Origin of the sequence: Streptomyces sp. NPDC059009 (assembly GCF_042740175.1) — a bacterium.
Lineage (GTDB): Bacteria > Actinomycetota > Actinomycetes > Streptomycetales > Streptomycetaceae > Streptomyces.
This window is the reverse complement of record NZ_JBHYJB010000005.1, coordinates 160,862-263,233: the sequence shown is the minus strand read 5'-3', so window position 1 is coordinate 263,233 and position 102,372 is coordinate 160,862. Positions and strand designations below refer to the sequence as shown.

Here is a 102,372-nt window from a genome sequence, read left to right as displayed (position 1 = left end):
GGCTGGGGGTCCGGGGGTCGTCCCCCGGGGTGGCGCGGCAGCCGGGGCAGCAGGGCCTGTTCTCGCGGTTGAAGGATGCGTTCAACGGGCGGTAGTCCCGCTGAGGCTTCGGGCGGCGCCTCTTCCCTTCGGGGGAGGGGCGCCGCTTCGTGTGTGCGTGGCGGATGCGTACCGGAAGGGGCGATTCGGTGCCCCGGGACGAACGTGGCACGATGCCGTCATGGCCTCCCCATTGACCGATCTCTGCCCCTATCCGATCGTGCAGGCCCCCATGGCGGGCGGTGCCTCCGGGCCGCAGCTCGCGGGTGCCGTGTCCGAGGCCGGGGGCCTGGGCTTCCTGGCCGCCGGGTACAAGACGGCCGACGGGATGTACCAAGAGGTCAAGCAGGTGCGGGGGCTCACGTCGCGGCCCTTCGGCGTCAACCTGTTCATGCCGCAGCCCGACTGTGCCGACCAGGCCGCCGTCGAGGTCTACCGCAATCAGCTCGCCGGTGAGGCCACCTGGTACGAGAGCGAGCTCGGCGACCCCGACAGCGGGCGGGACGACGGGTACGACGCCAAGCTGGCGATCCTGCTCGACGACCCCGTGCCGGTCGTCTCCTTCACCTTCGGCTGCCCCACCCGGGACGTCTTCGACGCCTTCGCGCGCGTGGGCACCCTCACCGTCGTCACGGTCACCACGCCCGAGGAGGCGCAGACCGCGCAGTGGGCGGGCGCCGACGCGGTGTGCGTGCAGGGCGTCGAGGCGGGCGGCCACCAGGGCACCCACCGGGACAACCCGGAGACCGACGGGGCGGGGCTCGGGCTGCTCTCGCTGCTCACCCAGGTGCGCGAAACGGTTCAGCTGCCGGTGATCGCGGCCGGCGGCCTGATGCGGGGCGCGCAGATCGCCGCCGTGCTCGCCGCCGGAGCCGACGCGGCCCAGCTCGGCACGGCGTTCCTGGTCTGCCCCGAGTCGGGCGCCAACGCGCTGCACAAGCAGGCCATGACCAACCCCCTCTTCGTACGGACGGAGTTGACGCGGGCCTTCTCCGGGCGGCCCGCGCGCGGCCTCGTCAACCGCTTCATGCGCGAGCACGGCCCGTACGCCCCCGCCGCCTACCCGCAGATCCACCACCTCACCAGCCCGCTGCGCAAGGCCGCCGCGAAGGCCGGGGACGCGCAGGGCATGGCGCTGTGGGCCGGGCAGGGGCACCGGATGGCGCGGGAGCTGCCCGCCGGACAGCTGGTCGAGGTCCTGAAGGCCGAACTCGACGCGGCGACGGCCGCGTTGTGCGAGGAGCCCAAGGGAGAGCAGAGCGCGCAGGGCGCCGGGGGCGTGGCATGACGGCGCCGGTGTTCGTCGCCGAGGGGCTTTCCGGGGAGGGCGGCCGGGAGTTCGTGCTCGACGGGGCCGAGGGGCGGCACGCCGTCTCCGTGAAGCGGCTGCGCGCCGGTGAGGACGTGGTCCTGACCGACGGGGCGGGCCGCTGGGCGCCGGGCGTCGTCGTGGCCGCCGAGGGCAAGGACCGGCTCACGGTGCGCCTGGAGGCGGTGCGCGAGGAGCCCGCTCAGGCGCCGCGCATCACCGTCGTCCAGGCCCTGCCCAAGGGCGACCGGGGCGAACTCGCCGTCGAGACCATGACGGAGACCGGCGTCGACGCGGTCGTGCCGTGGGCCGCCGCGCGCTGCATCACGCAGTGGAAGGGCGAGCGGGGCGTCAAGGCGCTCACCAAGTGGCGGGCGACGGCGCGCGAGGCGGGCAAGCAGTCGCGCCGGGTGCGCTTCCCCGAGGTGGCGGAGCTCGCCACCACCAAGCAGGTCGCGGCGCTGCTCGAGGCCGCCGACTTCGCGGCCGTCCTGCACGAGGAGGGCAGCGAACCGCTCGCCACGGCGGCGCTGCCGCAGACGGGCCACATCGTCCTCGTGGTCGGGCCCGAAGGAGGCGTCTCCCCCGAGGAGTTGGCGCTCTTCGCCGACGCGGGTGCGGGTCCCTTCCGGCTCGGGCGTAGCGTGTTGCGTACGTCGACGGCGGGGACGGCCGCGGCCGCGCTGCTCCTGGGGCGCACCGGCCGCTGGTCCTGACCCGCCCCACCCGCGCCGACTCGGCGCGCAACAGGGGGATTTCGTGGAACTCGCGCAGGTACGGCTGCTGGTGTCGGACTTCCGCGCCTGCTACCGCTTCTACGGTGAGGTGCTCGGCCTGAAGCCCCAGTCGGGGGCGGCCGACGGACCGTACGAGAAGTTCAGCCCGGCCGTCGGATCCGCGGGCATCGCGCTCCAGGACCGGGCGATGATGGCCCAACTCCTGGGCGAGCTGGGCGAGTCGGCGACGGGGCACCGCTCGCTCGTGGTGCTGCGGGTGGACGACCTGGACGCGTACTGCGCGCAGATCGTCGCGCGCGGCGCGGTCATCGCGCATGGGCCCGCGCCGCTGACGGACCGCATGCGGGTGGCCCATCTCAAGGACCCCGAGGGGAACTTGGTGGAGCTCCAGGAGTGGCTGCTGCTGCGGTCCTCCTGAAGGTTGACTCTCTTTCGGCCGCCGTACAGGCCGACACGAGTCCACTCCGTGTCCGCAAGCGGTCTACCGCGGCGGCGCTCCCAGTGGCACCCTGCCCTTCATGGGGGCCATGAGGCGATTACGCGAACGCCGGTCGCTCATGGGCGTCGCCCTGGCAGGGGCCGCCGCCGTGGGCATGTCGGCGCTGTCGGCCTGTGAGCCTGCCGACGGCCAGATGGAATCGGGCGGGCAGATGAACTTCGCCGCGGTCGCGGTCACCACCGACCAGATGGGGACGCGCGAACTGGAGCGGCAGCACGTCGATGTGCGCTGGCTGAACTGCACGGCCACGTACGGCAAGGCCAAGGTCGTCGACAACAACAGTGAGAAGAACGTGGGCGCCGCCTCGGTGGACTGCCGGGGCGAGGCTGAGGACGGCCGCGACATCACCCTCACGGGGAAGGTCACCGACGAGGTCGAAGACCGGTGCGTACGCGGGGACTTGACCGCCCGTGTCGAGGGCAAGGAGTGGTTCCGCGTCAGCGTCCTCGGCAACTGCGAGGGCGGTCCGCCGCAGACCGAGGAGCCGAACCCGGAGCCGGACCCCAAGCCCGACCCCGATCCGGACCCGAAGCCCGATCCGACCTGGCACGAGCCCGACCCGACCGTCACGGTCACCGTCACCGTCCAGCCCGGCAAGTGAGGCCGGACTGTCGGACCGAGCACGTAGGCTGATCGAGTGACACAGACCGCGCACCCTGGGTATCTCCGATTTCCGCACCTGCACGGCGAGTTGATCGCCTTCACCGCCGAGGACGACGTCTGGGTGGCCGCCCTGGACGGCGGCCGCGCCTGGCGGGTCAGCGCCGACAACATGCCGGTGAACCACCCCCGGATCTCCCCGGACGGCACCACCGTCGCCTGGACGTCCACGAAGGACGGGGCGCCCGAGGCGTATGTGGCGCCTGTCGACGGCGGTTCCTCCAAAAGGCTGACGTACTGGGGGAGTTGGAAGACATCCGTGCGCGGCTGGACCCCGGACGGGGACGTCCTCGCACTCAGCACCCAGGGCCAGGCGTCGCTGCGCCGCACCTGGGCGCGGGCCGTGCCGCTCGACGGGGGGCCCGCGCGGGTCCTGCCGTACGGGATCGTGGGCGATGTCGCCTTCGGGCCCCAGGAGTTGCTGCTGTCCGCGCCGATGGGGCGGGAGGCCGCCTGGTGGAAGCGGTACCGGGGCGGGACGGCGGGCAAGCTGTGGATCCGGGAGCCCGGTGAGCACGAGGGTGCCGAAGGGTTCGTACGGGTCCATGAGGATCTCGACGCGAACATCGAGTACCCGATGTGGGTGGGGGAGAGGATCGCGTTCCTCTCCGACCATGAGGGCGTCGGAGCCGTCTACTCCTCCCTCCCCGACGGCTCGGACCTGCGCCGGCACACCGGCATCAACGGCTTCTACGCCCGGCACGCCGCCACCGACGGCACCCGCGTCGTCTACGCCTCGGCCGGTGAACTCTGGCTCCTGGACGACCTGTCGGAGGCCGAGCCGCGCCGCCTCGACATCCGCCTCGGCGGCCAGCGCACCGACCTGCAGCCCCACCCCGTGAACGCGGCCCGCTGGTTCGGTGCCGCCGAGCCCGACCACACCGGGCGTGGCAGCGCCGTCGCTGTGCGCGGCGCCGTGCACTGGGTCACGCACCGCTCGGGGCCCGCCCGCGCGCTCGCCGCCAAGGACGGGGTGCGGGCCCGCTTGCCCCGCACCTTCCGGGTGGACGGCGAGGAGCACGTCGTCTGGGTGACCGACGCGGAGGGCGACGACGCCCTGGAGTTCGCGCCCGCGACGGGCCTCGCGCCCGCGGCGACGCCGCGCAGGCTCGCCGCCGGACAGCTCGGCCGCGTCCTGTCCCTCGCCATGGCGCCCGACGGCAGCCGCGCCGCCGTCGCCTCCCACGACGGCCGGGTCCTGCTCGTGGAGCGGGACAGCGGCGAGGTGCGCGAGGTCGACCGCAGCGAGGACGGCGACGCCACCGGGCTCGTCTTCTCGCCCGACTCGGCCTGGCTCGCCTGGTCGCACGCCGGGCCGCGGCCGCTGCGCCAGCTCAAGCTCGCCAACACCGCGGACCTGTCGGTCTCGGAGGCGACGCCGCTGCGCTTCCGCGACTACTCGCCCGCGTTCACGCTCGACGGCAAGCACCTCGCGTTCCTGTCGGCGCGCGCCTTCGACCCGGTCTACGACGAGCACGTCTTCGACCTGGCCTTCGTGGGCGGCTCCCGGCCGCACCTGATCACGCTCGCCGCGACCACGCCGTCCCCCTTCGGGCCGCAGCGCCACGGCCGCCCCTTCGAGGCCCCCGACAAGGACGAGACGCCCGACAGCGAGGGCGCCCCCGTCACCCGTATCGACCTCGACGGACTCGCCGACCGCACGGTGCCGTTCCCCGTCGAGGCGGCCCGCTACACGACGCTGCGCGCCGCCAAGGACGGGCTGCTGTGGCTGCGCCACCCCGTGCTCGGGGTGCTCGGCGCGTCCCGGGCCACGCCGTCCGACCCGGACCCCAAGACCGAGCTGGGCCGGTACGACCTGGTGCAGCACCGCGTCGAGCAACTCGCCGCGGACGCCGACCACTTCGCGGTCAGCGGGGACGGCAAGCGGGTGCTGCTGTGGACGGGCGAGGCGCTGAAGGTCGTCCCCAGCGACCGCCGCGCCTCCGGGGACGAGGACAGCGACTCCAACATCACCGTCGACCTGTCGCGGGTGCGGCAGAGCGTCGATCCGGTCGCCGAGTGGCGGCAGATGTACGACGAGGCGGGCCGCCTCATGCGCGACAACTTCTGGCGCCCGGACCTGGGCGGGGTGGACTGGGAGGGGATCCTGGACCGCTACCGCCCGGTCCTGGAGCGGGTGGCCACCCACGACGACCTGGTGGACCTGCTCTGGGAGGTCGCGGGCGAACTCGGCACCTCGCACGCGTATGTGACGCCGCGCGGCGGCTGGGGCAGCGCGGAGACCCGTCAGGGGCTGCTCGGCGCGGACCTCTCGCGGGGCGCGGACGGGGCGTGGCGCATCGACCGCATCCTGCCGTCCGAGACCTCCGACCCCGCCGCCCAGTCGCCGCTCGCCGCGCCCGGCGTCGCGGTGCGGCCCGGGGACGCGGTGCTCGCGGTCGCCGGGCGGCCCGTCGACCCCGTCACCGGCCCCGGACCGCTCCTCGTCGGTACGGCGGGCAAGCCCGTGGAGCTGACCATCTCGCCCGCGGGGGGCGGCGATCCACGACACGCGGTGGTGATCCCCGTGGACGACGAGGAGCCGCTGCGGTACCACGCGTGGGTCGCGGGGCGGCGGGCGTATGTGCACGAGCTGTCCGGGGGGCGGCTGGGGTATCTGCACGTGCCGGACATGCAGGCTCCCGGGTGGGCGCAGATCCACCGCGACCTGCGGGTGGAGGTCGCGCGGGAGGGGCTGATCGTCGACGTGCGGGAGAACCGGGGCGGCCACACGTCCCAGCTGGTGGTGGAGAAGCTGGCGCGGAAGATCGTGGGCTGGGACCTGCCGCGGGGGTCGCGGGCCCTGAGCTACCCGATGGACGCGCCGCGGGGGCCCGTGGTGGCCGTCGCCAACGAGTTCTCCGGCTCGGACGGGGACATCGTGAACGCGGCGATCAAGGCGCTGGGGATCGGGCCCGTGGTGGGGACGCGGACGTGGGGCGGGGTCATCGGGATCGACAGCCGGTACCGGCTGGTGGACGGGACGTTGGTGACGCAGCCGAAGTACGCGTTCTGGATGGAGGGTTACGGATGGGGGGTGGAGAACCACGGGGTGGATCCTGATGTGGAGGTCGTGGTCACTCCCGGGGACCATGTGGGGGAGCGGGACCCTCAGCTGGACGAGGCGGTTCGGCTGGCGCTGAGCGCGCTGGAGGAGAGGGGGGCCCGGGTGGCGCCCGAGCTGCCGGGGCTGCCGGGTTAGTTCTCCCGTTCCGCGAGCGCCGGACGGGCCGGAGCTGCCCCGTCCGGCACTTGAACGCCCGATACGATGCGAACGTTCGTGTTGATCGAGGACCCAGGAGGGCGCCCGATGGCGGGTGAACCGCAGGCCGACTGCCTGTTCTGCAAGATCGTCGCAAAGGAGGTCCCGGCGACGATCGTCCGGGAGACCGAGACCACCGTCGCCTTCCGCGACATCAACCCGCAGGCCCCCACCCACATCCTGGTCATCCCCAAGGTGCACCACCCGGACGCCGCCTCCCTCGGCGCCGCCGAGCCCGAGATCGCCGCCGACGTGCTGCGCGAGGTCGGCGTGGTCGCCGCCGAGGAGAAGCTCGACAGCTACCGGACCGTGTTCAACACCGGCTCCGGTGCGGGCCAGACCGTCTTCCACGCGCACGCCCACGTCCTGGGCGGCCGCGGCCTCCAGTGGCCCCCCGGATAGCCCGGTAACGCGCCTTGTCCGCACGTGAATTGGTGGTCCTCGGCACCGCCAGCCAGGTCCCGACCCGGCACCGCAACCACAACGGCTACGTGCTGCTCTGGGACGGGGACGGGCTGCTCTTCGACCCCGGTGAGGGCACGCAGCGGCAGATGCTGCGTGCCGGGGTCGCCGCGCACGACCTGCACCGGATCTGCGTCACGCACTTCCACGGGGACCACTCGCTCGGTCTGGCCGGGGTGGTCCAGCGGATCAACCTCGACCGGGTTCCGCATCCCGTCACCGCCCACTACCCGGGCTCCGGACAGCACTTCTTCGACCGCCTCCGGTACGCCACCGCCTACCGCGAGACCGTGGAGATCGCCCAAGTGCCGGTCGTCGGGGAGGGGCTGCTCGCCGCCACCCCCTCGTACACCCTGGAGGCACGGAAGCTCTCCCACCCCGTCGAGTCCTTCGGCTACCGGCTCGTCGAGCCCGACGGGCGGCGCATGCTGCCCGCGCTGCTCGCCGAGCACGGCATCAAGGGGCCCGACGTGGGGCTGCTGCAGCGGGCGGGGGAGCTGCGCGGGGTCTCGCTCGACGACGTGAGCGAGGCGCGGCGCGGGCAGCGGTTCGCCTTCGTGATGGACACCCGGCTGTGCGACGGCGTGTACGCGCTCGCCGAGGGCTGCGACATGCTCGTCATCGAGTCGACCTTCCTCGACGAGGACAGGCAACTCGCCTCCGACCACGGGCACTTGACCGCCGGTCAGGCCGCGGCCGTCGCGCGCGAGTCCGGCGTACGCCATCTCGTCCTCACCCACTTCAGCCAGCGCTACCCCGACCCCGACGACTTCGCGCGGCAGGCACGGGCCGCCGGGTTCGAGGGTGAACTGACCGTCGCGCAGGACCTGATGCGCGTCCCCGTGCCCAAGCGCAGCACCTGAACCCCCAGCGCACCCCCTGAACCCCCAGCGCACCCCCTGAACGCACCACCTGAACGAGAGCACCGCCATGCCCCTCCCCAAGGCCGAACTCCACCTCCACATCGAAGGCACCCTCGAACCCGAGCTCGCCTTCGCGCTCGCCGCCCGCAACGGCGTCCAACTCCCCTACGCCGACACCGAAGAGCTGCGCAAGGCGTACCTCTTCGACGATCTGCAGTCCTTCCTCGACCTCTACTACGGGCTCATGGCCGTGCTCCGCACCGAGGCCGACTTCGAGGAGCTCGCCGAGGCGTATCTGACGCGGGCCGCCGCGCAGGGCGTGCGGCACGCGGAGATCTTCTTCGACCCGCAGGCGCACGCGGCCCGGGGCGTGGAGATGGGCACGGTCGTGACGGGCCTGACCCGGGCCCTCGCCCGCAGCGAGGAGCGCCACGGGATCTCCACCCGGCTCATCATGTGCTTCCTGCGCGACCAGTCCGCCGCGTCCGCGATGGAGACCCTCGAAGCCGCCCGCCCGTACCTCGACCACATCACCGGCGTCGGCCTCGACTCCGCCGAAGTGGGCAACCCCGCCTCGAAGTTCACCGAGGTGTACGCGGCGGCGGCCGAGCTCGGGCTGCGCAAGGTCGCGCACGCGGGCGAGGAGGGCGACCCCTCGTACGTATGGGAGGCGCTCGACCTGCTCGGGGTCGAGCGGATCGATCACGGCCTGCGGTCGCTGGAGGACCCGGAGCTGGTCCGGCGGCTCGTCGCGGACCGGGTCCCGCTCACCCTGTGCCCGCTGTCGAACGTCCGGCTGCGCGCCATCGACGTCCTGGAGGAGCACCCGCTGCCCCGCATGATGGACGCCGGGCTGCTGTGCACCGTGAACTCCGACGACCCGGCGTACTTCGGCGGCTATGTGGACGACACCTTCCACGCCGTGCACGAGGCGCTCGGGCTCGGCCAGGAGCGGCTGCGGGAGCTGGCGCGCAATTCCTTCCTGGCGTCGTTCCTCGACGGGAGCGCGGCGGAGGAGGAGCTGCGGGCGCGGTACCTGGCAGAGGTCGAGGCATATTCGTTCGACTGAGCTGCGGGGGCGGGCTACGGTTCCCCGCATGGACTCCTTCCTGCAGATCTACGGCTGACACGGCCCTCTGGCCCCGCCCCGCACCCCGCGCTGACGATCCGCGCGTGCCGTGCGGCGGGGCCGTCGTGTCCGGATCCGTAGCAGCCCCGCCTCACGCATCGAAGGAACCCCCATGTCTCGACGACTGTCCCGTCGCCCTGCCCATATCGCCATGGTCGGCGTCCCCATGGTCAGCCACGTCCTGCCCAGCCTGGAGATCATCCGGGAGCTGGTCGCGCGCGGTCACCGCGTGACGTACGCCAACGACCCGGCCACCGCCGGTCTCATCGAGCCCACCGGCGCCGAACTCGTCCCCGTCGACTCCACGCTCCCCTTCCGGGACAACATCTGGCCCGAGGACCCGATCGAGGCGAGCGGACTCTTCCTCGACGACGCGAAGGCCGTGCTGCCCCGGCTGCACGAGGTGTACGACGAGGACCCGGCCGACCTGTACCTCTACGACATCGGTGCGTACGTCGCGCGGGCGCTCGCGGAGGCGCAGGGGCGGCCGTTCCTGCAGCTGTCCCCCACCTATGTGGCCTGGGAGGGGTACGAGGAGGAAGTGGGTGCCCAGCTCGCCCAGTTGCCCGGGGCCGCGGAGCTCGAGGCCCGGTTCGGTGCGTGGCTCGCCGGGTGCGGGGCCACGACGCTGGACGTCGGCGCGTTCTCGGGGACGGCGCCGCGGACCATCGCCATGATCCCCGAAGCCATGCAGATGAACGCGGAGCGGGTCGACGCGAAGCGGGTCGGCTTCGTGGGGTCCTGTTCCGGGGAGCGGGTGACGCGGGAGAGCTGGGAGCGGCCCGCCGGCGCCGCGGGCAAGAAGGTGCTGCTCGTCTCGCTCGGGTCCGCGTACACGAAGCAGCCCGGCTTCTACCGGGAGTGCGTCGCCGCCTTCGGGGACCTGCCGGGGTGGCACGTCGTGCTGCAGATCGGCAAGCACGTCACGGCCGCCGAGCTGGGGGATGCCCTGCCCGCCAACGTCGAAGTGCACTCCTGGGTACCGCAGTTGGCCGTCCTGCAGCAGGCGGACGCCTTTGTGACGCATGCGGGGATGGGCAGCGCGAGCGAGGGGCTCGCCGCGGGGGTGCCGATGATCGCGGTGCCGCAGGGGGCGGAGCAGCCGGTCAACGCGGACCGGCTGGTCGAGCTCGGGGTGGGGCGTCGGCTCGACACCGGGGAGGCGACGGCGGACGCCCTGCGGGCGGCCCTGCTCGACCTGGCCGGTGACCCCGAAGTCGCCCTGCGCAGCGCGCAGTTGAAGGCGGCCGCGCGGGCCGAGGGAGGGGCGGAGCGGGCCGCGGACCTGATCGAGGCCGAGCTGGCTCCCGAGCCGGCCCGCTAGCCGGTCCTCCCGGGGGCGTACGGCGGGGCCTGTCACATCCCGGGCCCCGCCGGTGTCTTCATGTCGAACGGGCCGACAGCCGGCCAGGCAGAGCCCGTCGGCACACCGACACCCAGGCACACCGACACACAGGCACACAGGGAGAGAACCGTGACGCTCCGCATTCCCAAGGCCGCACTCGCCCCCGAGGTCCGCGAGGCCATGATCAAGCAGCTCGGCGCCGTGCCCGAGCCCAACGAGGTGCTGGCGCACCACCCTGAAGTCGCCAGGACCAGCCAGGAGTTCACGGCCGGGCTGGCCGGGTGGGGCGCGGTCGACGCGAGCCTGAAGACGTTCGCGCACATGGCCGTCGCCGCGCAGATCGGCTGCAGCTGGTGCCTCGACATCAACTACTTCCAGGCGCAGCACCAGGACCTGGACCTGGCCAAGGCGAGCCAGGTGCCGCGCTGGCGGGATTCGGAGGTGTTCGCACCGCTGGAGCGGGACGTCCTCGCGTACGCGGAGGCCATGACGAACACGCCGCCGACCGTCACCGACGAGCTGTACGCGGGCCTGCTCGACCGGCTCGGCCCGGCGGCGATGGTGGAGCTCACGGTGTTCATCGGCTTCGCCAACTTCGCCGGCCGCTGCAACACCGCGCACGGCATCACCTCGCAGGGCTACTCCGAGTCGTGCGAGATTCCGCTGGCCGCCCGCCCCGGGCGGAACTCCGACGTGGTGTCCCCGGCATGACGGCCGAGGATCCCTTCGTCGCCCATCGCAGCCTGCTGTTCACCGTCGCGTACGAGATGCTCGGCTCGGCGGCCGACGCCGAGGACGTGGTGCAGGAGTCCTGGCTGCGCTGGGCGGGCGTCGACCGCGCGCGGGTGGGCGACGCCCGGGCGTACCTCGTCAGGACCGTCACCCGGCAGGCGCTCAACCGGCTGCGGACACTGTCGCGCAGCCGCGAGGACTACGTCGGCGAGTGGCTGCCGGAGCCGCTGCTGACCCGCCCCGACATCGCCGAGGACGTCGAGCTCGCGGAGAGCGTCTCCATGGCGCTGCTCACCGTGCTGGAGACGCTCGGGCCGACGGAACGGGCGGTGTTCGTCCTCCGTGAGGTCTTCGACATGCCGTACGGGGAGATCGCCGGGGCCGTCGGGAAGTCCGCGGCGGCGGTACGGCAGATCGCCCGGCGGGCCCGCGACCACGTGGCGGCCCGGCGGCCGCGGGTGAGCGTGGACCGGGCGGAGCAACAGGCCGTGGTGGAGCGGTTCCTGGCCGCGCTGCGCACCGGGACGATCGCGGAGCTGATGGAGGTCATGGCGCCGGACGTGGTCATGGTCGCCGACGGTGGCGGGCTCGCGAACGCCGCGCTGGAACCGCTGCACGGCGCCGCACTCGTGGCGCGGCTGCTCGCGCGCCCCGGCCGCACGGTCTCGGCGGTGTGGCTCAACGGCGCGCTCGCGGGGCGCGTCGAGGCGGACGGGCAACTGGCCGCGGTGAGTGTCGTGGTGGCGGACGGGCGGGTGAGCCGGATCTACGCGACGGCGAACCCGCGGAAGCTGACGCGGCTGGGGGAGCCGGCCGAGCTTGTGCGGTGAGGTGGGGGGTGTGAGGTGGGGGAGGCGTGTGGGGTGGGGGAGGTGTGTGGGGTGGGGTGCCTGCCGTGCGGCCGGTGAGGGGCGCGTCGCCCAGGTGTCGGGGCCGGAGTGGTCCGTCGGTGCCGGGGCCGGAGTGGTCCGTCGGTGACGGGCGCGCGTCGGTGACGGGGGCGCGACGGGGGGCGAGTTCCTGAAGTGCCGTCCCGGTGACGGGTGATGCGCACCTGGGGCGGGGGTTTCGGTTACGTTGCCTGCATGGTCGTACCCGCCAAGCCGCCCGCCGTCGACCCGCTCAAGGACAGCCGCAGAGCGGGCGATCCGCCCTGCGACGTCTATCTGACCGGCACCGTCTTCCTCGACATCATCTTCACCGGGCTCGACTCCGCGCCCGTGCGCGGGACCGAGTCCTGGGCCCGGGGCATGGGGTCGAGCCCCGGCGGCGTGGCCAACATGGCGACCGCGCTCGCCCGGCTCGGCCTGCACACCTCGCTCGCGGCCGCCTTCGGTGACGACCACTACGGCGAGTACTGCTGGGACACCCTCGAACAGGGCGAGGGCATCGACCTCACCCCGTCCCGCACCGTCCCCGGCTGGCACTCGCCGGTGACCGTCTCCATGGCGTACGAGGGCGAGCGCACCATGGTCAGCCACGGGCACGAGCCGCCCGTGGCGGAGGTGCCGCTCGCGGGGGACGCGGCCGGGGAGGCATGCCCGCCCCGGTCCCGGGCCGCCGTCGCCTCGCTCGTGCCCGGTGTCCGGGCCCCCTGGGTCGCCCAGGCCGCGGCGTCCGGCACCCGGATCTTCGCCGATGTGGGCTGGGACGACACCGGGCGCTGGGACCTGGCGAGCCTGCCCGACCTCGCGTACTGCGAGGCGTTCCTGCCGAACGCGGCGGAGGCCATGCGGTACACGGGCACCGACTGTCCGCGGGCGGCGGCCCGGGCGCTGACCGAGCATGTGCCGCTGGCTGTGGTGACGCTGGGCGCGGAGGGCGCGTACGCGGTGGACGGGCGGACCGGGGAGACCGCGGACGTGCCCGCGATCGAGGTCGAGGCGCTGGATCCCACGGGGGCGGGGGACGTGTTCGTGGCGGGGTTCGTGACGGGCACGCTCGCGGGGTGGCCGCTGGCGGACCGGCTCGCCTTCGCGGGGCTCACGGCGGCGTTGTCCGTGCAGGAGTTCGGGGGCTCCCTTTCTGCGCCCGGGTGGGCGGAGGTTGCGGCCTGGTGGCGGCGGGTGCGGGATGTGGCGGGGCAGGATCCTGTGGCGCTGCGGCGGTACGGGTTCCTGGAGGGGAAGCTGCCTGCGGTGTCGCGGCCTTGGCCGCTGCGGCGGGCGGTGCCGACGATCGGGTTCCGCCGGTCGGCTTGAGGGTTTCCTTTCCCCAGTCCCGCCCCTTCCCGAATCCGGCGACTCCGTCGCCCCTGGGGCGCCCTTCCTGGGGCTTCGCCCCTAGACCCCCATATCGGCCTGAACGGCCTCGTCCTCAAACGCCGGACGGGCTAGAGATAGCCAGGCCCGCCCAGGGCCGCGGAGCGGCTGATTCGGGAAGGGGCGGGGTCGGGGAAAGGAAAAGGAACTAGCCGGCCGTCGCACGCGCCCGCACAGCGCCGTCCGCCCCCGCCAAGAACACCGGCGTCCCCGCCCCGCCCAGGTCGCCGACCGCCGCGAGGTCCGACGCCGCGACCGTCTCCGCCGTGGAGACGACCGCCGCAGCCTCCAGGGACTCCGCCCCGGACGCCACCGCCATCGCCACCGCCGTCTGCAGCGCGGACAGCTTCAGGGAGTTCAGCGAGACCGTGCCGGCGACGTAGGTGCGGCCCGTCTCGTCGCGGACGGCGGCGCCCTCCGCGACCCCGTTGCGGGCGCGGGCCGAGCGGGCCAGCGTGACGATCTTGCGGTCCTCGGGACCGAGCTCCGTGCTCTCGGGCGTGCTGTCCGGGGTGCTCTCCGGCGTGCTGTGAGTCATGCCCTGAGCATACGAAGCCCCGCGGCCTACATCGCCACCGGATACATCGAGCCCCGCCGCCCCTCCGGCGACGCCAGCCACTCCAGCTTCGCCGCCGTGTCCGCCTCCGGCAGCGGCGTGTGCAGCACGACCGTGAGGTCGGGGCGCGCGGGGACCTTCATGGCCGTCGACTCGACGTGCAGCACCCCGACCACCGGGTGCACGATCTCCTTGCGCACCTGGCCCGCCGCCTGGATGTCCCGGCGCTCCCACAGCTCCACGAACTCCGGGCTGATCTCCCGCAGTTCGGTGATCACCGCCTGGAAGCCCTCGTCGTCGGGGTGATCGGAGCAGGCGGCCCGGAACTGCGCCACGACCGACGCCGCGTTCTGCTCCCAACTGGCGCTGCGTGAGCGGTAGATGGGGTCCGTGAAGAAGTCGATGATGCAGTTCTGTGTGTTCTCGGGGCGCATGCCGAGGACCATTCCGGCCGCGTCGTTGTACATCACGCAGTTGTAGTAGGGGTCCATGATGTGCGCCGGGAACGGCATCCACGCGTCGATGAGCCGCTGCAGCCCCTCGCACATGTACAGGTCGGACTGCTCGACCTCGGGCGCGGGCGGGTTCAGCCCCGACAGGACGTACAGGTGGCGGCGTTCCGCGCTGGACAGCTTCAGGACGCGGGCCACCGAGTCCAGGACCTGCGGGGACACCGAGATGTCGCGGCCCTGCTCCAGCCACTGGTACCAGGAGGCGCCGACGCCCGCGAGCACGGCCACCTCCTCGCGGCGCAGGCCGGGGGTGCGGCGGCGCGCGCCGCCGTCCGGCAGCCCGGCCTCCGTGGGGCTCACGCGGGCGCGGCGGCTCATCAGGAATTCGCGCAGCTCAGCGAGCCTGCGCGTCTTGGCCTCGTCGGCCGGCTTCTCCTCCGCGGCTGCCTTGGACATGTCCTCTCCCCCTGTCTGGTGGTGCGGCCACCAGGATAAGTTCCCGCTCCCCACGTCCATTCCTGACGCCGGATGCTCTTGCCATGGCGATCGACACCCTCACCCCACCCACCCGCACCACGCCGACGGTCACCCCCGCCGTCCCCAAGCTCTCCGGCCGCGACAAGCTCGTCCTCTTCATCCTGTGCGCCGCCCAGTTCATGGTCGCCCTGGACTTCTCCGTCCTGAACGTGGCGCTGCCCGTGCTCGGCGCCGACCTCGGCATGAGCCAGTCGGCGCTCCAGTGGGCCGTCACCGCCTTCGCGCTGCCCTCCGGCGGCTTCCTGCTCCTGTTCGGCAGGACCGGCGACCTGTTCGGGCGGCGCAGGCTGTTCCTCGGCGGGCTCGCCCTGTTCGGCGCCGCCTCGCTGCTCGCCACCTTCGCCTGGGACCCGGCGTCCTTCCTGGCGGGCCGGGCGCTGCAGGGCCTGGGCGCGGCGGCCATCGTGCCGACCGGCATGTCCCTGCTGACCACGACATTCCCCGAAGGACCGCAGCGCGACCGGGCGTTGGGGATCTCCGGGACGCTGCTCTCCCTGGGCTTCACCGTCGGCATGGTGCTGGGCGGCGTCCTCACGGACACCCTCGGCTGGCGCTCCACCATGGGGCTGCTCACCGTCTTCGCGCTGATCGTGCTGCCGCTCGCCCCGGGCCTGCTGCCCGAGTCGCGCACCCCGGACCGGCCGCGCCTGGACGTGCCGGGCGCCGTGACCGTCACCGGCGGGCTGCTCTCCCTGATCTACGCCCTGTCGACGGCGGCCGAGCGCGGCTTCGGCGGCCTCGACGTCATCGCCTCGCTGGTGGCGGGCGTGCTGCTGCTCGCGGCCTTCGTCGCCGTCGAGGCGCGCAGTGCGGCCCCGCTGGTCTCGCTGCCGATGCTGCGGCGCCGCTCCGTGGCCTGGGGCAACGTCGGCGGGCTCGTCACCTTCTCGATGATGTCGACGGTCGTCTTCGTGCTGACCCTCTACCTCCAGGAGATCCTGGGGCTCTCCGCCTTCCAGACCGGCCTCGTGTTCGGGGTGCAGGGCGTGCTCTCGGTGGTCGCCGGGATGGCCGCGCCGAAGGTCATCGGCCGCTTCGGGGCGCGCCGCACGCTGATCGGCTCGCTGCTGGGGCAGGGCCTGTTCGTGGCGGCGCTGCTCGGGCTCGGTGAGGGCTCCTGGTCGGTGTGGCTGGCGACGGCCGCCGTGTCCCTCGCGAGCATGTTCCACCTGGGCGCGATCATCTCGTACGGCGTGACGGTCACCTCGGGCGTCCCGAACGAGGAGCAGGGCCTGGCCACCGGCCTGGTCACCTCCACCCAGCAGGTCGGCATCACCGTCGGCATCCCGCTGCTCGGGGTCCTGGCGACGACCGGCACGGACCTGATGTCCGGCACCCGGACGGTGCTCCTGATCGACGCGATCGTGGTGCTGGCGACGGCCGCGCTGGTGGGACTCGGCCTGCGCCGGAAGGGCGCCGCCTGACGGGTCAGGGGCGGTCGAGACGGAGTCTGACCGCCCTCGGGAGGCCCGCGACCACCAGGTCGTACGAGTCCTCGACGAGCTCCCGGACCATCGCGTCCGGGAGCTCTCCGTCGACCGTCACCGTGTTCCAGTGGCGCTTGTTCATGTGATAGCCCGGCACGATCTCCGGGTGCGCCTGACGGAGCTGGACCGCGATGTCCGGCTCGCACTTGAGGTTGACGGTGAGGGGGCTGCCGTCCAGGCGCGTCAGGGCGAACAGCTTGCCCGCGACCTTGAAGACGGAGGTCTCCGGGGTGAACGGGAAGTCCTCCACCACGTCGTTGAACGACAGGCAGAACGCGCGCAGTTCATCCGGAGTCATGTCTCCTCAGTCCCCTTTCTCGCCCTTCTCGGCCTCCGCGCCCATCGGCGCGACCGGCTCCACGAGCACCGTCACGATCTTGTTCCGCCGGCCGGCCGCCGACTCCGCGGTGAGCTTCAGCTCCCGCTCGTCCGGCAGCTCCACGACCGCCGACGCGCCCGCGATCGGCACCCGGCCGAGCGCCTTCGCGAGCAGCCCGCCGACCGTCTCCACGTCCTCGTCGTCGAACTCGTCGAGCCCGAAGAGCTCCCCGAGGTCGCCGATGTCGAGCCGGGCCGTCACGCGGTAGCAGCCGTCGGCCAGCTCCTCCACGGGCGGCAGCTCACGGTCGTACTCGTCGGTGATCTCGCCGACGATCTCCTCGAGGATGTCCTCGATGGTGACGATGCCCGCCGTGCCGCCGTACTCGTCGATGACGACGGCGACGTGGTTGCGCTCCTGCTGCATCTCGCGCAGCAGGTCGCCCGCGTTCTTCGTGTCCGGGACGAAGGTGGCGGGGCGCATGGCCGTCGACACCAGCTCGTTCTCCGCCTCGCGGTTGATGTGCGTCTTGCGGGCCAGGTCCTTCAGGTACACGATCCCGACGACGTCGTCCTCGCTCTCGCCCGTGACCGGGATGCGGGAGAAACCGGACCGGAGCGCGAGGGTGAGCGCCTGCCGGATCGTCTTGTAGCGCTCGATGACGATCAAGTCGGTGCGGGGCACCATCACTTCGCGGACGAGGGTGTCGCCCAGCTCGAAGACGGAGTGCACCATGCGGCGCTCCTCGTCCTCGATGAGGGACTCCTGCTCGGCGAGGTCGACCATCGCGCGCAGCTCCGCCTCGGAGGCGAACGGGCCGCGGCGGAAGCCCTTTCCGGGCGTCAGCGCGTTACCGATCAGGATGAGCAGCGGCGGGATGGGGCCCATGATCCGGGCCAGCGGCAGCAGCACGTACGCCGCCGCGGTCGCCGTGTTCAGCGGGTGCTGGCGGCCGATGGTGCGCGGCGAGACGCCCACGGCGACGTACGAGACGAGGACCATCACGCCGATCGCGACGAGCAGCGCCTCCCACGTCTCGTCGAAGTACCGCAGACAGCCGTAGGTGACGAGGGCGGCCGCGGCCATCTCGCAGGCGACGCGGACCAGCAGCGCCACGTTCAGATAGCGGGTCGGGTCGGCGGCGACCTGGGCGAGCTTCGCGCTGCCGCGCCGCCCGGAGCGGACCGCCTCCTCGGCGCGGAAGCTCGACGTCCGGGCGATGCCGGCCTCGGCGCAGGCCGCCAGCCAGGCGACGACGACCAGCGCGATCGCGCCCGCGATGAGTTGGAGACTCATGACGGCACTACGAGACGGTGGGCGCCGGAGAGGGCCCGGTCAGGCCCTGCTCGGCGCGCCACCCGTCGACGATCGCCGCCTGGAGGCCGAACATCTCGGCCTTCTCGTCGGGCTCCTCGTGGTCGTACCCGAGGAGGTGCAGCACGCCATGGACGGTGAGGAGCTGGAGCTCCGTGTCCATGGAGTGCTGCGTGGCGGCCTCCTGGCCCTGCTTCGCGGCGACCTCCGGGCACAGGACGATGTCGCCGAGCAGCCCCTGCGGGGCCTCCGCGGCGTCGTCGTCCCGGCTCGGCGGGCGCAGCTCGTCCATCGGGAAGGACATCACGTCCGTGGGGCCCGGCAGGTCCATCCACTGGACGTGCAGCTGCTCCATGGCGTCGGCGTCCACGACGATCACCGAGAGCTCGGAGAGCGGGTGGATGCGCATCCGCGCGAGTGCGTAGCGGGCGATGTCGAGGATCGCCTGCTCGTCGACCTCGGTTCCGGACTCGTTGTTGACGTCGATCGACATGGCGCTGGCTTGTCTGCTTCCCGTTTATGAACGTTTGTGCCCGCGGCTCTTGTGGGAGCCGTTCTCGGTGCCGTTCTCGCTGTCGTACTTCTCGTACGCGTCGACGATACGGCCGACCAGCTTGTGCCGGACGACATCGTGCGAGGTGAGCCGCGAGAAGTGCACGTCGTCGAGGCCCTCCAGGATGTCCTGGACCTGGCGCAGACCGCTCTTCGTGCCGTTCGGCAGGTCGACCTGCGTCACGTCGCCCGTGATCACGATCTTCGACTCGAAGCCGAGGCGGGTGAGGAACATCTTCATCTGCTCGGGGCTCGTGTTCTGCGCCTCGTCGAGGATGATGAACGCGTCGTTCAGCGTCCGGCCGCGCATGTACGCCAGCGGGGCCACCTCGATCGTCCCTGCCGCCATCAGACGCGGGATCGACTCGGGGTCGAGCATGTCGTGCAGCGCGTCGTAGAGCGGGCGCAGATACGGGTCGATCTTCTCGTAGAGCGTGCCGGGCAGGAAGCCCAGGCGCTCGCCCGCCTCCACCGCGGGGCGGGTCAGGATGATGCGGTTGACCTGCTTCGACTGCAGCGCCTGCACCGCCTTGGCCATGGCCAGATACGTCTTGCCGGTACCGGCGGGGCCGATGCCGAAGACGATGGTGTGCTTGTCGATCGCGTCGACGTAGCGCTTCTGGTTGAGGGTCTTGGGGCGGATGGTGCGGCCGCGGGACGAGAGGATGTTCTGGGTGAGGACCTCGGCGGGGGTCTCGGAGCCGTCCCCCTCGCCGTTCTCGTCCGCCCGGAGCATGGCGATCGAGCGTTCCACTGCGTCCTCCGTCATCGGCTGTCCGGTGCGGAGCACCAGCATCATCTCGTCGAACAGGCGCTGGATCAGGGCGACTTCATGGGCGTCGCCGACCGCGCTGATCTCGTTCCCCCGGACATGGATGTCGGCCGCCGGGAAAGCCTTCTCGATCACACGCAACAGGGCGTCACCGGAGCCCAGGACGGTCACCATGGGGTGTTTCGCTGGGACGGTGAAATGAGCTCGGGCCTGTGTCTGCGCTGTGGGTGTTTGCGTCATGGGCCGCCCGCTAAGGGCCTGCTCAACCTCCTCGGTGCGGGGCTCGCGCCGCTCGACAGCCTTGCACTGCCAAGAGTACGACGGGCCACCGACAACACCGAGGGCTTTTCCGGGCCGCGCTCCGGCCGTCCACGGCCCGGCCCCGCGCGCTTCACACCGCGTCCGGGCCCCGTTCGCCCGTGCGCACCCGGACCACCGTGTCGACCGGGACCGCCCAGACCTTGCCGTCGCCGATCTTGCCCGTGCGGGCGGCCCGCACGACGGCGTCGACGACCGCGTCCAGGTCGTCGTCCTCGATGACCACCTCGATGCGGACCTTGGGCACCAGGTCCACCTGGTACTCGGCGCCGCGGTAGACCTCGGTGTGGCCGCGCTGGCGCCCGTATCCGCTGGCCTCGGTGACGGTGAGGCCGTGGACGCCGAGCTCCTGGAGCGCCGTCTTCACCTCGTCGAGCCGGAAGGGCTTCACGATCGCGGTGACGAGCTTCATGCGGAGTGCTCCTTCTTCAGCGGGCTCTTCGGGGTGCTCTTCAGCGGGGACGGGGAAGAGACGCCGTGATCGTAGGCGGTCTCGGCGTGCGCGGTCTGGTCGAGGCCGGTCAACTCGTCCTCCGGGGACGCCCGGAAGGTCATCAGCCGGTCGATGGCCTTCCCGATCCCGTACGTGACGAGGAACGTGTACGCGGCCACGGCGAGCACCGCCACGGTCTGCCTGCCGAGCTGGCCGAGCCCGCCCCCGTGGAAGAGGCCCTCGGCGCCGCCCTCGCCGGTCATCGTCGCCGTGGCGAACAGGCCGATCAGGAGCGTGCCGACGACGCCGCCAACGAAGTGGACGCCGACCACGTCCAGGGAGTCGTCGTAGCCCAGGCGGAACTTCCAGGCGACGGCGTACGAGCAGACGACGCCGGCCGCGAGGCCCACCGCCGCCGCGCCGACGATGCCCACGATCCCGCACGCCGGGGTGATCGCGACCAGGCCCGCCACCGCACCCGAGGCGGCGCCGAACGTGGTGGGGTGCCCGTCCCTCTTCTGCTCCACGAAGAGCCAGCCGAGCAGGCCGGTGCAGCCCGCGACCAGGGTGTTGAGGAGAGACGCCGCCGCCAGGCCGTTGGCGCCGAGGGCCGAGCCGCCGTTGAAGCCGAGCCAGCCGAACCAGAGCAGGCCCGCGCCGAGCATCACCATGGGCAGGCTGTGCGGGCGCATCGCCTCCTTCTTGAAGCCGAGGCGGGGGCCGAGGACCAGGGCGAGGGCGAGCCCGGACGCGCCCGAGGCGATCTCCACGACCAGGCCGCCCGCGAAGTCGACGGCGCCGAGAGAGTCCGCGATCCAGCCGTCCGGGCCCCACACCCAGTGAGCCACGGGAACGTATACGAGCAGCGTCCACACGGGCACGAAGACCAGCCAGGCCGCGAACCGGGTGCGGTCCGCGATCGCGCCGCTGATCAGGGCCGCCGTGATGATCGCGAAGGTGAGCTGGAAGGTGGTGAAGAGGAGCGTGGGGACGGAGCCCGTGAGGGTGTCCGGGCCGATGCCCGCCATGCCGAGGTGGTCGAGATTGCCGATCAGGCCCGCGAACGCGTCGTCCCCGAAGGCCAGGGAGTAGCCCGCGAGCAGCCACACCACGGTGACCAGGGCGATCGAGACGAACGACATCAGCAGCATGTTCAGGACGCTCTTCGCGCGGACCATGCCGCCGTAGAAGAGGGCCAGGCCCGGGGTCATCAGCAGGACGAGGGCGGTCGCCGCGAGCAGCCAGGCGGTGTCCCCCGTGTCGAGGTGGGGGGCGGCGGCGAGCGGGGTGAGTGGCGCGGGCTCCGTGGGGGGCATGGGGGTCATGGGGGGAGAGCGTCACGCGTCGGTGTTTCGTGCCGTGCACCCCGGTGTTTCCGGGGCGTTTCGTGTTGCCGGGGGGTTTCCGGGGGCTCACGGGGGCGGGTGCGGGCGGGGGCGGGCGCCGTGCGGTGCGGCGTGGCCGTCGGCATCAGGGACAATGGGCGCCATGAGCGTTCGTACCCCGTCTTCTGCCGAGCCGTCCGAGGCCGGACACCGTGCCGGTTTCGCCTGCTTCGTCGGCCGCCCCAACGCGGGCAAGTCCACCCTCACGAACGCTCTGGTGGGCCAGAAGGTGGCCATCACCTCCAACCGGCCGCAGACCACGCGGCACACGGTGCGGGGCATCGTGCACCGGCCCGACGCGCAGCTGATCCTGGTCGACACCCCGGGGCTCCACAAGCCGCGCACGCTGCTCGGCGAGCGGCTGAACGACGTGGTGCGCACGACGTGGGCCGAGGTCGACGTCATCGGCTTCTGCCTGCCGGCGAACGAGAAGCTGGGCCCGGGCGACCGCTTCATCGCCAAGGAGCTCGCCTCCATCAAGAAGACCCCGAAGATCGCCATCGTCACCAAGACGGACCTGGTCGACAGCAAGACCCTCGCCGAGCAGCTCATCGCCATCGACCAGCTCGGCAAGGAGCTCGGCTTCGAGTGGGCCGAGATCGTGCCGGTGTCGGCGGTGGGCGAGAAGCAGGTGGACCTGCTGGCCGACCTCATCGTGCCGCTGCTGCCCGAGGGCCCGACGCTCTACCCGGAGGGCGACCTCACGGACGAGCCCGAGCAGGTCATGGTCGCCGAGCTGATCCGCGAGGCGGCGCTGGAAGGCGTACGGGACGAGCTGCCGCACTCGATCGCGGTCGTCGTCGAGGAGATGCTCCCGCGCGAGGACCGTCCCGCGGACAAGCCGCTGCTCGACATCCACGCCTTCGTCTACATCGAGCGCCCCAGCCAGAAGGGCATCATCATCGGCCCGAAGGGCAAGCGCCTGAAGGACGTCGGCATCAAGTCCCGCAAGCAGATCGAGGCGCTGCTGGGCACGCCGGTCTTCCTCGACCTGCACGTGAAGGTCGCGAAGGACTGGCAGCGGGATCCGCGGCAGCTGCGGAAGCTGGGGTTCTAGCGGGTTCTGGGGCGCCCTGCGTCTTCGGGGCACCCTGCGAGTGGGGCGCCCTTCCCGGGGCTGCGCCCCTGGACCCCCGATCGGCCTGGACGGCCTCGTCCTCAATCGCCGGACGGGCTTATTCGGCCTCCGCTATCAGCGCCGTCGCCACCCGCTCGAAGCCCAGCCTCCCGTACAGCCGTGCCACGTTCTCGTCCCCCGCCGACAGGAACACCGTCTCCACCCCGCTCGCCCGCGCGTGCGCGACCAGGGCCGCCGTCACCGCCGCGCCGAAGCCCCTGCGGCGGGCCGAGGGGAGGGTGCCGATGCCGGCTATCTCGGTGACCGTGTCCACCGGCAGGTGCATGCCGGAGCAGACGACGACGCCGTTCTCGACCGCCGCCGCGAGGACCGTGTGGCCCGCGCGGATGCGGTCCCTCGTCGCGGGGACCGCGCCGTCGTTCATGTGGGCCATGATCTCCGCCGTCAGCTCGGGCGGGCCCGCCGTGCCCACCGCCGTGCCGGGTGTGGCGAAGGCCAGGTGGGGGAGGGCCAGCGCGCCGTGGAGGGCGGGGTCTTCGGGGGTGATGATGCGAACCGAGGGAAGGGTGCGGGGAGTTGGGGCCAAGGGGGGCAGGGCCATCAGCGGGTGGGCGTGGACCGTGAGGCCCGCCGCGACGGCCGATGCCGCCAGGCCGGGGGTGAACTCGCCGATCCACTCGAAGGCTTCGGGCAGGCCGAGTTCGCGCTGCCGCGCCCGTACGCGGGTGATGTCGGCGGGGGTCGCCGCGGGGCCCGTCCGGCCGAGGGCGGGGCGGGCGTAGAGGGGCCAGCCGCCCGACTCCCGTACGAACAGGGTCAGCGGGCCGAAGTCCTCGGCCCGCGCCGCCGTGCGCGGCACCGTGTCGTAGTAGCGCTCCAGGCGGTGCAGGAGGGGTGCGTCCGACGGGGGCGGGGGCGGGGCTGGGGCCGGGGTCGGTGTGGGGGTGGTCATGGGGACATCAAAGCCCGTCGGGCGGGCGGGTACAGACCATTTTTTTGCCCCGTTTCGGGCCGCTTGCGCACCGGGAACCGCTCAGTCCACGCCCCGCACACGGACCACCAGCGCCGCACCCACCAGGCCGATCACCGCCGCCACCAGGTAGAGCACCCGGTAGCCGCCCAGGTACGTCACGATCGGTGCCGCCAGGGCCGGGGCGGCCACCTGGGGAAGGGAGTTGGCGATGTTGATGACGCCCAGGTCCTTGCCGCGGTCCATGGCCTCGGGGAGCACGTCCGTCATCAGGGCGAAGTCCACCGATGTGAAGACGCCGAAGCCGATGCCGAGGATTGCCGCCGCGACGATCGCCCCGGGCCAGGTCTGCCACGTCGCGAGCAGCCCCGTCGCCACCGCCATCAGCGCGCCCGACCAGATCACGAAGGGCTTGCGGCGGCCCGTGCGGTCCGACCAGACCCCGCCCACGACGACCGTCGCGAGCATCGTCAGGCCGTTCACCGCCGTCAGGATCAGCACGCCCTCGTCCGGGTCGGGGCGGTGCAGCCGGTCCCTCAAGTAGTAGAGGAGATAGAGGAGTACGACGGAGTTGCTGACGTTGATGAGGAAGCGGGTCAGCCAGGCCCAGGCGAGGTCGGGGTGGCGGCGCGGGCTCAGCCAGAAGGAGGCGAGGAAGGCGCGGGTGTTCCAGGGCGGGCGGTGGGCGGGGGCGAGGCGGAGGTCCCGGTGGCGGACGACGTACGGGAGCACGCCGGCCACCGTGAAGAGCGCGCACGCCGCGTAGCCCGCCACCGTGCCCCCGGCCGCCGTCGCCAGGCCCGTGCCCGCCACCACGCCCAGGAGCTGCGCCGCGCCCAACCAGCCGCCGACGGAGCCGCGTTGGAGCCGGGGCACCCGGTCCGGGACGGCCGCCGTGACCGCGGCGAACGCGGCGTTCAGGGTCAGCTGGACCAGGCACCAGGCCGCCGCCATCCACCACACCGAGGGGGCGGCGGACAGGAGGAGCAGTGCGGCGGCGCCCGTCGTCGTGCCCGCCACGATCCACGGCGTGCGGCGGCCCCAGCGGGACGTCGTACGGTCGGAGAGGGCGCCGAAGAGCGGGTTGGCGGCGAGCGAGACGACCGCGCCTGCGCCCGTCACCCACGCGAGCACCGTCTCCTTCGAGGTGCCGGACGGGGCCAGGTCCTCCGCCTGGATCGCGAGCAGGATCTGCAGCGGGCCGTACCAGCCCACCCAGATCGCGCCGTTGGCGAGGGAGAGGGTGGTGGTCCAGGCGCGGCCGACCCGGGCGGCCGGCTCGGTCAGCGGGTCGACCTCCGCTGTTCTCATGGGTGTTGGGGCTGCGGGTGGCGGTGGGTCTGGGCCTGGAGCGCTTCGCGCAGCCAGTGGTACGACGCCTTCGGCGTGCGGGTGAGTGTCTCGTAGTCGATGTGGACCAGGCCGAAGCGCTGCTTGTAGCCCTCCGCCCACTCGAAGTTGTCCATGAGCGACCAGACGAAGTAGCCGCGTACGTCCACGCCCGCGGTGACCGCCTCGTGCAGGGCCCGCAGATGGCCGTCGAGGTAGGTGATGCGCTCCTGGTCGTCCACGCCCTCGTAGCTGCAGCCGTTCTCCGTGATCATCAGGGGCGGGAGGCGGTCGCCGTAGCGGGCGCGGAAGGAGAGCAGGAGTTCGGTGAAGGCTTGCGGCACCACCGGCCAGCCGAAGTCCGTGACCGGATAGCCCTCGATCTCCCGTGGGGAGAAGGGGAGTTCAGGGGGGAGCGTGAGGCCGGAGAACTCCGTCGCCGTGCCCTCGGGGAGCGGGGCGCCCACCTTGGTCGGCTGGTAGAAGTTGATTCCGTACCAGTCGATCGGCTCCGCGATGGTCCTCAGATCTGCCGTGAGGTCCGGTGACGGCATCAACTCGCCCGTTCCGTCCGGGTAGTGGCCCAAGAGGATCGGGTCCGCGAACAGGCGGTTGAGGAGCGTGTCGTAGAAGTCCGCCGCCGCGGTGTCCTCGGGGGTGTCCGACGCGGGCCAGGTCGGGCCGTGCGAGTTGGCGATGCCGATGCTCGTCGCGCCCGCGGCGCGCAGGGCGCGGGTTGCCAGGCCGTGGGCGAGGAGCTGGTGGTGGGCGGCCGGGAGCGCGTCGAAGAGGAGCTTCTTGCCGGGGGCGTGCTGGCCCAGGGCGTGGCCCAGCAGGGTGTGTTCCGCGGGCTCGTTGAGGGTGATCCACGTCGATACGCGGTCGGTGAGGCGGTCGGCCACGGTGGTGGCGTACTCCTCGAAGCGGTGCGCCGTGTCGCGGGTCAGCCAGCCGCCCTGCTCCTCGACGGAGAGGGGGGTGTCCCAGTGGTACAGGGTCGGGACCGGGCGGATGCCCGCGGTGAGGAGTTCGTCCACGAGGCGGTCGTAGAAGGCCGTGCCCTCCGCCTGGACGCGGGGCCAGGAGATCGAGAAGCGGTAGGCGTCGACGCCGAGGTCGCGGATGAGGGCGACGTCCTCGCGGTAGCGGTGGTAGTGGTCGCAGGCGGTGGTGGCGTCCGTGCCGTCCTTCACGGTGCCGGGGGTGGCGGTGAAGGCGTCCCAGACGGAGGGGGCGCGGTGGTCCGTCGCTCCCTCTATCTGGTGGGCCGAGGTGGACACGCCCCAGAGGAAGTCCTCGGGGAACCGGGGGAGTGCGCTTGCGGTCATGGGCGGGATCTTGCGTACCCGGCGGGGCGGGAGTCAATGGGGGTGCGCAAGAAAGGTGAACATTTCTCAAGTTTCTTTCCCCGGCCCGCCCCTGAACGCCGGACGGGCCGGGAGACCGCTACGCGCCCTCCTTCAACACCCTGGTGATCAGGCGGCGTTGCTCCTCCGTCAAGCGGGGGTCCGAGCAGTACACCGTCCGGCCGTTCACCGTGATCTGGTAGCTGAAGCCGTCCGGCACTCCGATGGGGGGAGTGCCCCGGCCGGCAGCCAGCGCCTGCTCGGCCAGGGACTCCCAGTCCTGGGCGTCGGCGCGGCCCGAGGTGTCCACCTCGGCGTGCCGCTCGATGCCCGCGAAACCTCCCGTACGCCTCACTTGGATTCGCATGGGCCCTGTCTACCCGTTGGCGGGGACCTTCACCGTCGCCCATGCGTCGATGACGGCTTTCAGCTCGTCGCCGTCGCCGTACCGGGCGCGCGCCGCGGCCACCGTCAGCTTCGCGAAGTCCGTGAAGAGGGCCTGCTTCTGGAGCTGGCCGCCCGACAGGACGTCGTACCAGATCTGTCCGGCCCGCTCCCAGGCGTTCCCGCCGAGCCGCTCGGCGACCAGGTAGAAGGCGCGGTTCGGGATGCCGGAGTTGATGTGCACGCCGCCGTTGTCGCGGCCCGTCGTGACGTAGTGGTCCATGTCGGCGGGCTGCGGGTCCTTGCCGAGCACGTCGTCGTCGTACGCCGTGCCGGGCTCCTTCATGGAGCGCAGCGCCTTGCCGGTGACGCGCGGGGCGAGCAGGCCCGCGCCGATCAGCCAGTCCGCGTCGGCGGCCGTCTGGCCGAGCGTGTACTGCTTGATGAGCGAGCCGAAGACGTCCGACATCGACTCGTTCAGGGCTCCGGGCTGGCCGAAGTAGGTGAGATTCGCGGTGTGCTGCGTGACGCCGTGGGTCAGCTCGTGGCCGATGACGTCCACGGGGATGGTGAAGTCGAGGAAGATCTCGCCGTCGCCGTCGCCGAACACCATCTGCTCGCCGTTCCAGAAGGCGTTGTTGTAGTCCGCGTCGAAGTGGACCGTCGCGTCCAGCGGCATGTTGTTTCCGTCGATGGAGTCGCGCTGGTACGCCTTCAGGTACAGCTCGAAGGTGGCGCCGAGGCCCGCGTAGGCGCGGTTGACCGAGGCGTCCTTGCCGGGCTTGTCGCCCTCGCCGCGGACCTTGCGGCCGGGCAGGTCCGTGTGGTGCCGGGCGTCGTAGATGGTGCGGTGCGGCTTGCCCGCTTCGGCGCCCTTGGGCGCGGCGATCGAGGGGGCGCCGATGACCGTGGTCAGCCGGCGCGCGGTGCGCTGGGAGGCGTCCTGGATCAGGGACTTGCGGGCGGTCTTGGCGACCGTGGGGTCCGCACTCTGGGCGAGAGTGTCGAGGACGTGGGGCGGGATGATCGTGCAGAAGACAGGCTCGAAGCCTGGGCTGGTGGTCATGGCGGCAATGTGGCACTGGGTCATGACTCTGTCACTACCTGCAACCATGATTGATTGGCGGGGAGGGGTGGGCCTCCGGCGGGGCCCTTGGGTCGGGAGTGGGCGGGAAAGCGCAGGTGGGGGGCCGGGTCGGCGGGCAGCCCGGGTGGTGCGTGCGTAGGGGAAATTCACCCCCATGGGGCGGATGCCTGGCTTGCCCGTGGGCCGGGGTGCGGGGAGGAATCGAGGGGTTCATCACCTTTTGCCCGATACCGCCTTCCGGTCCCGCATACTGATACGGGCCCGCGCACAACGCGCGGCTCGGCTAGGCTGCCGCCCATCATGCGATTCGGGCTGCTTCTCCTTAGCTGCCGCGGCGAGGGCCTGTAGTCGAGGCCGACCCCCTCCCCGCGGAGTTCGGTGTTGCGCCACCGTCGGCCGTCCTTCCGGACACTCCCGAGGAGCCCCGCCCCATGCCGAACTTCCAGCGCCCCACCGCCATGCCGGTGCACAAGTACGGGCAGTACGAGCAGGTCGACATCCCCGGCCGCACGTGGCCGGACAACCGGATCACGAAGGCGCCCCGCTGGCTCTCCACGGACCTGCGCGACGGCAATCAGGCGCTGATCGACCCGATGTCCCCCGAGCGCAAGCGCCGCATGTTCGACCAGCTGGTCAAGATGGGCTACAAGGAGATCGAGGTCGGCTTCCCGGCATCGGGGCAGACCGACTTCGACTTCGTACGTTCGATCATCGAGGAGCCGGGCGCCATCCCGGACGACGTCACGATCTCCGTACTGACCCAGGCCCGCGAGGACCTGATCGAGCGCACGGTGGAGTCCCTGCAGGGCGCCAGGCGCGCCACGGTCCACCTGTACAACGCCACCGCCCCGGTCTTCCGCCGCGTCGTCTTCCGCGGCTCGAAGGACGACATCAAGCAGATCGCCGTCGACGGCACCCGCCTGGTGATGGAGTACGCGGAGAAGCTGCTGGGCCCGGAGACCGAGTTCGGCTACCAGTACAGCCCCGAGATCTTCACGGACACCGAGCTGGACTTCGCCCTGGAGGTCTGCGAGGCCGTCATGGACGTCTACCAGCCGGGCCCGGGCCGCGAGATCATCCTCAACCTGCCCGCCACGGTGGAGCGTTCGACGCCGTCCACGCACGCGGACCGCTTCGAGTGGATGTCGCGCAATCTGTCGCGCCGCGAGTACGTCTGCCTGTCCATCCACCCGCACAACGACCGCGGCACCGCCGTCGCCGCCGCCGAGCTGGCCGTCATGGCCGGCGGCGACCGCGTCGAGGGCTGTCTGTTCGGCCAGGGCGAGCGCACCGGCAACGTCGACCTGGTCACCCTGGGCATGAACCTGTTCTCGCAGGGCGTCGACCCGCAGATCGACTTCTCCGACATCGACGAGATCCGTCGCACGTGGGAGTACTGCAACCAGATGGAGGTCCACCCGCGCCACCCGTACGTGGGCGACCTGGTCTACACGTCCTTCTCCGGCTCCCACCAGGACGCCATCAAGAAGGGCTTCGACGCGATGGAGGCCGACGCCGAGGCCAAGGGCGTCACCGTCGACGACATCGAGTGGGCCGTCCCGTACCTGCCGATCGACCCGAAGGACGTGGGCCGCTCGTACGAGGCCGTCATCCGCGTCAACTCGCAGTCCGGCAAGGGCGGCATCGCCTACGTCCTGAAGAACGACCACAAGCTGGACCTGCCGCGCCGCATGCAGGTCGAGTTCTCCAAGGTCATCCAGGCCAAGACGGACGCCGAGGGCGGCGAGGTCACGCCGAAGGACATCTGGAGCGTCTTCCAGGACGAGTACCTGCCCAACCCGGAGAACCCCTGGGGCCGCATCCAGGTCAAGAACGGCCAGACCACGACCGACACGGACGGCGTCGACATCCTCACCGTCGAGGCCGCCCTGGACGGCGCCGACACCGTCCTGACCGGCACCGGCAACGGCCCGATCTCCGCCTTCTTCGACGCCCTGCAGTCCATCGGCATCGATGTGCGCCTGCTGGACTACCAGGAGCACACGATGAGCGAGGGCGCCTCCGCGCAGGCCGCCTCGTACATCGAGTGCGCCATCGGCGACAAGGTCCTGTGGGGCATCGGCATCGACGCGAATACGACACGCGCCTCCCTGAAGGCCGTCGTGTCCGCGGTGAACCGCGCCGCGCGTTAAGGCAGTTCAGGACGGAGGACCCCGGCCCCGACCGCGTCGACCGCGGCCGGGGCCGCGGTCTGTCCAGGCAGTCAACCGGCCATCTCTCGTACGGAGTGCTGACGGCGCCTCAATGATGTGGCTAACATCACGCCAGCGCGGCAGCGTTGCCGCGGGCTTACGGAGGTGCGTGGTGCTGCCAGATCGGGGACGAAACGGTCGGAAATCGCGTATCTTCGGCGGGCGTTCGCGCCGCTCGGCGCGCGTCATCGGAGTGCGGACCTCGTGGACGACCGTGGGCGACGGGGAGTTCTTCTGCCCCGGCTGCGGAGGTGACCGCAACTATCAGCGGCGCACCGGAAAGCGCCGCTTCGTGCTCCTCGGGCTGCCCGTCCTCCCACGCGGGGCCGCCGGGCCCGTCGTCGAATGCGCCGCCTGCCAGGACCAGTTCGGCACGGACGTCCTCGACCACCCCACGACCACGCGGCTGTCCGCGATGCTCCGCGACGCCGTGCACACCGTGGTCCTGTCCGTCCTCGCGGCGGGCGGCACGGGGGCGCGCGCCACCCTCGACCTGGCCATCGGCGCGCTGTGCGGGGCGGGCTTCGACGACTGCTCGGAGGAGCAGCTCATCTCCCTCGTCGCCGGACTCGAGGCCGACACGGGGCGCGTCGCTCCCGCCGAGGGCGGGAGTGTGGGGCTCGCCATCGAACTCCACGAGGCGCTCGGGCCGCTGGCGCCTCACCTCGCCCCCGCGGGGCGGGAGGCCGTGCTGCTCACGGGGGCCCGTGTCGCTCTTGCGGACGGGCCCTATACGCCCGCCGAGCGGGAGGTGCTCGGGACGGCCGGGGCCGCGTTGATGCTGTCGGTGGATGACGTGTCGCAGTTGCTTGCCGCCGCTCGGACCACGCCGTCGTAGTCCCCTCGTGGGCGGGGTGCCCTTCCCGGGGCTTCGCCCCTGGACCCCCGATCGGCCTGAACGGCCTCGTCCTCAAGCGCCGGACGGGCTGCCAACGCCTACTCCCCGGGGAGTAGGCGGCCCGCCTCGCCTCTCCCCGTCGTAACCCCCAACTCGCCCTCTCGCCCGACGAGACCGCCCGATCGCGGCGGGACTCTGGATCGCGTACTCAACGACTCCAGAATCCGTCACGACAGGGAGGCCCTCCGATGGGGACCACCGCCAAGCGGCGACGCGCCGTGCCCTGGACGCTGCTCGCGCTGTGGGTAGCCGTTCTCGCCCTCGCGGGGCCGTTCGCCGGGAAGCTCGGGGATGTGCAGCACGACCGGGCCGTCGACTATCTGCCCGCGAACGCCGACTCCACGCAGGTCGCGAAGATCCAGGAGGCCCTGCCGGGCGGGGAGACCACCGAGCTCGTGCTCGTCTACCACCGGGACGGGGGCCTCACCGCCGCCGACAAGGCCACCGCCGGGCGCCAAGTCGACCGCATCGGCGGGGACTTCGACCTCGTCACCGCGCCCAGGGCCGTGCCCTCCAAGGACGGCACCACCCTCATGTACCCGGTCGCCAGCACCAAGCCCGGCACGGACGAGAAGCTGCGCGACGAGTTCGTGAACGGTGTGCGGGACATCGCCGAGAGCGGCGACGGGCTGCAGGTCGAGGTGGGTGGGCCCGGGGGGCTCGCCACCGATGCCGCCGAGGTGTACAACGCGCTCGGCGGGCCGCTGCTCTACACCACCGTCGCCGTCGTCGCGATCCTGCTGATCCTCATCTACCGGAGCCCCTTCCTGTGGCTGGTGCCGCTCGTCGTCGCGGGCATCGCCGACTTCCTGTCGATGGGCGTCGCCTACGGGCTCAACCAGGCGTTCGGGACCACCGTCAGCGGGCAGAGCTCCGGCGTGATGACGATCCTCGTCTTCGGGGCCGGGACCGACTACGCGCTGCTGCTCGTCTCCCGGTACCGGGAGGAGCTGCGGCGGGTCGAGCGTCCCTATGACGCCATGGTCGCCGCGCTGCGGGGCTGTGGGCCCGCCGTCGTCGCCTCCTCGCTCACCGTCGCGGCCGGGCTGTTCGTGCTGCTCGCCGCCGACCTCAACAGCAGCCGGGGGATGGGGCCGTTGGGGGCCGTCGGGGTGCTGTGTGCGCTCGTCGCCATGCTGACCCTGCTGCCCGCCGTGCTCGTGCTGCTCGGGCGGCGGGTGTTCTGGCCGCTGGTGCCCGCCTTCGGGAGCGAGCCGAAGACGAAGCGGCGCAGCCTCTTCGCGGCGATGGGCGGTTCGGCGGGGCGCAGGCCCGGTGCCGTGCTCCTGGGCGGGGCCGTGCTGCTCGGGGCGCTCGCGCTCGGTGTGCTCAATCTGCCGGGCGGACTCAAGCAGGAGGACTCCTTCACCAGCAAGCCCGACGCGATCGCCGCGATGGAGCAGCTCGCCGACGCCTTCCCCGAGCAGGGGACCCAGCCCATCACCGTCCTCGCCCCAACCGGCACCGCCGATGCGGTACTTGGGGACGTACGGGAGGTGCGGGGGGTCGTCGGGGCCGAGCGCGGGCGCAGTGGCGGGGGCTGGACCGAGATCAGCGTCGTCGCCAAGAGCGCGCCGCAGTCCGCCGCCGAGACGCGCACCATCGAGGACCTGCGGGACCGGCTCGACGGACAGGACTCCCTCGTCGGCGGGCCCAGCGCCGAGCAGCTCGACCTCAAGGACACCAACGCCCGGGACCGGACCGTCGTCGTGCCGCTCGTCCTCGCGGCCATCCTGCTCATCCTGATCGCGCTGCTGCGCAGCCTCGTCGCCCCCGTCCTGCTGCTCGTCGCCGTGATCGCGGTGTGGGGGGCCTCGCTCGGCATCGGCGGGCTCGTCTTCGGGCCGCTGTTCGGCTTCGACGGGACGGACCCGGGGCTCGGGCTGCTCTCCTTCGTCTTCCTCGTCGCGCTCGGCGTCGACTACGGGATCTTCCTGATGCACCGGATGCGCGAGGAGTCGCTCGCGGGCGCCGAACCGGAGGCCGCCGCCCTCACGGCGCTGCGGACGACGGGCTCCGTGATCGCCTCGGCGGGGCTCGTGCTCGCCGCGACCTTCGGGGTGCTCATCAACATGCCGCTGGTGCAGATGGTCGAGCTGGGCTTCGTGATCGCGGTCGGGGTGCTCCTGGACACCTTCCTCGTCCGTACGTACCTGGTGACCTCGGCGAGCCTGCTGCTCGGCCGGAAGGTGTGGTGGCCGGGGCCGCTGTCGAAGGCGCCCCGTCCGCCGGAGCCGACCGAGCGGGAGCCGGAGCTCGCCCGCGCACCCTGATGACCGTGACGGCCGTGACGGCCGTGACGGCCGATGTACAGCGCTTGGCGCCCCTCCCTGCCGGAGGGGCGCCTTCCTGCCCCAAGATGAACCGGTGGACCTCATGCGTATCGCCCTGCCCCGCCTGCTCGGACCGCCCGGCCCCCGTGACGTACGGGCGAGCGCGGCCCGCACGCTGCGCGTCGACGCGCTGCTCGCCCTGGCCTGCGCGGCCTGCGCCGTGTTCATCGGCCTGCGGGGCGGCGGGGGCGACAGCCGGGCGCCCGACGCGCTCGGCTGGACCCTGCTCCTCGCCCTCCATATGCCGCTGGCCTTCCGACGCCGCGCACCCCTCGGCGCCTTCCTCTGCCTGGCCGCCTGCGTCGCGCCGTACCACGCGCTGAACTACAACCACAACGCACCGATGGCGGCTTCGATGCTCGCCCTCTTCACGGTGGCCATGTCGGGGCGGACGCTGCGCACCGTCGTGGTCGGGGCTGGAGTCATCGGCGTGATGCTCGGCGTGAAGTTCGGGCAGGGCATCGCCGAGGGCCGGGAGGCGCTGCGCATCACCGGCTGGATCGTGTCGTTCCTGATCCTCGGCGTGTACGTGCGCGTGCACCGGCAGTACGTGGCGTCGGTCGTCGAGCGGGCCGAGCGGGCCGAGCGGACGCGGGAGGAGGAGGCCAGGCGGCGGGTCGCGGAGGAGCGGCTGCGGGTGGCCCGCGATCTGCACGACCTGCTCGCGCACAGCATCACGCTCGTCGGCGTGCAGACGTCGGTCGCCGCACACGTCCTGGCCGCCGACCCGGACCGGCTCGACCGGGCGGCCGTCGCCAAGGCGCTGGAGGACATCTCGGAGACCTGCCGCACGGCGCGCGGCGAACTCCGCGCCACGCTGGAGGTGTTGAGGTCGGGCACGGACGGCGACGTGCACGGCGGTGCGGTCGCCGCCGACGAGTCGCGCGGGCCCCTTCCCGGCCTCGACGGCATAGCCGACCTCGCGGAGTCGGCGCGCACGGCGGGCGCCGCAGTGGAGGTCGACGTGCAGGAGTGCGCGACGCCGCCCGCCGTGGGCGTCGCCGCCTACCGCATCGTGCAGGAGGCCCTCACCAACGCCGTGCGGCACGCGGGCGGACCCGGGCTCACCATCCGCGTCGGCCTGCGCACCGAGCACGCGGCCGCGGGCGCGGAGGGTGCGGGGGCCGAGGGGGGTGTGCTGCGGGTCACGGTCTCCGACGACGGGCGCATGGTCCAGGACCCGTCCCACACGCCCGGGTTCGGGCTGCTCGGGATGCGGGAGCGGGCCCGCAGCGTGGGCGGGACCCTGGAGGCGGGGCCGCGCGAGGAGGGCGGTTTCATGGTGTCGGCGGTGCTGCCGCTCGTGGCCGCGGGGGCCGCCGTCGCAGCCGCCGGTCCTGGAGGAGCCGCATGACGATCCGTGTACTGCTCGCCGACGACCAGACCCTTGTGCGGGCGTCGTTCGCCATGCTCGTCGAGTCCGCGCCCGACATGGAGGTGGTCGCACAGGCGGGCACGGGCCGGGAGGCGCTGGAGCTGGCCCGGACCGAGCGGGCCGACCTGATCGTGATGGACATCCGCATGCCGGACCTCGACGGGATCGAGGCGACGCGGCTGCTCGCCGCGGACGAGGACCTGGCGGGTGTGAAGGTGCTGATCCTGACGACGTACGACACGGACGAGCACGTGGTGGAGGGGCTGCGGGCCGGGGCCTCCGGCTTCCTCGTGAAGGACATCAGGCCCGCCGAACTCCTCGACGCGATCCGCACGGTGGCGGCGGGCGAGTCCCTGCTCTCGCCGGGCCCGACCTCACGCCTGATCGCCCGGGTGCTGCGCTCTCCCGACCCGGAGGCGGCCGCGTCGCTCGTGGGCGGCCCCGAGGGGCTCTCCGAGCGGGAACGGCAGGTGTTGATGCTGGTGGGACGCGGCCTCAACAACACGGAGATCGCCGACCAGTTGGGCCTCTCCCCGCTGACTTCCAAGACCCATGTGAGCCGCATCATGGGCAAACTGGGCGCCCGTGACCGCGCCCAACTCGTCATTGCCGCCTACGAGTCGGGGCTGGTGCGGGCGGGTCAGGCTTGAGGGGGGCAGGGGTCAGGTGCGGTACCGGGGAAACGTCGCGGTGTCGAGCGTCCAGGTCCCGACCTGGGCGGCGTCGCCGAACTTGTAGCGTGCCGGGGTGTCGCGATAGGCGGGTTCGCCGCTGACCGTGTCGATGCCGGAATAGACGGTGAGGGTGCCGTCGCGGGGGTCGATGATCACGTACACCGGGACGCCCATGCGTGGGTAGTCGCGGAGCTTGGTGATGTGGTCGTTGGCCGGGTTGGAGGGGGAGACGACCTCGAAGGCGACGGAGACGTTGGGGGCGTACGCGGCGAACTCCTCGTCCTCCTCGCTCTCGTATGCCTCCTGCGTCATGACGGCCAGATCGGCCGTGCGGCACAGGCCCAGGCCCGGATGGTGGACGCGGGTCTCGGCGAAGGTCAGGGCGTCCTCGTCCTGTTCCTCGATCTGCCGGACGAGCATGCTGACGATCCGGCCGTGCTTCTTGGAGGGGGACATCATGTGGACGGTGATCTCCTGGTTCGCAATGTCTGCCCGTGCCCGCTCGCCGCGGTTCTCCGCCTCGGCCTCGAAGGCTTCGGCGAGCTCCATGAGCTGCTGATACGTGACCGTCGGCTTGCTCGGCTCCACCGGCTGCGCACTCATCGGGCTACTCCTCGCTCGGGCATGACGGAGATGCTCTCCCACGGTAACGCCGCTCGCTGTCATCCCCGGCAGTCTGACCGGACGTGCCCGCGAGGCGGGTCGTATCGCGTGCGACCCACCTTTTCGGGTTACAGCAGCCCCGCCCCCGCCAGGAACTTCCCCACCCGCTCGACCTCCGCCGCCGACAACGGCACCTGGGGCTCCGCCGTGACGGGGCAGGCGATCACGCCCCGCAGATGCAGCGCCGCCTTGAACGCGCCGAGGGCCGAGGACGAGCCGCCCATCCGCGCAGGGTCGCCCACCCGCACCATCCCGAACAGGCGGCACAGGCGCTCCTGTTCCGCCCGCGCGCGCTCCCGGTCGCCCGCGCGGCAGGCCCGGTACAGGCGCACGTAGCCCTCGGGGTCGACGTTGCCGAGGCCGGGGACCACGCCGTCCGCGCCCATCGCGAGGGCCGAGTCCACCGTCAGCTCCGAGCCCGTCAGGACGCTGAAGCCGGGCAGCGCACGGGAGTTGACGAGGACCTCGCGGAAGGAGCCCTCGTCGCCGCTGGAGTCCTTGAGGCCGGTGATCACGCCGTCGCGGGCGAGGGTCAGCACCAGGTCGGGGGAGAGTTTGAGGGGGACGGACGTCGGTTGGTCGTAGGCGAAGACCGGTGTCGTCGCCCGCTCGGCGAGCAGCCGGAAGTGGCGCTCGATCTCCGCCGGGTGCGTGCGCGTGTAGAAGGGGGCCGTCGCGACCACCGCGTCCGCGCCCGCCGCCGTGACCGCCCGTACGTGGTCCAGGACCCGGGGCGTCGTCATGTCGATCACGCCTGCCAGGACCGGGAGTTGGCCCGCCACATGGCCGGTCACCGTCTCCACCACCGTCCTGCGGTGGGCGTCCGTGAGGTACGCCGCCTCCGAGGAGGAGCCGAGTACGAACAGGGCGTCCACCCCGGCGGTGACGAGGTGGTCGGTGAGGGATGTCAGTGATGCCGTGTCCACCTCGCCTTCCGGTGTCAGGGGGGTGCAGACGGGTGGAATGACACCGGTCAGGGGGGTGGGAAGGGTCATCAAGGCTCCCTGGGTGGTGAATCGGCCGTGGCGGCGGCCTGCGTGACGAGGTCGTGGGTCGACTGGCCGTCGCCCACGGGGTGGTGACAGCGGAACGAGTGGGTGGGGCCGGAAGGTTCGGGGTCCGGCATCGCGGTGGCGCAGACGTCGTCCGCCTTCCAGCAGCGGGTGCGGAACGGGCAGCCGGTGGGCGGGTGCGTCGCGGACGGGACCGGGCCGATCAGGGGGATCGGGTCGATGGGGTCGAGGAGGCCGGGGGTCGCGGAGAACAGGGCCCGGGTGTAGGGGTGGCGGGCGCGGTCCAGGATCTCCGCCGCCGGGGACTCCTCCACGATGCGGCCCAGGTACATGGTGATCACGCGGTCGCTCATCCGCCGCACCGTCTGGATGTCGTGGGACACGAAGACCAGCGCGAGCCCGAGGCGCTCCTTCAGGTCGAGGAGGAGGTTGAGGATCTGGGCGCGGACCGACACGTCGAGCGCGCTCGTCGGCTCGTCCGCCACCACCAGGGACGGCTCCAGGGCGAGCGCGCGGGCGATCGCCACACGCTGGCGCTGGCCGCCCGAGAGCTGGCCGGGCAGCCCGTCGGCGAGGGCCTTGGGGAGTCCGACCAAGGACATCAACTCACGCACTCGGGCGTCGCGTTGGGGGCCTTTGCCGTGGTGGTGGACGTCCAGCGGGTCGCGGAGGATCTGGTGCACCGTGAGCCTGCGGTTCAGGGCCGTCGAGGGGTCCTGGAAGATCATGCCGGTGTTGCGGCCGACCGTCTCGCGGCGCTGCGCCGGCGTCATCGTCCACAGGTCCTGGCCCCGGAACGCCACCGTGCCCGCCGACGGGGGCTGGATCCCCACGAGGACCCTCGCGAGGGTCGACTTGCCGCAGCCCGACTCGCCCACGACGCCGACCGTCTCGCCGGGCGCGATGGTGAGGTCGGCGCCGGTCAGGGCGTACACGCGGTCCCGGGAGAAGAGGCCGCCGGTGCGGGCCTTGTGCACCACGTGCGCGTCGTTCAACTCGATGAGGGGAGCGGTCACTTCAGTGTTGTGGGAGGTCACGTCACGGCCTCGCTTCCCCGGGGCGCGGGCACCTCGCCGACCGGTGCCGGATGGTGGCAGGCCGTCGCGTGCCGGACCCCGCCCAGGAGTTCGGGCGCCGTCGTGCGGCACACCTCGCTCGCGAGCGGGCAGCGGTCCGCGAACCGGCAGCCCTGGGGGAAGTCGGCCGGAGACGGCACGACCCCCTTGATCTGCGTAAGCCTTCCCCAAGCTCTCGACCCCGCTCGAGCAGGGGATACCCCACTGGCCGCCGACTCCAGGGAGAGCACGGAGCCGAGCAGTCCGCGCGTGTAGTGGTGGGTGGGGCGCTCCACCAGGTCGGCCGTCACGCCCGTCTCGACGATCTGGCCGCCGTACATCACCACCACCCGGTCGGTGACGTCCGCGACCAGGGCCAGGTCGTGCGAGACCAGGATCAGTGCGAAGCCCAGCTCCTCGCGGAGGCGGAGCAGGAGCTGGATGACCTGGGCCTGGACCGTGACGTCGAGGGCCGTCGTGGGCTCGTCGGCGACGATCAGCTTCGGGTCGCGGGACAGGGCCATGGCGATCAGGACGCGCTGGCGCTGGCCGCCGGAGAGCTCGTGCGGATAGCTGCGCAGGGTGCGGTCGGGGTCCAGGCCGACGAGTTCGAGGAGCTCGACCGCCGTCCGCTTCCCGCCCCTTCGTACGACCTGCTTGAGCTGCGCCCGTACCGTCATCGCCGGGTTCAGGGAGGAGAGGGCGTCCTGGTAGATCATCGCCATGTCGTGGCCCAGGAGCTTGCGGCGGGTGCGCGTGGGGAGGCCGATGAGCTCCCTGCCGTCGAAGGTGACGTGGCCCCGGATGCGGGCGCCCTTCGGTTCCAGGCCCATGACCGTGAGCGCCGTGAGGGACTTGCCGCAGCCCGACTCGCCCACCAGGCCGAGGACTTCGCCGGGGCGCACGTCGAAGCTGATGCCGTCGACGATGTCCACGCCGCCGTGCCGGGCGTCGAAGCCGATCGCCAAGTCCCGTACGGAAAGAACCGGTTCGCCCTCGGGGAGGGGGCGGGCGCGGGAGCGGAGGCGCGCCCCGGCCTCGGTGAGCCCCGGGAGTTCGAGGACCTTGCCCGAGCCGGGCTCGGGGGCCTCCAGGCGGTCGTCGCTGCGGGCGCCGGTGATGTCGCGGGCGGCGGGGGCGGCCCAGGCGTCCGAGACGCCCTCGGAGAGGACGTTCAGGGACAGGACCGTGATCAGCATGAGGAGGCCGGGGAAGACCGTCGCCCACCAGCCGCCGATCAGCACCATGTTCTTGCCGTCGGCGATGACGCTGCCCCAGGACGGGTCGGGAGGCCGCACGCCCGCGCCGATGAAGGACAGCGACGCCTCGAAGACGATGGCCTCGGCGACCTGCACCGTGCAGAACACCAGGATGGGTGCAGCGCAGTTGACGGCGACGTGCCGGATGAGGACGTGCGGGGTGCGGGCGCCGATGACGCGCTCCGCGACCACGTAGTCCTCGCCGTACTGGTCCAGGACGTTGGCGCGCACGACGCGGGCGATCGGCGGCGTGAACAGGAACGCGATGGCGCAGATGAGGACCGTGATGCCGCCGCCGAACACGGCCACGAGGACGGCGGCGAGCGCGATGCCGGGGAACGCCATGACGACGTCCAGGCAGCGCATCAGCGTCTCGTCGACCGCCTTGCGGGACGTCGCCGCGACCGCGCCGATGAGCGCGCCCGCCGCGAGCGCGAGCAGCGTCGCGCCGATCCCGATCGCGAGCGACCAGCGCGCCCCGTACATGAGGCGGCTGAGGATGTCGCGGCCCAGGCTGTCCTGGCCCATCCAGTGCTCGCTCGAGGGGTGTCCGGTGCCGTCGACCATGGGGGCCTGGTCGAGCGGGTCGTGCGGGGCGATGAGGGGCGCGAAGAGGGCGACCAGGACGACCGTCGTGATGACGCCGAGGGCGATGCGGGAGAGGACCGGCAGGCGCCGCAGGGAGCGCAGACGCACCCCGGGGCGGGCCAGCTTCTCGGTGAGAGCCGAGCGTGAGACCGGCATCAACTCGCCCCCCTGAGCCTCGGATTGACCAGCAGATACAGGATGTCGATGACGAGGTTGACGACCACGAAGCCGACCGCCGTGGTGATGACGACGCCCTGCACGACGGCCGGGTCGCCGTTCTTGACGGCCTCGATCATCAGCTTCCCCATGCCGGGCAGCGAGAAGATCGTCTCGATGACGACGGCGCCGCCGAGCAGATAGCCCACGCGCAGGCCGAGCACGGTGAGCGGGTTGATGAGGGCGTTGCGCAGCACGTTGCGGCCCACCACGACGACCGGCGGCAGGCCGTTGCCGATCGCCGTGCGCACATAGTCCTTGTCGAGCTCCTCGACGACGGCGGTGCGGATGATGCGGGTGAGCTGCGCGGCCACCGGCAGGGACAGCGCGAAGGCGGGCAGGGTCATGGACTTGAGCCAGCCGGTGAAGGAGTCGCCGGGGTTGATGTAGCCGCCGGTCGGGAACCAGCCGAGCTCCACGGCCAGGTACTGGATCATCAGCAGCGCCAGCCAGAAGCCGGGCGCCGCGACCCCGGTCAGGGAGACCACGCGGATCAGCTGGTCGGGCAGCCGGTCCCGGTAGATGGCGGCCGTGATGCCGCCGATCAGGGAGAGCACCACGGCGATGCCGAGCCCCAGGAAGGTGAGCTGCATGGTGAGCGGCAGGGCCGTGGTGATCTGGTCGACGACGGGGGAGCGGGTCAGGACGCTGATGCCCATGTCGCCGTGGGTCAGGTCGCCCAGGAAGTGGACGTAGCGCACGGGCAGCGGGTCCAGCAGGCCGTTGTCCTCGCGGAATTGGTGCAGTTGCGCGGGCGTCGGGTTGGCGCCCTGGAAGAACGCGGACGCCGGGTCGACGTCCGAGAACCGCATCACGAGGAAGACGAACAGGACGATGCCGAGCAGGAGCGGGATGAGGAGCAGGACGCGCCGGGCGAGGATGCGGACGATCGCGGTCACGTGAGGAGTCCTGCCGCCCTAGGCCCGCTTGGCCTGGAGGAGGTTGATGCCGGGATAGGGCTGGGCCCGCACGCCGGTGATCTTCTTCGGGTCCCAGGCCGTCATGAGTTCGTTGTGGACGACCGGGTAGAGGACCGCCTCCTCGGCGACGATGTCGATGTAGTCCTGGATCATCTGCTTCTTCTTCGTGGCGTCCGGCTCCTTGGTGGCCTGGTCCATCAGCTTGAAGAGGTGCTTGGCGGTGGCGGTCTCGGCCCAGCGGGCGTAGCCCATCCAGATGTTCTCGGGCCCGTAGTTGTAGTGCATGATCAGGTCGGCGTCGATGCCGAACTGGTTCGGGTTCGAGGCGGCCGCGACGACCTGGAAGTCCTTCTTCTGATCGAGCTTGGTGAAGACGGCGGTGGTCTCCTGCGAGTCCAGGGTCGTCTCCACGCCGATCTTGTCCCAGCCCTCCTTGATGGTGGGCAGGCAGTCCGAGATCCAACTCACGTTCACGGCCATGAGGTTGATCTTCAGCCCGCTCACCCCGGCGGCCTTCAGGAGCTTCTTCGCCTTCTCCGGGTCGTACGCGTACACCGTCTTCGCCGGCCGGTACGTGGGGTTGCCCTCGTTGAGGAAGGACGTGGACGCCTTGCCGTGGCCGCGCAGGGCGATCTCGATCATCTTCTCCGTGTCGATGGCGTAGTGCAGTGCCTGGCGCACCCGCACGTCGTCGAAGGGCTTGTGCTTCGTCTGGAAGAGCAGGAAGAGGTTGTTCATCCCGGCTCCGCCCTCGACGGTGAGGCCGCCCTTCTTGAGCTGCTCGATGTTGGCGTACGGGATGTTGTCGGAGATCTCCGCCTCGGCGCTGCCGCCGGAGATCTTGGCGACGCGGGGCGCGGCCTCCACGATCGTCAGCCAGTTCATCTTCTTGAACGCGGCCCTGCGCGGGCCGTTGTAGTCCGTGAACGCCTCGAAGGTGGTGTTGGACTTCGGGTGGTGCGCGGTCTGCCGGTACGGGCCCGAGCCGACCGCCTTGCCCTTCGTCGCCTCGTCCCAGGCGCCGGGTTTGGAGAAGACGTGCTTCGGCATGATCTTGGCGAGGGTGAGCCGCGCGACGCCGTCCGGGAAGGGGAACTTGAGCTGCAGCTCCACGTTCTGCGCGTCGACCTTCTTGACGCCCTTCAGCCAGCTCTCGAAGAAGCCCTTGGCGAGCGTCGCCGTCTTCGGGTCGAGGATCCGCTCGAAGACGAACACCACGTCGTCGGCGGTCACCGGCTTGCCGTCGTGCCACTTGGCGCCCGCGCGCAGCTGGAACTTCCAGGTGGTGGCCTTCGGGTCGGCGGGCAGCGCGGTGGCGAGCGCGGGATAGGGCTCACGGCTGATGGGGTCCGTGCCGAGCAGCCCCTCGTAGATGTGCTCGTTGCCCGCCATCGCGAAGGCGGACGCCGTCATCGTCGGGTCCCAACTCCCGTCGTTCCCATAGCCGATGACGGCGGTCAGGCTGTCGCCGCCCTTGCCGCCCCCGGTGTCGCTGGTGGACTCCGGCCCGGAGGAGCAGGCGGACAGGGTCGAGGTGATCGCGGCGGCGGCGCCGAGGGCGCCGGTGTGTTTGAGGAAGGAACGCCGGTCGGTGTCGCTCACGGTGCCTCCATGAAGGAGTGGGGTGAGGGGAACCCCGGGACTCTGGGACGCTCAGAGATCCCACGTCCTACGTCGTGGGAGCGTGGCGACGATAGGAGGGCCGCAGGTGCAGGTCAAGGTGTCGAACACGGCCTTTCTGCACGGGGGTTGGCCCGTGCCTCGACCGGTGGGCGCGCTGGCGCGGCGGGTCGGCCGCCCGGCACCCGGGCCCGCAGATCGAGCAGGTCCGCGGCGAGGGCGTGCGCCACCTTCGGGTCGGTCACCCGCCGCCACTCGCGGTGCGCGCGGTCCACGGCCTCCTCGACCTTCTCGGTTCCGTCGGATTGATCGGAGCTTTCCGGGTGTGTCTTCGGTTGTGCCTCCGGGCGGTTCTCCAGATGGCTCTCCGGGTGGTTCTCCGGGTGCTTCTCCGGGTGGGCGAGCCGCTCCAGACGGGCGTCCGCGGCCGACATCCACAGCCGGCAGGCCCGCTCCGCGTCCCCGGCGAGCCGCGCCAGGTCGGCCCGCACCTCCACCCAGTGGGTGACCTCGGGGGAGCCGGGCCCGGCGTGCCGGTACGCCTCCTGCTGGTGGGCGGCGGCCAGCGCGGCGGCCTCCAGGTGGTGGCCCGCGCGGGCCGCGGCGAGGATCACGGACTGCGGGTTCGGCACGGAGATCTGGAGGGTGTCCATGGCGGGCGCGGGCCCGAACCCGCCCTGCGCGGCGCCCCGTTCACCCCCGGTCTGCGCGGCGACGAGCTTCGCATACGTGCCCCGCAGCCTCAGCAGCTCCTCGTGCGTGCCGCGCTCGACGACCTCCCCCTGGTCCATGACGAGGATGAGGTCGGCGGAGCGCACGGTGGAGAGCCGGTGCGCGATCACGACCCGCGTGCACCGCAACTCGCTGAGCTTCAGGTGCACTTCGGCCTCGGTGCGGGCGTCCAGATGGCTGGTCGCCTCGTCGAGCAGGAGCAGCGCGGGCCGGGCCACGACGGCGCGGGCGAGGGCGAGCCGCTGCTTCTGCCCGCCGGAGAGCCCCATGCCGCCCTCGGCGAGACAGGTCTCGTACTTCATGGGCATCCGCATGATGTCGTCGTGCAGACAGGCGATCCGGGCCGCCGCGACGACCTCGTCGAGCGGCGCGTCCGGGGCGGCGAGCGTGATGTTGTCGAGGATCGACCCGCTGAACACGGCGACGTCCTGCACGACCACCCCGCACTGCCGCCGCACCGCGGCCACGTCCGCCTCGGCCAGGTCCACGCCGTCGTACAGCACCCGCCCCGACGACGGCTGGTAGAGGCCGAGCAGCAGCCGCGACAGGGTGCTCTTGCCCGAGCCGGTCGCACCGACCACCGCGATCAGGGACCCGGGCGGGCAGGAGACCGAGACGTCCCGCACGGCCGGGGGCCCGCCCTTGCCGTACGCGTACGAGACCTGGTCGAGCTCGACGGCGCCGCGCAGGGTGAGCTGTCTGCGCGGCGTCGCGTCGTCCTGCTCGGGCTCCTCGTCGAGGACGTCCTTCAGGCGGGCCACGTGCACGCCGACCGTCTGCATCTGGCGGGCCGTGTTGGCGAGGTTGTTCATCGGCACGATGAGGCTGCCGCCGATCGCGTTCAGGGCGAGCATCGTGCCGAGCGACATCCGCCCGTCCAGGACGCACCACGCCCCGTACAGGGACAGACCGAGCGTCATCGCGGTGCGCAGCGTCTGCACGACGGCGTCCACGACGTTGTCGAGGGCCTTGCGGCGCCGGGCGGCGTCCACCTGACTCCCGAAGAGCCGCTCCCACCGCTCGTACACATGCCCTTCGGCCCCGGAAGCCTTCAGCGATTCGACCCCCACGATCGACTCGACCATGTAGCTCTGCGCCTCCGACATGGCGCCGAGCTCGCGCTGGCTGAGGTCGGCGGCGCGCCGGGTGGTGACGACGACGGTGCCGAGCTGCACGACGGCGAAGGCGAGGATCACACCGGCGTAGTCGGGGGCGATGCTGAACAGCAGCCCCAGGTAGAGGACCGAGCTGGCCAGGTCGAGGAGGAGCGCGATGGCCTGGCTGGTGACGAGGTCGCGGATGATGGCGTTGCTGCTGAGCCGCAACAACAGGTCACCGCTCGTGCGCAGTTGGAAATAACTGAAGGGCAGCCGCAGCAGATGCCCCAGAAAGCTGCTCATGAGCCGGATGTCGATGACGGTCTGCAGATAGAGCAGCATCACGGACCGCCCGTACGTGACGACGAGCATGCTGAGCACGAGCAGCCCCACGCTCAGCGACACCACGGGCAGCGCGGAGCCGGACCCGCTGGGGATGAGGGTGTCGACGACGTACGCGGTGAGCCCGGCGGGCAGCAGCCCGATGAGGGTGAGCAGGAGCGAGAAGGCGGCGATGGCCCCGAACATCCCCAGCCTGCGCGGCAGATAGCGCCCCAGGAACCGCACGATCCCCTGCTGCTCGCGCCCGCTCCTGGCCAGCGTCGGGGTCGGCTCGAAGGTGAGCACGACGCCGGTGAACTCCCGTGAGAACTCATCCATGCCGACGGTCCTGCGGCCGCCCGCCGGATCCATGATCGTGGCGGAGGCCCGCGAGATCTCTTCGAGGATCACGAAGTGCTGGAACCCCCAGTGCACGATCGCGGGCAGCGCGAGCCGGGGCAGCTGCCAGGGCTCGCAGCGCACGGCGGACACGGCGAGCCCGTACTCGCGCGCGGCCCGCGCGAGGGCGAGCGCGGTGGCGCCGTCGCGGCCGATGCCGAGCCGGTCGCGGAGGTCCCGGACGGCGGTGCGGCAGCCGAAGTAGCTGAGGATCATGGCCAGACAGGCGGCGCCGCACTCCGTCGCCGACGTCTGCGGCTGGTAGCGGACGCGCTTGGTGCGCAGCGGCACGTCGTTCTCCCCCTTGGCGGTACGTGGGTCAGGTCTCTGCGTCGGGCTTGCGTGGGTGGGGCCCCGTGGACGGGTTTGCGCAGGTGCGGCTACGGCAGGATGCGGTCGGCCAGGGCGGCGGCGACGGGGCGGCTGCCGGTGCGGACGGAGACGGTGCCGGGCTCGCTCCCGCGCACCTCGCCCACGCGGTCCCGCGGCCGGACCCCGACGGCCTCCACGAGCCGGAACCCCTCGGGCACCTTCGCCTCCTCCTCGACGCGCAGCACGGCGGCCCGCCAGTGCCCCGGCTTCCCGACGTCGACGTGCTGACCGGTGGCCGGGTGCAGCCCGGTGGGGACGAGGAGCCGGAGGTGCCGCGCCTGACCGTCACCGAGGGCCGAGCCGGGGACGACGCTGGCCTGGGTGGTGGTGTCCACGCGGATGCAGGTGAGGGCGACGGCGGAGGCGAGGGTCACGAGGAGGGCGATGAGGAGGGGGAGGCGTTGGAGGGGCACGGGGATGGCGGCGCCACTCGTCGGGCGGGCCTGCGAGCGGGGGCTCACGCGTGCGCGGGGGACCGGGCTCTCGTGAGGGCCCGCGCCCGCGCGAGAACCCACCCCACGAAGCCGACCGAACCTCCCGCGAGGCTCCCCGCTGCGGCGGGGCTCCTGGCTCCGGCGAGGTTCGCTGCCCCCGTGTGGCTCCCCGCCCCCGCGCGGTCCTCCGCTCTCGCGGCTCCGCTGGCGTCGGAGCGCATACGTGTGTTCGCTCGTGCCCGAGCTTCCGCTGGGGTCCCAGTTCTCGCTGGACTCCCAGCTTTCGCCGGGCTCCGGGGACTCGCCCAAGTCGCCGCCCCCGTGCGGCACTTCACCTCCGGTCGCGTACGTGCTTCCGCCCTGGAGCCCGCTCCCCTCCGGCCCCCTGCGCGGCCGCGCCCGGTACGCCGCGACGCTCTCCGGGCGGAAGACGCCCCCCTTGCCCGGGCCCGCCCCGTACACGTCGGCGGCCCCGTACACGTCGGCCGCCGCGTTCGCGGGGTCCGAGCCGGGGCCCCACGGCGCCTCGTCCCCGGCCCGCTTCACGGTCGTGCCGCCTCGAACAGCAGCACCGAGCCGGTCCGCTCAGGGGCCGCCGCCCTGAGGAGCGCGTGGCCGATCCCGGCCAGGCCGGTCATGAGGCCCGGGGTCGGGGCGCCCAGGGGGACCCCGCACAGCCAGCCGCCCCCCGTCCCGGCGGCGTCGAGGAGGGTGCGGAGGGTGCGGCGGACCTGCGCCGCCAGGTCCGCGTCGGACGTGAACTCCGCGTACGCGCGGACCAGTTCGAGGTTGCCCAGGTCGCCGTGGCACAGGCTGTGGTTGCCCACGCCCGTCAGGGTGTCGCCCTCCAGGCCCGCGGCCAGCGTCGTCGAGACCGCCCGGTTCAGCTGGGCGCGCAGGTCCGCGTCCGGGATGCCGGGGACGCCGCCGTGGCGGAGCAGGGCGAGGCGGGCGAGGCCGATGCCGGGGGCGCCGTGGCACCAGGCGTTCATGAAGGTGCCCTCGCCGCGGCCGCCGACCGCGACGTCGCGGACGTCGCGCCAGTTCCCGGCGACCGGGTCGAACAGGGTCTGCTCGAAGCGGAGGGTCCGCGCCGCCGCCTGTCCGTAACGGGCGTCCGGGGCAGCCGAGTTCAGGGCCATGAGGGCGAGGGCGCCGCCCGCGGCGCCGTGCGAGAAGCCGGCCAGCGGGCGGCCGCTCGCGCCGAGCTTGGACGGCCACGCCAAGTGGCCGTCCTCCGCCGGGACTTGTGTGGTCAGGAGCCGCTCCGCGACCTGCGTGGCGGCCGTGAGCGCCGCCGGGTCGCCGAGCGACTCGTGCGCGGCGAGGAGGGTGAGGACCGCGCCCGCCGAGCCGTTCACCACGTCGAGGTGGGGGTCCGTGGCGCTGCGGCGGGGGAGCAGCGCGATGATCCGGTCGATCGCGGGGAGCCACCGGTCCTCGCCGGTCAGCGCGGTGAGCGCGGACAGGAAGTAGAGCGGGCCCGCCAGCGGTCCGCCCGCCCCGATGTTGGTCAACTCGTGGTCGGGGTCGTTCCGTTCGAGATCGTCGGGGCCGGTGGGGCCGGTGGGGCCGGTCAAGCCCGTGGAACCCGTGGAGCCCATCGGAGCAGCCGCGTCGTCGAGGAGCGAGGTGAGGCGGCGCGTCAGCTCGTCGGCGGCCCGCTCCGCCGCCCGCGCCGCCCCCGCATGGCCCGCCGCCTTCCCCAGCTGGCCCAGGAAGAGCCCGATGCCCGGCAGCCCCCCGTACAGGTCCATGCCGGTCGTGCCCAGGGTCCAGATCCGCTCGTCCAGGAGGTTGAGGCTGAGCCAGCCGTCCCGGGTGCCGTCGCCGATCGCGTCGGCGAGGAGCCGGTCGCCGATCTCCGCGGCCGCGGCGACCAGCTGCCCGGGGCGCACCTCGTCCCGCGCGGCCCGCCGCGACCAGCCCGGCCAGCGCGCCTCGGTGAGCGCCATCTCCTGCGACAGATAGGAGCTTTCGATGACGCGGACCTGCTGTTCCAGGTCGCGTTCGCCGAGCCCCGCGATGCGCCGGGCCACCCGGTCGTACGGCGCCTCGTCGAAGAAGTCCTCGACCCGCGAGCCGTCGCCGAGCCGCACCGCGCGCTCCGCGGCCACGAAGTCGAAGAGCGGCACGTTGCCCCGCAGCAGCTGGGCGATCTCGGACTGGATGATCCGGCCCCGCCCCGGCTGCTCGGCGAGCCCGCCCCACAGCCGGTCCAGGCAGACGTCCCGGTCCCGCGCGTCCCGCAGGAAGTCCGGGTGCAGGCTCTCGGTGAGCAGCTGCCCGTAGAGCCGGGTGGCCCGGAAGATGACCCGGAACGGGGCGTCCGCGAAGCCCGCCAACACCCCCTCGGGGGCGAGGAGTTCGCTGCGTCCCGCAAGGAGGATCCGGTAGGCGTCGCGGAAGCCCGCGACCACGTCGGCCCGGTGGTCGCGGGCGTCGACGGGCGCGTCGCCGAGCCGGGGCGCGTTGCCGAAGCCCTCCATCGGCTGCCGCTGCTTGACCAGGCGCATCTCGTCGGTGCCGATGCCCACCCAGCCCGGCACCTCGGCGGGGGTCAGCTGGCCCGCCTCGCCGCCGATGCCGCTCATGTCGGTGCGCTGCACCCGGTCGTCCTCGTCGCGGTACAGCATGTGGCCGGGCAGCAGCCCGGTCAGCGCCACGGAGGTCTCCAGGAAGGACTGCGCGGGGTCCCGCCAGTCCTGCTCCCGCTGGGTGCGCACGGCCTCCGAGACGACCGTGTGGAAGAGCGCCTCCAGGTCCACCACGACCGGGTGCGGCCCGGACGCGATGACGTTCTCGAAGTGCATGTCGGTGGCGTGCAGGGCGTACAGCAGGGCGAGTTGGGCACCCATCCGCCAGTAGAAGGCCCGCACCTCACCCCGGTCGGCGCAGGGGGCCGACGCCACGAACTCGGCCCAGCCGTAGCCGTCGGCACCCTCGCCCCGGTCGAGGACGCGCACGGTGCGCAGGGCGTGCCGCGGCCCGTGCGCGTTGAACCAGTCGAGCAGGCCGTTGTACGCGAGGTCGGCGCGGAGCGAGCGCGGCTTGTACACGAGCCGGGCGTCCTCGAAGCGCAGCAGGGCCACGCTCTGCCCGTCCCGGTGCACGTCCCCCGCCCCGAAGGACACCTCCGTCAGCGCGCCCGGCTCCGCGGGCAGCAGCCCCGCGTCCCGCAGCCGCCCCCAGTCGCCCGCGAGCCGCCGCCCGAACTCCCCGGCCCGCGCCACCCATTGCTCGCACAGCTCGGTCACGTACCGCAGCAGCACCGGGTACTCCGTCCACAGCGCCTGCCGTACTTCGTCGGTGCGCAGCAGCTCCACGAAGGCGGCGAACCGCTCCTCGGGGGTGTCGCCGGTGAGCCGCCCCTCGAGGCGGGCCACGTTCAGTTCGAGCACCAGGGTCCGGCTCACGGCCTCCCACAGCCTCGGCAGCGGCATGGTGTCGAGCAACACCTCGTCCAGCGCGCGCAGTTGAGGGGGTACGGGCAGCGCGGCAAGGTCCCGGCGCAAGCGGTGCCGGGCGTCGACGAGCACCGCCCGGAAGGGTTCGAGCAGCCCCAGGTCGGCCTCGGGGTGCGCCCGCCCGGCGTCGTCGCGGGCGGCCGCCTCGATGCGGCGCAGCCACGCGGGCCGGTCGGCGTCCGGCGCGACGGGGGCGCCCGACGGCTCGTCGAGCAGCGCCCGGAACTCCTCCTCGCCCACGCCCAGGGCCGCCACGCGCGTGGCGACGGTCTCCGGCTGCTGGTCCACCCACCACAACTCCCGCCAGAAGGCGTGCCGTTCGGCCGCGTCCCCGCCTCCGGCGACCCGCTGCCCCCACCCGGTGTCGTCGTCTCCGGCGCGCGTCCAGGACGCCCGCTCGGTGAGGGGCGCGGCCCGCCACCACGGGACCACGGCCACGTCGCCCGCCGTCGTCGTCTGCTCGCTCATCGTGTCTCCCCCTGGGTCTGATCCGATGGGGGCCGCCCGGCCCTGCCGGACGGCCCCCCGTCTTCGTTCGGTGTTCGTGCGGTGCGGTCAGGGCTTGATCCGCCGGACAGGCCCTAGTGGCACACGGTGACGGTCATGACGCAGCCCGCCGAGACCGTCGGGCTGACGGACGGCGTGGTCCACGTCCAGCCGGTGCCCGGCTGGTGGCAGCAGCCGAAGGTGGCCAGGCCGTGCGAGCCCGCCCCGGCGGCCGCGGCCAGCTCGTCCTCGGAGAGGGGCGTGAGCCCCACCTCCCCGGAGGGGTGCGCCGGGGCCGTCTCGCCCTGGGCCCGGCGGTAGTACGGGTCCTTGAGGGCCCTGATCTCGTCCATGTCGGTCTCTCCCGTGGGTAGGTGATGGGTGGCGGAGTGCTCAGCAGCAGCCGGCGGAGCCCCACTTGCAGCTGCCGCACATGGTTCCGTCGGGCGAGCACCGGGCCAGCGAGGCGGCGATGACGCCGCCCGTGACGACGGCGCCCCAGGTGGTGCCGCCTCCGACCTCCCCGAGCTCGTCGTCGCTCAGCGACACGACGCCGGCCGGGCTCTCCGGCGCCGGCTGCGCCGCTGCGTCCAGCTGCCGCCGGTAGTACGGGTCCTTCCAGGCACGGACCTGGTCCATGGGATCCCCCTTTGGGTGTGGTGAGACGCGGGTCTTCCCGCTCTTCCCGCCCCGGCCGAGCGGCGGCTGCCACCGGCCGGGCTGCGGTGCTCACACAGATTCACGGAAGGGCGCCGACCGCGGTTGAACGGCGCCCGTCCCAGGGACCTCATGGGATTCCCGGCGCTGTGACCTGCTGGGACGCGCCGTGGGATGAGACGTCCGGAGACGCCGGGATGCGCGGGGGACGTCGTGGGACGCGGTGAGGCGCGTGGGGCGCGGGGAGCGGGGGAAGGGGAGTGCGGTATGCGCCCCTCCCAGCCCTCTGTTCCCCCTGCCCGGCTCCGCCTCCTCCACACCCGTCTCCCCGCCCCCGGCTTCGGCGGCGACTACAACCCCGAGCAGTGGCCCCCCGAAGTCCACGCCGAGGACGCCGAGTTGATGAAGGCGGCGGGCGTCAGCCTGGTCACGCTCGGCATCTTCGGCTGGGCCACCTCCGAACCCACCCCCGGCGCCCATGACTTCGGCTGGCTCGACCCCCACATGGACAGCCTCGCGGACGCGGGCATCGCGGTGTGCCTCGCCACCATGACCGCGTCGCCGCCGCCCTGGCTGGCCCGCCGCCATCCCGAGACGCTCCCCGTCCTCGACGACGGCACCCGTCTGCACCCCGGCTCCCGCCAGCACTGGTGCCCCTCCAGCCCGGTCTACCGCACCCACGCCGTCCGCCTCGTCGAACGCCTCGCCACCCACTACGCCGGCCATCCGGCCCTCGCCCTGTGGCACATCAACAACGAGTACGGCTGCCACATCTCGCGCCACTGCCACTGCGAGGTCTCCACGGCGGCGTTCCGCGCCTGGCTGCGCGAGCGCTACGGCACCCTCGACGCCCTCAACTCGGCCTGGTCCACGGACTTCTGGTCGCAGCGGTACGCGGCCTGGGACGAGATCCACACTCCGCGCGCCGCCCCCTCCTTCCGCAACCCCGCCCAGCAGCTCGACTACCAGCGCTTCTCCTCCGACGAACTCCTCGCCTGCTACCGCGCCGAACGCGCCGTCCTCGCCCGCCTCACCCCCGACACCCCCGTCACCACCAACTTCGTGCCCGTCGCCAAGACCCTCGACCTGTTCACCTGGGCCCGCGAACTCGACGTCGTCTCCTACGACTCGTATCCCGACCCGCACGACCCCGACGCCGCGCACCGCGCCGCCTTCTCGTACGACGTGATGCGCGGCCTGCGCGACGGACAGCCCTGGCTGCTCCTGGAGCAGGCCCCGGGCGCCGTCAACTGGCGTCCCCACAACGGCCGCAAGCCACCCGGGCGCATGCGCCACGACACCTGGCAGGCCATCGCGCACGGCGCGGACGCGGCGCTCTTCTTCCAGTGGCGCCAGTCACGCGGGGGAGCGGAGAAGTTCCACTCGGCGATGGTCCCGCACGGCGGCCCCGGCACCCGCACCTTCCGCGAAGTCACGGAACTGGGGCGCGAGTTGAGGAAGTATCCGGAGCTCCTCGGCGCGCGCCCCGCCCCCGCCGACGCCGCCCTCCTCCTCGACTGGCCCAACTGGTGGGCCCTCGAACTCGACGCCCACCCCAGCACCCGCCTCTCCTACCTGGACGCGGCCCTCGCCCACCACAAGCCCCTGTACGACGCGTCGGTGGCCTGCGACATCGTCCCCACCGACGCGGACCTGACCCGCTACCGCCTCCTCCTCGTCCCGCACCTCTACGCGGTGAGCGAGGAGACGGCCGCCCGCCTCACCCGGTACGTCCACGACGGCGGCACCCTCGTCCTGTCGTACTTCTCCGGCATCGTCGACGAGCACGACCGCGTCCACCTCGGCGGCTACCCGGCGCCCTTCCGGGAGGTGCTCGGGCTGTGCGTGGAGGAGTTCGCGCCGCGCCCCGACGGGAGCTGGGCGGAGGTGATCCGGCTGGAGGGAGCGGAGGCGGTCATGGCCTTCGAGGGCGAGCTGGACGGTCTTCCCGCCGTGACCCGGCACGCATACGGGGCGGGCACCGCCTGGTACCTGGGCATGCTCCCCGGCCCGCCCGCGCTCCGCACACTCCTCGACCGGATCCGGGCGGAGGCCAGGGTCCACCCCGTCCTCCCGGACCTCCCGGACGGCGTCCAGGCCCGCACCCGGATCACGGCGGACGGCCGCAGCCTGCACATCGTCCTCGACGAGCGCGCCCTGACGGTGGACGTCAGAGAAGGTGACCGTCGTTGATGCGCGGCCCCAACTCCCGTGCCAGGGCCACCGCGAGAGCCCGGAAGATCCGCACTTCCGAGCTGTCGTCGCCCGCGCGCACCGCGAGATAGCTGCTCTCCCACGGGGCGTCCACGATGGGCACGAACGTCGCGCCGGGCCATGCGTAGTAGCGGGCGAAGGACCACAGCCCCGAGCCCGCGGCCCGCCCCGTCACGACGCCGGTGAGGACCTCCTGCGGCGTGACGGCGTACTCGGTGCTGCGGCGCTGGGCCTCCTGGTCGAAGTACAGGTAGTCGGTGAAGGTGCGCGGGGTGTGCCGGGGCAGCCGCACGAAGGGCAGCTCGGCGATGTCGGCGACGGTCGCCCCTCCCTTGCGGGCATCGGCGAGCGGGGACCGGGCGGGCACGGCCACGATGCGCTGCTCCGTCGTCATGACGTCGACGGCGATCCGCTCGTCATCGGGGTCGGGCCGTACGAAGGCGACGTCGACACGGTCCTCGACGAGCGCGGAGACATGCTCGGTGAAGTCCAACTGCCGGGTGACGACCGGCACGTCGGGCCGCGCCCGCCGATAGGCGTTGATCGCGGCCGGGGTCAGCTCGGCCGACCCGTGCCCCATGATCCCCACCCGCAGCGGCCGCTCCGGCGACGGCCCCCGGCCGCCGTGACGGTGCGATGCCCCCTCGGCCATGTCGGCCAGGTCCGCCACGGCGGCGTTCGACGCGGCGAGCAGCACGCGCGCGTGCCCCGCCAGCCGCACGCCCGCCGGGGTCGGCACGACGGGGCTCGCGCTCCGGTCGAGCAGCACGGCACCGAGGTCGGTCTCCAGACGGCGCACGTGCTGGGTGACGGCGGGCGGCGACAGGAAGAGCCGCGCCGCGGCCCGCCCGAAGTGTCCTTCCTCCACGACGGCCAGAAAGGAGGACAGAAGTCGCAGGTCAAGCGCCATGTCTTCCAGCGTACGGCGCCGGCCTCACCCCACCCGCACGCCCTTCACGATTCGTGAACGCGAGCGGCGCGGGGCACGCCGGCCTCCGTACAACTACCCACATGACCAGCACCACCCCGACGAGAACGCCCGCCACCGCCCCGGCACAGGGCCCGCCCTCCCCTCCCGTCCCCGTCCGGCACGGGATCCGCGCCGGATGGATCATGATGGCCTCGGGCTGGAGCGCCAACCAGTTCTCCGCGCTCCTGGGCGCCTACCGCTCCGAGCTCGGCCTCTCCGAGTCCGCGGTGACGGGTCTCTTCGCCCTGTACGTCGTCGGCCTCATCCCGGGCCTCCTGGTCGGCGGCCCGCTGGCCGACCGCGTCGGCCGCCGCCCCGTGGCCCTCACGGCCCTCGCCCTGAACCTGGCGTCGACGCTCATCCTCATGTGCGGCGCGGCCTCGACGCTCCTGCTCTGGCCGGGCCGCTTCCTGACGGGGGTCAGCGCGGGCGCGCTCCTGGCGGCGGGCAGCGCCTGGATCAAGGAGCTCTCCTCCCCGCCGTACGTGTCCCCGTCCACTCCCACCACCACGGCCTCCCGCCGCTCGGGCCTCTACGTCTCGGCGGGCTTCGCCACGGGGGGCCTGGCGGCGGCCCTCATAGCCCAGTGGTCCCCGCACCCGATGGTGACGGCGTACGTGCCCCACGTACTCCTGGCCGCGGCAGCGGGCCTGGCGGCGTGGGCTTGCCCGGAAACGATGGGCCCAGCCGCCCCTGCTGCGGCCGGCAGCCGCACGACGGCTGAGCCTGCCGCTACCGCTGTGGGCAGGCGTTCCGCACGGCGGAACGGGTGGGCACAGCCCACGACGGCGGGTGCGACGAACCAGAAACATCAAGTCACCCACAAGTTCGGCCGCACCGTAATCCCGCTGGCCCCCTGGGTCTTCGCCGCCCCCGCCACGGGATTCGTCACCCTCCCCGCCCTGGTCCACGGCAACGTGATCTACGCAGGAGTGGCCTCGGCCGTGGTCCCCGGCACGGGCCTCCTCGTCCAGCCCCTGGCCCGCCGCCTGGCGAAAACCCACCGCCTGGCCACCGCGGTGGCCGCCCTCCTCACCATGACGGTGGCCCTGGCCGCGGCCGCGCTCTCGGTTGCCGCGGAGCAGAAGGGAGCAACGCTCGCGTCCGCAGCCGCACTCGGCGCCGGCTACGGATTCGCCCTCACCTACGGCCTCACCGAGACGACCGCCCTCGCCCCGCCCCGCCAACTCGCCCGCCGCACCGCCCACTTCTGGACCGCCGCCTACACCGGCATGCTCACCCCGTACGCCTTCACCCTCCTCACCCACTCCGGCGGCCCCCTCACCCCACCCGCCCTGCTCGCCCTGCTCTCCGCACTGGCCGCCGTGACCTGCGGGATTCTCCTGACACTGAACAGGAGTTCGTGACAGAGTCGAGCCGGAACCAGCGAAGTGTGAGTCCGGGGGGAACACAGCGTGACGTACGAGACGGGCGAGACGTACGAGACATATGAAGTGACGGCCGATCAGGTCCACATACCGAGGTCGGACTCCTCGGCCCCCATGGCCGCCTATGTCGCCCGCCCCATCGACCACCCCGGCACCACCCCCCGCCCCGCCATCCTCATCGGCGCCGAACTCTGGGGCCTGACCGACCAGGTCCGCGCCCTCACCCGCGACGTCGCCGCACTCGGCTACGTCGCGGTCGCGCCGGACCTCTACCACCGCGCGGGCCAGGACACCGGCAACGGCTTCGCGGAGAGCGACGAGAACCGCACCCGCGCCTTCGAGCTGGTGTCCCAACTCACCCGCGACGGCGTCGAGTCGGACCTGCGCGCCGCCCTCGCCCACGCGGCCACGCACGCGGGCGCGCACGCCGACAAGGCGGGCATGCTCGGCTTCAGCCTCGGCGGGCACGTCACGTACTTCGCGGCCAGCCGCCTCCCGCTCGCGGCCGCCGCGATCTACTACCCGGGCTGGCTCACCGAGCCCGGCACGGCGCTCAGCCGTCCCGACGCGCTGCTCTCCGCCACGTACGCGATCGCGGGGCACGACACCCGTGTACGGCTGTTCTTCGCGGAGCTCGACCACGTCATCGACGCCGGACAGCGGGAGGAGACCGCCGCCGCGCTCACCGCGTCCGGGGTCCGGCACGACATCACCGTCTACCCGGGGGCGCAGCACGCGTTCTTCGTCCCCGGCCGCCCGGCGTACGCGAAGGCGGCGGCCGAGGACTCCTGGGGCCGGGTGGCAGCCCTGTTCGCGGAGGAACTGGGCTGACACCGAGGCCCTTCAGGGGTTACGGACCCTCGTCGAGCGAGATGGCCTGCACGGGGCAGACCCGCACCGCCTCCCGCACCAGGGCTCCCGACAGCTTCTCCTCGTAGCCGGGCAGCAGCTCGCTGAACCCGTCGTCGTCCTGTGTGAAGACCTCCGGCGAGGTCAGCACGCACTGCCCGGCGCCGATGCACTTGTCCTTGTCGATGTCGATACGGCGACTGCTACGACTGCTGTCACTGCTCACGCTCACAACTCACCCCAGGCGACGGGAAGTTCCACCAGCCCCTGCAACGTATCGCCCGGCTTGTGCCGCACCTGCGCAACCGGAACGGCGAGCCGCAGATCCGGGATCCGCTCGAAGAGCGTCCGCAGCGCGATCTCCAGCTCCACCCGCGCCAGGTTCTGCCCCAGGCACTGGTGCACGCCGAAGCCGAACGCGACGTGGTGGCGGGCGGACCGCGCCACGTCCAGGTGGTCCGGGTCCGGATACCGCGCGTCGTCCCGGTTGATGGTGGACGTGGCGAACATGACGCCCTCGCCGGCCCGGATGGTCACGCCGCCCACCTCGATGTCCTCGGCGGCGACCCGCTGCAGCCCCTCGGCGATCGACAGGAAGCGCAGCAGCTCCTCCACGGCCCCCGGCAGCAGCTCCGGGTCCGCCCGCAACGCGGCCAGCTGGTCCGGGTGTTCGAGGAGCGTGAAGGTGCCGAGCGAGATCATGTTGGCGGTCGTCTCGTGTCCGGCGACCAGCAGTACGAGCGCCATCCACGTCAGGTCCTCGCGTTCGAGGTCGCCCTCCCGCAGCTGGCCGTGGATCAGCTGGTCGAGGATCCCCTCACCCGCGCCCTCCGCCGCCCCACGCTCCTTCTTCCCGATCAAATCCCGCAGGTAGTCGAGGAGTTGGTCGCGTCCGACCTCCGCCTCCGCCGCCGTGCGGCCCCGCAGCAGCCGGCGCGAGGCGGACTCGAAGAACTCGTGGTCCGCGTACGGGACGCCGAGCAGCTCGCAGATCACCATGGACGGCACCGGCAGCGCGAAGTCCGCGACCAGCTCGGACGGCGGGCCCTTCTCCAGGACGTCGTCGAGCAGCCCGTCCACGATGAGCTGGATCCGGGGCCGCAGGGCGGCGATCCGCTTCACCCCGAACGCCGGGATCAGCATGCGCCGCTGCCGGTTGTGCTCCGGGTCGTCCACGCCGAGCAGCGGCGTCGGCCGGGTACGGGACTGGTCGAAGCGGGGCGCGACGACGGGGAAGTCATTGCGCTGCCGGTCGCTGGAGAGCCGGGCGTCGGTCAGCAGCGCCTGCGCCTCGGCGTGCCCGGTGACCAGCCACGCCTCGTGCCCGTCGTAGAGGGTCACGCGGTGGACGGGGCCCTGCTGGGCGGGGGCGCGGTAGTCGGCGGGCGGGTGGTAGGGGCAGGTGCGGTCCTGCGGGAAGGGAATGGCTTCGGCCATGAGGGCCTCCGAGCTGTACGGAGCTATACGGATGGCGTTGCTGTGCGGAGCTGTACGGACGGTGTCGCTGTGCGGAGCTATACGGATGGGCGCTCCGCTTCCCACTCCATGCCCGCTGCACGTACCCCGTACATGCACGGTTCGGCCAAGTGGGCGGGGTATGCGACAGATGGTCCGCATTGGGCCGAGAAGCGCTCAACTCTTTCCCCGTACTCCCCGCTCACCCCTCGACTCCGCCCGCGATCGGCCCGGCCCACAACCGGAATTGGCGCGATCTGACCCCTCGCCGCTCCCGCTCCCGCCCCCGCTCCCACGGGGACTGCCCTCACGGCTTGCGCGCACGGAAGCGGAAGCCACGGACCTCGGGGTGCAGGTCCACCACGACGTCCGTGAAGCCGACGGCCTCCAGCCGGTCCGGGAGCCCGTCCGGATCCACGACGTTCATGGTGTCCAGGAAGTGCAGGATCCGGAAGCGCGGGCTCGACAGGCTGTCGCTGCCCGCGAAGACTCCGCCGGGCCGCAGCACGCGGAACGCCTCGGCGAAGATCCGGTCCTGGAGCGCGGTGGTGGGCACATGATGCAACATCGTGAAGCACACGACGGACGTGAACACCGCGTCCTCAAGCGGTAGTCGAGAGGCGTCCGCGTGCAGGATGCGCGCCTGTTCGCCCCACTGCCCGGCGAGCAGGGCGGCGGTCTTCTCATCAATCTCAACGGCGGTCATGCGCGCCACCCGCCGCACGAGAACACGCAGGTTGGCCCCGTACCCCGGCCCGACCTCCAGCAGATCGTCCCCCAACTCCACCTTCTCCAGGGCCCACGGCAGCAGCCGTTCCTCGACGGCCTGGGCCCACTCCTCGGAGCTGCACAGCTTGCGATGCACTCGGTTCATCGGCATGCGCACGACGCTAGGAGGAACGTCCTCGTGTCCACCACGGGCTACGCTGCCAACTCATGTCGCCAACCGGACACGACTCCTTGGGCGCGGTCTTCGTCGGAGACTTCCCGCTCCGGCGCGGCACGGTGTTCGCCCGCCACTGGCACCCCTTCCATCAACTGGCCTGGTCCACCGAGGGGTTGCTGCGCGTCGGCACGGACCGCGGCAGCTGGCTGCTCCCGCCCTCCCTCGCCCTCTGGATCCCCGCGGGCCTGCCCCACACCACGGCGGCGGGCCCGACCGGTTCGGCGGCGCTGCGCAGCCCGTACGTGGATCCGGCCCACTGCCCCGGCGCCTGGACCGAACCCACCGTCCTGGCCGTGGGCCCGCTCCTGAGCGCCCTCATCGACCACCTCTCGCGCCCCGACCTCACCCCGCCCGCACGATCCCGGGCGGAAGCCGTCCTCCTGGACGCCCTGGAACCCGTACCGGAGCTACGGAGCATCACCCTGACCGAACCGACGGACCCACGGGCGCGGAAGGTGGCGCGGGCCCTGTCCGAACACCCCGCGGACACACGCACGTTGACGGACTGGGGCGAGTGGACGGACACCAGCGCCCGCACCCTGGCCCGCCTCTTCCGCGCCGAGACGGGCATGGCCTTCGGCCAGTGGCGCGAGCGGCTGCGGATGCGCGCGGCGATGCCGCACCTGGCGGCGGGCCGCACGACGGAGGCGGTCGCGGCCCGGGTCGGCTACGCGTCGGCGAGCTCGTTCGTGGCGGCGTTCCGGCGGGTGGTGGGGGTGACGCCGCGAAGATACTTTCCGAAATCATCTACTGCAAAAGGGAGTCAGTGGTGCGGGTGGACGTGAGTGAGCTGACGGAGGCCGAGCGGCGCGTGTGGGAGGCGTACCCGTCCGGGCGGACCGTCGACTTCCGGGAGCGCCGCAGGGAACCGGCCGACGACGGCGCGAACTGGGGCCCTGAGCGCACGGTGCGCGCGGAGGTCCTCCGCACCCTCCTCCTGGACGGCCCCCGCGCGGCGGGCGAGATCCCCTACCTCCACGTCAGGGGCGCCCGCATCACCGGAAAGCTGGACCTCCAGTACGCGGAGGTCGCGGGCCCGATCCACCTGTGGTCCTGCTACTTCGACGAGGAACTGAACCTGTACGGGGCGCAGTTGCGCCAGCTGAACCTGGGCTACTCCGTCCTGCCCGGCGTGAACGCGATCGCGCTGCGCGTGGACGGCTCGGTCCGCATGTCGGGCTGCCGCGTCACCCCGGGCCCCATCCGGCTCGGCGGCGCCCGGATCACCGGGGCGCTCTTCTTCGAGTCCGCGCACCTCGGCGCCCCGGACAGTCCGCTCGACGAGCCGGTCCTCGCCCTCAACCGCGCGACGATCGACGACGACCTCCGGGCCGACGAGGGCTTCACCGCCCACGGCCTGGTCCGCCTCTCGGGCGCGGTCGTCGCCGGGAACATCACGTTCGACGACGCGGTCCTCAGCAACCCGGGCGGGACGGCCCTGCACGCCTCCAACCTCAGCGCGGGGACGGACTTCAACGCGATGCGGCTCACGGCGCACGGCCGCCTCAACTTCCTCGGTGCCCGCCTCACCGGCCGGCTGAACCTGGAGGCCGCCCGCCTCGCCAACCCGGGCGGCACGGCCCTGCGCGTCAGCGGCCTCGCCGCGAGCGCCCTCTACCTCGACGGTGCCCGGCCCATCCAGGGGACCGTCACCCTGCGCAGCGGCCAGCTCGAGTACCTCCACATAGCCCCCGAGACGTGGCCCGACGAGGTCCGCCTCGACGGACTGACCTACACCCGGCTCGGCCCGCACGAGCCCGCGGAACGCCGCCTGGAGGTCCTGTCCCGCGACACGGACGGCTATGTCTCCTTCGCGTACGAGCAGCTCACCGCCGCGTACCGGCGCATGGGCGACGACGCCTCCGCCCGCACCGTCCAACTGGCCAAACTCCGCCGCCACCGCTCCACGCTGCCCCGCTACGCCCGCCCCTGGGGCTACCTCCAGGACGCCACGGTCGGCTACGGCTTCCGACCCACGAGAGCCGCGATCTGGCTCCTCTCCCTCTTCCTGACGGGCTCCCTCGCCTACGGTCTCCACCACCCCCACCCCCTGAAGGCAGGCGAGGCCCCCGACTTCAACCCGGTCTTCTACACCCTCGACCTGCTCCTCCCGATCATCAGCTTCGGCCAGGAGGAGGCATTCGCCCCGAAGGGCGCCTACCAGTGGCTCTCGTACGCGCTGATCGTCACGGGCTGGACGCTGGCGACGACCATCGCGGCGGGGATCACCCGGGCGATCAACCGGCAGTGAGAGAAGCGGTGTCGGGGGTGTTGTCCTCGGCGACTCACTGATGACTTGATCCAGGAGTACCTTCCGTACTGGGGCATGGGCACGGGGGGCCGAGATGGAGCTGAGCCAGCTGTCGGAGGCCGAGCTGCGGGTGTGGGAGGCGTTTCCCGTGGGGCGCACCGTCGATTTCCGGGAGCGGCATCGGGAGCCCGCGGACGGTGGGGAGGGGTGGGGGGACGAGCGGACCGTGCGGGCCGAAGTGCTGCGGGCCCTGCTCATCGAAGAGCCCCGGCAGACCGGTGAGACGCCCGTACTGAGAATTGCCGGTGCCCGGATCAGCGGCAAGCTCGACCTCCAGTACGCGGAGATCGACGCGCCCATGCACCTCTGGTCCTGCTACTTCGACGACAAACTCGACCTGTACGGCGCACAGTTGAGGCAGCTGAACCTGGGCCGGTCCGTGCTGCCCGGCCTGTACGGGGCCGGGCTGCGCGTCGACGGCTCGCTGCGGATGACCGGCTGCCGGGTCCGCGGCCCCGTCCGGCTCGGCGGCGCCCGTATCGCCGGGGCGCTCTTCATCGACGGCGCCCGGCTCGGCGAGGCCCACGTCCCCCTCTCCGAACCCGTCCTCGCCCTCAACCGTGCCACCATCGACGACGACCTCCAGGCCGACGGCGGCCTCATCGCCCACGGACTGGTCCGCCTCTCGGGCGCCGTCGTCGCCGGGAACATCACCTTCGACTACGCGGTCCTCAGCAACCCCGGCGGAACCGCCCTGCACGCCTCCAACCTCAGCGGCGGCACCGACCTGCATGCCATGCGCCTCACCGCCCACGGCCGCGTCAACCTGCGCGGCGCCCGCATCCCCGGCCAGCTCAACTTCGCCTACGCCCGCCTCGCCAACCCCGGCGGCATGGCCCTGCGCGCCAGCAGCGTCTCCGCGGGAGAGCTCTGGTTCCGCGAGGCCGCGCCCATCGAGGGCCGTGTCACCCTGCGCCGCGCCCAGGTCAACCTGCTGCACATCTCCCCGGAGACCTGGCCGCAGGTGGTCCGCCTCGACGGCCTGACCTACGCGACCCTCGACCCCCACGAGCCCGCCGAGCGCCGCCTCGAAGTCCTGGAGCGGGACATGGACGGCTACGTCCCGTACGAGTACGAGCAGCTCACCGCCGCCTACCGCCGCATCGGCGACGACGCGGCCGCCCGCACGGTCCAGCTGGCGAAACTCCGCCGCCATCGCGGGACGCTCCGCTGGTACGCGAAGACCTGGGGCCAGGTCCAGGACGGCACCGTCGGCTACGGCTTCCGCCCGGCGCGGGCCGCGATCTGGCTCCTCTCCCTGCTCCTGACCGGGTCTCTCGCCTACGGCTTCCACCACCCCCGCCCCCTGAAGGCCGACGAGGCCCCCGACTTCAACCCGGTCTTCTACACCCTGGACCTGATGCTCCCGATCATCGGCTTCGGCCAGGAGGAGCGCTTCGCCCCCGACGGCGTCTACCAGTGGCTCTCGTACGCGCTGATCGTGACTGGCTGGACGCTGGCGACGACGATCGCGGCGGGCATCACTCGCGCGATCAACCGGCAGTAGGAGCAGCCGGTTTGAGTGGTCAGCGGCACAGCGCCTGGTCCACCAGCCTCTCCACTCGCGGCATGGTCGCCTTGTCTGCCGGCTGCATCGTCACCGCCACGTCGGCCGCCCGGCCGTCGCCCGTGACGCCGCCCCGCGTCTCGTACCCCGGGAAGCTGCCGCCGTGGCCCCAGTAGACCCCGCCGCACGACAGCGGCGTGCGCACGAGCCCGAGGCCGTAGCGGGCGCCGTCCGCGAAGGGGGCTCCGGCGGGCACGGTCCTGCGCATCTGGTCCAGCTGGGCCTTCGGGAGGAGTTCACCGTCCATGAGCGCGCCGAAGAACCGGTTGAGGTCGGAGTTGGTGGAGACGAGCTGACCCGCCGCCCAGGCCCAGGAGGGGTCCATCTCCGTGATGTCCCGCAAGGGCGCGCCCGCCGCCTCCCGGTAGTAGCCCTTGGGGTGCGGGCCCCGGATCGTCGCGTCACCGGGGGCGGGGAAGTAGGTGTGGCGCAGCCCTATGCGCTGGATGACGCGCCGGTCGATCTCCCCGGCGAGGGACCGGTGGGTGACCTTCTCGACGAGGAGCCCGGCCAGCACGTAATTGGTGTTGCTGTAGGCCCACTTGGACCCCGGGTCGAACTCCGACTTGTACCGCAGCGCGATGCCGAGCAGCTCGCGCGGCTCGTAGCGCTGCGGCTGCAGGTCGGCCTTGGTGTAGTCGGGCAGCCCGCTGGTCTGCTGCAGGATCTCCCGTACGGTGATGCGGCGCCCGTCGATCCCGTCCCCGCGCACGAGGCCCGGCAGGTAGGTGTCGATGTGTTCGTCGAGGCGGATCCTCCCCTCCGCGACGAGCTGCAGCACGGCCACCGCCGTGAAGGTCTTGGTGTTGCTCCCGATCCGCACCCGGCCGTCCCGGGGCACCTCCGCCCCGGTGGCCAGGTCGCCGACGCCCGCGGTGTAGGTACGGGTGGGGCCGTGCTTTCCCCGCACGCTCGCCAGCGCGCCGGGCACGCCGTCGTCGCCCCGCACGAGTGCGTCGAGGCCGCGCTGGACGGTGTCGTGCCGGGGGGAGGGGGAGGCCGCCGCGGCAGGCGCGAGGGCGCCCACCGTGATGGCACCCACGGCCACGGCCACCGCTGCCGACACGGAACGAGACCTCTGCCATACCTGTGCGCGCACGAGCCAACTCCTGGGGAGACGCTGGGAAACCACCGGCCTGTGCCGGTCTGCCGGTCCCAGCATTTCCGGGCGCGGGTACGCGGGGCGATCCTGCTGACCGCCCGGTCCAGGTAGGGCTAACCCCCCGCCGCCTAGGCCAGCGCGTCGACGAAGACCTGCCAGGCGGCGGCGCCGATGAGGAGGGCGGGGCCTTCCGGGGCCTTGCTGTCGCGGACGGGGACGAGGCCGGGGACGTTGTCGGCTACCTCGACGCAGTTGCCGCCCTCGCCGTTGCTGTAGCTGCTCTTGCGCCAGCAGGCGTTGCTCAGGTCGTACTCGCGCATCGTCTGAAGTCCTCAGCCGCCGACTCGATCAGGGCGAGGGACGCCTCCGGCGACAACGCGGCGCCCCTGAGCAGATCGTAAGCTCGCTGTGCTCGTGCCACCACCGCCGGTTCGTCGATGAGGGTTCCCGAAAACGAGGTCTCTGTATAGGCGGTTGGCGGCGCATCCTCGAAGTCCATGAGCCTCAGGTCTCCGCCCATGGAGGCGTATGCCCCCACGCCGCAAGGCAGCACCGCCACCCACACATGCCGCGCACGCATCAGCGCGGCGATGTGACCCAGCTGCTCGGCCATGACGGCCGGTCCGCCCACCGGAGTGCGCAGCACGTTCTCATGCAGCACCACCCAATACTCGGGCCTTGTAGCGTCCTTGAGGATCTGGGCCCGTTCCAGTCGGCCGGACACCTTCTCCTCGACGTACTCGTCCGTGACGAACGGGTTGGCCGCGACGGTCACCGCTCGTGCGTATGCGGCGATCTGCAAGAGTCCGGGGATCACCGTCGGTGCGAACTCACAGATCCGCGTAGCCAACGCCTCCAGCTCCACGACCGCAGCAAAGTAATCCGCATACCGCGTGTCATCGATCAGCTTCCGGCACATCCGCTCGAAAAAGCCATCGGTTTGTAGTGCCGCATCAATTCGCTGAGCCACGTCCAACTGCGGCTTGCGAATGGCCTGTTCGAATTGGCCGATGTATCCGCCGGATACGAAAACCCGCACTCCCAGTGCCGACTGGCTGAGCCCGGCATCCTCCCGGCGCCGCTTCAACTCCAGCCCGAAGAACTCCCAAGCCGCCTGCCTCGAACCGTTGGCCATGGCCAACCCACCTCCACAGCCCCGCAGTTGTAGAGTCCAGCCCTCTCCCGACCGTACGCGAAAACCGTCACCGTAGTGACACGAAGAGTGAAACCCGACGGGAAAGGGGAGCCACGTGTCGGACGAGCAGGCACAAGCGGTGGAGGACGTCGTGAAGGAATTGCGAACTGCCCTGACAAGGGCCGGAATTACGTTGCCCTCACTGGGTATTGACCCCGTCTCGCTGGCACGAGAGGCGCCCCGCCCCCTCGTGGAGCTCGGCCGCTGCGACCTGGGAGCGGCGGAACGGCTCACCAAGGCGCTGGGGGCTCACCCATGACGAGGCTCCCCATCGGCTCGTACGCCGTGGACACCAGCACCGGCCAGGTGGGCCGGGTGATGGGGCACGAGGGCCCGTACGTCCAGCTCCGCCCGTACGGGGGCGGGAAGGAGTGGGACTGCGTCCCGGGCGCGCTGCGCACGGCGACCACGTCCGAGCGGCTGCGCGCGGCGACGGCGTACGCGAACGCGAGGAGCCGGGGGGAGGTGCCTTGACGGTTCAGCCGTACCAGGTGATGTTGCAGACGTAGACGCACTCGTGACGGGGTACGGGCAGGAAGCTGATGAAGCCGCGTCCGCCGAGAAAGTCGAACTCGCTCCTCGCTCGGGTTCCAGTCCCAGCATCAGTCGCTCACAGGCCGGTCTCCGCTTCCGCCGCGTCCCGGATGTGCCGGATCTCCGCGATCGCGTCCGTCGGGTCCTCGTTCCCGGCGTCCACGAGCCGCTCCAGCTCGCGCAGCCGGGCCGCGCGCTGCGGGTGCCGCTCGATCGCGACGAAGACGGCCCACGAGTGGATGAACGCGCGCAGGGGGGCGAGACTCTGCGTCTGCTGGGCGTTCGTCGTCGCCTCGAACAGGTGCTGGGTGAGCGCGGGGACCCGGCTGGGCGCGATCCGTGCGACCGCGGCACGCAGTGCGTCGGGCGTCGGCTCGGGCATCGGGATCAGCGGCCCGTACGGGCCATCGGGCTGGGCACTCACAGGGGCCTCCGGGGCGGGTGGTGATGGCCCTCGTGCGCTACCGGCCCGGCGGGTAGGGCGAGGTGAAACCCGCGCGCCCGAAGGGTGGGGCGGCCACCCCGACCGCACCCGCCCACGCCGTACGCGAGAATGACCCCATGAGTCTGTTCCGTGATGACGGCATCGTGCTGCGCACCCAGAAGCTGGGCGAGGCCGACCGCATCATCACGCTCCTCACGCGCGGCCATGGGCGGGTACGGGCCGTGGCCCGGGGCGTGCGGCGCACCAAGTCCAAGTTCGGGGCCCGCCTCGAACCCTTCTCCCACGTCGACGTGCAGTTCTTCGCGCGGGGAAGTGAACTCATCGGGCGCGGGCTCCCGTTGTGCACACAGAGTGAGACCATCGCTCCGTACGGTGGCGGGATCGTCACCGACTACGCCCGCTACACCGCCGGTACGGCCATGCTGGAGACGGCGGAGCGGTTCACCGACCATGAAGGTGAGCCGGCCGTGCAGCAGTATCTGCTCCTCGTCGGCGGGCTGCGCACCCTCTCGCGCGGCGAGCACGAGCCGCACCTCGTCCTCGACGCCTTCCTGCTCCGCTCCCTCGCCGTGAACGGTTACGCGCCCAGCTTCAGCGACTGCGCCAAGTGCGGTCTGCCGGGCCCCAACCGGTTCTTCTCCGTCGGGGCGGGCGGATCGATATGCGGTGACTGCCGGGTGCCCGGAAGTGTCGTACCGTCGGCGGAGGCCCTCGCGCACCTCGCGGCGCTGCTGACCGGTGACTGGGCGACGGCCGACGCCTGTGAGGCACGCCACGCCCGCGAGGGCAGCGGCCTCGTATCGGCCTATCTGCACTGGCACTTGGAGCGCGGACTGCGCTCGCTACGGTACGTAGAAAAGACCTGACCCCACACACTGGAGAGCCCCCCATGGCACGACGCGGCATCCTCGGACGGTCCCGCCGTGAGTACAAGGCCCCCGAACTGCACCCCTCGGGCGCGCGGCCGCCGAAGATCCCCGGCGAGCTGGTGCCCAAGCACGTCGCCATCGTCATGGACGGGAACGGGCGGTGGGCGAAGGAGCGGGGGCTGCCCCGCACCGAGGGGCACAAGGTCGGCGCCGAGCGGGTCCTCGACGTGCTGCAGGGCGGCATCGAGATGGGCGTGGGCGCGATCTCCCTGTACGCCTTCTCCACCGAGAACTGGAAGCGCTCCCCGGACGAGGTGAAGTTCCTCATGAACTTCAACCGCGACTTCATCCGCAAGACCCGTGACCAGCTGGACGATTTGGGCGTGCGGGTGCGCTGGGTGGGCCGGATGCCCAAGCTGTGGAAGTCGGTCGCCCGGGAGCTGGAGATCTCCCAGGAGCAGACCAAGGGCAACGACAAGCTGACCCTGTACTTCTGCATGAACTACGGCGGGCGGGCCGAGATCGCCGACGCCGCGCAGGCCCTCGCCGCGGACGTGAAGGCGGGCCGCCTCGACCCGTCGAAGGTGAACGAGAAGACCTTCGCGAAGTACCTGTACTACCCGGACATGCCGGACGTGGACCTCTTCCTGCGGCCCAGCGGCGAGCAGCGCACCTCCAACTACCTTCTCTGGCAGAGCGCTTACGCCGAGATGGTCTTCCAGGATGTGCTGTGGCCGGACTTCGACCGGCGCGACCTGTGGCGGGCCTGCCTGGAGTTCGCCTCCCGCGACCGCCGCTTCGGCGGCGCGATCCCGAACGAGCTGCAGGTCAAGAAGGACTGAGTCCCGCGTACGGGAGAAGTCCCGCATACGGGAGAGGGGCCCGCACCGTCGCGCAGACGGTGCGGGCCCCTCTCGTGGCTCGTACGGCTCGCTACTTCGCGCAGTCCGCGCACGTCCCGAAGATCTCCACCGTGTGCGCCACGTTCACATACCCGTGCTCGGCGGCGATCGCCTCGGCCCACTTCTCGACCGCGGGGCCCTCGACCTCCACGGCCTTGCCGCACACCCGGCACACCAGGTGGTGGTGGTGCTCACCGGTCGAGCAGCGGCGGTAGACGGTCTCGCCCTCGCTGGTGCGCAGCGCGTCGACCTCGCCGGCGTCGGCGAGCGACTGGAGCGTGCGGTAGACCGTGGTCAGACCGACGGAGTCGCCCTGGTGCTTGAGCATGTCGTGCAGTTCCTGGGCGCTGCGGAACTCGTCCACGGCGTCCAGCGCAGCCGCCACGGCCGCGCGCTGGCGGGTCGACCTGCCTCGAACCGGGGCTGCCACGGGTTCCTCCTCACGGTGCTCATGTCTGTTGCCGACGGCCATTGTGCCAGGCACGCCCCGGTGGTGGTCAGACGTGAGCGTCAGACCCTGGCGGAGGACTGGGCCGGGACCTGGGCGGCGGACTGCGCCGGAATGGTGCACTCCGCCGGATCGTCGGGCACGAGGGCCGCGGCCCGCGCCCGGCGTCGCGCGAGCGGGGCGGCGAGCAGCGTGAGGGCGATGAAGACCGCGATCGTCAGGAGCACGATCGTCGCTCCGGGCGGCACGTCCTGGTAGTACGAGGTGACGGTGCCGCCGAGCGTCGTGGCGATGCCGATGGCCACCGCGATCACGAACGTCGCCTTGAAGCTGCGGGTCAGCTGCTGGGCCGCGGCCACCGGCACCACCATCAGGGCGGAGACCAGGAGCAGGCCCACGACGCGCATGGCGACGGTGACGGTGACCGCCGCGGTGACGGCCGTCAGCAGGTTCAGGGCGCGCACCGGCAGGCCCGTGACGCGCGCGAACTCCTCGTCCTGGCTGACCGCGAAGAGCTGGCGGCGCAGGCCGACCGTGACGAGGACCACGAAGGCCGCGAGCAGACAGATCGCCGTGACGTCCTCCTCGGAGACCGTCGAGAGCGAGCCGAAGAGATACGACTGGAGATTCGCGTTCGAGCCGCCCGGCGCGAGGTTGATGAACATCACGCCGCCCGCCATGCCCCCGTAGAAGAGCATCGCGAGCGCGATGTCGCCGCGCGTCTTCCCGTACCAGCGGATCAGCTCCATGATCACGGCGCCGACGATGGCGACGGCCGTGGCCATCCACACCGGCGAGGTGGAGAGCAGGAAGCCGAGGCCGACACCGGTCATCGCGACGTGGCCGATGCCGTCGCCCATGAGGGCCTGGCGGCGCTGGACGAGGTAGATCCCGACGGCGGGCGCGGTGATGCCGACGAGCACGGCGGCGAGCAACGCCCGCTGCATGAAGGCGTAGTTGAGGATTTCCATGTCAGCTCAGCAATCCCGTGCGGATCGGTTCGGCGTCGGCCGCTGCGTGCGGGTGGACGTGGTCGTGGCCGGGCAGGGCGTGCTGGCCGACGGCCTTCGGCGGCGGCCCGTCGTGCAGGACGCAGCCGTCGCGCAGGACGACGGCCCGGTCGATCAGCGGCTCCAGCGGGCCGAGTTCGTGCAGCACGAGCAGGACCGTGGCCCCGGCGGCGACCTGCTCGCGCAGGGTCGCGGCGAGGACCTCCTGGCTGGCCAGGTCGACGCCCGCCATCGGCTCGTCCATGATCAGCAGTTCGGGTTCGGCGGCGAGCGCGCGGGCGATCAGGACGCGCTGGTGCTGGCCGCCGGAGAGGGCGTTCACGGAGTCCTTGGCGCGGTCGGCCATGCCGACGAGCTCCAGGGCGCGCGTCACCGCGTCCCGGTCGGCCTTGCGCAGGACGCCGAACCGGGCGCGCGAGAGCCGCCCGGAGGAGACGACCTCGCGCACGGTCGCGGGCACGCCGCCCGCGGCGGTGGTGCGCTGCGGGACGTAGCCGACCCGGGCCCAGTCGCGGAAGCGGCGCCGCGGGGTGCCGAAGATCTCGATCTCGCCGCCGCTGACCGGGACTTGGCCGATGACGCTGCGCACGGCGGTCGACTTGCCCGAGCCGTTGGCCCCGAGCAGCGCGACGACCTCACCGCGGTGCACGGTGAGGTCGATGCCGCGCAGCACGGGGCGCGAGCCGAGCTCCGCCGTCACCTTGCGCAGGGCTATGACGGGTTCCCCCGTGACTGACTCGCCGGATACGGCTGACTCGCCCATGACGGATGCGCCCTCCATGCTGCTGGTGGTGGTCACTTGGTGTTCAGGGCCTTCTGGAGTGCCTTGAGGTTGGACTCCATCACCTGGAAGTAGTCGTCGCCCTTGGACTTGTCGGTGATGCCCTCGATCGGGTCGAGTACATCGGTCTTCAGGCCGGCGTCCTTCGCGAGGGTCTCGGCGGTCTTGCTGCTGACGAGGGTCTCGTAGAAGACGGTGCTGACCCCGTCCTCCTTCGCCATCGTCTGGAGCTGCTTGACGCGGTTGGCGCTGGGCTCGCTCTCCGGGTCCAGGCCGTTGATGGCCTCCTCGGTGAGGCCGTAGCGCTCGGCGAGGTAGCCGAAGGCGGCGTGGGTGGTGATGAAGACCTTCGAGTTGGTCTTGCCGAGCCCGTCCTTGAACTGCTTGTCCAGGCCGCCCAGCTTCTTCACCAGCTCCGCGGTGTTCTTCTTGTACGTGGCCGCGTGGTCCGGGTCCGCCTTCTCCATGGCCTTGCCGACGCCCTCGGCGACCTCGGCGTACTTCACCGGGTCGAGCCAGATGTGCGGGTCCTCGCCGCCGTGGTCGTGCCCGTGGTCGTCGTCGCCGTGGTCGTGGCCGTCGTGCCCGCCGACCTCGTTGCCGTGCTTCTCCAGGCCGGTCAGGGATGCGGCGTCGACCTTGGTCTTGATGCCGGACTGGCTGATCGCGTCGTCCACGGCGGGCTGCAGGCCCTTGAGGTAGAGGGCGACGTCGGACTCCTCGAGCTGGGCGCGCTGCTTGGCGCTGACGTCGAGGTCGTGCGGCTCCTGGCCGGGCTCGGTGAGGTTGGTGACGGCGACGTGCTTGCCGCCGATCTGCTCGGCGAGGAAGGCCATCGGGTAGAACGACGCCACTACGTCGAGCTTGCCGTCGCTGTTCTTGCCGGTGCCGGTGCCGCAGGCGGTGAGAGCGGCCAGGCCGAGGACCGTGGCGGAGGCGACGGCGGCGGTGGGTATGAGGCGTCGTACGTTCATGACACTCATTTTCAACAAAAATGGAAACGATTGTCAACAAGGGTGAGGTGACCCTTACAAGCAAGGGGCTTGTGGCCCCTGGTCCGGGAACCGATTTGATCCGGGGGGTACGGCCGCCGGTAACCTGAACCATTCGCTCCCGGAGCGCGTATCCAGCGCGCTCACCGCCGTCGCAATGAAGAGAGCACCGTGGCCGCCGACAAGATCGACACCATCGTCAGCCTGAGCAAGCGCCGTGGCTTCGTTTTCCCCTGCAGTGAGATCTACGGCGGCCAGCGGGCCGCCTGGGACTACGGACCGCTGGGCGTGGAGCTGAAGGAGAACCTCAAGCGCCAGTGGTGGCGCTACATGGTCACCTCGCGCGAGGACGTCGTCGGTATCGACTCGTCGGTGATCCTGGCCACCGAGGTCTGGCAGGCGTCCGGGCACGTCGCCACCTTCACCGACCCGCTCACCGAGTGCACCTCCTGCCACAAGCGCTTCCGCGCGGACCACCTGGAGGAGGCGTACGAGGAGAAGAAGGGCCGCGCCCCCGAGAGCCTCGCCGACATCAACTGCCCCAACTGCGGCACCAAGGGCCAGTTCACGGAGCCCAAGCAGTTCTCGGGCCTCCTCTCCACGCACCTGGGCCCGACGCAGGACAGCGGCTCCGTCGCGTATCTGCGCCCGGAGACCGCGCAGGGCATCTTCACCAACTTCAGCCAGGTCCAGACGACTTCGCGCCGCAAGCCGCCGTTCGGCATCGCCCAGATGGGCAAGAGCTTCCGGAACGAGATCACGCCGGGCAACTTCATCTTCCGCACCCGTGAGTTCGAGCAGATGGAGATGGAGTTCTTCGTCAAGCCGGGCGAGGACGAGAAGTGGCAGGAGTACTGGATGGAGCAGCGCTGGAACTGGTACACCGGCCTGGGCCTGCGCGAGGAGAACATGCGGTGGTTCGAGCACCCGAAGGAGAAGCTCTCCCACTACTCGAAGCGCACCGCCGACATCGAGTACCGCTTCCAGTTCGGCGGCAGCGAGTGGGGTGAGCTGGAGGGCGTCGCGAACCGCACGGACTACGACCTCTCCGCGCACTCCAAGGCGTCCGGCCAGGACCTCTCCTACTTCGACCAGGAGGCGGGCGAGCGCTGGACCCCGTACGTCATCGAGCCCGCCGCCGGTGTCGGCCGCACCATGCTGGCCTTCCTCCTCGACTCCTACATCGAGGACGAGGCGCCCAACGCCAAGGGCAAGCTGGAGAAGCGCACGGTCATGCGCTTCGACCACCGCATCGCCCCGGTGAAGGTCGCGGTCCTGCCGCTGTCCCGGAACCCGGAGCTGTCCCCGAAGGCCAAGGGCCTTGCGACGGCACTCCGCCAGAACTGGAACATCGAGTTCGACGACGCGGGCGCCATCGGCCGCCGCTACCGCCGCCAGGACGAGATCGGCACGCCGTACTGCGTGACGGTCGACTTCGACACCCTGGACGACAACGCGGTCACGGTCCGCGAGCGCGACTCGATGAAGCAGGAGCGCGTCTCCCTCGACCAGATCGAGGGCTACCTGGCCCAGCGCCTGGTGGGCTGCTGACGTCGCCTGACGCCGCTGGGCGCGGCTGACGCCCAGGCGTTCGCTGTGTGAAGCGTGTAAGAAGCCCCCGGTTTCCCATGGGGAACCGGGGGCTTCTGCTGCACACTGGGCGCCATGCCTTCGATGACCACGAGCAAGGTCAGCAGATGGGACCAGCACGGGCGCGAACACGTCGTCCACGTGCAAAAGGCGGGTGCGCGGCGGCAGTTGACGTGCGACACCTGCGGCTGGCGCAAGTCCGCGCAGTTCCTGCCGTGGCTCAAGGCGGAGGAACATCTGGCGGAGGAGCACCAGGCGACGGTGGATCCGTCGAAGGGGACGCCCTAGGACCCGCCTGGCGGGCCAGGTCCCGTCGCCAGGTCCCGTCGGGCGGGCGCTAGGGGCGCAGGCCCCGTATCAGCAGGTCCACCACGGCCGTGAACGCCTCGTCGATGCCCGGCTCGGACCACTGCGGGGCGTAGCCCGGGTCGTGGAAGCGCGAGGTCGCGTCGAAGATCGCGCGGGCCGTCGTCGCGGGGTCGTCGGACGAGGCGAACTCGCCCTGGGCCGCGCCCTGTCGGATGATCTCGGTGAGCTGCCCGGCGAGGTCGGCGATGTGCCGGTCCACCGTCTCGCTGCACTCCCCGACCAGCACGGAGTACGTGGCGAACAGCTCCGGGTCGTCGCCCGCCTTGTGCTTCTTGGCGTCGAACAGGCCCGTGAGCCAGTGCCGGAGCTTGGCCGCCGGGGGCTCGTCGGCGGCGACGACGCCGGACAGCGCCTTCGCGGTGCGGTCCAGCCAGCGCCAGGTCACGGCCTCCCGCAGCGCCGCCTTCGTACGGAAGTGGCGGTACACCGCGGCATGGCTGACGCCGAGCGCGCGGGCCACGTCGACCACGGTGGCCTTGGCGGCTCCGTGGCGGCGCAGCACCTCCTCCGTGGTGGCGAGGATGCGCTCGGCGGTCAGGGTCTCGGTAGCCATACCGACGAACCTACCTGGCGGGTGGGTCAGTGCTTCTCGCTGTCCAGGTGCGCCATCTGCGCCTGCGGGTAGCGGTCGCCCGCCGCGGCGCCCGCGGGCACGGCCTGCTCGATCGCGGCCAGGTCCGCCTCGTCGAGCGTCACATCGAGGGCGCCGAGGGCCTCGTCGAGCCGCTCGCGGGTGCGGGCGCCGACGAGCGGGACGATCGCCGCGTCCCGGCGGGGGCCCTGCGCGAGGACCCAGGCGATCGCGGTCTGCGCGACGCTCACGCCCTTCTGCTCGGCGATCTTGCGCAGCTGCTCGACCAGGTCGAGGTTGTGCTGGAGGTTCTCGCCCTGGAAGCGCGGGCTCATGCCGCGGAAGTCGTTCGCGGCGAGCTTGCGGTCGCGGGTGAAGTGGCCGGAGATCAGGCCGCGGGAGAGCACCCCGTACGCCGTCACGCCGATGCCCAACTCGCTGACGGCGGGCAGGATTTCGTCCTCGATCCCGCGCGAGATGAGCGAGTACTCGATCTGCAGGTCCGAGATGGGGGCGGTGGCGGCGGCCCGCCGGATCGTGTCGGCGCCGACCTCCGAGAGCCCGATGTGCCGGACGTGGCCCTTCTCGACGAGCTCGGCGATGGCGCCGACGGTCTCCTCGACCGGGACGTCCGGGTCGACGCGGGCGATGCGGTAGACGTCGATGTGGTCGACGCCGAGGCGCTGCAGCGAGTACGCGGCGAAGTTCTTCACCGCGGCCGGGCGTCCGTCGTAGCCGGACCAGCCGCCGTCCGGGTCGCGCAGGGCGCCGAACTTGACGCTGGTGAGCGCCTGTTCGCGGCGGGCGGCGGGGGCGGTGCGCAGGGCCTCGCCGATCAGCATCTCGTTGTGGCCCATGGCGTAGAAGTCGCCGGTGTCGAGGAGCGTGACGCCCGCTTCGAGGGCGGCGTGGACGGTCGCGATGGACTCGGCGCGGTCGGCGTCGCCGTACAGCGCGGACATGCCCATGCAGCCGAGGCCGAGGGCGGAGGACTGGGGGCCGGTGGTTCCGAGGGGGAGCGTTCGCATGGTTGCCATGGCTCCACCATGCACCCATCGGTGACAGATTTCAAATTTTGTTATCTGTAACCTCGGGTCGTACGGGCTCCGCCTCCTCCTCCGCCCACAGCGCCTCCGCCGTCCCCCGCGCCCACCGTCCGCTCGTGACCAGGCCCAGGACGAGGACGGCGGCGCCGCAGCCCGCGAGGATCCACCAGGCGGGACGGCTCGCCGCCGCGCTCTGCGGCCCGTACGACCCCGACACCACCCCGGACGCCAGGACCGAGCCGCTCACCGCGACGCCCAGGCCGAACCCGACCTGGCGGCTGGTGGAGGCCACGGCCGCCGCCACACCGGCCCGGGCGCGGGGCATCCCGGAGACCGCCGTGTTGGTGATCGGGGTGTTCACGAAGCCCATGCCGATGCCGAACAGGATGTACGCGGCCAGGCGCGTGCCGGTCTCCCGCTCCGCCCCGAACGCGGCGAACAGGACACACGCCGAGGTCAGCATGACCCCGCTGATCAGCAGCGGAACGCGAGGTCCCCGCCCCCCGACGAGACGCCCCGACAGCGGCGCGCACACCACCTGGACCGCCGCCATCGACGCCACCCACAGCCCTGTGTGCAGCGCGTCCAGGCCCCGCACGCTCTGGAGGTAGAGCGTCGTCAGGAACAGGAAGCCGCCGAGCCCGGCAAAGGCGCAGATCGCGATGAGCGTCGCCCCGCTGAACGGCGCCGAGCGGAAGAAGCGCAGCTCGATGAGGGGCTCGGGGCGGCGGCGTTCGTAGACGAGCAGGGCGAGGAGGCTGAGCACCGCGCAGCCGATGAGGGCGCGGATCAGCGGGGACGCCGGCCCGGCCGAGGGCGCCTCGATGATCGCGTACGTGACGGAGCCGAGCAGCGCCGTCACGAGGAGCTGGCCCACCGGGTCGGGGCGGCGCGGCTTCGGGGCACGGGACTCGGGGACGTACCGCGCGGTCAGGAGCAGTGCCGCCGCGCACACCGGCAGGTTGACCCAGAAGATCGAGCGCCAGCCGACGGCCTCCACGAGCAGCCCGCCGGCCAGCGGACCCGCCGCCATCGAGATCCCGACGACGCCACCCCAGACGCCGATGGCGCGGGCCCGCTCCCGCGGTGCCCTGAAGGTGTTGGTGATGATCGACATGGCGACCGGGTTCAGCATCGAGCCACCGATGGCCTGCACCGCCCGAAACGGCACCAGGGCCTGCAAGGTCGGGGCCAGGGAGCAGAGCAGCGAGCCCAGCATGAAGAGCGCGAGCCCCGCCTGGAACACCCGGCGGCGCCCCGCGCGGTCGGCCGTCGAGCCCGCGAGGATCAGCAGCGACGCGAGGACCACGGTGTAGGCGTCGACGGCCCACTGCATGCCCGAGATGCTGGTGTCGAACTCCCGCGCCATGGAAGGCAGCGCGACGTTCAGGGCGGTGGCGTCGAGGGTGGCGATGAACAGGCTCATGCAGCAGATCGCCAGGACGAGGAACCGCCGCCGCGGCGTGAGCTCGGTCTCGGGCATGGGTTCGACGGTAACCGCAGAACCGGTCGCCCGACCCGGTTACTGCAAGGTGCGCGGAAGACGCAGACTCAGCCCCACGAGGGCGAGCAGGCAGGCCAGTTGGACCCCGAGCGCCACCGGCAGCGCATGCCGCATCCCCAGGTGCGGGACGAGTGCCAGGAAGACCGAGCCGAGCGTCGCGACGCCGACGGCCAGGCAGGACTGCTGCACGGTCGCGGCGAGCCCGCTGCCCGCCCCCGCCCGCGCGGCCGGCACGGCGGCGAGCACGATGCGGTAGTAGAGGGCGAGTTGGACCCCCTGGCCGAGCCCGCACAGCAGCAGCCCCGGCGCGAAGGCGAGCGGCCCGAGCCCGTCCCACGGCGTCCACAGCACCGTCAGACCGAGCACCACGAGCCCCGCCCCGTGCACCACGGCGGCCGCCCCCATCACGCGCGGCCCCCAGCGGCGCACCAGCCGTGGCACCAGCATCGACGCCGGAGCCTGCGTGAGCCCCATCGGGATCACCGTCAGCCCCGCCTCCAACGCCCCGTACCGCAGCCCCTGTTGGAGGAGGATCGCGAACTCGAACATGAACCCGCTGAAGCCGATGAAGATCGGCAGCCCGAGCGCGAGCCCCTGCCGCACCCCGGGCTCCCGCAGCAGCGACGGCGGCAGCAGCGGACTGCCCCCGGTGCGCTCGGCCCGCCGCTCCACGGCCCCGAACGCGACGGCGAGCAGCGGCGCCGCGGCCAGCAGCAGCACCGACCACAGCGGCCAGCCCGCCGCGCGCCCCTCCGTCAGGGGCAGCAGCAGCGCGAGCAGCGCCGCCGCGAACAGGACGGTCCCGGTGGCGTCCCCGCGCGCCGGCTGCCCGGCCCGGCTGTCCGGCACCGTACGGGCGCCGACCACCAGGGCCACCGCCGCGATGGGCACATTGACCAGGAACGCCGCGCGCCAGCCGGTGCCGCCCAGGTCCGCGGCGACCAGGGCACCGCCGAGCACCTGCCCGAGCAGCCCCGCGAGGCCGCCCACGGCCCCGTACCGGGCGACGGCCTTCGCGCGCCGCTCGCCCCGCGTCGTCGCGTGGATGGTGGCGAGCACCTGCGGCAGCATCAGCGCGGCGGCGGCGCCCTGGGCGACCCGCGCCGCCACCAGCCACCACGCCCCGGGCGCGAGCCCACAGGCCAGCGAGGTCAGCCCGAAGGCGGCCACGCCCCACAGGAAGAGCCTGCGCCGCCCGAAGGCGTCCCCGAGCCGCCCACCGAGAACGAGCAGCACCGCGTACGCCACCGCGTAGCCCGCGACGACCATCTCCAGGGTCGCGGCCGAGGCGTGCAGATCGCTCTCGATGCTCGGCAGGGCGACGTTGACGATGAAGAAGTCGATGCTGGAGAGGGCCGCGCCGAGCAGGATCGTGAGCAGGCCGAGGGGCCGCAGGGCAGGAGGGGAGGGGGAGTCGAGGGAGGGAGCCGAGGTGCCGGAGGTCCGGGTCGCGAGAGTCACGGATACGACGATGATCCGCCGCCCAGAGGGGTACCAGAGTCTCCTTATCCTGGTAGTAAGCGAACCTGGTAACCGGCTGGAGTATGAGGCAGCCTGCAGAGGTGACCATTACCCCTACCGTCCCCGACGTCCCGGGCGCGCCCGTGCCCGGCGAGGGCGCCGCCATCCGCCGCCAGGAACTCGCCGCGTTCCTCCGCAGCCGCCGCGAGCGCGTCACGCCCGAACAGGCCGGCCTGCCCCGCGGCCCGCGCCGCCGCACCCCGGGCCTGCGCCGCGAGGAGGTCGCCCAGCTCTCGGCGGTGGGCGTCACCTGGTACACATGGCTGGAACAGGCCCGGCCGATCAAGGTCTCGGCGCAGGTCCTGGACGCGATCTGCCGGGCGCTGCTCATGGACGGCATGGAGCGCGCCCACCTCTTCACGCTCGCCGGGGTCATCGACCCGCGCCCCGAGGCGGAGTGCGCGGCGATCTCCGCGACGGCCCGCCGCCTGATGCACAACATCGCCCCCTACCCCGCCACCCTCCAGAACGCCCGCTACGACGTCCTCGCCCACAATCGCCCCTTCGCCCAGGTCTTCGGCGACCCCTTGGACCTGGCCCCGCACGAGCGCAACTGTCTCTGGCTGCTCACCATGAGCCCCCGCTGGCGGGAGACGTTCCTCGACCACGACGAGATGCTGCGCGACCTGATCGCCAAGTACCGCGCGTCCATGGCCGAGCACGGCGCCGAGCCGCTGTGGAAGGAGCGCCTGGACGGCCTGCTCGCGGCCTCCGCCGAGTTCCGCGAACTGTGGGAGCGGCACGAGGTCCGCACGATGTCGGCCCACGTCAAGCGCTACCGGCACCCCGAGGTCGGCCTGCTGCGCCTGGAACACCGCAACCTCTGGCTGGCCGCACAGCCGCAGGCGCACCGCCTGGTGGCGTACGTACCGGCGGACGACGAGACGGAGGCCCGGCTGCGACGCCTTTCGGAGCTCCCCGAGAGGTGAGAGACAATGGAGGCTTGCGGCCCGTCCGCATCGTGATCCGTCCCGTGTCCCTCATCCCGTCGTACGTCGTCCCGGAGAACCCCTGATGTCCGCTCTGACCATCGGCCCCCACCAGGTGCAGCCGCCCGTCGTGCTCGCCCCCATGGCGGGGATCACGAACGCGCCCTTCCGCACCCTGTGCAGGGAGTTCTCGGGCGGCAAGGGCCTCTTCGTGAGCGAGATGATCACGACGCGCGCCCTGGTGGAGCGCAACGAGAAGACGATGCAGCTGATCCACTTCGACGCGACGGAGAAGCCGCGCTCGATCCAGCTGTACGGGGTGGACCCGGCGACCGTCGGCAAGGCCGTCCGCATGATCGCGGAGGAGGACCTGGCCGACCACATCGACCTGAACTTCGGCTGCCCGGTCCCGAAGGTCACGCGCAAGGGCGGCGGATCAGCACTCCCGTACAAGCGCCATCTGCTCCGCGCGATCCTGAGGGAAGCGGTCAGCGGCGCCGGGGACCTCCCGGTCACGATGAAGATGCGCAAGGGCATCGACGACGACCACATCACGTATCTGGACGCGGGCCGCATCGCGGTCGAGGAGGGCGTCACGGCGATCGCCCTGCACGGGCGCACGGCGGTGCAGCATTACGGGGGCACGGCGGACTGGGACGCGATCGCGCGCCTCAAGGAGCACGTGCCGGAGATCCCGGTGCTCGGCAACGGCGACATCTGGTGCGCGGACGACGCGCTCCGGATGATGCGGTCGACGGGCTGCGACGGGGTCGTGGTGGGCCGCGGCTGCCTGGGCCGCCCCTGGCTCTTCGGCGACCTGGTGGCGGCCTTCGAGGGCACGGGCGCACCCAAGTCCCCGTCCCTGCGCGAGGTTTCCCGCGTCATGCTGCGCCACGCGACGCTGCTCGGCGAGTGGATCGGCGACGAGTCGCGGGGCGTGATCGACTTCCGTAAGCACGTGGCCTGGTACCTGAAGGGCTTCGCGGTGGGCTCGGAAATGCGCAAGCGCCTCGCGATCACGTCGTCCCTCGCCGAACTGGAGGACGGCCTCGGCGAGTTGGACCTCGACCAGCCCTGGCCGACGGGCGCGGACGGTCCGCGCGGGCGCACGTCCGGCAACAACAGGGTGGTCCTGCCGGACGGCTGGCTGAAGGACCCGTACGACTGCGCCGGGGTCGGCGCGGAAGCGGAACTGGACACGTCGGGCGGCTGACGGTTCTTCCTTCCCCGACCCCGCCCATAGGGATAGCCCGTCCGGCGCTTGAGGACGAGCCCTTAAGGCGATACAGGGTGCCCAAGGGCCGCGGAGCGGCGGATTCGGGAAGGGGCGGGATCGGGGAAAGGAACCGCCGGAGGCACGCGCACCCGTCCCCGCACCCGTCTCCGCACCCGCACTCCCGACCCCCTACCCCGCCCCCACAGCCGTCAGCAGAGCCAGCGGCGCCGCCGCAGACCGCGCATCCCGCGCACACCCATACGCATACGGCACCGGCACCGGATAGACGGACCGCTCATACCCCGCCAGCACCTCCGGCAGCCGCCCCCCGTCCGCCGCGGCAGCCGCCACCAGGCCCTCCGCCACGGCCCGCGCCTCGTCATGCAGCCCGTACCGCGCGAGCCCCAACGCGATCAGCGCGTTGTCATGCGGCCACACCGACCCCCGGTGATACGACAGCGGGTGATACGCCCCCTGCCCGGACGCCACCGTCCGCACCCCCCACCCCGAGAAGAAGTCCGGCTCGAGGAGGCGCCGCCCCACCGTCTCCCCGTACTCCTTGTCAAGGAGACCCGACCACAGCAGATGCCCCGCGTCGGACGCCAGCGCATCGACCTGCCGCCCCTCCCCGTCGAGCGCGAGCGCCGGGAACGCGCGGTCCGCCATCCAGAAGTCCCGCTGGAAGCGGTTGCGCAGATCCGCCGCCGCCTGGGCGAGGAGGTCCGCGTACACCTTGTCGTCCCACACCGTCCGCGCCAGCCACGCCGTCCGGCACAGCGCGTCGTACGCGTACCCCTGCGCGCCCGCCGCCATCACCGGCCCGCTCGCGCTGCTGCCGTCGGCGCCGCAGATCGCGCCGGGGGAGTCCTTCCAGTTCTGGTTGGCGAGGCCGCCCTCGTCCGCCCGGTACACCAGGTACCCGCGCGACGTCAGCCCGCCGTGGTCCAGCATCCAGCCGACGGCCGCCCGCGCGTGCCCCTCCAGGCGGCGGGCCTGCGCCACCTCTCCGGTCCGCTCCGTGTACGCGCCGAGCAGCACCAGGAACAGCGGCGTCGCGTCCACCGAGCCGTAGTAGCGGCCGAAGGGGACCTGTCCGAAGTGCGCGAGCTCGCCGTGCCGCACCTCGTGCACGATCTTGCCGGGCTGGGCGACCGGGCGGTCCGTGGACTCCGTCGCCTGCGTCGCCGCGAGCGCGGGCAGCGTAGAGGCCGCCAGGCGCGGCAGATAGGGCAACGCGAACAGAGAAGTCAGCAGCGCATCTCGCCCCAGCAGCGTCAAGAACCACGGCACCCCGGCCGCCGGCACCCGCAGCTCCTCGCCGTCCGGGCCCCGCGCCGGCACCTGGAGCGCCGCCAGGTCCGCGAGGCCGCGCGTGCACGCCGCCGCCAGCTCCGGCCAGCCCTGGGGGAGCGGCACGGCCTCGGTGAACTCGGCTTCCGCCGCGCTGAGTTGGAGCGCGGCGGTCGCGGGGGAGGCGGGCGCCTCGGCCGGTGCGGGCGCCCCGTGCGGATGCGCCGCGACACGCAGTGCCACGTCCGCGGAGGCGTGCGCCTCCAGGTCGAGGGTCCAGACGAGACGCCGCGCGCCCGTCCCGGTCTCCTCGACGGCCTCGGGCGCGGGGTCCGCCGACACCGTCGTACGGGAGGTCCAGCCGCCCCTGCGGTACGCGAACTCGATTCCCTGGATGGGCCCTTCGGCCTTCTCGTCCCCGTCCCGCAGCACGCGCCGTGAGCGCACCGCGCCCGTCTTCGTGTACGTACGGTGGTCCGCGCGCAGCTCGAACTGGTCCGTGAAGTCGGCGTCGACGGTCAGCGCGAGCCGCAGCCGCGTGGGCACCGGGCGGTTGCTGGTGACGCGCAGGAGCTCCACGAACGCCCCGTCGACGACGGCCTGTTCGCGGAAGAGCGTGTACGCGGGCGGCTCCTGGCGGCCGCCGCGCGGCACCAGCACGCAGCGCACGGAGTCCGTCGCCCCGGCGTCCGGCCCGTCGGGGGTGAGCGTCTCGGGGACCGCGCCGTCGACGGTGAGCTGCCAGCGGCTGAGGTGCCGGGCGTCCCGCACGAACAGGCCGTCCAGGGCGGCGGCGGTGCCCCGCACCCCGCTGATGTCACCGCCCGCGCCGATCGCCGCGAACGTGGTGCCCCGCACCAGGAGTTGGGGGCGCTCAGTCATCGTTGACTCCTTCCCCGAGAAGCAGATCGAGTGTCAGCGCGGCGCTCCAGCTGAAGCCGCGCGCGCCCCGGCCCCGGCCCGTGTACGGGTCGACGTACTCCGCGAAGCCCGACTCGCCCGCGACGGCGAGCAGTTCGGCGCGCAGCCGGTCGGCGAGCGAGGTCTCGCCGTGGGTCCGCAGCCCCCGCTCCAGCAGCCAGTTGGTGTTGATCCAGGCCGGTCCGCGCCAGTAGCGGTGCGGGTCGTAGGCGTCCCCCGTCAGGTCGTAACTGGGCGCGAGCCGCACGCCGGAGCCGGGCCCGAGCCCGAAGTGCGGCCCGCACGCCGTGCGCACCAGGGCGCGGGCGAGCTCGCCGGGCAGCCCGGGCAGGACCAGCGGCAGCAGCCCGCCGACGGCCCGTACGGGCAACAGCCGGCCACCGGGCGTCAGTTGAGTCGGCTCCGTCGGAGCCGACTCACTCGACAAGTGAGTCGGCCCCTTCAAGTCGCGGCAGAGGAACATCCCCTCCGCCGGGTCCCAGAGCCGCTCCACCAGCACCCGCGTCAGCCGCTCCCCGCGCGCGCGGCGCAACGCGGCGTCCTCGCGGTACTCCGGGCCGAGTTCGAGGGAGATGCGCGCGAGGGCCTGCTCGGAGGCGATCAGCAGTGCGTTGAAGGCCGGGTCCTCGACGGCGAAGTCCCCGAACCCGCCGTCGACGCCCGTGTGCTGATCGGCGTACTGCCGGTCCCGATAGTCCATCGCAAGGCGCACGTACCGCCCGTAGTCCAGGTCCGTCGGCCGGTCCTGCGCCGCCCCGTGGTCCAGGTCCGCCCGCCGGAACGTCCCTGCTGACGCGGGCCGTACCCGGCTCAACGGGCCGTCCCAGCAAGGGCTGTTGTCCATGCCCTGCTCCCACGGGTGCACCACGGCAGCCAGGCCCGCGCCGCCCGCGTCCCGGTGGTGCAGCAGGTAGTGGTGCCAGGCGGCCAGGCGGCGGTGGATCCGGGGCAGGAACGAGCGGGCCCGGGACAGGCCGGGGTCGGCGCGGTGGACGAGGAGCGCGGCGAGGGCGTGCACCGGGGGCTGGACGATGCCGGAGGTCTGTACGGCACGGGGTGCCCCGGCCCTGCTGCCCGCCGTCGTGGAGCGCCAGAAGTCGGGGCTCGGGAAGTAGGCGTCGAGCGGCACGTCCGGGTTGAAGACGATGTGCGGCACCCGGCCGTCGCCCCACTGCGCGCCGAGCAGCGTCTCCAGCTCCAACTGGGCGCGCAGCGGCGAGAGATGGCGCAGACCGATCGCGATGAAGGCGGAGTCCCAGGACCACTGGTGCGGGTAGAGGTCGCGGGAGGGAACCGTCGACGTCCCCGTCCAGTTCCCGTGCAGAACCCGCGCGGCGCGGACGCGCAGCACCCGGTGCGCGGGGCGGGGCGGGGAGAGGGACAGCTCGGCGGACGGTCCGGCGGGCGGGCCTGAGCCGAGGCGGGCGGGGTTCAACTGCGCTGTGGTCGTGCGGTCCACACGGTCTCCCGGGACACCGGTCACCACGGGCCTGCGAGAACCGTGGCGCGACCCCTCACGGGGGCCTTCAAGTTTGGCTCTGTCAACCATAGAGTTACGTCTACTTAACACGCAAAACCTAATATGTAACGGTGAGTTGACGAGCGCAAGGGGGGCCGGGATGGCCGGGAGCCACGCACCGCAGCGCGCGCCTCAGTCGCATCAGGCGCGCGGCCAGGCGAGCGCCGGAGACCTGCTGCACCTGGTCCGCAGCGGCCGGGCCACCACGCGCGGCGCCCTGCAGGAGGCCACCGGACTCTCCCGGGCCACCGTCGGCCAGCGCCTCGACCGGCTCTTCCGCGCGGGCTGGCTGCGCGAGGGCGCGAGCTCGGCCGCCGAGCGGACCGGCTCCCCGCTCGGCGGCCGTCCCTCGGTCCGCCTGGAGTTCGACGACGCGCACGCGGTGGTCCTCGCCGCCGACCTCGACACCCGGCACGCCCGCGTCGCCCTCCTCACTCTCACCGGCGACCTGCTGGCCGAGCACTCGGGCCCGCTCCACATAGCGGACGGACCCGAGTCCTGCCTGGCCGAACTCGGCTCCTGGTTCGCCGAGTTGCTCGCGTCGAGCGGCCGCCCGGCCGCCACGGTCTGCGGCATCGGCCTCGCCGTGCCGGGCCCGGTGGACCGGGAGACGGGCCGCGTCGTGCAGCCGCCGATCATGCCGGGCTGGGACGGCTACGACATAAGAGGCCGGCTGCGCCGCGCCTTCGCCGAGAGCGCGGGCGGCCCGGACACCACCCCGGTCCTCGTCGACAACGACGCGAACCTGATGGCGTACGGGGAACAGCGCACCGGCTTCCCGGACTGCTCGGCCTTCGCCCTGGTCAAGGTCTCCACCGGCATCGGCGCGGGCGTGGTCGTCGGCGGCCAGGTCTACCGGGGCATCGACGGCGGCGCGGGCGACATCGGCCACATCCGGGTCCCGCAGGGCGCGGACGAGCTGTGCACCTGCGGCTCGTACGGCTGTCTCGCGGCGGTGGCGAGCGGCCGCGCGGTGGCCCGCCGCCTCACCGCCGCCGGGGTGCCCGCGGCCTCGGGATCAGATGTGCGGGAGCTGCTCGCGGCGGGGCACCCCGAGGCGGTCGGTCTCGCGCGGGAGGCGGGGCGTCAGGTGGGCGAGGTCCTCGCGACGGTCGTGACGCTGCTCAACCCCGGCGTTCTCATGATCGCCGGAGATCTGGCCGGAACACCCTTCCTCACCGGCGTCCGCGAACTCCTCTACCAGCGGGCCCTGCCCCGCTCCACCGCCCACCTGGACGTGGTCACGTCCCGGCTCGGCGAGCGGGCGGGCCTGACCGGGGCGGGAGCGATGGTGGTGGAGCACCTGTACGCGCCCGCGCGAGCGGAGGAGCGGCTCGCGGCGCTCGGCTTCTGATGCCTCGAGCGCTCTGCTCCTGACGTCTCAAGCGGTGTCCGCATGCCGGTCGAGAGAGCCCTCAAACGGCGTGATTCTCGCCACCCCTGATAGGGGTTGCGCTCAGATGAGCGAGTAAAGGCACGACTGCAGACCTCTAAGACATGGCACTGAGTGCCATCGCTCGATCATTTACAGCTTGAACTCAGATGTCCTAACGGTGCGCTCATGTGAGCGATAATCGGGCTCTACGGGGGTTGAGCCTTCGAGAAGTGAACGCGGCGATGAAGGTCGCATTACTCGCTGGTTACTTTCGATCTCCTGGCGGACGAGTGGTTACGGCCGCATGACGCCCAAGTCGACGTACCCAGAAGCCTTGGATCTGGGTATGTTCCTCGCCGTCAGGGCAGCCACCGAGTCCTCGAGGAGTCGAGACCCGTGTCGGAAAACAAAGAGCTGAAGTTCGTTTACGACTTCACCGAGGGCAACAAGGACCTCAAGGACCTGCTCGGCGGAAAGGGTGCGAACCTCGCCGAGATGACCAACCTGGGTCTCCCCGTGCCTCCGGGCTTCACCATCACCACCGAGGCGTGCAAGACGTACCTCGACAGCGGTGAGGAGCCCGCGGCACTCCGTGACGAGGTGAGCGCGCATCTCGACGCCCTCGAGCAGAAGATGGGGAAGAAGCTCGGCCAGGCCGACAACCCCCTTCTGGTGTCGGTCCGTTCGGGCGCCAAGTTCTCCATGCCCGGCATGATGGACACGGTTCTGAACATCGGGCTCTCCGACAAGTCCGTGAAGGGCCTCGCGGACCAGGCGGGCGACGAGCGCTTCGCCTGGGACTCGTACCGCCGTCTCATCCAGATGTTCGGCAAGACCGTCCTCGACGTCGACGGCGAGCTCTTCGAGGACGCGCTGGAGAAGGCCAAGGAGGCGAAGAAGGTCTCGGTCGACACCGACCTGGAGGCCGCCGACCTCAAGAAGCTCGTCACGAAGTTCAAGAAGATCGTCAAGACGGAGGCCGGGCGGGACTTCCCGCAGGACCCGCGCGAGCAGATGGACCTCGCCATCAAGGCGGTCTTCCACTCGTGGAACGGCGACCGCGCCAAGCTCTACCGCCGCCAGGAGCGCATCCCGCACGACCTCGGCACCGCGGTCAACGTCTGCTCGATGGTCTTCGGCAACCTCGGCCCCGACTCCGGCACCGGCGTCGCCTTCACCCGCGACCCCGCCTCCGGCCACCAGGGCGTCTACGGCGACTACCTGCAGAACGCGCAGGGCGAGGACGTGGTGGCGGGCATCCGCAACACCGTCCCGCTCGCCGAGCTGGAGCAGATCGACAAGAAGTCGTACGACCAGCTCATGCAGATCATGGAGACCTTGGAGACCCACTACAAGGACCTCTGCGACATCGAATTCACCATCGAGCGCGGCCAGTTGTGGATGCTGCAGACGCGCGTCGGCAAGCGCACCGCCGGTGCCGCCTTCCGCATCGCGACCCAGCTCGTGGACCAGGGCCTCATCGACGAGGCGGAGGCGCTGCGCCGGGTGAACGGCGCGCAGCTCGCGCAGCTGATGTTCCCGCGCTTCGACGAGGACGCGAAGGTCGAGCAGATCGGCCGTGGCATCGCGGCGTCCCCGGGCGCGGCCGTGGGCAAGGCGGTCTTCGACTCGTACACGGCCATCAAGTGGTCGCGCAGCGGCGAGAAGGTCATCCTGATCCGCCGCGAGACCAACCCCGACGACCTCGACGGCATGATCGCGGCGGAAGGCATCCTCACCTCCCGCGGCGGCAAGACCTCGCACGCCGCCGTCGTCGCACGCGGCATGGGCAAGACGTGCGTGTGCGGCGCCGAGGACCTCGAGGTCGACACCAAGCGCCGCCGGCTGACGGTGGGCGGCCTGGTCATCGAGGAGGGCGACGTCGTCTCCATCGACGGCTCGACGGGCAAGGTCTACAAGGGCGAAGTCCCGGTGGTCCCCTCCCCGGTGGTCGAGTACTTCGAGGGCCGGATGCACGCGGGCGCCGACGACGCCGACGAGCTGGTCGCCGCCGTGCACCGGATCATGGCGTACGCGGACCGAGTACGCCGCCTGCGCGTACGCGCCAACGCCGACAACGCCGAGGACGCCCTGCGCGCCCGCCGCTTCGGCGCCCAGGGCATCGGCCTGTGCCGCACCGAGCACATGTTCCTCGGCGAGCGCCGCGAGATGGTGGAGCGCCTGATCCTCGCGGACGCGGAGGACGAGCGCGAGGACGCCCTGAAGGAACTCCTGCCCCTCCAGAAGCAGGACTTCGTGGAACTCTTCGAGGCGATGGACGGCCTCCCGGTCACGGTCCGCCTCCTCGACCCCCCGCTGCACGAGTTCCTCCCCGACATCACGGAACTCTCGGTTCGCGTCGCACTCGCCGAGTCCCGCAAGGACGCCAACGAGAACGACCTGCGCCTGCTCCAGGCGGTGCACCGCCTGCACGAGCAGAACCCGATGCTGGGGCTGCGGGGCGTGCGGTTGGGATTGGTCATCCCGGGTCTCTTCACCATGCAGGTGCGCGCCATCGCCGAGGCCGCGGCTGAACGCAAGAACGCCAAGGGCGACCCGCGCGCGGAGATCATGATTCCGCTCGTCGGCACGGTCCAGGAGCTGGAGATCGTCCGCGAGGAGGCCGAGCAGGTCATCGCGGAGGTCGTCGCGACGACGGGCGTGGACCTGAAGCTCGCCCTCGGCACGATGATCGAACTCCCGCGCGCGGCCCTGACGGCCGACCAGATCGCGGAGGCCGCGGAGTTCTTCTCCTTCGGCACGAACGACCTGACGCAGACGGTCTGGGGCTTCTCGCGGGACGACGTGGAGGCTTCGTTCTTCACGGCGTACCTGGAGAAGGGCATCTTCGGCGTCTCCCCGTTCGAGACGATCGACAAGGACGGCGTCGGCAAGCTGGTCCGCGACGCGGTCACGGCCGGCCGGGCCACCCGCCCCGACCTGAAGCTCGGCGTCTGCGGCGAGCACGGCGGCGACCCCGAGTCCGTCCACTTCTTCCACGAGGTGGGCCTGGACTACGTCTCCTGCTCCCCGTTCCGCATTCCGGTGGCCCGCCTTGAGGCGGGGCGGGCGGCGGCGCAGGGGAGCGGCTCGGACAGCCGCTGACGCCATGGACGGCCGCTGATCGCGGCCACAGACTCCGGAGTGCCACGAACCTCCGGAACCCCCGGGACCGGCGTCGTGTCACCCGACCCTCAGAACCGATGCGACGCCGGTCCCGGCACACGACGAAGGGGCAGCTCCTTGTGCGGAGGAGCTGCCTCTTCGTCGTTTCCGCTCCAGGTGGCGCACGCTCAACACCTCGCCTGCTCTCCGCACAGGGGTCGGGGTCGGGAGGTTCGGGACGTTCTGTTGTCCGGCCCTCCCGCTGTTCTGTGGATCGTTCTGTGGATCCCCAACATCCGGGCGAGGCGTCGCAGTCCGCGATGGGCGGCGCTGCGTACGGCGCCGGGGCGTTTGCCGAGGGCGCGGGCGGCGGCGGGTCCGTCGAGGCCGACGACGACGCGGAGGAGGACGGCCTCGCGCTGGTCTTTGGGGAGTTCGCCGATGAGGGCGAGCGTCCGGCGGGTCGCGAGGGATTCGAGGGCTTCGCTCTCCGTGTCCCGGGCCGGGTCTCGTGCCGCGTGCAGTTCCAGGGTGTCCTCGTCGAGCACGGCGGGACGTGGTCGGCTCCGTATCCGCCGCAGGTGATCGAGGGCGCGGTTGCGGGCCACGGTGGCGGTCCAGGCCCGGAAGCCGGCTCCGTCGCCGTGGAAGTGAGTCAGGTCGCGCACGATGTGCAGCCAGGCTTCGGAGGTGACGTCCTCCGCTTCGTCGCCGCCGACGAGTCCGCGGACGTAAGAGAGCAGCCCGGGGTGCACCAGCCGGTAGACGGCGGTGAACGCTTCCTCGTCACCCTCCTTGGCCCGTGCGACGGCACGCGCCAACTCCCCGCGGTCTGTTGTGTTGTCTGTGTCTCTGCCCGTGCTCCGCTTCACGCGTCCGCCTCAGACGGCCTCCACGCTCCGGCGGGCTCTCCCCGGGAGAGTGAGGTAGAAGGTCTGCAGCGACTCCTCGCCCTCGTCCGCGCCTCTCTCAAAGAGGTTCACGACCTTGCCGAGGGGGTTCCACACCCGCCCGTCGGGCATCCGCACCCCTACGGGCTGCCCGAAGTACGCGCACTGTTCGCCGTCGAAGTCGACCCATACGGCACCGGCCCGGCGTACGAGAACTTCACCGACGTACGCGCCGAGCCCGCTCAGAGCGGGGTCGACGTCTTGCCGATTCTTGCCGCCTTTGCGCAGCCCCTCCACGACGAAGTCGACGACGCGCAGGCTCTGCACGGAGTAGTCGAGGGGGAGTCGATTGCGCGAAGTCACCTCCGCGACAAACCCCTTGGTGTACTGCCGCATCGACGCGGCCCTGAACTCGTCCGTCACTCCGGCTCTCAGCTCAGGTCTGCCGTCCCCGTTCATGTTGTTCCCCACCCCTGACTCTTGCTGCTTCTTCCGCCCGCGTGATGTCGGCGCGCGGACGTGAACGATAAACGGAGCGCCCCATGCGCCCCACACTCAACAGGCGGAATCCCCAGCTCAGCTGTTGCGGGTCCCGCGTATGTCCCTTGTCACGCATTCAATTTCGGCCGCCTGCACAACCTTTGGTGTCTGTTGTGTGTCAGCGCGTTCGGCCGGACTCTCGGGTACGGCACTCGGCCCAGGGCCGGGCGCGAGCCACAGGCCGTGTGTGTGCGGCACAGGCAGGGCTTCTCGGCCCCAGTCCACCCAGTAGACGGGGGCGAAGAATGCCCACCAGGGGCGCCCGACGGCGACGACGGTGCCCACGTTCTCCCCTTCGGTGTAATGGCCGACTCTGTCTCCCACGAGCAGCTGTGACATGCCGAACAATCAACCCCTCTCTTTCGAAGGCTTCTTGAGTATTTCCGTCCCATCGGAAAGGAGCGGGGGAGTTGTACGCGGGAATTCGAAGCTGCGTCAACAGGGTTCCAATGACGGACATTTGCCCTTGATGGCGAAAGGTCTAGATGTCTGATTCTGTCTCTTCGAGGGGGCTCCAGGTGGGGGACGCCGGAGCCCTTCAAACACAAGGCAGCGCCACGGGGACCTTGCGCCGAGCATGGCGAGCAGCTCGAAGAAGGCGCCGTGGGCCGGGCCTCGCTGCGGTCCGAAGACACAGGAGGCACAGCAAAGGCCGTGGGAGACAGCTAGGCTCGCCCGTATGGCCGACTTCCTTCAGGTATCCACGGCAACGGAGACACGCGAGCAAGCCGTAGAGCTGGCCCGGTCCGTGGTGACCGGGCGCCTTGCGGCCGGGGCGCAGATCGTCGGACCTGTGTGCTCCGCCTTCTGGCATGAGGGCGAGTTCGGCACTGGCGAGGAGTGGCAACTCCTCTTCAAGAGCCGGGCCGATGGCTACGCCGCACTAGAGGCGCACCTTCTGGAACACCACCCGTGGAAGAACCCTGAGGTAGCGGCCGTTCCCATTGTGGCCGGGTCGGATGCCTATCTTCGTTGGGTGGCCGCGACCGCCCAACCACTGCCCGGCGAGTAGCTCTCAGGGGCGCGCCTTCTCCAGGGTCTCAGCGACGACAGGCACGTCCCGATGCTTGGCGAGTCGCTGCACGACGGGAGCGAGCCGTTCCCGCGGACGTACGGAAGCCACTCCGGCGCAGAAGTCCAGCGCCCGGCCGGCAACCTGCGCGGACTGTTCGACTTCTCCGGCTGTCAGGTAGGAGTCGGCCAGCCATGACAGGTAGAGGCTCTTGTCGCGCGCGTGGGTGTCGTCGTACGCGGCGAGAGCCGACTCCAGAACCGGGACGGCGCGCAACGGGCGCCGCAACTCGGTCCAGCATCGACCGCTCATAATCTGCAACTCGTTGTGGTCGACCCATGCCGCCCAGTCCGGCTGGGGAGTGTCGTCAACCTCGGCGAGAGCGGACGCGGCGGAATCGAGCGCACGTTCCGTCTCGGTCGCGAGTCCGGCGACGGCGTATGCCCATGCGAGCCGCTCATGCAGAAGCGCTCGCACACCTGGTGGCGCGTCTGGGCCCGCCGTGGCGCACGAGCGGGTGGCGGTCTCGATGCCGGCCCGTCGGTCGCCGTTGACCCTCTGGTAGGACAGGAACGCGAGCGCGTTGCCCGCGAGTGCCCTGTCCCTCGCCTCCGTCGCTGCCTCGTGGCTGGCCTCGTACAGACCGCGTGCGGTGGCGTGCTTGCCGCAGTCGAAGGCAGCCCAACCGGCTTGCTGCGCTTGTTCAGCGAGGACGGAGAACAGCGCTCGGCCCGTTTCCTCGCTGTACGCGGAGTCGTGCATCAGTGACTTCGTGGCCTGGTACTCGCCGACGTAGACGCGGTACGTGTCGCCTCCTCCGAGCACATCATCAAGGCGCCGCAGTCTGGCTGTACGTTCGCGTAGTTGTCCAGGGACTTCGCTGCCGATCCGGCGCCCTGTGTGAGGGCGTGTCAGGTCGGGTAACGCGACGGCGAGCCCAGCCCCTGCCGATGTCTTGAAGAACCCCCTGCGCCGCACTTCGTCTCCCTCTCGGTCTGTGGCGGTGGCGTCTGCAGGCGCGGGGAGTGCGCGGCGAGCTGATACCTCCCACTCACGGGGAGCGAGACCGAGCAACCCCCCGGGGATGCGCAGCGCATCAGCGATCCGCGTGACCTTCTCGAACGTCGTCACGCTGCCGATACCGCGTGCCAGCGCCCCGATGCGTTCCGGCTTGATGTCGCACTCGGCCGCGATCTTCGAGTAACTGATCCCTGCCTCACTGCGCGCGAGACGGAATACCGTGCCGAAGTCGTGAGCCGCGAGCGCGGCCCTCATCTCCGCGTGATCCAAGAGTCCGCGCGGCAGCGCGGTCGGCGGTACATAACCGGTCATGAAGTGCCCCGTCGCGCCTGCTGGTGACAGTGTTTCGCACTGGTCTGAATCTCAGCCTACCCATGGTGGGGATACCCGTGGGTGGGAAGTCAACGGCGCTATTGGCGCCGACAGTTGGATCGATCAGACCCCCGCAACCGTGCGACCGGTCCGGGGGCGTGGCCACCAACTACATGGGAGTTGACGACATGCCGCACTGTATCGCCCGCATCCTTGAGCCGCTGTGGCGGTTCCTCATCCCCGCCTCTGTGCGTCACCAGAGCACCGAGAGAGCCCCGTCCGTGCCGCCGTCCGATCAGGTGACTCGGCGCCAGGAGGCGGGGCGACAGCGGGAGCGGCGGCGCGTGCTCGTGCTCGCCATGTACGGGATCGATGCCGGGCCGCGCTGGACTCATGCCGTGGAGGTGGGCGCATGACCAGTGGACCTGCCCAGAGCAGGACGGCGCGACTGTTGCCGTGGCAGACGGCGGACGGCAAATCGTGCTTCCTGTCCACCGATGGCACCGGCTACGTGTCCCGCCTCGCGGACAACGTGGAGAGCGTCCAGCTCGGCATGGGCGCTGATCTCCTCGGCCACGCGGCCGATCTGTTGGACAACCCGAAGACCGGGGCCGGTGAACTCCACTTCCTGGCCGCCCGGTTGACTGAAGCGCTGAGGGATGTGCTGCGGGTCGCGGAGAGTCGGGGCGCCCGTCTGCCTCGGCCGGACGCCGACCTGGACGGCACCGACGACGGGCCTGACGCTGACGCGGACGACTACCTGGATGGAGACGGCGACGGGCCGCAGCTTCCGGCCGAGGCGTTCGGATGAGCGTTGGCAAGGGGACGGCGCGCGCTCGGTACCGGTTCGCCGAATGGCGGCTCTCGGCCATGCCGACGATGGCAGTGCGCCACTTCGGCAAGTGCCTTACGTGCGGGGAACGATCGGCGGACACGGCTGACGCCGACGTCGCGCAGGTGTGGTGCCTCAGGCACGCGGGACTGACCCGCCACAGCGGCTACGAGTTGTCGGCGTTCCAGTACTTCAACGCCTCAATGACCGATCCGGCGGTGATCGGCATCCCGCCGACGCAGGACGAGGCGGGATGGGACGGCTGTTGCCAGTAAGGCCCTGCGGCCTCCGCTCGCCACGAAGGGACGGCGCCTTGTGTGCAGGCGCTGCCCCCAGTGCAGGGCCTCGGGAACCCTGCCCCTCCGTCTCCCCTTCTATCGATCCTCATCGAAGATAATCATGTGCGTGGGCGGCTGGCCTGGCGCTGCTGAAGGTCTCCTGAACTCGCCTTCCACCAGGGCTGGTTGAAGAGCTTGGTATACGCTCAGAACGCGCTCGTCGTGATACTCCGCGTACGTTGGGGTGGCTTGCAGGAAGTAGGAGCCGCAAGGGAGCTCCGCCACCTCGACGAACGCCCCAGAGTTCCGCAGGGAGCCGCTTCCGCCCAAGGCTCTGACCACATCGGCCGACGCAACCGTAAGCCATGAGTAACCTCGCAGCATGGAAGCCCAGTTCGGCGTATTCCTCCATGGGGCCGGGCCGCGCAGGAATCGTTCATGTTCGGTGGATCTGTCAGGGCGGTCGTACGAGGTGTGCCCGAACACGACATTGAATTCCCTGCAGGCCCACTCCATGACACCTAGCAGTCGCTCGTGTTCAATGGCCGCCGTGCTCGAATCGACGAGCTTCACCTCGTCGACGAAGTACGACAGCATCACATACTCGGGAAGGTCCTCATCGAAAGTGACAGCGAGCCTGATCAAGGAATCGCTGATCTCGCCACTGTCAGAGTATCTGCCCACATCCATGCCTGCGGACTCCGGACGCTTGGTTAGTGACTCCCTCAGCCACTCCAAAGCCCTCGATGTGAATGGGTTATACAGAACGTTCAAGCTCTCTACGGGCGCGACGGAGAGGTACCCCCAAAGGTCGCCTGCCTCTCGACGGGATGCCACATCGGAGACGCTGTCGAACCCGACTTTAGATACGGGACGATCGTGTGTGAGCTGGTCGAGTTCCTGCTGGACAGATGCGACCTGCGCGCCTTGAGTAAGCCATCGATACGCAGTCTCACAAAGCTGACCGAAGTCCTGGGAATGAACGGTAAGTTCGAGTACGAGGCCATGGCTCAGGTCCGACTTTCCCGAGTAACTTGAATTCACCGCAACCCTCAGATTGGTGGAACGGACGGAGGTAGTTCCGCTGTGGGTGCTGGCCAGAGTGGCCAGCACCCACAATCAGGCTCTCTATCCTCGCATGTCGAACGGATCCGTGGCTAGCCTCCCGAGCATGTAGAGTGCCCCAGCGCCAATAGCGCCCCAGGCAATGCTCTTTCTTTGCGCAGGACTGGGTTTCCAAGCCTCAACTGTGAGCGGAAGCGGGAGAGTGACGGGTTCATATCCTCTCGGCGGCTTACTTCGCTGAGGTATTTTTCGCGTCCACCACCCGACAACTCCCTCATACTTGCTACCTGTACGAGGAGATCCAGCTCTGGACCGGGTTGATTCGGATACAACTTGCTGCTTGGTATCCAGTGGATCTGGTGTGGCTACCTGTGGTAGCTCCCAACCGCGCTGTACAGTTCGTTCGAACGGATTCTTTCGCTCGGTCTTGCGCAAGGCGTTTATGTATCGATCCAGTTGCTTTGGTCCGTCCTCCTCCGCCTTCTTTACCGACTTCATTTCCTAGACGTAGATGTCATCGTCGAAGATCACCACGATGTCGGCGTACCCGTTGGTGCCCTTCTTCGGTCCAGCGCCAGGAATCTTGTACTCGGTGAGGACCTGGACATCAGGGTTTGGAGCCAATGTGGCCCGCAAGTACGTGGCCGTGGCGGCCACTGCGGTGTCGTGACGTATTCGGTCTGCGGCTATGTCCTTTCCGAGGCGCCCTTTCCGCTGAGTGACCTGGTATCCGCCGTCATCGTTCTTCGAGCAGCTGACCCCCGGCTGGAGGCAGCCGTCCGGGATATGGCCGTCGACCTCAATGAGAGTGGTGGGATTGCCTCCGCTGAAGGCGTACCGGTTTCCTGTCAGAGGGTCGGCACCCAGCTCCATGTCCGCAAGAGCCCCGTTGTACATATCCCGCGTCAAGAACCGATTGAGCCCCGGGCTGTAATCCCGGAACCCCATGTCATACGTCCCCGAAGCCGCGTCCCACCGCTTCGAGTTGAAGCGGTACGGGTTGTACGACTCCTTCGTCGGGTCCGTCGCGGTCGGCTTGTCGATGCCCGTGAAGTCGGCGGCGTCGTTCGAGCCGTACGCCGAATACCCATACGTGGCCTTTGCGTTGCCGTCCTTGTCCGTGAGCGTCTCGACGTCGGTGTGGCTGTTGTAGCCGTAGTACGTGTCCTCGGCCTTGCCGTCCGCGGCCTGTTTGATCTGCGACAGGCGCTCGCCCCAGGGGCTGTACTGGTACGACTTCGTCAGCTTGCCCGCGACCTCCTCGCCCAGGACCTCGCCCGACATACCCAGGTAGGTGTAGTCCGTCGTCTTGCCGGCCGAGTCCGTCCGTGACTGCGTGCGGTCCAGGGGGTCGTAGGCGTACCTCGTCGCCTTCATGGCGCCGGATGAATCCGCCTTGTCGTGCTGCTTCACGCGGTCGAAGCCGTCGTACGTGTTGCGCTCGATGACCTTGCCGCCGGACGTCACCGACTCCTGGCGGCCGAACGGGTCGTAGGTGTACGTGGCCGTCGCGCCGCCCGACGTCGCCTTCAGGAGGCGGTTGCGGTCGTAGCCGTACGTCGTCGACTTGCCCTTGACCGTCTGCGAGATGACGTTCGCGTTGTCGTCGTGCACGTAGGTTTCCGTGCCCGCACCGTCGCCCGTCCGCGTCGACTTCGACAGGCGGTCCACCGGGTCGTACGCGTAATCCGTCGTCGAGGACAGGTACTTGGACGTGTCGTCGGCGTTCATCTTCTTCGCCACGTCCTGCGCCTTGTTGCCGTTGGCGTCGTACGCGTAGGAGTGCGAGGAGACGAGCGTCGTGCCGTTCGGCTTCTTCTCCGACTGGGACTTGAGCGCGCCGTCCAGGTAGTAGGCGTAGTCGACCGTGTTCTTGTTGGCCTTGGTCTCGGTCTTCTTCTCGCCGCGCCAGGTGTAGTCGTACGACGTCACCTTCGGTGAGGCGTCCGACGACGACTTGCCGATCGAGACCGTCTTCACCAACTCACGCAGGTCGTACGTGTACTTGGAGAACTGGTCGGGGTGCGTCAGCGTCTCCGGCTGGCCGTTCGCGTCGTAGGTGTAGGAGGTGGATTTCCGCTCCTGGCCCGCCAGGGCCTCCACGACCTTCTCCACCTGGTTCAGGCCCGTGTACGAGATCGTGTACGCGTCGACCTTCGTGCCCGTCGACTTGTCGTCGATCGACGTCAGGTTGCCGTTGACGTCATAGGCGTACGCGAACTTCTTGCGCTCGGTGTCCGCGTCCGCGGAGTTGTCGCGGACCAGCTTCACCTTCTCGGCGGGAGCCGGTGCCTTGAGCGTGGTCGTCTCGTCGCGCTTGTAGGTGTCCTTGTCGAGCTTGACCCAGCCCTTGCCGTCCTTCGGATAGTCCGCGTACGCCGTGTACGAGCCGGACTTGGGGATCGGGAGCTTCCAGGAGCCGTCCGCACGCTGCTGGGACTTGTCCCCGAGGACCTCGCTGCGGCCCACCGGAATGCCGTCGTCATCAAGGGACTTGAGCTTGCCGTCCGGGAAGTAGTCCCAGCGCATCGTCCGGCTCGACGAACCCGCCGCCGAGGTGAGCTGGCGCGCCTTCTGCTGGCCCAGGTCCGTGTAGTCGTACGTCGTCGTGATGTTCCACGCGTCCTTCGACGACTTCACCATGCCGTTGTCGAAGTAGTCGTAGGTCGTGTCGTTGCGGGTCTGTTCGCCCTCCGACGGGGGTGCCGACACCGTCTTGGTGCGGCCCGCCGCGTCGTACGTCGTCTTTGTCCAGACCTTCTTGTTGTAGCGGGCGTCCTTCGGGTCGTACGGCTGGATCTGCAGGTCCGGGCGGTTCAGGGCGTCGTACGTCGTCTCCGCCACGAACGCGTCGGGACGGTCCGCCGCCACCGAACGCGGCGTGAACACCTTGATCCGGTTGCCGACCTCGTCGTAGCCGAACTTGGTGGTGCGGAGCTTCGTGCCCTCGTGCGGCACCTCCACCACCGCGAGCTTGCCGCGCTCGTCGTAGTGGTTCTTGGTGGTGTTCTCCTCCTGGTCCGTCGTGGAGACGACCAGAGAGTCCTTGTCGTAGGACTGCTTGACCGTGCGGCCCGTCGCGTCCGCGACCGCCACCACACGGTGGTTCATGTCGTAGTCGGTCTTGGTCGTGTAGTCGTCGGGGTCGGTCGATTCGTTCTTCTTCGGGTCTATGACGCGGACCGGGTTGCCAACGCCGTCGTAGACGTAACTGACCTTGTCCTTGGCGGCGTTGGTGACCGATGTCAGCTGGTAGATCTCGTCGTAGGTGTTCGTCGTGACGTAGTCGTCCGGGTCGGAGGGCGTCGCCACGCCCTTCGGCTCCGTGGTCGTACGTACGTGTAGACCGACTTCCGCTCGGCCGATGTCGCCGTGTCCTTGGGGGCTGTTGCCTCCGTGACCTGGTCCGCCTTGTCGTACGTCGCCTTCGACACCGCGCCGTTCGGTGCCGTCGACACCGTGACGTTGTCGTTGGCGTCGTACTCGGGGGCCGGAGTCGTGATGTAGACGCCCGCTGACTGGTCCTTCGGGACCTTCGACACCAGGGGGCGGCCGAACGCGTCGTACGTCTGTGTCGTCTTCTTGTTCAGGGGGTCGAGGACCTCGGTGACCTGGCCCAGTTCGTCGTACGTCGTCTTCGACGTCTCGCTCAGGGCGTTCGTCGTCGTGCGCGGGTAGCCCGACGCCACGAAGTCCGAGTACAGGGTCGGATTGCCGTTGGCGTCCGTCGCCTTGGTGAGCTGGCCGTAGGCGTCGTAGTCGTACGAGGTGGTGTAGTCGCCGGACTCCGGCGAGGCGACGCCCTTCGGGTCCGTGACCGTCTTCAGGTTGCCCTTGGTGTCGTAGCCGAATTCCCAGGTGCGGTTCTCCGCCGAGGTCTTCTTGACCAGGTCGGTGGAGTAGCCGTCGGGGCGGGGCTTGTACTCGTAACGGGTGGCGTGGGGAGGGGACTTGCCGGGTGTTCCCGGTGCGCAGTCGGCCGCGCTCGGTACGCCCGCCTTGTTCTCCTCCGCCGAGCGCTCCCACAGCGGGTAGCCCGTCTCCGGGTCGTAGCAGTACGCCGTCTTCGCCCCGTTGTTCTCCTCCAGGAGCGTGACGTTGTTGTCGGCGTCCCATGTCAGCTTCGTGTACTGCGACTTGGCGTTCGTCACCTTCACTGGACGGTCGTTGTCGTCCGTCTCGTACGTCGACGTGTTCTTCTCGGCGTCCGTGACCTTCGTCTCGTCGCCGCCGCCCTCAGTGCGCTTCTTGTACGTGAAGTCCGTCGTCTCGCCGAGGCGGTCCGTGATCGTCTTCGTCGACCAGCGGTAGTCGGTGTCGGCCGTCACCGAGTAGCCGAGGCCGGTGCCGTTGCCGCGCGGGTCGGTGACCTTCGTCAGCTTCGCGTTCTTGGTGCCCTGCGCCGCGTCGTACGTGAACGTGAATTCCTTGGGCTGGGCCGAGCCGGCGCCGTCCGTGAGGCGGGCGAGGAGGCCCTTCGTCGTGTAGTGCAGGGCGACCTTGCGGCCCGAGACGTCCGTGACCGACTTGAGGTGGTCGTAGATCTTCGGGTTCCAGAGGTCGGTCCCGGAGACCTTCTCGCCCTGGTCGTCGATGTACTCGTACGTCTTGTCGCCCGCGCGGTAGTAGTCGAGCGTCAGCGTCGTACGGGCCGACGGGTCCTTGATCTGCGTGAGGAACTTGACGCGGCGGTTGCCGGAGTCGCGCAGCTCGTAGACGTACGTCTGTGTGTTGCCGTTCTTGTCGATGACCAGCCGCAGCGGTCCGGACGCCTGCGCCGACCAGCCGTTGCCGAGCTGGCTGTCCGAGGTGTCCTGCGCGTTGTACGTGAAGCGCGCGAAGGTGTTGATGCCGCGGCCCGGGTTGGCGAACGCGTTGTACGACCAAGTGGCGTTGCCGGAGCCGAGGTTGGACATCAGGCTGGAGCCCGCGCCGGTGTTCTTGCCGGTGTAGGTGTGCTGCTTCTCCAGGCCGAGGCGGTCCGCGGTCGGGTCCTCCACGGCGGTCTGCTGTGCCAGGCCGCCGATGCCGGGCTTCTGGGAGAGCCAGGTGTCGTCCGCCTTGTTGTGGACGTCCCAGGTGAGGGTGTAGCCCGCGCGGCGGTTGCCGTCGACGGACGGGGCCTTGACGGTGGCCTTGACGGTCGCGGATGCGCCGGGGGCGAGAGCCGGGATGTCGGTCTTGAGCTGGTTGGCGGTGGTCGTCGCGTCCGTGCCGTCCGGGTGCGCCCACCGGTAGGACAGTTCCCGCTCCCCGGCGGGCCAGGCCGTGGTCGTGGTGTTCGTGACCGTGACGTCCACCGGGTAGGTGTTGGCGGCGGTCAGGCGGGTGGGGGTGCGGGGCGCGTAGTAGGTGTCCCAGGGGGTGGGCTCGGCGGAGATGACGCGGAGTTCGGGGGTGACGACTCCCGGGGCGTTCGCCTCTGTGCTCGCCTTGGGCGCCTTGAGCAGGACACCCTTGTTGGCCTTCGGGTTCTTCACCTGATCCTTGCGAGGATGCCCCGGCTTTTACGCCGGGGAGGAATCGCATCGTGTCTGTGTGGCGCGGAGCGCCGTGGTATCCGGTCGGGCGCGGAGCGGCCATGGCTGCCACCCGCCACCACCCGTCGTCCCTCGGTGACGAACAGGCGTGCCTTCGGTCACTGGTTGGAGTGATGGGGGTGGGATTTCGGGTACGGGTGTGTGCTGCTCGTACGTACGGTCCCTCTGTGTGCGGTCCAGGGGTGTCGCACAGGTCTGTGGCCGGGAAGGGGGGGGGAGGCGTGTGGCGGTCAGGCAGGGCGTGGGGGAGGGGCATGTGCGGTACACCTTCCGGCTGCGTGTCTCGGCTCCGGCGCGGGCGGGGCTGGAGGAGGAGTGGGGGCGTTGTCGCTGGGTCTGGAATGAGAGTGTGGCCCGGTCCAAGGCTGCCTACGCGCACAACCGCGCGCACCCGGAGCAGGGGCAACAGACGTGTGGGCCGGGGCAGTTGGACCGGATGCTGACCGGGGCACGGGCGGTGACGCCGTGGCTGGCGGCGGGTTCGTCGGTGCCGCAGCAGCAGATCATCCGGGACTTCGGCAAGGCCCGCGCCAAAGCGATCAAGGGGAGCGGTTGCCGGTGGCACGGCGGGCGGGGATGCCGGGGTTCAAGTCCAAGCGGGAGACGCGGCTGAGTCTGAACTACACGCGGCGCGGGTTCCGGTTGAAGGACGGGCGGCTGCATCTGGCAGGCGGGATCGTGCTCACGGTGGTGTGGTCACGCCAGCTGCCCGCCGAGCCGTCCTCGGTGCGTGTCTACCAGGACAGTCTCGGTCACTTCTACGCCAGCTTCGTCGTGCCCGCGCCCGGTGTCCAACTGCCGCGGTCGGGACGGGTCCTCGGCGTCGACTGGGGTGTCGCCGAGCTGGCCACCACCACCTCGGACGCCCATGATCTGCCGCACCCGGAGCACGGGAAGAAGGTGCAGGCGAAGGTCTCGCGTTATGACCGGATGATGGCCCGCCGTAAACCGAAGAAGGGCCAGGCCGCATCCAAGGGTTACCGGGAAGCCAAGCGGCTGCGGGCGAAGGCGCACAAGAAGGCGGCCAGGCAGCGGCAGGACACCGGCTCTAAGTGGGCCAAGCAAGTCGTAGCTGTTCATGACGAGTTGGCGGTGGAGGACTTCCGTCCGAAGTTCCTGGCCAAGTCGACGATGGCCAGAAAGGCCGCGGACGCCGCCATCGGCGCCACCAAACAGGCCCTGGTGCACATGGCCTGCAAGCACGGGCGGATTGTGCACTTGGTGCACCCCGCGTACACCACGATGGACTGCGCGCAGTGCGGAGCGAGAGCCAAGCACGCCCTGCCGCTGGGTGAACGCACCTACACCTGCACCGCGTGCGGAGCCTCGTCCCCCAGGGACAAGAACTCCGCACGTGTGATGCTGATCAGGGCGGGTCTGGACCCTGCTGGTGCTGAGGGCGCAAGACCGGACGGAACGTTGTTCCGACCGGCAGCCTGAGCCAGGAATCTCCCCCTCGGGGAGGAGAGCATTCAACTACGAGGTGACGGGCACCGCCACCGCCGAGGCCGGTGTCGGGCTCCCGTGGAAGAAGACCGTCCGGGTTCCGCTCGGCAAGGAGCCGGTGGTCCGGGTCCAACTCGGGGCGGGCGGCGGGGAAGCGCGGTGCGCGCTCGCCGTGCGGGGTGAGCACCGGCAGCGCGCCACGGCGTACGGGGCGTACGGGAAGGCCGTGTGCAGTGGTGGGCGACTGCCTGTGGGGGAGCGCGCCGACGTGCGCCGCTGAAGTGCGCCATCGGACCTCAATAACTCTGCCCGGTATGGGAGGTACCGCCCCCTCTCCCCGCGTCCTTCCGGTCGACCCACACCGTCGATCGGAAGGACGCCCACGTGGCTCCCTCGTTACGCAGACGACTTCTCGTGCCCGTCATCGCGGGGAGCGCCGTCGCCGCGCTGATCCCGGCCGTGGCGGCCCAGGCGGCGTCCCAGACGGCGCCTCAAGCGGCAGGCCAGACAGGCAAGTTGGACCGTTACACCCACCAGACCCCGCAGTGGAAGCGCTGCTCACCGGACCAGCCCGCCAAGTTCCAGTGCGCGACCATCCAGGTCCCCCTCGACTACGGGGATCCGGACGGAAAGATAATCGACGTCGCGATATCCCGGATCAAGGCGAGCGACCCGGGCAAGCGGCGCGGCGTGCTGCTCATGAATCCAGGGGGGCCGGGCGGGCCCGGGCTCGATCTGCCGCTCGAAGGGGACGAGAGCCTGCCGAAGCCGGTGAAGGAGCGCTACGACCTCATCGGCTTCGACCCGCGCGGCATCGGCGAGAGCACGCCGCTCAGCTGCGGGATGAGCGCGGAGGACAAGGTGTGGCCGCGCCCGTTCCGGGACTTCGGGGCCAATGTCGCCTGGGCGAGGACCGTCGCCGACAAGTGCCGCGCCAAGGAGGGGGGCACGCTGCGGCACATCACGACCAACAACACCGCGCGCGACATGGACGTCATGCGTGCCGCCCTCGGCGAGCGGAAGATCTCCTACTTCGGCGTCTCGTACGGGACCGGGCTCGGCGCCGTCTACACCCAGCTGTTCCCGGACCGCGCCGACCGGTTCGTCCTGGACAGCTCCGTCGACCCGAAGCGGATGTGGCGCGAGATGTTCCGGATGTGGGGCCCGGAGGTCGAGCCCGCCTTCGCGCGCTGGTCGAAGTGGACGGCCGCGCGGGATGCCACGTACCACCTGGGGGCCACCCCCGCCGCGGTGTCGAAGACCTTCTGGGACATCGTCCGGCAGGCCGACCGCGAACCGATCGTGGTCGGTGACAGGAAGCTCGACGGGGCGCAGATCCGGGAGGGGCTGCGGGCCGAGTTCTTCACCGTCAAGTCCGCCGCCGAGCTCGTCGCCACGCTGAAGAAGGCCGCGGCCGGCGAGCCCGTCCCGTCGATACCGCAGGAGCCCGACGGCCCCGGCGACAACGGTGTCTCCGCGCTCTGGACCATCGTCTGCTCGGACACCGGCAGCTGGCCCCGCGATCCGGAGACCTACCGTCGCGACTCGGCCGCCGACGAACGCCGCTACCCGCTGTACGGCGACTTCGCGTCCGGTATCACCCCGTGCGCCTTCTGGGACAAGCCAGTTGAGGAAGTGGCGACCGTCGACAACCACGTCCGCACGCTCCTCGTACAGAACGAGTGGGACTCCCAGACCCCGCTCCGGGCCGCCCAGAGCATGCACCGCGCGCTCAAGGGCTCCCGGATGGTGACGGTCGACGAGGGCGAGGGCCACGGGGTCCTGTACGGACAGAACGAGCCGCAGAGCCCGTGTGCCAATGACGCCGCCACCCGGTACCTCGTCACCGGGCGCCTGCCCGGCAAGGACGTGACGTGCCATGCCGTGCCGGGGCAGGGGCGGGCCGACCGGAACGGGGTCCTGTGAGGTGAGGGAGCTCATGTAACCCGTATCGCTTGTCCGCGGCGGGGGGGGGGGGGCCCCGGGCGGGGGGGGCCCCCCCCCCCCGGGGGGGGGGGGGGGGGGGGGGGGCGGCCCCCAACCACCCCCAGCGCCCCCCGCCCCCCCCGGTGTTGGTCGCCGCGGGACCCGATG

General features: G+C 71.2%; 89 protein-coding genes and 1 pseudogene. 42 read left to right on the top strand and 48 right to left on the bottom strand.

Features of this window, described 5'->3' with window-relative positions:
* The first annotated feature begins 220 nt into the window (after window positions 1–220).
* The 12 genes from ACFWYM_RS07585 (at window position 221) to ACFWYM_RS07530 (ending at window position 13,238) form a co-directional block, all read left to right on the top strand.
* Complete coding sequence (locus tag ACFWYM_RS07585) at window positions 221–1,327, top strand: nitronate monooxygenase (RefSeq protein ID WP_384831460.1); 1,107 nt, start codon at window positions 221–223, stop codon at window positions 1,325–1,327.
* A complete protein-coding gene (locus tag ACFWYM_RS07580) occupies window positions 1,324–2,064 on the top strand; it encodes a 16S rRNA (uracil(1498)-N(3))-methyltransferase (RefSeq protein WP_384831457.1) in 741 nt (246 codons plus the stop codon). Before ACFWYM_RS07585 ends, ACFWYM_RS07580 begins: the two co-directional genes overlap by 4 nt.
* A 43-nt stretch (window positions 2,065–2,107) precedes the next feature.
* Window positions 2,108–2,503, top strand: a complete 396-nt coding sequence (locus ACFWYM_RS07575) for a VOC family protein (RefSeq protein ID WP_384831454.1) — start codon at window positions 2,108–2,110, stop codon at window positions 2,501–2,503.
* Between the two features lie 100 nt (window positions 2,504–2,603).
* On the top strand, window positions 2,604–3,185 hold the full coding sequence (locus ACFWYM_RS07570; protein ID WP_384831451.1) for a hypothetical protein: 582 nt from the start codon (window positions 2,604–2,606) through the stop codon (window positions 3,183–3,185).
* A gap of 36 nt (window positions 3,186–3,221) precedes the next feature.
* On the top strand, window positions 3,222–6,446 hold the full coding sequence (locus ACFWYM_RS07565) for a S41 family peptidase (protein WP_384831448.1): 3,225 nt from the start codon (window positions 3,222–3,224) through the stop codon (window positions 6,444–6,446).
* Window positions 6,447–6,554: 108 nt separating this feature from the next.
* A complete protein-coding gene (locus tag ACFWYM_RS07560) occupies window positions 6,555–6,908 on the top strand; it encodes a histidine triad nucleotide-binding protein (RefSeq protein WP_384831445.1) in 354 nt (117 codons plus the stop codon).
* A gap of 14 nt (window positions 6,909–6,922) precedes the next feature.
* On the top strand, window positions 6,923–7,831 hold the full coding sequence (locus tag ACFWYM_RS07555) for a ribonuclease Z (RefSeq protein ID WP_384831442.1): 909 nt from the start codon (window positions 6,923–6,925) through the stop codon (window positions 7,829–7,831).
* A gap of 67 nt (window positions 7,832–7,898) precedes the next feature.
* Window positions 7,899–8,900, top strand: a complete 1,002-nt coding sequence (locus ACFWYM_RS07550) for an adenosine deaminase (protein WP_384831439.1) — start codon at window positions 7,899–7,901, stop codon at window positions 8,898–8,900.
* Between the two features lie 172 nt (window positions 8,901–9,072).
* Window positions 9,073–10,284, top strand: a complete 1,212-nt coding sequence (locus ACFWYM_RS07545) for a macrolide family glycosyltransferase (protein WP_384831436.1) — start codon at window positions 9,073–9,075, stop codon at window positions 10,282–10,284.
* Window positions 10,285–10,434: 150 nt separating this feature from the next.
* Window positions 10,435–11,016: a carboxymuconolactone decarboxylase family protein gene (locus ACFWYM_RS07540; protein WP_384831433.1), complete on the top strand. Its 582-nt coding sequence runs from the start codon at window positions 10,435–10,437 to the stop codon at window positions 11,014–11,016.
* Complete coding sequence (gene sigJ, locus ACFWYM_RS07535) at window positions 11,013–11,867, top strand: RNA polymerase sigma factor SigJ (RefSeq protein ID WP_384831430.1); 855 nt, start codon at window positions 11,013–11,015, stop codon at window positions 11,865–11,867. The genes ACFWYM_RS07540 and sigJ overlap by 4 nt, the downstream gene beginning before the upstream one ends.
* A gap of 255 nt (window positions 11,868–12,122) precedes the next feature.
* Window positions 12,123–13,238 (top strand): carbohydrate kinase family protein, encoded by a 1,116-nt coding sequence (locus ACFWYM_RS07530; protein WP_384831427.1) that lies wholly within the window; start codon window positions 12,123–12,125, stop codon window positions 13,236–13,238.
* A gap of 208 nt (window positions 13,239–13,446) precedes the next feature.
* Here ACFWYM_RS07530 and ACFWYM_RS07525 read toward each other — a convergent pair whose 3' ends face one another.
* Both ACFWYM_RS07525 and ACFWYM_RS07520 read right to left on the bottom strand, forming a co-directional pair.
* Complete coding sequence (locus ACFWYM_RS07525) at window positions 13,447–13,836, bottom strand: cytidine deaminase (RefSeq protein WP_384831424.1); 390 nt, start codon at window positions 13,834–13,836, stop codon at window positions 13,447–13,449.
* Between the two features lie 26 nt (window positions 13,837–13,862).
* Window positions 13,863–14,762 carry a helix-turn-helix transcriptional regulator gene (locus tag ACFWYM_RS07520; RefSeq protein ID WP_384831422.1) on the bottom strand — a complete coding sequence of 300 codons (900 nt, stop codon included), beginning with the start codon at window positions 14,760–14,762 and terminating at the stop codon, window positions 13,863–13,865.
* Window positions 14,763–14,845: 83 nt separating this feature from the next.
* On the opposite strand from ACFWYM_RS07520, the gene ACFWYM_RS07515 reads away from it, so the two are divergent.
* Window positions 14,846–16,267 (top strand): MFS transporter, encoded by a 1,422-nt coding sequence (locus ACFWYM_RS07515; RefSeq protein WP_384831419.1) that lies wholly within the window; start codon window positions 14,846–14,848, stop codon window positions 16,265–16,267.
* 4 nt (window positions 16,268–16,271) lie between these two features.
* On the opposite strand, the gene ACFWYM_RS07510 is transcribed toward ACFWYM_RS07515, so the two are convergent.
* From ACFWYM_RS07510 to ACFWYM_RS07485, 6 genes are all read right to left on the bottom strand, one after another.
* Window positions 16,272–16,628 (bottom strand): MmcQ/YjbR family DNA-binding protein, encoded by a 357-nt coding sequence (locus ACFWYM_RS07510; RefSeq protein WP_384831418.1) that lies wholly within the window; start codon window positions 16,626–16,628, stop codon window positions 16,272–16,274.
* Between the two features lie 6 nt (window positions 16,629–16,634).
* On the bottom strand, window positions 16,635–17,945 hold the full coding sequence (locus ACFWYM_RS07505) for a hemolysin family protein (protein WP_384831415.1): 1,311 nt from the start codon (window positions 17,943–17,945) through the stop codon (window positions 16,635–16,637).
* Between the two features lie 7 nt (window positions 17,946–17,952).
* Window positions 17,953–18,456: an rRNA maturation RNase YbeY gene (gene ybeY / locus ACFWYM_RS07500; RefSeq protein WP_384831412.1), complete on the bottom strand. Its 504-nt coding sequence runs from the start codon at window positions 18,454–18,456 to the stop codon at window positions 17,953–17,955.
* Between the two features lie 24 nt (window positions 18,457–18,480).
* Window positions 18,481–19,527, bottom strand: coding sequence for a PhoH family protein (locus ACFWYM_RS07495; RefSeq protein WP_384831409.1), 1,047 nt, complete (start codon window positions 19,525–19,527; stop codon window positions 18,481–18,483).
* A 151-nt stretch (window positions 19,528–19,678) separates the two neighbouring features.
* Entirely contained in the window at window positions 19,679–20,017 is a 339-nt protein-coding gene (locus ACFWYM_RS07490; RefSeq protein WP_384831406.1) for a P-II family nitrogen regulator, read from the bottom strand.
* Window positions 20,014–21,363, bottom strand: a complete 1,350-nt coding sequence (locus ACFWYM_RS07485; protein WP_384831403.1) for an ammonium transporter — start codon at window positions 21,361–21,363, stop codon at window positions 20,014–20,016. Before ACFWYM_RS07485 ends, ACFWYM_RS07490 begins: the two co-directional genes overlap by 4 nt.
* Window positions 21,364–21,517: 154 nt before the next feature.
* Here ACFWYM_RS07485 and era point away from each other — a divergent pair, with 154 nt between their 5' ends.
* Entirely contained in the window at window positions 21,518–22,480 is a 963-nt protein-coding gene (era, locus tag ACFWYM_RS07480) for a GTPase Era (RefSeq protein WP_384831401.1), read from the top strand.
* A 118-nt stretch (window positions 22,481–22,598) separates the two neighbouring features.
* Here the strand turns inward: era and ACFWYM_RS07475 are convergent, their stop codons facing one another.
* The 5 genes from ACFWYM_RS07475 to ACFWYM_RS07455 form a co-directional block, all read right to left on the bottom strand.
* On the bottom strand, window positions 22,599–23,453 hold the full coding sequence (locus ACFWYM_RS07475) for a GNAT family N-acetyltransferase (RefSeq protein ID WP_384831398.1): 855 nt from the start codon (window positions 23,451–23,453) through the stop codon (window positions 22,599–22,601).
* A gap of 81 nt (window positions 23,454–23,534) precedes the next feature.
* Window positions 23,535–24,782: an MFS transporter gene (locus ACFWYM_RS07470; RefSeq protein ID WP_384831395.1), complete on the bottom strand. Its 1,248-nt coding sequence runs from the start codon at window positions 24,780–24,782 to the stop codon at window positions 23,535–23,537.
* Window positions 24,779–26,128: a GH1 family beta-glucosidase gene (locus ACFWYM_RS07465; RefSeq protein ID WP_384831392.1), complete on the bottom strand. Its 1,350-nt coding sequence runs from the start codon at window positions 26,126–26,128 to the stop codon at window positions 24,779–24,781. Before ACFWYM_RS07465 ends, ACFWYM_RS07470 begins: the two co-directional genes overlap by 4 nt.
* 118 nt (window positions 26,129–26,246) lie before the next feature.
* Entirely contained in the window at window positions 26,247–26,513 is a 267-nt protein-coding gene (locus ACFWYM_RS07460; RefSeq protein WP_384831389.1) for a protealysin inhibitor emfourin, read from the bottom strand.
* A 9-nt stretch (window positions 26,514–26,522) separates the two neighbouring features.
* Window positions 26,523–27,596: a M4 family metallopeptidase gene (locus ACFWYM_RS07455; protein ID WP_384831386.1), complete on the bottom strand. Its 1,074-nt coding sequence runs from the start codon at window positions 27,594–27,596 to the stop codon at window positions 26,523–26,525.
* A gap of 452 nt (window positions 27,597–28,048) precedes the next feature.
* Here ACFWYM_RS07455 and leuA point away from each other — a divergent pair, with 452 nt between their 5' ends.
* From leuA to ACFWYM_RS07430, 5 genes are all read left to right on the top strand, one after another.
* Window positions 28,049–29,770, top strand: coding sequence for a 2-isopropylmalate synthase (leuA, locus tag ACFWYM_RS07450; RefSeq protein ID WP_384831383.1), 1,722 nt, complete (start codon window positions 28,049–28,051; stop codon window positions 29,768–29,770).
* A 172-nt stretch (window positions 29,771–29,942) separates the two neighbouring features.
* On the top strand, window positions 29,943–30,668 hold the full coding sequence (locus ACFWYM_RS07445; protein WP_384831380.1) for a TerB family tellurite resistance protein: 726 nt from the start codon (window positions 29,943–29,945) through the stop codon (window positions 30,666–30,668).
* A gap of 248 nt (window positions 30,669–30,916) precedes the next feature.
* Window positions 30,917–33,001, top strand: a complete 2,085-nt coding sequence (locus ACFWYM_RS07440; protein WP_384831377.1) for an MMPL family transporter — start codon at window positions 30,917–30,919, stop codon at window positions 32,999–33,001.
* Window positions 33,002–33,104: 103 nt separating this feature from the next.
* On the top strand, window positions 33,105–34,415 hold the full coding sequence (locus ACFWYM_RS07435; RefSeq protein WP_384831513.1) for a sensor histidine kinase: 1,311 nt from the start codon (window positions 33,105–33,107) through the stop codon (window positions 34,413–34,415).
* Complete coding sequence (locus tag ACFWYM_RS07430; RefSeq protein WP_384831374.1) at window positions 34,412–35,086, top strand: response regulator; 675 nt, start codon at window positions 34,412–34,414, stop codon at window positions 35,084–35,086. The genes ACFWYM_RS07435 and ACFWYM_RS07430 overlap by 4 nt, the downstream gene beginning before the upstream one ends.
* 12 nt (window positions 35,087–35,098) lie before the next feature.
* Here ACFWYM_RS07430 and ACFWYM_RS07425 read toward each other — a convergent pair whose 3' ends face one another.
* The 11 genes from ACFWYM_RS07425 to ACFWYM_RS07375 form a co-directional block, all read right to left on the bottom strand.
* The gene (locus ACFWYM_RS07425) at window positions 35,099–35,713 is read right to left on the bottom strand and encodes a Uma2 family endonuclease (protein WP_384831371.1); all 615 of its coding nucleotides are present in this window, start codon (window positions 35,711–35,713) and stop codon (window positions 35,099–35,101) included.
* A 128-nt stretch (window positions 35,714–35,841) separates the two neighbouring features.
* Complete coding sequence (locus ACFWYM_RS07420; RefSeq protein WP_384831368.1) at window positions 35,842–36,768, bottom strand: dihydrodipicolinate synthase family protein; 927 nt, start codon at window positions 36,766–36,768, stop codon at window positions 35,842–35,844.
* Entirely contained in the window at window positions 36,768–37,802 is a 1,035-nt protein-coding gene (locus ACFWYM_RS07415) for an oligopeptide/dipeptide ABC transporter ATP-binding protein (protein WP_384831366.1), read from the bottom strand. Before ACFWYM_RS07415 ends, ACFWYM_RS07420 begins: the two co-directional genes overlap by 1 nt.
* Before the next feature lie 17 nt (window positions 37,803–37,819).
* Window positions 37,820–39,844, bottom strand: coding sequence for a dipeptide/oligopeptide/nickel ABC transporter permease/ATP-binding protein (locus tag ACFWYM_RS07410; protein WP_384831363.1), 2,025 nt, complete (start codon window positions 39,842–39,844; stop codon window positions 37,820–37,822).
* Entirely contained in the window at window positions 39,844–40,803 is a 960-nt protein-coding gene (locus ACFWYM_RS07405) for an ABC transporter permease (RefSeq protein ID WP_384831361.1), read from the bottom strand. Before ACFWYM_RS07405 ends, ACFWYM_RS07410 begins: the two co-directional genes overlap by 1 nt.
* An 18-nt stretch (window positions 40,804–40,821) precedes the next feature.
* Window positions 40,822–42,426: an ABC transporter substrate-binding protein gene (locus ACFWYM_RS07400; protein WP_384831359.1), complete on the bottom strand. Its 1,605-nt coding sequence runs from the start codon at window positions 42,424–42,426 to the stop codon at window positions 40,822–40,824.
* A gap of 113 nt (window positions 42,427–42,539) precedes the next feature.
* Window positions 42,540–45,284 (bottom strand): peptidase domain-containing ABC transporter, encoded by a 2,745-nt coding sequence (locus ACFWYM_RS07395; protein WP_384831356.1) that lies wholly within the window; start codon window positions 45,282–45,284, stop codon window positions 42,540–42,542.
* A gap of 89 nt (window positions 45,285–45,373) precedes the next feature.
* Window positions 45,374–45,778 carry a hypothetical protein gene (locus ACFWYM_RS07390; protein WP_384831353.1) on the bottom strand — a complete coding sequence of 135 codons (405 nt, stop codon included), beginning with the start codon at window positions 45,776–45,778 and terminating at the stop codon, window positions 45,374–45,376.
* A gap of 563 nt (window positions 45,779–46,341) precedes the next feature.
* The gene (locus ACFWYM_RS07385) at window positions 46,342–49,734 is read right to left on the bottom strand and encodes a type 2 lanthipeptide synthetase LanM family protein (RefSeq protein ID WP_384831350.1); all 3,393 of its coding nucleotides are present in this window, start codon (window positions 49,732–49,734) and stop codon (window positions 46,342–46,344) included.
* Between the two features lie 113 nt (window positions 49,735–49,847).
* The gene (locus ACFWYM_RS07380; RefSeq protein ID WP_384831347.1) at window positions 49,848–50,105 is read right to left on the bottom strand and encodes a mersacidin/lichenicidin family type 2 lantibiotic; all 258 of its coding nucleotides are present in this window, start codon (window positions 50,103–50,105) and stop codon (window positions 49,848–49,850) included.
* A gap of 40 nt (window positions 50,106–50,145) precedes the next feature.
* Window positions 50,146–50,391, bottom strand: a complete 246-nt coding sequence (locus ACFWYM_RS07375) for a mersacidin/lichenicidin family type 2 lantibiotic (protein ID WP_384831344.1) — start codon at window positions 50,389–50,391, stop codon at window positions 50,146–50,148.
* Between the two features lie 285 nt (window positions 50,392–50,676).
* On the opposite strand from ACFWYM_RS07375, the gene ACFWYM_RS07370 reads away from it, so the two are divergent.
* On the top strand, window positions 50,677–52,602 hold the full coding sequence (locus tag ACFWYM_RS07370; protein ID WP_384831342.1) for a beta-galactosidase: 1,926 nt from the start codon (window positions 50,677–50,679) through the stop codon (window positions 52,600–52,602).
* Here ACFWYM_RS07370 and ACFWYM_RS07365 read toward each other — a convergent pair.
* Complete coding sequence (locus tag ACFWYM_RS07365) at window positions 52,580–53,533, bottom strand: LysR family transcriptional regulator (protein ID WP_384831339.1); 954 nt, start codon at window positions 53,531–53,533, stop codon at window positions 52,580–52,582. The genes ACFWYM_RS07370 and ACFWYM_RS07365 overlap by 23 nt on opposite strands.
* Window positions 53,534–53,634: 101 nt before the next feature.
* Here ACFWYM_RS07365 and ACFWYM_RS07360 point away from each other — a divergent pair, with 101 nt between their 5' ends.
* Together ACFWYM_RS07360 and ACFWYM_RS07355 are read left to right on the top strand one after the other, a co-directional pair.
* Window positions 53,635–54,960, top strand: a complete 1,326-nt coding sequence (locus tag ACFWYM_RS07360) for an MFS transporter (protein ID WP_384831336.1) — start codon at window positions 53,635–53,637, stop codon at window positions 54,958–54,960.
* Window positions 54,961–55,008: 48 nt separating this feature from the next.
* Window positions 55,009–55,812: a dienelactone hydrolase family protein gene (locus ACFWYM_RS07355; RefSeq protein WP_384831333.1), complete on the top strand. Its 804-nt coding sequence runs from the start codon at window positions 55,009–55,011 to the stop codon at window positions 55,810–55,812.
* A gap of 19 nt (window positions 55,813–55,831) precedes the next feature.
* On the opposite strand, the gene ACFWYM_RS07350 is transcribed toward ACFWYM_RS07355, so the two are convergent.
* The 3 genes from ACFWYM_RS07350 to ACFWYM_RS07340 form a co-directional block, all read right to left on the bottom strand.
* The gene (locus ACFWYM_RS07350; RefSeq protein ID WP_384831330.1) at window positions 55,832–56,056 is read right to left on the bottom strand and encodes a ferredoxin; all 225 of its coding nucleotides are present in this window, start codon (window positions 56,054–56,056) and stop codon (window positions 55,832–55,834) included.
* Window positions 56,057–56,058: 2 nt separating this feature from the next.
* Complete coding sequence (locus ACFWYM_RS07345; RefSeq protein WP_384831327.1) at window positions 56,059–57,267, bottom strand: cytochrome P450; 1,209 nt, start codon at window positions 57,265–57,267, stop codon at window positions 56,059–56,061.
* A gap of 325 nt (window positions 57,268–57,592) precedes the next feature.
* Window positions 57,593–58,165: a class I SAM-dependent methyltransferase gene (locus ACFWYM_RS07340; RefSeq protein ID WP_384831324.1), complete on the bottom strand. Its 573-nt coding sequence runs from the start codon at window positions 58,163–58,165 to the stop codon at window positions 57,593–57,595.
* Window positions 58,166–58,221: 56 nt separating this feature from the next.
* Between ACFWYM_RS07340 and ACFWYM_RS07335 the strand changes: the two genes are divergently transcribed.
* From ACFWYM_RS07335 to ACFWYM_RS07325, 3 genes are all read left to right on the top strand, one after another.
* Entirely contained in the window at window positions 58,222–59,016 is a 795-nt protein-coding gene (locus ACFWYM_RS07335; protein WP_384831321.1) for an AraC family transcriptional regulator, read from the top strand.
* The gene (locus tag ACFWYM_RS07330) at window positions 59,007–60,482 is read left to right on the top strand and encodes a membrane-associated oxidoreductase (protein ID WP_384831510.1); all 1,476 of its coding nucleotides are present in this window, start codon (window positions 59,007–59,009) and stop codon (window positions 60,480–60,482) included. The genes ACFWYM_RS07335 and ACFWYM_RS07330 overlap by 10 nt, the downstream gene beginning before the upstream one ends.
* Before the next feature lie 94 nt (window positions 60,483–60,576).
* Window positions 60,577–62,049: a membrane-associated oxidoreductase gene (locus ACFWYM_RS07325; protein ID WP_384831318.1), complete on the top strand. Its 1,473-nt coding sequence runs from the start codon at window positions 60,577–60,579 to the stop codon at window positions 62,047–62,049.
* 19 nt (window positions 62,050–62,068) lie between these two features.
* Here the strand turns inward: ACFWYM_RS07325 and ACFWYM_RS07320 are convergent, their stop codons facing one another.
* The 3 genes from ACFWYM_RS07320 to ACFWYM_RS07310 all read right to left on the bottom strand — a co-directional run bounded on the left by ACFWYM_RS07320 (window position 62,069) and on the right by ACFWYM_RS07310 (window position 64,346).
* The gene (locus ACFWYM_RS07320; RefSeq protein ID WP_384831315.1) at window positions 62,069–63,175 is read right to left on the bottom strand and encodes a serine hydrolase domain-containing protein; all 1,107 of its coding nucleotides are present in this window, start codon (window positions 63,173–63,175) and stop codon (window positions 62,069–62,071) included.
* A 164-nt stretch (window positions 63,176–63,339) separates the two neighbouring features.
* On the bottom strand, window positions 63,340–63,531 hold the full coding sequence (locus ACFWYM_RS07315) for a DUF397 domain-containing protein (RefSeq protein ID WP_384831312.1): 192 nt from the start codon (window positions 63,529–63,531) through the stop codon (window positions 63,340–63,342).
* A complete protein-coding gene (locus ACFWYM_RS07310) occupies window positions 63,513–64,346 on the bottom strand; it encodes a helix-turn-helix domain-containing protein (protein ID WP_384831309.1) in 834 nt (277 codons plus the stop codon). The genes ACFWYM_RS07315 and ACFWYM_RS07310 overlap by 19 nt, the downstream gene beginning before the upstream one ends.
* Before the next feature lie 115 nt (window positions 64,347–64,461).
* On the opposite strand from ACFWYM_RS07310, the gene ACFWYM_RS07305 reads away from it, so the two are divergent.
* Together ACFWYM_RS07305 and ACFWYM_RS07300 are read left to right on the top strand one after the other, a co-directional pair.
* On the top strand, window positions 64,462–64,665 hold the full coding sequence (locus tag ACFWYM_RS07305; protein ID WP_384831306.1) for a hypothetical protein: 204 nt from the start codon (window positions 64,462–64,464) through the stop codon (window positions 64,663–64,665).
* Window positions 64,662–64,880, top strand: coding sequence for a hypothetical protein (locus tag ACFWYM_RS07300; RefSeq protein WP_384831303.1), 219 nt, complete (start codon window positions 64,662–64,664; stop codon window positions 64,878–64,880). Before ACFWYM_RS07305 ends, ACFWYM_RS07300 begins: the two co-directional genes overlap by 4 nt.
* A 136-nt stretch (window positions 64,881–65,016) precedes the next feature.
* Here the strand turns inward: ACFWYM_RS07300 and ACFWYM_RS07295 are convergent, their stop codons facing one another.
* Entirely contained in the window at window positions 65,017–65,364 is a 348-nt protein-coding gene (locus tag ACFWYM_RS07295) for a DUF6247 family protein (RefSeq protein ID WP_384831300.1), read from the bottom strand.
* Window positions 65,365–65,501: 137 nt separating this feature from the next.
* On the opposite strand from ACFWYM_RS07295, the gene recO reads away from it, so the two are divergent.
* On the top strand, window positions 65,502–66,251 hold the full coding sequence (gene recO, locus ACFWYM_RS07290; protein WP_384831298.1) for a DNA repair protein RecO: 750 nt from the start codon (window positions 65,502–65,504) through the stop codon (window positions 66,249–66,251).
* Between the two features lie 23 nt (window positions 66,252–66,274).
* Window positions 66,275–67,096 (top strand): isoprenyl transferase, encoded by an 822-nt coding sequence (locus tag ACFWYM_RS07285; RefSeq protein WP_384831295.1) that lies wholly within the window; start codon window positions 66,275–66,277, stop codon window positions 67,094–67,096.
* A 91-nt stretch (window positions 67,097–67,187) separates the two neighbouring features.
* Here ACFWYM_RS07285 and ACFWYM_RS07280 read toward each other — a convergent pair whose 3' ends face one another.
* From ACFWYM_RS07280 to ACFWYM_RS07265, 4 genes are read right to left on the bottom strand one after another with little or no spacing between them, the layout of a single operon-like run.
* Window positions 67,188–67,628 carry a Fur family transcriptional regulator gene (locus tag ACFWYM_RS07280; protein WP_384831507.1) on the bottom strand — a complete coding sequence of 147 codons (441 nt, stop codon included), beginning with the start codon at window positions 67,626–67,628 and terminating at the stop codon, window positions 67,188–67,190.
* A 38-nt stretch (window positions 67,629–67,666) separates the two neighbouring features.
* Window positions 67,667–68,575, bottom strand: a complete 909-nt coding sequence (locus ACFWYM_RS07275) for a metal ABC transporter permease (protein WP_384831292.1) — start codon at window positions 68,573–68,575, stop codon at window positions 67,667–67,669.
* A 1-nt stretch (window position 68,576) separates the two neighbouring features.
* Window positions 68,577–69,377: a metal ABC transporter ATP-binding protein gene (locus ACFWYM_RS07270; protein ID WP_384831504.1), complete on the bottom strand. Its 801-nt coding sequence runs from the start codon at window positions 69,375–69,377 to the stop codon at window positions 68,577–68,579.
* Window positions 69,378–69,409: 32 nt separating this feature from the next.
* Window positions 69,410–70,369 (bottom strand): metal ABC transporter substrate-binding protein, encoded by a 960-nt coding sequence (locus tag ACFWYM_RS07265; RefSeq protein WP_384831289.1) that lies wholly within the window; start codon window positions 70,367–70,369, stop codon window positions 69,410–69,412.
* Between the two features lie 189 nt (window positions 70,370–70,558).
* On the opposite strand from ACFWYM_RS07265, the gene ACFWYM_RS07260 reads away from it, so the two are divergent.
* Entirely contained in the window at window positions 70,559–71,938 is a 1,380-nt protein-coding gene (locus tag ACFWYM_RS07260; RefSeq protein WP_384831286.1) for a glycine--tRNA ligase, read from the top strand.
* A 114-nt stretch (window positions 71,939–72,052) separates the two neighbouring features.
* The gene (locus ACFWYM_RS07255; protein WP_384831283.1) at window positions 72,053–72,265 is read left to right on the top strand and encodes a hypothetical protein; all 213 of its coding nucleotides are present in this window, start codon (window positions 72,053–72,055) and stop codon (window positions 72,263–72,265) included.
* Window positions 72,266–72,314: 49 nt separating this feature from the next.
* Here the strand turns inward: ACFWYM_RS07255 and ACFWYM_RS07250 are convergent, their stop codons facing one another.
* Genes ACFWYM_RS07250 through ACFWYM_RS07235 form a run of 4 tightly spaced genes read right to left on the bottom strand, consistent with a single transcriptional unit; the run spans window position 72,315 to window position 76,928 of the window.
* Window positions 72,315–72,899: a TetR family transcriptional regulator gene (locus ACFWYM_RS07250; RefSeq protein WP_384831280.1), complete on the bottom strand. Its 585-nt coding sequence runs from the start codon at window positions 72,897–72,899 to the stop codon at window positions 72,315–72,317.
* A gap of 26 nt (window positions 72,900–72,925) precedes the next feature.
* Window positions 72,926–73,945, bottom strand: coding sequence for an aldo/keto reductase (locus tag ACFWYM_RS07245; protein ID WP_384831501.1), 1,020 nt, complete (start codon window positions 73,943–73,945; stop codon window positions 72,926–72,928).
* 40 nt (window positions 73,946–73,985) lie between these two features.
* Window positions 73,986–75,446: an MFS transporter gene (locus ACFWYM_RS07240; RefSeq protein WP_384831277.1), complete on the bottom strand. Its 1,461-nt coding sequence runs from the start codon at window positions 75,444–75,446 to the stop codon at window positions 73,986–73,988.
* A 39-nt stretch (window positions 75,447–75,485) separates the two neighbouring features.
* Window positions 75,486–76,928, bottom strand: a complete 1,443-nt coding sequence (locus ACFWYM_RS07235) for an MFS transporter (protein ID WP_384831274.1) — start codon at window positions 76,926–76,928, stop codon at window positions 75,486–75,488.
* Between the two features lie 101 nt (window positions 76,929–77,029).
* On the opposite strand from ACFWYM_RS07235, the gene ACFWYM_RS07230 reads away from it, so the two are divergent.
* Together ACFWYM_RS07230 and dusB are read left to right on the top strand one after the other, a co-directional pair.
* A complete protein-coding gene (locus ACFWYM_RS07230) occupies window positions 77,030–77,917 on the top strand; it encodes a helix-turn-helix transcriptional regulator (RefSeq protein ID WP_384831271.1) in 888 nt (295 codons plus the stop codon).
* Window positions 77,918–78,002: 85 nt separating this feature from the next.
* Window positions 78,003–79,130 carry a tRNA dihydrouridine synthase DusB gene (gene dusB / locus ACFWYM_RS07225; RefSeq protein ID WP_384831268.1) on the top strand — a complete coding sequence of 376 codons (1,128 nt, stop codon included), beginning with the start codon at window positions 78,003–78,005 and terminating at the stop codon, window positions 79,128–79,130.
* A 192-nt stretch (window positions 79,131–79,322) separates the two neighbouring features.
* On the opposite strand, the gene ACFWYM_RS07220 is transcribed toward dusB, so the two are convergent.
* Both ACFWYM_RS07220 and ACFWYM_RS07215 read right to left on the bottom strand, forming a co-directional pair.
* Window positions 79,323–81,305, bottom strand: a complete 1,983-nt coding sequence (locus ACFWYM_RS07220; RefSeq protein WP_384831265.1) for a glycogen debranching N-terminal domain-containing protein — start codon at window positions 81,303–81,305, stop codon at window positions 79,323–79,325.
* On the bottom strand, window positions 81,298–82,803 hold the full coding sequence (locus tag ACFWYM_RS07215; protein ID WP_384831263.1) for a hypothetical protein: 1,506 nt from the start codon (window positions 82,801–82,803) through the stop codon (window positions 81,298–81,300). The genes ACFWYM_RS07220 and ACFWYM_RS07215 overlap by 8 nt, the downstream gene beginning before the upstream one ends.
* Window positions 82,804–82,963: 160 nt before the next feature.
* Here ACFWYM_RS07215 and ACFWYM_RS07210 point away from each other — a divergent pair, with 160 nt between their 5' ends.
* Both ACFWYM_RS07210 and ppdK read left to right on the top strand, forming a co-directional pair.
* Window positions 82,964–84,217: an ROK family protein gene (locus tag ACFWYM_RS07210; RefSeq protein WP_384831260.1), complete on the top strand. Its 1,254-nt coding sequence runs from the start codon at window positions 82,964–82,966 to the stop codon at window positions 84,215–84,217.
* A 417-nt stretch (window positions 84,218–84,634) separates the two neighbouring features.
* Window positions 84,635–87,343, top strand: a complete 2,709-nt coding sequence (gene ppdK, locus ACFWYM_RS07205; protein WP_384831257.1) for a pyruvate, phosphate dikinase — start codon at window positions 84,635–84,637, stop codon at window positions 87,341–87,343.
* 188 nt (window positions 87,344–87,531) lie between these two features.
* Here the strand turns inward: ppdK and ACFWYM_RS07200 are convergent, their stop codons facing one another.
* Together ACFWYM_RS07200 and ACFWYM_RS07195 are read right to left on the bottom strand one after the other, a co-directional pair.
* Window positions 87,532–88,215 (bottom strand): RNA polymerase sigma factor, encoded by a 684-nt coding sequence (locus ACFWYM_RS07200; RefSeq protein WP_384831254.1) that lies wholly within the window; start codon window positions 88,213–88,215, stop codon window positions 87,532–87,534.
* A 9-nt stretch (window positions 88,216–88,224) separates the two neighbouring features.
* Window positions 88,225–88,629: a hypothetical protein gene (locus ACFWYM_RS07195; RefSeq protein ID WP_384831498.1), complete on the bottom strand. Its 405-nt coding sequence runs from the start codon at window positions 88,627–88,629 to the stop codon at window positions 88,225–88,227.
* Window positions 88,630–89,452: 823 nt separating this feature from the next.
* On the opposite strand from ACFWYM_RS07195, the gene cutA reads away from it, so the two are divergent.
* Complete coding sequence (gene cutA / locus ACFWYM_RS07190) at window positions 89,453–89,785, top strand: divalent-cation tolerance protein CutA (RefSeq protein WP_384831252.1); 333 nt, start codon at window positions 89,453–89,455, stop codon at window positions 89,783–89,785.
* Between the two features lie 3 nt (window positions 89,786–89,788).
* Here cutA and ACFWYM_RS07185 read toward each other — a convergent pair whose 3' ends face one another.
* Window positions 89,789–91,117 (bottom strand): XRE family transcriptional regulator, encoded by a 1,329-nt coding sequence (locus ACFWYM_RS07185; RefSeq protein WP_384831249.1) that lies wholly within the window; start codon window positions 91,115–91,117, stop codon window positions 89,789–89,791.
* A gap of 158 nt (window positions 91,118–91,275) precedes the next feature.
* On the opposite strand from ACFWYM_RS07185, the gene ACFWYM_RS07180 reads away from it, so the two are divergent.
* The 3 genes from ACFWYM_RS07180 to ACFWYM_RS07170 are packed head-to-tail and all read left to right on the top strand — an operon-like array spanning window position 91,276 to window position 92,224.
* Window positions 91,276–91,533 carry a hypothetical protein gene (locus ACFWYM_RS07180; RefSeq protein ID WP_384831246.1) on the top strand — a complete coding sequence of 86 codons (258 nt, stop codon included), beginning with the start codon at window positions 91,276–91,278 and terminating at the stop codon, window positions 91,531–91,533.
* Window positions 91,530–91,928: a hypothetical protein gene (locus ACFWYM_RS07175; protein ID WP_384831243.1), complete on the top strand. Its 399-nt coding sequence runs from the start codon at window positions 91,530–91,532 to the stop codon at window positions 91,926–91,928. Before ACFWYM_RS07180 ends, ACFWYM_RS07175 begins: the two co-directional genes overlap by 4 nt.
* Window positions 91,925–92,224, top strand: coding sequence for a hypothetical protein (locus ACFWYM_RS07170; protein WP_384831241.1), 300 nt, complete (start codon window positions 91,925–91,927; stop codon window positions 92,222–92,224). Before ACFWYM_RS07175 ends, ACFWYM_RS07170 begins: the two co-directional genes overlap by 4 nt.
* A gap of 99 nt (window positions 92,225–92,323) precedes the next feature.
* On the opposite strand, the gene ACFWYM_RS07165 is transcribed toward ACFWYM_RS07170, so the two are convergent.
* The 3 genes from ACFWYM_RS07165 to ACFWYM_RS07155 form a co-directional block, all read right to left on the bottom strand.
* On the bottom strand, window positions 92,324–93,340 hold the full coding sequence (locus ACFWYM_RS07165; RefSeq protein WP_384831238.1) for a hypothetical protein: 1,017 nt from the start codon (window positions 93,338–93,340) through the stop codon (window positions 92,324–92,326).
* A gap of 453 nt (window positions 93,341–93,793) precedes the next feature.
* On the bottom strand, window positions 93,794–96,604 hold the full coding sequence (locus ACFWYM_RS07160) for an RHS repeat domain-containing protein (RefSeq protein WP_384831235.1): 2,811 nt from the start codon (window positions 96,602–96,604) through the stop codon (window positions 93,794–93,796).
* Entirely contained in the window at window positions 96,538–98,772 is a 2,235-nt protein-coding gene (locus ACFWYM_RS07155; RefSeq protein WP_384831232.1) for a hypothetical protein, read from the bottom strand. The genes ACFWYM_RS07160 and ACFWYM_RS07155 overlap by 67 nt, the downstream gene beginning before the upstream one ends.
* A 496-nt stretch (window positions 98,773–99,268) precedes the next feature.
* Between ACFWYM_RS07155 and ACFWYM_RS07150 the strand changes: the two are divergent.
* The 3 genes and pseudogenes from ACFWYM_RS07150 (at window position 99,269) to ACFWYM_RS07140 (ending at window position 102,204) form a co-directional block, all read left to right on the top strand.
* Window positions 99,269–100,272 (top strand): annotated as a pseudogene (locus tag ACFWYM_RS07150) (RNA-guided endonuclease InsQ/TnpB family protein).
* A 43-nt stretch (window positions 100,273–100,315) separates the two neighbouring features.
* Window positions 100,316–100,558: a hypothetical protein gene (locus tag ACFWYM_RS07145; RefSeq protein WP_384831229.1), complete on the top strand. Its 243-nt coding sequence runs from the start codon at window positions 100,316–100,318 to the stop codon at window positions 100,556–100,558.
* Between the two features lie 104 nt (window positions 100,559–100,662).
* On the top strand, window positions 100,663–102,204 hold the full coding sequence (locus ACFWYM_RS07140) for an alpha/beta hydrolase (RefSeq protein WP_384831226.1): 1,542 nt from the start codon (window positions 100,663–100,665) through the stop codon (window positions 102,202–102,204).
* Window positions 102,205–102,372: the final 168 nt, after the last annotated feature.

Coding starts and splice junctions, on each gene's coding strand:
- ACFWYM_RS07255 (WP_384831283.1), top strand. CDS start 72,053: ATGCCTTCGATGACCACGAGCAAGGTCAGCAGATGGGACCAGCACGGG.
- ACFWYM_RS07250 (WP_384831280.1), bottom strand. CDS start 72,899: ATGGCTACCGAGACCCTGACCGCCGAGCGCATCCTCGCCACCACGGAG.
- ACFWYM_RS07525 (WP_384831424.1), bottom strand. CDS start 13,836: ATGACTCACAGCACGCCGGAGAGCACCCCGGACAGCACGCCCGAGAGC.
- ACFWYM_RS07430 (WP_384831374.1), top strand. CDS start 34,412: ATGACGATCCGTGTACTGCTCGCCGACGACCAGACCCTTGTGCGGGCG.
- ACFWYM_RS07280 (WP_384831507.1), bottom strand. CDS start 67,628: ATGGCCGTCGGCAACAGACATGAGCACCGTGAGGAGGAACCCGTGGCA.
- era (WP_384831401.1), top strand. CDS start 21,518: ATGGGCGCCATGAGCGTTCGTACCCCGTCTTCTGCCGAGCCGTCCGAG.
- ACFWYM_RS07335 (WP_384831321.1), top strand. CDS start 58,222: ATGTCGCCAACCGGACACGACTCCTTGGGCGCGGTCTTCGTCGGAGAC.
- ACFWYM_RS07240 (WP_384831277.1), bottom strand. CDS start 75,446: ATGCCCGAGACCGAGCTCACGCCGCGGCGGCGGTTCCTCGTCCTGGCG.
- ACFWYM_RS07340 (WP_384831324.1), bottom strand. CDS start 58,165: ATGCCGATGAACCGAGTGCATCGCAAGCTGTGCAGCTCCGAGGAGTGG.
- ACFWYM_RS07410 (WP_384831363.1), bottom strand. CDS start 39,844: ATGCCGGTCTCACGCTCGGCTCTCACCGAGAAGCTGGCCCGCCCCGGG.
- ACFWYM_RS07175 (WP_384831243.1), top strand. CDS start 91,530: ATGACCAGTGGACCTGCCCAGAGCAGGACGGCGCGACTGTTGCCGTGG.
- ACFWYM_RS07510 (WP_384831418.1), bottom strand. CDS start 16,628: ATGACTCCGGATGAACTGCGCGCGTTCTGCCTGTCGTTCAACGACGTG.
- ACFWYM_RS07425 (WP_384831371.1), bottom strand. CDS start 35,713: ATGAGTGCGCAGCCGGTGGAGCCGAGCAAGCCGACGGTCACGTATCAG.
- ACFWYM_RS07570 (WP_384831451.1), top strand. CDS start 2,604: ATGGGGGCCATGAGGCGATTACGCGAACGCCGGTCGCTCATGGGCGTC.
- ACFWYM_RS07485 (WP_384831403.1), bottom strand. CDS start 21,363: ATGACCCCCATGCCCCCCACGGAGCCCGCGCCACTCACCCCGCTCGCC.
- sigJ (WP_384831430.1), top strand. CDS start 11,013: ATGACGGCCGAGGATCCCTTCGTCGCCCATCGCAGCCTGCTGTTCACC.
- ybeY (WP_384831412.1), bottom strand. CDS start 18,456: ATGTCGATCGACGTCAACAACGAGTCCGGAACCGAGGTCGACGAGCAG.
- ACFWYM_RS07300 (WP_384831303.1), top strand. CDS start 64,662: ATGACGAGGCTCCCCATCGGCTCGTACGCCGTGGACACCAGCACCGGC.
- ACFWYM_RS07365 (WP_384831339.1), bottom strand. CDS start 53,533: ATGGCGCTTGACCTGCGACTTCTGTCCTCCTTTCTGGCCGTCGTGGAG.
- ACFWYM_RS07505 (WP_384831415.1), bottom strand. CDS start 17,945: ATGAGTCTCCAACTCATCGCGGGCGCGATCGCGCTGGTCGTCGTCGCC.
- ACFWYM_RS07495 (WP_384831409.1), bottom strand. CDS start 19,527: ATGACGCAAACACCCACAGCGCAGACACAGGCCCGAGCTCATTTCACC.
- ACFWYM_RS07265 (WP_384831289.1), bottom strand. CDS start 70,369: ATGAACGTACGACGCCTCATACCCACCGCCGCCGTCGCCTCCGCCACG.
- ACFWYM_RS07315 (WP_384831312.1), bottom strand. CDS start 63,531: ATGCGCGAGTACGACCTGAGCAACGCCTGCTGGCGCAAGAGCAGCTAC.
- ACFWYM_RS07560 (WP_384831445.1), top strand. CDS start 6,555: ATGGCGGGTGAACCGCAGGCCGACTGCCTGTTCTGCAAGATCGTCGCA.
- dusB (WP_384831268.1), top strand. CDS start 78,003: ATGTCCGCTCTGACCATCGGCCCCCACCAGGTGCAGCCGCCCGTCGTG.
- ACFWYM_RS07470 (WP_384831395.1), bottom strand. CDS start 24,782: ATGAGAACAGCGGAGGTCGACCCGCTGACCGAGCCGGCCGCCCGGGTC.
- ACFWYM_RS07585 (WP_384831460.1), top strand. CDS start 221: ATGGCCTCCCCATTGACCGATCTCTGCCCCTATCCGATCGTGCAGGCC.
- ACFWYM_RS07185 (WP_384831249.1), bottom strand. CDS start 91,117: ATGACCGGTTATGTACCGCCGACCGCGCTGCCGCGCGGACTCTTGGAT.
- ACFWYM_RS07455 (WP_384831386.1), bottom strand. CDS start 27,596: ATGACCACCAGCCCAGGCTTCGAGCCTGTCTTCTGCACGATCATCCCG.
- cutA (WP_384831252.1), top strand. CDS start 89,453: ATGGCCGACTTCCTTCAGGTATCCACGGCAACGGAGACACGCGAGCAA.
- ACFWYM_RS07515 (WP_384831419.1), top strand. CDS start 14,846: ATGGCGATCGACACCCTCACCCCACCCACCCGCACCACGCCGACGGTC.
- ACFWYM_RS07210 (WP_384831260.1), top strand. CDS start 82,964: ATGGCCGGGAGCCACGCACCGCAGCGCGCGCCTCAGTCGCATCAGGCG.
- ACFWYM_RS07360 (WP_384831336.1), top strand. CDS start 53,635: ATGACCAGCACCACCCCGACGAGAACGCCCGCCACCGCCCCGGCACAG.
- ACFWYM_RS07325 (WP_384831318.1), top strand. CDS start 60,577: ATGGAGCTGAGCCAGCTGTCGGAGGCCGAGCTGCGGGTGTGGGAGGCG.
- ACFWYM_RS07530 (WP_384831427.1), top strand. CDS start 12,123: ATGGTCGTACCCGCCAAGCCGCCCGCCGTCGACCCGCTCAAGGACAGC.
- ACFWYM_RS07475 (WP_384831398.1), bottom strand. CDS start 23,453: ATGACCACCCCCACACCGACCCCGGCCCCAGCCCCGCCCCCGCCCCCG.
- ACFWYM_RS07285 (WP_384831295.1), top strand. CDS start 66,275: ATGGCACGACGCGGCATCCTCGGACGGTCCCGCCGTGAGTACAAGGCC.
- ACFWYM_RS07385 (WP_384831350.1), bottom strand. CDS start 49,734: ATGAGCGAGCAGACGACGACGGCGGGCGACGTGGCCGTGGTCCCGTGG.
- ACFWYM_RS07545 (WP_384831436.1), top strand. CDS start 9,073: ATGTCTCGACGACTGTCCCGTCGCCCTGCCCATATCGCCATGGTCGGC.
- ACFWYM_RS07490 (WP_384831406.1), bottom strand. CDS start 20,017: ATGAAGCTCGTCACCGCGATCGTGAAGCCCTTCCGGCTCGACGAGGTG.
- ACFWYM_RS07345 (WP_384831327.1), bottom strand. CDS start 57,267: ATGGCCGAAGCCATTCCCTTCCCGCAGGACCGCACCTGCCCCTACCAC.
- ACFWYM_RS07195 (WP_384831498.1), bottom strand. CDS start 88,629: ATGCGGCAGTACACCAAGGGGTTTGTCGCGGAGGTGACTTCGCGCAAT.
- ACFWYM_RS07375 (WP_384831344.1), bottom strand. CDS start 50,391: ATGGACCAGGTCCGTGCCTGGAAGGACCCGTACTACCGGCGGCAGCTG.
- ACFWYM_RS07520 (WP_384831422.1), bottom strand. CDS start 14,762: ATGTCCAAGGCAGCCGCGGAGGAGAAGCCGGCCGACGAGGCCAAGACG.
- leuA (WP_384831383.1), top strand. CDS start 28,049: ATGCCGAACTTCCAGCGCCCCACCGCCATGCCGGTGCACAAGTACGGG.
- ACFWYM_RS07435 (WP_384831513.1), top strand. CDS start 33,105: ATGCGTATCGCCCTGCCCCGCCTGCTCGGACCGCCCGGCCCCCGTGAC.
- ACFWYM_RS07465 (WP_384831392.1), bottom strand. CDS start 26,128: ATGACCGCAAGCGCACTCCCCCGGTTCCCCGAGGACTTCCTCTGGGGC.
- ACFWYM_RS07580 (WP_384831457.1), top strand. CDS start 1,324: ATGACGGCGCCGGTGTTCGTCGCCGAGGGGCTTTCCGGGGAGGGCGGC.
- ACFWYM_RS07310 (WP_384831309.1), bottom strand. CDS start 64,346: ATGGCCAACGGTTCGAGGCAGGCGGCTTGGGAGTTCTTCGGGCTGGAG.
- ACFWYM_RS07460 (WP_384831389.1), bottom strand. CDS start 26,513: ATGCGAATCCAAGTGAGGCGTACGGGAGGTTTCGCGGGCATCGAGCGG.
- ACFWYM_RS07170 (WP_384831241.1), top strand. CDS start 91,925: ATGAGCGTTGGCAAGGGGACGGCGCGCGCTCGGTACCGGTTCGCCGAA.
- ACFWYM_RS07370 (WP_384831342.1), top strand. CDS start 50,677: ATGCGCCCCTCCCAGCCCTCTGTTCCCCCTGCCCGGCTCCGCCTCCTC.
- ACFWYM_RS07270 (WP_384831504.1), bottom strand. CDS start 69,377: ATGGGCGAGTCAGCCGTATCCGGCGAGTCAGTCACGGGGGAACCCGTC.
- recO (WP_384831298.1), top strand. CDS start 65,502: ATGAGTCTGTTCCGTGATGACGGCATCGTGCTGCGCACCCAGAAGCTG.
- ACFWYM_RS07550 (WP_384831439.1), top strand. CDS start 7,899: ATGCCCCTCCCCAAGGCCGAACTCCACCTCCACATCGAAGGCACCCTC.
- ACFWYM_RS07275 (WP_384831292.1), bottom strand. CDS start 68,575: ATGGAAATCCTCAACTACGCCTTCATGCAGCGGGCGTTGCTCGCCGCC.
- ACFWYM_RS07420 (WP_384831368.1), bottom strand. CDS start 36,768: ATGACCCTTCCCACCCCCCTGACCGGTGTCATTCCACCCGTCTGCACC.
- ACFWYM_RS07245 (WP_384831501.1), bottom strand. CDS start 73,945: ATGCGAACGCTCCCCCTCGGAACCACCGGCCCCCAGTCCTCCGCCCTC.
- ACFWYM_RS07440 (WP_384831377.1), top strand. CDS start 30,917: ATGGGGACCACCGCCAAGCGGCGACGCGCCGTGCCCTGGACGCTGCTC.
- ACFWYM_RS07220 (WP_384831265.1), bottom strand. CDS start 81,305: ATGACTGAGCGCCCCCAACTCCTGGTGCGGGGCACCACGTTCGCGGCG.
- ACFWYM_RS07380 (WP_384831347.1), bottom strand. CDS start 50,105: ATGGACGAGATCAGGGCCCTCAAGGACCCGTACTACCGCCGGGCCCAG.